A 91,949-nucleotide genomic window follows, 5' to 3' on the forward strand; every position below is an offset into this window, starting at 1 on the left:
GAGCCGCCGAGCCGCCGAGCCGCCGAGCCGCCGAGCCGCCGAGCCGCCGAGCCGCCGAGCCGCCGAGCCGCCGAGCCCTAACTCAAGGTGCCATTCCGTTGGAGCCCGTTGAGGGTGACCTGACTTTCCAGCGGCCTGTTCGCCGAGCCGGCATGATCGGCCGGCCCGGAACCAAGCGCGCGCCTGCCCCTTGAATCTCTGTTGCGCACCCGGCTCTTTGGCTCGTGGATTCTGAACCCTGGAGCTCGACGACGGCGAGATCCGCGATGCCGATTTGCGGCCCGAGGGGATGGGCCATCGCCCGGCTAGATCGGATGGTGCAGGGTCTGGTCAGGGCTTGGGCTCGGCGGATCGTTCTTCCACGGACGGAGGAGTTTCACGTGAAACGCCAACCGCGGGGTTCGCCGGGCTGGAGCATTGGAAGGGCAGTGGAGGAGGCCGGCGCGAGACGTTGTCGCGCCGTCCTCACTTGCGCTGGCGGCGTCGGAAGCGTGTTTCCGGGATCGGTGGGCGGCAGTATCCACAAGCTGTGCGCACAGGCTGTGTGGAACGGCCGCTCTGCCGTTTCACGTGAAACAACGCCGATGAACTGGGCGTTCTCCACTGCGGTATCCACAGGGCGTGCACGCGTTCTACGTCGTGTTTCACGTGAAACTGGCGTGCCTGTGGATAACTCCTGTGGATAACGTGCGCTGTGTTGTGACGCCCACGGAATGTGATGACGATCAACGTTTCGAAGGCTGGCTGAACGGCTGAGGGTGCATCAGCGGCTCCGCTCGAAATTGACCCGGGACAGTGCCCCGCAGGCTGGGCTAGGGTCAGCGTCGTGCCCGAGAACACCCCTTCGCTCCCTGACTTCACGCGCTGGCCCTCGTTCCCCTTTGAGGGTGAGTTGCGTGTCAAGAAGCTTGTCGAGCCGGTCGAGGTGGAGCCCCCGCGAAGCGGCGAGGACGCCGCCGACTGTGTCGCCTGCAACACCCCCGACGACGCGTACATCTGGGTAAGTGAGCGATGGCGCGTCCGGGGCATGGACAGGCCCACGGGTCTGCCTATGGTCCTCATACTTGAGTGCCGTTCACACCTCGACATCGGCGACCTGCCGAACCTTCTGGCGGCCGAGCTCGGCGTAATGACCGTGCGGCTGGAGCGGGCGATCCGGACACTCGACGGCGTGGCCCGAGTTCACGTGAATCGTTGGGGCGACGGCTCGGCGCACATGCACCTGTGGTTCCTGGCGCGGCCCTACGGGCGGCTGCAGCTGCGCGGGACATTCCTGTCGCTCTGGGACGACATCCTTCCGGTCATCCCCGAGGAGCAGTGGCTCGAAAACCTGGCGCTCGTCGCTGCGTGGCTTGCTGACTTCGGTGGGCGGGCGATCGCCGAACCTCCCCACATCAACTGGCTGTCGCCGTCCACGTTCAGCAACGAGCCAACGGCGCAGGCAGACACGAGCTCCGCTGCCGACGCTTGGCGCGATAGCGGCCCCGCCGACCCCGAGTCCAACCTGCCGAGGGCCGGCTCGCCCTCCAACGCCTCGGACACCGGCGGTACCGGTATCGGCGGTCCGGGCCGCGGTGGCGTTACCGACGTCGCCGCGGAGACACGGGATCTGACCGCCTACACCGGCCTGGCCGCTGCGGCCGCCTCGCGGAATGAGGTCGGCGAGATGTCGCCGTCGCTGGGCGAGGGCGACCCGAACTCGGAACCGGATACGAGCGAGTTTGAGATCGGCGACCCCGCCCACGACGAACGCCACGGTCGCGAACCCGCCGGCATCGACGCGGCGGTGGATGCTTCCGCGAGCGACCCGATCGGAGCTGTCTCCACGGGCGTCGAGACAGACCAACGCGCCCCTGTGGAGGCCGGATCCACCGAAGCGGCGTCGGTGGATGCCGGTTCCGAAGGTGAAGACGGTCCGACGGGCGCCGGTTCTGCGAGCCTTGGATCGTCCACGGAGGGCTCCGAGGACGCCGATTCCGGTACGACCGGTCAGCCGGCTGGGACGGATTCCAACCAGGCCGGATCCGAAATCGACGCCCCAGCCGGATCCCGTACGGGGTCAGAGGGCGGCGGGTCGGCTGCGGCGACAGTCACGAGCGCGGTGAAGATCGGCGCGATTCCGCCGCAGTACCGGCCGAACGAGGATGCTGTCGGTGCCGAGCACGACGGAGGCGACAACGGCGAAGCGGGAACTGGGGGTTCCCGCCCTCAAGCCGATAGGAGTGCGACGACCGTCGCACCCGAGAGCCGCTGAGCCGAACGTAGGACCGCGGGCCGGCCAGTGTCTGGCGCGACCTGATCCGGGAACGGCCGGCCGGGACCGGATGGCATCCGCTTCGATTGGCGGCGGCCGTATCCGATCCCATCCTCGTAGCGACCACCGTCTGCGCCGCCCGACCCGGCTCGCCGCCCGACCCGGCTCGGCGGCGAAAGGCTGTCGGTGATTCGCTGCTGCTGCCCATCGGTGAAGGCAGCGATGGATTGTCGGCAGCGATCTCACACGACGATTCGTCAAGCCACAGCCAACGACGACCTACGCACCCGGCAGGCGATACATATGCCGCCAGAACCTAAGATCGCGCGCTGGGAAGCGGCTGCCGCGATCTGAGTCCGGAGCCCGAGCCCCGAATCCGACGGGGGGATCCGAGGGGGGATTCGAGGCCGCGATCTTCGACTGAATCCGAGGCCCGTTCCGCGACGGGGATCCGCGACAGGACCTAACGCTGGGTTCTGCGACTGGATTCGCGACCGGGATTCGAGGTCAGGTTCCGTGACGGGGATCCGTGACCGGCTCGGTGACAGGGATCCGTGACCGGCTCGGTGACGGGGATCCGTGACCGGCTCGGTGACGGGGATCCGTGACCGGCTCGGTGACGGGGATCCGTGACCGGGGTTCCGCGACGGGGACCGTGACCGGGGTTCCGCGACGGGGACCGTGACCGGGTTCCGCGACGGGGACCGTGACCGGGTTCCGCGACGGGGACCGTGACCGGGTTCCGTGACCGGGGTTCCGCGACCGCGATCCGTGACCGGGTCCTGCGACCGGGTCCTGCGACCGCGATCCGCGACGGGGAACCGGGACCGGGTTCCGCGACCGCGATCCGTGACCGCGATCTGCGACCGGGTTCCGTGAGCGGGATCTGCGACCGGGATCTGCGACCGGGATCTGCGACCGGGATCTGCGACCGGGTTTCCCGACGGGACCCGCGACCGGGGATCTGCGACAGGGGTTCCGTGACCGGGGTTCCGCGACGGGGACCCGCGACGGGGACCCGCGACCGGGATCTGTGACCGGATCCGCGACGGGACCCGCGACGGGGACCCGTGACCGGGACCCGCGACGGGATCCGTGACCGGGTTCCGCAACCGGGATCTGCGACTGGGACCTGCGACGTCAACCCGCGACGGGGACCCGTGACCGGGTTCCGGGACCGCGGTCCCGACGGCGGACCGGATCGGGGTTCGTGACCGCTATCCGAGGCCGAGAGCCTCAGCCGACCCCCGCGCGACCGCCCGCCCGACCAACGTCGCCAGCATCTTCCCGAAGTCGAGCCCCTCCGCCTGCACCGCCAGCGGCAACAAGGACGTCTCCGTCATCCCCGGGGAAACATTCACCCCGAGCACATGCGGCCGCCCGTCCCCGTCGACGATCAGGTCGACCCGCGAAAGATCCCGGAGGCCGAGCGCCCGATGCGCCGCCAACGCCGCCTCCGCGACCGCCTCCGCGACCGCCGGCGACAGCCGCGCCGGCGTGTGCCACGTAGTCAGCCCGGCCGTGTACCGGGCGGCATAGTCGTACACCCCGTCCCGCGGGACTATCTCCACCGCCGGCAGCGCCTGCGGGCCCGAGCCGAGATCAACGATCGAAACCGCGACATCGGTACCCGGTACGAACCGCTCAACCAGCGCCGTCGAGTCGTACGCGAAGGAGCCCACCATCGCCGCGGGCAGGTCGCCCGCCTCGTGCACCACCGCCGCGCCCAGGCCGGAGCCGCCCTGTGCCGGCTTCACCATCAGCGGCAGCCCGAGCCGGTCCACGATCCGGTCCAGTACGGCGACCGCGCCGAGTTCCGAGAACCGGTCGTGTGGCAGCGCCACCCAGTCCGGCGTCCGGATGCCGGCCTCGCGGAGCATCGCCTTCGCGGACGGCTTGTCCCAGGCGAGCCGGGAGGCGCGCGCCCCGCAACCCACGTACGGGATTCCGCACAGGTCGAGTACCGCGCGCAGCGACCCGTCCTCGCCCGTCGCGCCGTGCAGGGCGATCACGACCGCGTGCGGCGGGTCCGCCTGCAGGGCGGGCAGCAGCGACACGTCCGCGTCGCGGATCTCCGTCGACAGGCCGGCCGAGCGGAGGGCGTCGAGCGCCCGCCGTCCCGAGCGCAGCGACACGTCGCGTTCGTAGGACAGGCCACCGGCCAGGACGAGGACGTGCGTATCGGAAGGCGTACCCATGGTGGTGATCATGCCAAGTCGGGGCCGGGTGCGTCGGCACCGGCGTGCCCGCGCCGGCGGTGTGCGGTGGTCGGTCCGAAGACGGCGCGCATCGCCAGCTCCTGCTCCATCACCCCGGCGAGCCTTCGTACGCCCTCCCGGATCCGTTCCGGCGGCGGGAACGAGAAGTTGAGCCGCATGTGGCCGGCACCCGTCCCGTCGGCGTAGAAGCCGGTGCCGGGCACGTAGGCGACGCGGGCCGCGATCGCCCGCGGCATCATCGCCTTCGAGTCCAGGCCCTCGGGCAGGGTCGCCCACACGAACAGGCCGCCCTTCGGCCGGGTCCAGGTGGTGCCGGCCGGCATCAGGTCGCGCAGGCCTTCGAGCAGCGCGTCGCGGCGTTCGCGGTAGATCTCCCGGTAGGACTTGATCTGCTCGCGCCAGGGCATGGTCGACAGGTACTGCGTCACCGCGCCCTGCGCGAACGCGCTCGGGCACAGGATGTTCGCCTCGCTGGCCATCACGAGCTTCTCGCGTACGGCATGGGGCGCCAGGATCCAGCCCACCCGCAGGCCCGGTGCGAAGGTCTTGGAGAACGTGCTGACGTAGAGGATGCCCTCGCGTCTGCGGGCCCGCAGCGGCCGTGGCGCCTCGCCCTCGAAGCCGAGCATCCCGTACGGGTCGTCCTCGACCACCAGCAGCCCGTGCCGCTCGCAGATGTCCAGGATCTCGTCGCGGCGGGCGTCGGTAAGCGTGACGCCGGCCGGGTTCTGGTAGGTCGGGATCGTGTAGAGGAATTTGGCGCGGCCGGCGGCGGCGATCACGGCCGCCTCGAGTGCCGCCGGGATCAGCCCGTCCGCGTCCATTGCCACGTGCCGTACCTGTGCCTGGGCTGCCTGGAACACGCCGAGTGCGCCGACGTAGGTCGGCCCCTCGGCGAGCACCACGTCGCCCGGGTCCAGGAACAGCCGTGCCACCAGGTCGAGGCCCTGCTGGCCGCCGACGGTCACGACCACGTCGTCGGGGGAGGCTCCGACGGAGGCGTCGATGCCGGACAGGCTCATGACCTCGCAGATGCGCTCGCGCAGCTCGACGGTGCCCTGGCCGATGCCGTACTGGAGGCTGGTCGTGCCGAGTTCGGACGCGAGCCGGCCCATCATGTCGCCGACGGCGTCGAGCGGCAACGCCGCGATGTACGGCGATCCGCCGGCGAGCGACACCACCTCGGGCCGGCTGGCGACGGCGAAGAGGGCCCGGATCTCGGACGTCGTCATACCGCGGACGCGGCGCGCGTACCGTCCGGTGTAATCGTCTTGAGTAGTGCCGGTCATGCGGCTTCACCTCGAAAGATCGTCGGTAACGTCGAGGTACATGCTAGGGGTCCGGCGCCCGCCCGTGCCTGTGGATAAGCACCGATGCGCTCCCGTTCAGGCCCATTGCGGCGTAGTATCCCTCCGGGGGCGCGGACGAGCATGTGAACAGGACCGTGCTTCGAGTCCGGAAAGTTCGCCGATCTTCAAGGGGTCCCGCATGTCGCGACGCCTCGTCAATCTGACCCTCGACACGCTGGAAGACCTGCCCCGCCCCTGCCGCCAGTGCGTCTACTGGGAGCTCGACCCGGTGTCGGCCGAGCGCGCGTGCGCGTCGGGCGATCCCGGCCTGGAGAAGGAAGCCTGGGTGTCGCAGACCCTCCTCGAATGGGGGTCGTGCGGAAAGCTGGCATACGTCGACGGCATGCCGGCCGGGTTCGTGATGTATGCCCCTCCGGCCTACGTCCCGCGTTCGATGGCGTTTCCGACCTCTCCGGTCTCGGCCGACGCGGCGCTGCTGATGACGGCGCACATCGTGGCGGCGTTCGCGGGCGGCGGTCTCGGCCGGATGCTGGTGCAAGGCGTCGCCCGTGATCTCACCAAGCGCGGCGTGAAGGCGATCGAGGCTTTCGGCGACGCCAAGTTCGGCGAGGCCGGCGAGGGCGACGAGGTGGGCTGCGTCGCGCCTGTCGACTTCTTCCTCTCGGTGGGCTTCAAGACGGTACGCCCGCACCCGCGCTATCCGCGGCTGCGGCTGGAGTTGCGCACGGCGCTGTCGTGGAAGTCCGACGTCGAGTACGCGCTGGAGAAGCTCCTCGGCTCGATGAGCCCGGAGACCCTGCTGCGCCCGGTCCGCCCGGCCGCCGCGACGACCTCGACCCCGGGCTGATCCCGAGGTCCCCACAACGACGAAACGGTGGCCCGGAGGCCACCGTTTCCGTTTCGGTCGGTCAGGCGTTGCGCGAGGCGAGCGCCAGCCGCAGCTGCCGCACGTCGATCGAGCCGGTCGGCACGTCCGCCTCGACGGGGAAGTACATCCGCTGCACCGCCGCGAGGATCGCCTCGACGATCTGCTCCCGGAAGGCCGGATCGATCAGCCGTTCCCGGTCGACGGGCGACGTCAGATAACCCAGATCCACCCGTACGGCGGGCATGCGCGTCAGGCGCAGCAGCTCCCACGTCTTCGAGTGGATGCGGCAGTCCCGCATCCCGGTGCGCACCACGATCTCGCGCTGCACCAGGTTGGCGAGCCGTTCACCGACGGTGGAGGTGACGCCGTTGCCGGTGCCGTAGTGGTAGCCGGCGACGCCGTCGGCCGTCGGCGTGTCCTGGCCGTCCAGGTGCAGCGAGATGAGCAGGTCGGCGCCGAGGCTGTTGGCCAGCGCCGCCCGCTCCTGGCCGGTCATCGGCTGGGCCGGCGACGGGCCGCGGGTCAGGTGCACGCGCATGCCGGCGGCGAGCAGCCGGCCCTCGAGCCGGGTGGCGATGTCGAACGTCAGGTCGGCCTCGGTCCAGCGCAGCTGCCCGTCGGGCACGACGACGCCGAGGTCCTCCGCGCCGCCGTGGCCCGGGTCGATCACGATCGTCTTGCCGACCAGGCTGGAGCCGGACTGGCGGAACGCCTCGGCCTCGCGCAGCCACTGCGGGCGCCCGCCGACGACCTTGCGGCCGAGCCGGCGCAGGCCCTTCATCGTCTGCGGGCCGCAGGAGCCGTCGGGGGTGAGCCCGACCTCGCGCTGGAACTGTGCCACCGCCCGCGCGGTGCGCGGGCCGTAGATGCCGTCGGCGCGCCCGCTGTCGAAGCCCATCTCGAGGAGCCGCTCCTGCAGCGCCCGGACGTCCTCGCCGACCAGCGACGTCGGCACCGAGTGGTAGAGCGTGCGAGCGCCGAGCTTCCACCGCGCGCCGTCGAGGGCCTGCCAGGTCTCCGAGCCGACCATGCCGTCGACGCCGATGCCGCGGCTCTGCTGGAAGGCGCGGACGGCGTTCTCGGTGGCTTCGTCGAAGGCCTCGCCGACCGCCGGAAGTATCTCCAGGCCCACCAGGATCGACTGAATCTCCTCCACGGCCGGTCCGGTGTCTCCACGTCGGATCGAACGCACGGGCGGCTCCCTAACGACTGAGGGGAAGTGCAGAAGGCAACCTCCGGAGCGTACTCCTCGAGGCCCGGCGCGGCCGGGCGCCGAGGAACGCCCGGTGCGTGGAGTCACCGTCAAGGCGACCCGGCATCACGCTGATGAGCAGCGCCCCGCATCCGGCCGGATGCGGGGCGCAGGCTCAGCTCAGAGCGCCGACTCGATGAAGTTCACCAGGGCGCCCTTGGGCTTGGCGCCGGCGACGGAGTTGACCGCCTCGCCGCCCTTGAACATGGTCAGCGTCGGCACGGACATCACCCGGTAGGCGCGGGCGGTCTCCGGGTTCTCGTCGATGTTGACCTTGACGATTTGCACCTTATCGCCCATTTCGGTGGCGATCTCGGCGAGCAGCGGGTCGACCTTCTTGCAAGGCGCGCACCACTCGGCCCAGAAGTCCACCAACACCGGCTTGTCGGACTGCAGCACCTCGGTGACGAAGGTGGCGTCGGTGACCGCCTTGGTTGCTCCCACGAAAATCCTCCTGATTTACAGCTCTACGAACGAGGCGATGAAGCGTTCCGCGTCGAGCGCGGCGGCACAACCCGTGCCGGAGGCGGTGATGGCCTGGCGGTACGTGTGGTCGACGAGGTCGCCGGCGGCGAAGACGCCGGTGAGGTTGGTGCGGGTGCTCGGGTGCTCGACCTTCACGTAGCCCTCGTCGTCGAGCTCGATCTGACCCTTGAACAGCTCGCTGCGCGGGTCGTGTCCGATGGCGACGAAGACGCCGGTGACGTCGAGGACCTTGGTCTCGCCGGTGTGCACGTTGCGGATCCGCGCGCCGGAGACCTTGCCGTCGTCGCCGAGGATCTCCTCGACCAGGCTGTTCCACTCGACCTTGATCTTCGGGTTGTGCAGCGCGCGCTGCGCCATCACCTTGCTGGCCCGGAACGAATCGCGGCGGTGCACGATCGTCACGGTCTCGGCGAAGCGGGTGAGGAAGGTGGCCTCCTCCATCGCGGAGTCGCCGCCGCCCACCACGATGATGTGCTGGTTGCGGAAGAAGAAGCCGTCACAGGTGGCACAGGACGAGACGCCGTGGCCGAGCAGCTCCTGCTCGCCGGGCACGCCGAGGGGGCGCCACGCGGAGCCGGTGGAGAGGATGACGGCACGGGCGAAGTATTCGGTGTTGCCGACCCACACGGTCTTCAGGGCCTCGGTGCCGGTCTCGGTGACCTTGCCGGCCAACTCGACGCGGGTCGCGTCGTCGGTGATGAACTCGGCGCCGAAACGCTCGGCCTGCTTGCGCATGTTGTCCATGAGCTCGGGGCCCATGATGCCGTCCGGGTGACCCGGGAAGTTTTCGACCTCGGTGGTGGTCATCAGGGCACCACCGGACTGCACACCCTCGATGACCAGCGGCTTGAGGTTCGCCCGGGCCGCGTAGAGCGCCGCGGTGTAGCCGGACGGTCCCGAGCCGATGATGATCAGGTTTCGGACCTCGTCCACTGCCGACTCCTCAGTCTGGTTTCGCCGACCCAACGGCGACATCGCGTACAGGAACGTCATCGTATGAGGGCGCATTCCCACGCGTCATGGCATGTGTGGGAGGGCATAGGTGGCCGACCTCACGTCGAGCGGGACGGCATCCGCTCAGCCTACCTGCACGGAAGCGAGCTTGTCGGCGCCGACTCCGGGCGTGCCGCAGCGGGGACCCACCGCCCACACCCAGCTGCCGCCCGGCGCGGTGAACTGGACCGCCACGGCGGGTGCGCCGTCGTAGCGCGCGAACTCGACCGACTGCGCGGTGATCGGTGCGAGGCCGCTCTCGCCGGCGATGGCGTCGATGCAGGCGAGCAGTGCCTCGTGGACCCGCAGCCCGTTCAGCTCGTCAGCGGTCTTGGCGGATGTCGCACCGAGGCTGTTGCGAGAGCTGCCGTTCTTTTTGTCGGGGACGATCGGCGCGGCCATCGCGCGCGCGCCCGCCTGGCTGAGCGTCGCCCGGCTGTAGTCGATGCCGGAGTCCGTGATCGGCGCCGACCCGTCGGGCAGGGCCAGCTCCAGGTCGGGCGCCGATCGCGGCGCCTGGTCCGCCGCGATTCCGGCGGACGAGGTCTCCGAGTCCGCCGCCCCGCCGAACTGCTGAACGCTGAAACCGAGGAATGCCAGCACCCCGGCGGCGACTCCGATCGGCGCGGCCACCCGCAGGCGGCGTGTCCAACTGCGACGGGCATCGGACGGTACGCCGACCGGGCGCACCTCGGGCGCGGTGCCGTCGCCACCCGGCCGCATCGGCGTCGCGGCGGCAGGCGCACGACCGGGAGAGCGCCCGCGAGCCTCGCCGATCGGGATGACGTCCGCGGGGGTTTCCAGCGGGGAGTCCGGTGCCGCCGAGGCCTCCGAGAGGGCGGCGTCGAGCCGGGCGACGATGTCGGCGGGCATCGACTCGGGCGCCGCGCCGAGCGCCCGAAGCCCGGCGGTGACGGTCGCGACGCCGCCGTCGAGCAGGGCGTGCGCGTCGCGCCAGGCCGGGTCGTCCGCGATCAGGGCGGCGACCACGGCCTCATCGGGGGTTCCGTCCAGCGCGCCGCCGACATAGTCGGCCAGCAGGTCGACGTCGACCCCGCTGAACTCTGCCCCGGTCACTGCTGGTCCCCTCTGTCAGGCGCGGACGGGTGCTGCGCTGCCGCTCCCGACCCGGATGGGACGCGCGCGGTGGCCGCCCGGTTCCCGGCGTGACCACCGTCTCCCGCGCCCGGCGGCTCGTCGGAGCCGGTCCGCAGGTGGCCCAGCTTCAGGGCCATGCGGGCGCGGCCGCGGGCGCAGCGGCTCTTGATCGTGCCCTCGGCCACTCCGAGGATCTCGGCCGCCTCGATCACCGGGTAGCCCTGCACGTCCACGAGCACCAGCGCCGCGCGCTGCTCCACCGGCAGCGCCGCCAGGGCCGCGCGCACGACCAGGGCCGTGTCATGGTCGTGAACCGGGGCGGCCGGCTCCGGCCCGCCCGCGCCGCCGTCGTCGGCGTGCCGGCCGTCGGGCAGCGGGACCGTGGGGTGGGCCTGGCGCCGGCGGATGCGGTCCAAACAGGCGTTCACCACGATGCGGTGCAGCCACGTCGTGACGGCCGAGTCGCCGCGGAACCGGGCCGCGCCGCGGTGCGCCGACAGCAGCGCGTCCTGGACCGCGTCGGCCGCCTCCTCGCGGTCGCCGATCGTGCGCAGGGCCACCGCCCAGAGGCGGTCGCGGTGCCGGCGGACGAGATCGTTGAACGCCTGCGGGTCACCGTCGACGTGGGCGCGCAACAGCTCGACGTCGGACGGCTCCGGCCTGTCGGCCGGGCCGGTCGCGTCGGGTCGCGCGTCGCCGTTGGTCACGCCAGCAATCTAGCCGAGGGACGCGACAGGCCGCGGGGCGCGCACCGTCAGTTGCCGTAGACCTCGACCTTGTTGATCTCGGCGCGGTACTTGCCGTCGGAGTCGCGCGGCAACTCGGTGATGAAAACCAGGATGTACTGGTATTTCTGGTTCTCTTCGAAGACCGGGAAGATCGAGTTGGTGCCGTCCGTCTTCTCGGTGTCGCCGTCGCCCAGCTTCTTGTAGGTCTTGACGATCTGATCGTCGCCGTTCGAGTTGTTACCCGGGTCGGTGGTGCCGGTCCGGATGTCCATCGCGACGCCGGGTGCCGACGTCTCGACCCGGACGTCGGTGACCGTCCGCGGGGTGCCGAGATTGATCAACAGGCCCATGCCGGGCTTGTTGTAGAACTTCGCCTCGCGGAAGCCCGAGGTCTTCCAGGCCGTGTCCTTGTCGTCGTCGACGGTGAACGCGGCCTCGCCCTCGTCGGTGCGGTCGCCGTCCGGCGGGTCGACGATGCGGACCATGCCGGCGTTCAGCGGGATCTTCGTCGGCGCCGCGGCGGGGGCCTCGGTGGTGCCGTCGGTGTCGGCCGGCTCCTCCTTCGGCTGGGCACCGGCCTGGGTGGTCGGCGGCTTCCTGTCGTTGCCCGAGTCGCTGATCGCGGTGATGCCGAAGATGAGGCCGATCACGGCGATGACGGCGAGCGCGCCGACACCGATCATGATTTTGCGGGTGCTGCGCACCGGCTCGGACAGGGTGCCCTGGGCGAACCGCAGCGGCCCGGCATCCTCGTAGTCGTCGTCGGCGGAGTCCAGGCGGGCCAGCTCGGCGGCGAGCGCGTCGGCCTCGGGGGCCACCACGCGCTTGTCGAGCAGGTCCATCGTCAGGTCGTCGAGATAGGCCGGGACGCCGGCGCGGATCTGCCGGGGCGTCGTGAGCGCGCCGTTGGCGTCGCGCATGGCGTCGGGCAGCCGGGAGCGGCCGATCTCGGTGTGCGGCCAGTGGCCGGTCAGCGCGAAGTAGAGGATGCCGCCGACGGAGCGGACGTCGCTCTCGATGCTGTCGGCGGAGTCGGCCCGCGCGTCGGCGAGCACGACGCGGCCGTCGTCGCCGATCAGCGTGGTGCCGGGGTGGACGTTGCCGTGGACCATGCCGGTGGCGTGCACCGCGGCCAGCGCGTCGGCGATGGAGTGCGCGATGGACGTGGCCCGCGCCGGATCGAGCGGACCCTCCTGCGCGACGAGCTCGCGCAACGCCTCGCCGTCGACCCACTCCCGGACGACATAGGCCCGGGCGCCCTCGTCGATCGCGTCGTAGACGCCGACCAGGTTGGGGTGGATGACTCGGCTCGCGTCGACCGCCGCCTGAAGCATCTCGGTCGCGGAGTCGCCGCCGGGGTGCCGCAGCACCACGGCAACCGGCCTCCGCAGGATCACGTCGATGCCGCGCCAGACCTGCCGGCCCGCGCTGTCGTTGTTGACGTGTTCCTCGAGCTGGTATCGCTCGGCCAGGATCTCACCGACGGTGGGGGCACCGAAGGTCATGACCGGTCCGGGCTCATCGGCCGCAGTCTCGTGGCCTTCGCCGACCTGGGTCACCCGTCCTCCCTCGGTGGGTCCGCACATGTCGTTCACGACCTTACCCGGCCCGGGCCAGCGGCCTACAGGTCATCCCCCGGCGCGGCACCCGTCCGGGGCCGCCCGCCAGGACCGATTCCGCCGCATGGTGACCGAAAAATACCTGATCAGAGAATTATCCACAGGTTTTCCACAAGGGCTAGCGGCCGAGTTTGCGCCGCACCATTCCGATTACCTGACTGACCTCGTGAACCCGCAGCAGCGCCGCAGTCATGAGATATACCACCATGATCACGCCACCGCCGACGACGACCTGCAATGCCGCTGTCAATCGCCCGGGAGTGTCACCACCCGGCAGCAGATGGACGACGAGCAGCCCCGCGCCGGTCGCGACCACCGCGGCCACCAGCACCTTCAGCAGCGACTTCGCGACCGAGCCGAGGTTGAGCCGGCCGATCCGGCGGCGCAGGACGGCGAGCGAGATCAGTGCCGAGAGCAGGTAGGAGACCGCGTTGGCGGCGGTCATGCCGGCCGCGGCGAGCGAGTCGGAGAGCAGCTCGGCGAGGATGACGTAGCCGGCGATGCGCAGCAGGACCACCGGGATATTGATCAGTGCGACCGTCTTGTTGCCCTGCAGCGCATAGAAGGCATAGGTGCACAGGTAGCTGATCGAGAGCGGGATCACGGCCAGGGCCGCGACCATCAGTACTGTGCCGGTGGCGAACGCGTCCTGGTCGGTGAAGGCGCCGCCCTGGAAGAGCGAGACCGCGATCGGCACGCCGAGCACGCCGTACGCGACGGCGATCGGGGCGAGGGCCGTGGTGGTCAGCCGGATGCCGCGGCTGAGGTCGGCGCTGACGTCGGAGTACCGGCCCTCGGCGGCGGCGGCGCTCATCTTGGGCAGCAGCGCGGTCATCACCGAGACGCCGATGATGCCGTGCGCCATCATCGTCAGCAGGTAGACATTGTTGAACGCGAGCACGCTGGCGTTGTTGCCGCCCGAGACGCCGTTGAGCACCCGGACCACCACGAAGACCGCCAGCTGGTTGGCGCCGACGTAACAGAGCATCCAGCCGGCGAGCCGGCCCACCTCGCCCAGGCCGAGCGAGCGCGGCGCCCAGCTCCACTTCCAGGCGAAGCCGACCCGGCGCAGCGCGGGGAACAGCCCCACGGCCTGCGCGACCATGCCGAGCAGCGTGCCGCCGGCGATCAGGATGATCCGCCCGGGCGTCATGTCCTCCGGGCGGAAACCCTCCGCGGTCCCGAAGACCAGGATGAAGACTCCGCAGGTGGCGATCACCACGAGGTTGTTCAGGATCGGCGCCCACATCGGCGCGGCGAAGTGCCCGCGCACGTTGAGCACCGCGGCGATCATCGCGGACAGGCCGGTGAAGAAGATGATCGGCAGGATCAGGTAGGCGAACGACGTGACCAGGTCCTGATAGGCGGGCGACGTGTTCTTGCTCGCCTGGATCATGGTGATCAGCGGCGCGGCCGCGACGACCAGCAGCGTCGCTGTGCCCAGCATCACCACGGCGAAGGTGAGCAGCCGCTGGGTGAAGAGCTGGCCGCCGTCCGGGTCGGCCTTGCGCCGCCGGACCAGCAGCGGGATCAGCACGCTGGAGAGGATGCCGCCGAGCAGCAGCTCGTAGATCTGACCCGGCAGGAATTGTGCGCTGGTGTAGGCGTCACCGATGCCGGCGCCCAGCGTCATGCCGATCAACATGTTGCGGACGAAGCCGATCAGCCGGCTGACCATGCTGCCGGCCGCCATGATCGCGCTGTTGCCCGCGGTGCTGCCGCCCTCGGTGCCGCCGCCGGCGGGCGGGACGTCCTCCGGCGGCAACGCCTGGTCGCCGGCCGCGGTCGTGCCGGGGGTGTCGTCGACGGAGATCAGGATCGCGCCGTCGGACCGCTCCGGATCACCGCCGCCCGCGGCGTGCGTGCTGCGGTACAGGCCGCCGTTCACCAAGACCTCCACGGGGGTACGGATACAGACGCCACCCTAGCCAGGCCGTGCCCGGGGCTGCGTCCGGTGGATCATGATGGCCTGCCCGGGCCGGAGTCCGCACATCGGCGCAGCAGACTGCCGGGGACCGCGCCGGCCAGCGTCTCCACCATCCAGCACGCCTCGACGGGCACGATCGGCTCGCTCAGCGCGTCCAGCACTGTCGGGTGGTCGCAGCCCGCCTCGGTCAGCACGCCGAGGAGATCTTTGACCGGGCGCAGGTCGCCGGTGTCCGCCATCTGCCGCGCCAGCGGGCGCACCTGCGCGTACCAGTGCTCCTCGGGGAGCCGGGACAGTCGCTGTGCTGCCTGCCGTACGAGCTCGGCCAGGCCCTCGCGCGGGAAGCGGGAGCCGCCGCGGACCTCGAGCCGCACGGGCGCCGGGACGGTATAGGCCGCGATCGCGGCCTCGTCGATCACCTGGGGCGACGGCGCCGGCGGCCGCGGCCACCAGTCGTCGGCCGCGAAGAGCGGCAGCGGCGCCTGCTCCGGACCGCCGGACGCGGCCGGCGGCACCTCGCGGCGCAGCGACCGGTACGCCGCCTCGCGCACCGCCGCGACCGCGTCGGCGTCGTCGTCGGGAGTGGCCGGCGCGAACGGCGACAACAGCGCCACGACCAGGCCCGGATGCGGCAGTGTCGGGTCCTCGAGGGCGATCACCCGGGCGCAGAGCTCGAGCTCGTGCCAGCGCAGCGCGGCCGGGTGCGGGCGGCCCGGTGCCGCCCAGCCGAGCTGAACCGGCTCGCTGCTCGACGGCTCGCGCAACCCGAGGGTCTGCTCGCCGGTGACCAGGTCGAGGTCGAGCACGAGGCCGTAGCCGCCGGTCACCGGCAGGCTGACCCGCACCTCGGCCGGGTCGGGGTCGATGTACGCGCCGTCGTTCACGAACAGCGAGGACCAGAACCGCGGATCCTCGCTGAGGCGATGCAGCGCCTCGGAAACGGGCACGTCGACCATCCTGCCCGCTGCGTTCGCGGACCGCCACGACCGATACCCTGGTCGTCCCATGTCTGAGTTGAATAAAGCCCAACGCAACGCTGTCGCGGAGTTGCTACGGGTCTCCCCCGTCGCCGACGAGCTGGGGCGCCGTTTCGGCGCCGCCGGCCATGAGTTGCACCTCGTCGGCGGATCGGTGCGGGACGCTCTGCTCGGACGGCTCGGCGACGACCTCGACTTCTGCACCGACGCCCGGCCGGAGCAGACGCTCGCGCTGGTCAAGGGCTGGGCCGACGGGGTCTGGGAGACCGGCCGGGAGTTCGGCACGATCGGGATCCAGAAGAACGGCCTGCGGATCGAGATCACCACCTTCCGGGCCGAGGCCTACGACGGGGTGACCCGCAACCCTGTCGTTCAGTACGGCGACAACCTGCTGGACGACCTGCGCCGCCGGGACTTCACGATCAACGCCATGGCGGTCAGCCTCCCCGGCCACGACTTCACGGACCCGTTCGGCGGCCTGGACGACCTGGCCGCCGGGCTCATCCGGACGCCGGACTCGCCGGCGCTCTCCTTCGGCGACGACCCGCTGCGCATGCTGCGGGCGGCGCGCTTCGCCGCCAAGCTGCGCTTCACTGTGGACAAGCCGGTCGTCGAGGCGATGACCGAGATGGCCGCCGACCTCGACCGGATCACCGCCGAGCGGATCCGCGACGAGTTCACCAAGCTGCTCAGCGGGGCGGATCCGATCGCCGGGCTGCGGCTGCTGGTCGACACCGGGCTGGCCGACCGGTTCATCCCGGAGATCTCCGGGCTCAAGCTGGAGATCGACGAGCACGCCCAGCACAAGGACGTCTACGAGCACACGCTGATCGTGGTCTCCAACGCGATCCGGCTGGAGGGCGACGCCGGCCCGGACTTCGTGCTGCGGATGGCCGCGCTCATGCACGACATCGGCAAGCCGGCGACCAAGGCGGTCGGCCGCGACGGGCGGGTCAGCTTCCACCACCACGAGGTGGTCGGCGCCCGGCTCACCCGGCAGCGGATGAAGGCCATGAGGTTCCCCAAGGACGTCACGTCCGAGGTGGTGGAGCTGGTCGCGCTGCACCTGCGCTTCTACGGCTACGGCCGCGGCGAGTGGACCGACTCGGCGGTGCGCCGCTACGTCACCGACGCCGGTGAGCTGCTGCCCCGCCTGCACAAACTGACCCGCTCCGACTGCACGACGCGCAACAAGCGCAAGGCGGCGGCGCTGTCGGCCGACTACGACGCGCTCGAGGAGCGGATCAGCCGGATCGAGGCGGAGGAGGACCTGGCGCGGGTCCGGCCCGACCTGGACGGCAACGCGATCATGGAGTTGCTGGGCGTGCCGCCCGGCCCGATCGTCGGCCAGGCCTGGCGCTTCCTCAAGGAGCTGCGCCTGGACCGCGGTCCGCTGGACCGCGACGAGGCCGAGGCCGAGCTGTGGCGCTGGGCGCGGGAGCACGGCCACATCTCCTGAAGCGTCATACCCGCGGGACACAATGGGTGTCATGCAGTTGCTGATGGAATCCCCGATCGGCCCGCTCGGCGTCAAGCTCGACGGCGACACCGTGGTGGGTGTGCGGTTCGGCGCGACCTACGGTGATCCGGGAACCCATCCGGCCGTCGAGCAGCTGGAGGCCTACTTCACCGGCGCGCTGACGGACTTCACGGTCCCGGTCGAGCTGCGCGGTGGGTCCGATTTCGAGTGCGCTGTGTGGGGCGAGATCGCCAGGATTCCCTATGGCGAGATGCTGACGTATGGGGCGATCGCCACCGCACTGGGTGAGCCGGGGGCGGCCCGTGCCGTCGGGACGGCGTGCAACCACAACCCGGTTCCGGTGATCGTTCCGTGCCACCGGGTGGTCGGCGCCGGCGGCAAGCTGGTCGGCTTCGGCGGCGGCCTGCCCCGCAAGCGGCAGTTGCTCGAGCTGGAGGCCAGGGTGGCCCTGGAACGCGCCTGGGGCTGACACCCCGCGCCGAGCCGACCGGCGAACGGCGCAGGCCGGACCGCCATGGCGGTCCGGCCTGCACTGCTTACTACGACTTTCCGCGCGCCGTGGGTCAGCGCTCGATGTCACCCTTGATGAACGCCTCGACCGCGTTCTTCGCGTCGTGGTCGTTGTACTGCACCGGCGGCGACTTCATGAAGTACGAGCTCGCCGAGAGGATCGGGCCGCCGATGCCGCGGTCCTTGGCGATCTTCGCCGCGCGGACCGCGTCGATGATGACGCCGGCCGAGTTCGGCGAGTCCCACACCTCGAGCTTGAGCTCCGCGTTCAGCGGGGTGTCGCCGAAGCTGCGGCCCTCGAGCCGGATGTAGGCCCACTTGCGGTCGTCCAGCCACGGCACGTGGTCCGACGGGCCGATGTGCACGTCGCTCTTGGACATCTCGTGCGGGATCTGCGACGTCACCGACTGGGTCTTGGAGATCTTCTTCGAGACCAGCCGCTTGCGCTCCAGCATGTTCATGAAGTCCATGTTGCCGCCGAAGTTCAGCTGGTACGTGCGCAGCAACTCGACGCCGCGGTCCTCGAACAGCTTCGCCAGGGCGCGGTGCACGATCGTGGCACCGACCTGGCTCTTGATGTCGTCGCCGACGATCGGCAGGCCGGCGTCGGTGAACTTCTGCGCCCAGACCGGGTCCGAGGCGATGAAGACCGGCAGGGCGTTGACGAACGCGCAACCGGCGTCGATCGCGGCCTGCGCGTAGAACTTGTCGGCCTCCTCGGAGCCCACCGGCAGGTAGGACACGACGACGTCGACCTCGGCGTCGCGCAGCGCCTGCACGACGTCCACCGGCTCGGCGGACGACTCTTCGATGATCTCGCGGTAGAACGTGCCGAGACCGTCGAAGGTCGGCCCACGCTGAACGGTCACGCCGGTGGGCGCGACGTCGGTCAGCGTGATCGTGTTGTTCTCGCTGGCGACGATCGCCTCGGCCAGGTCCATGCCGACCTTCTTGGCGTCCACATCGAACGCCGCGACGAACTTCACGTCGGATACGTGGTAGTCGCCGAAGGTCACGTGCATGAGACCCGGGACGCGGTCGTTGGGGTCGGCTTCGCGGTAGTACTCCACGCCCTGCACGAGGGACGAGGCGCAGTTACCCACACCGACAATGGCGACGCGGACGGAGCCCATCGCGTTTGCCTCCTTGTTCATCACGGCCGGTCCTGATGCGGACGCGGGTCTTCGGGGGGTGTCTCCCCTGCTGGGGAGCGGCCGGAGCGCTCGTTTGTGATGAGCTCCTCCAGCCAGCGGACCTCGCGCTCACACGCATCAAGTCCGTGGCGTTGTAGCTCGAGGGTGTAGGCGTCGAGGCGGTCGGAGGCGCGCGCGAGGACGTCGCGCAGGCCTTCCCGGCGTTCCTCGATCCGGCGGCGGCGACCCTCGAGGATCCGCAGCCGCGTCGCCCGGTCGGTCCGGGAGAAGAAGGCGAAGTGCACGCCGAAGCCGGCGTCGTCGTAGGTCTCCGGGCCCGCCTGGGCGAGCAGCTCGGCGAACCGTTCCTTGCCTTCGGCCGTGATTTTGTAGACAACCCGGCCCCGGCGACTGGTCAACGGGGGAATGATCTCGCTGTCGGGAGTCTCTGCCGCGCCGATCCAGCCCGCGGTCTGCAGGCGCTTCAGCGTCGGGTAGAGCGTGCCGTAGCTGATCGCCGCGCGGATCGTGCCGAGCTTGGTGGCGAGCTCCTTGCGCAGCTCATAACCGTGCATCGAGGATTCCTGGAGCAGGCCGAGGATCGCAAGTTCCAGCAACGTGCCCACCCCCTCACCTGTCTCACACGATGTATCGGCTCGATACATCGTCACCGTAGATCGGGTTGCGCCGTACCGCAAGGCGGGGGAGGGTTGTGGAGTCGTCGCGCCACGCTGTGTGATGGCTGTCGCCGTACGGGTGTTGACCGCGTACTCTCTTCGCCATGCGCACGCAGCGGCAGGTGGTCGACTACTCGCTTCAGAAGCGAGCGCTGCTGCGTGACGTGCATAACGGCAAGGTCGGGACCCTTGAGGTCTGTGATGCCTCGCCATACCTGAAAAACGCAGCTAGGTTCCACGGCGAGCCGACCGACGATCGTTGCCCGGTCTGCCGGCGCGACAACCTCACACTGGTCCACTACATCTACGGCGATGAGCTCAAGCAGTCCGCCGGGCAGGCGCGCAAGGTCGCGGAACTCCCGGCACTGGCAATGACGCTGCGTGAGTTTCAGGTGTTCGTGGTGGAGGTGTGCCAATCCTGCGCGTGGAACCATCTGATCGAGCAGTACGTGCTCGGGCAGGACGCGCTCCAAGCCGACGAACTAGACCAGGGCGGGGCAGTCGCCTCGTCCGCCTCCGGCCGCCACCGCGAGACAGGGTCGTCGTCACATCGCCGGGAGGGCCGACAGTGATTGGTCTCAACGACGCTAACGTGGGCACGATCCTGACCGATACGGGCATCCAGCGCCGCAGTCGGTCAATTTTGACATCCGACATGGCGGCTGCGGAGATGCAGCCCAGAATCGTCCGCCCGTGGCATCGCCTCCGAAGTCCCTCCAGGGCTTCTCTGGCGCGCCACCGCGACCGGTAGGTGTGACCGAATGAACTCGTACGGCGATCCGCAGTCTGCGCGTGCCCGGGCCCGAGTGCCCGGGCCGTCCGCTGCTTCCACGCCTGACGACGGCCAGTCCGGCTACGACGAGCGGGCCGCTCCGGACGCCTACCGGCGTCCGGCCGGTGGTCGTGCCAGCGTGGGCGGCGCGGCGTCGCGTGGCGCGGCCCCTGTCGGTGCGGCGTCGGTACCCGGGCGCGCCTCCGTGGGCGCCGGTACCGGCAGCGTGGGCTCCGCCCGGGTCGGCGGCCGTGCCGCCGTGGGCGCACCCGACGCCGGGGCGGCGTACGGCGGCCAGGCTGCCGTCGCGCGCGCCGCGGTGCGGCCGGTCTCGTCGCCGGGCGCCGGCGGTCCGGGCGTGCCCGGGCAGGGCAACCGGGGCGGCGCAGCCAAGATCCTGAACAAGGCCTCCAAGCGCCGCCGCCGGATGAACATCCTGACCGCGGCCGCGGCTGTCCTGGTCATCCTGACCGGTGCCGGCGTGGTCGGCGGCACCTACTTCTTCGACAGCGTGAGCTTCGAGGAGCCGGCCGCCGAGACGCAGACCACACAGTTGCTCGCGAGCGACAACAAGACGGTCCTGGCCTCGCTCGGCCAGTTCAACCGCTCGATCGTTCCGAACGCCAGCATCAACCCGCTGATCAAGCTCGCGGTGGTGTCGGCCGAGGACAAGGGCTTCTACAACCACAACGGCATCGACATGAAGGGCATCGCCCGCGCCGCGTGGAACAACTTCACCGGCGGCGACACCCAGGGTGCCTCCACGATCACCCAGCAGTACGCGCGGTATGCCGCGAAGCTGAAGGAGATCAGCTACAACCGCAAGCTCCGCGAGGCGGTCATCGCCCGCAAGATGGAGGACGAGTACTCGAAGGACGAGATCCTCGGGCGCTACCTCAACTCCGTGTACTTCGGCCGTGGTGCCTACGGCATCGAGGCCGCGGTCAAGGCGTACTTCGGCAACAGCCGCTCCTCGCTGACCCCGCCCGGCAAGCCGAAGGCGATCACCGCCGGCGAGGCCGCGATCCTCGCCTCGGTCATCAAGCAGCCGGAGCCGACGGCCACGCACGGGGGATACGACCCGGGCAACAACCTTCCGGACGCCCAGGACCGGTGGCGCTACACCGTCGGCAACATGACCGAGCTCGGGCTGCCCTCCGGCATGCCGGCGGCCTTTGTGCCGCCCGGCATCAACCCGCCGACGGAGTACCCCAAGACGTGGATCAAGTTCGACGCCGACAAGTGCACCACCACCTGCGGTAACAACAAGCCCAGCGCCAAGATCTTCAAGTACGTGAAGCGTGAGCTGCGCACGATGGGCATCACCGACGCGCGGCTGAACGAGGGTGGTCTGCAGATTCGGACCACGATCAACCCCGAGGTGCAGAAGGCGGCGGAGAACGCGGCCAACCGTGCCAGCGACAAGTCGCCGCTGCACGACATGGCCTCGACCTACAAGTCGGCTCTCGTCTCCGTCGATCCGGAGAACGGCCGGGTGCTGGCGTACTACGGCGGCCCCGACGCGGCGAGCTGGGACTACGCGGGGCCGAACTACTCCGACGACGGCAAGACCTTCCTCGGCGGCGGACGCCCCCCGGGCTCCACGTTCAAGATCTACACGCTGCTTGCGGCGCTGTCCGCCGGCTACAGCATGGACACCATCTGGGACTCCACCAAGGAGAAGGTCGACGGCGGCGGCAAGATCAGCAACGCCGGCCGTGAGGGCAGCGGCCTTGCCTGCCCGCCCAAGGCGTGTTCGCTCAGGAAGTCCGTCGAGCAGTCCTACAACTTCACGTTCTACTGGCTTGCCGACGCGCTGGGCCCGGAGAACGTCATCGCGATGGCGCACAAGGCCGGCATCCAGCTGATCGGCGACCCGAACAGCGCCGCCCGCTTCGACCTCAACAAGCTGACCACCGAGCAGATCAAGGAAAAGGGCTACGGCCGTGAGGTCGGCTTCGGGCAGTACGCGATCACCGCGCTCGACCACGCCAACGGCGTCGCCACGATCGCCAACGACGGCGTCTACCACAAGGCGCACTTCGTCCGTACCGTCTCCGAGCGGGACGCGAAGACCGGCAAGTTCGTGCCGATGAAGGGCAAGGGCGAGAAGCTCAAGGGCGCGACAGCCTTCAGCCCGGAGGTCGCTGCGGCCGCGCAGGACGTCATGCAGCGGATCCCGACCATCAACTCCATCAGCCTGGACAACGGGCGCAAGGCGATCGGCAAGACCGGCACCTGGGAACTCGACGACGAGAGCGGCAACAACGGTGACGCCTGGATGGTCGGCGGCACCAAGCACATCGTGGCGTCCGTCTGGGTCGGCCGCGAGAAGGTGAACAAGAAGACCAAGCAGGTCGAACTGATGCCGATCTTCAAGCCCGGCGGCAGGCCGATGAACGGTGGGTCGATCCCGGGCCAGATCTGGAAGAAGTTCCTGGACGCCGCGTCCAAGGCGATCGACGCGCCCAACGACGACTTCCAGCCGAACTCGACGGCGTTCGTCGACCCGAGCAAGAAGGGCAACGGCGTCGAGCCGCCGCCGAAGGTCGAGCCGCAGAACCCGGTCTGCCTGCTGCTCCCGGAGCAGTGCAACAACGGCAACAACGGGAACGGCAACGGGAACGGCAACGGCAACGGCAACGGGAACGGCAATGGGAACGGCGACGGCAACGGCGGGCCGGGCCAGAACACGAACTTGCCGACCTTCCCGGCGCTACCCGGTAACGACACCGGTACCGGCGGCGGCGAAGACAACGGCGGCGGCTGAGCCCTGAACGCAAAACCGGCGGCGCCCTCTCCTCGCGGAGACGGGCGCCGTTCCGGTTCTGTGACCTTGTAGCCGGACTGTGCCGGAGGGCGGCGTCTGTCCGGCCGGAAGATGCGGCATGATGCCAAAGCATGAGCGCGCCTTCGTCTCCGGAGACCGACCGGCCAGACCTGCCCGCCGAATCGGACCCCTTCGTCCGGGGGCTGTCGCAGGCGATCGGCGGGCCGCTCGGCGACCATGCCGTCCGCCCGGGAGCCCGGACCGACCGGTTCTGGACCGCACAGCGGATCATCCTCGCGCTGATGTGCATGACGCTGGCGCTGAGCTGGGTGCAGAAGTCCCCCTGCCAGGACGGAAACTGGCAGCAGAACGTTCAATACACCCGGTTCTGCTACACCGACGTGCTGGCCCTCTATTACGCCGAGGGGCTCAACGAGGGCAAGGTGCCCTACCGGGACCATCCGGTCGAGTACCCGGTCGTCACGGGCTACTTCATGGGCGCGCTCGGCCTTCCGGTGCACGCGCTCGGGCAGAAGTATCCACAGATCAACCAGGGTAAGTGGTTCTACAACGCCAACGCCCTGATCCTGTCGGCGCTGGCGGTGGCGTCCCTGATGACCATCCTCGCGCTGCGCCGCCGCCGGCCCTGGGATGCCGCGATCTTCGCGTTGTCGCCGATCCTGCTCGTCACGGCGACCGTCAACTGGGACTTCCTCGCCATCGCGCTGGCCATGTTCGGCCTCTATGCCTGGGCCAGACGATGGCCGGTGCTCGCCGGCGTCCTGCTCGGCCTTGGCGGCGCGGCGAAGCTCTGGCCGCTGTTCATCCTGGGGCCGCTGGTGGTCCTCGGCCTGCGCTCGAAGCGGCTGGTGCCGACCCTGCTCACGGTCGCCTCGGCGGTCGTGACCGTGGTGGCCGTCAACCTGCCGATCGCCCTGCTGTACCGGGACAGCTGGCTCAGGTTCTTCGGCCTCAACAATGAACGGCCGATCGACTGGGGCACCCTCTGGTACATCGGCCGCTACCTGGACACGAAGTGGAACACCGGGGTGGCCGGCGATCAGGGCCCGTTCCAGTGGCTCAGCGACCACGTCCCGGTCCTCAACAACGTCTCGTACGCGCTGACGTTCCTGGCCTGCGCGGCGATCGGGGCGCTCTGCCTGCTCGCGCCGCGCCGTCCCCGGCTCTCCCAGGTCGCGTTCGTGGTGGTCGCGGTGTTCCTGATCTTCAGCAAGGTCTGGTCGCAGCAGTACGTGCTCTGGCTCCTGCCGCTGATCGTGCTGGCCCGTCCGCGCTGGGGGGCGATCATCGCCTGGTCGGTGGCGGAGATCGGCTACTTCACGGCGTTCTACGCGGAACTGCTGGGTGCCGGCAAGAAGCCGGTGATCCCGGAGGGGACATTCGTGCTCGCGTCGAGCCTGCGGCTGATCACCGTGGCCATCCTCTGCGGGCTGGTGATCCGGGAGATCTGGCGGCCCGAACTCGACCCGGTCCGGCGGACATACACCGACGACCCGGACGGCGGGGCGTTCGACGAGGCGCCGGACGCGGGCTGGGTGTCGCCGCTGCGGCAGCGGCTGCGCCTGGCGCCCCGGGCCGACGCCCCCGAGCCCACGCCCGAGGACGCGCCGCCGCCTCCCCCGGAGCCGGCCGCGGTGGGCTGACCGCCCTTGAGCTTCCCCGCAACGTCCGATCGCTGACGCCGAGCTGTTTCGCCGGCCGCCCAGGGTATCGCGGGCCCTCGTCGTGTCGGTGTCGTCGGTCGACCGTGGGTCGCTCAGTTCAGGCGGAAGATGACGGAGTCGTTGTCGAGGTCCTCGCGCTGGATCTGGAGGGTGTCGACCGGAACGTCGCCGGCCCGCTCCCAGGGGGTACCGGCCACCTGGGAGCGCAGCAGCAGCACCGTGGTCACCCCCAGCGTGCGGAGATACTGAATGCTTGCCGCGTCCGGGAACGTCGTGACGGAGCGGCGCAGGTCGGACTGGCGCTGCGGTGCGAAGCCGCCGCTGCCGTTCGCCATCTGCTCGAATCGGGTGGTCGACCAGAGCATGACGGTCTGGTCGGTCAGGGCCGCGGTCGGCAGGACCAGCATCGGCCCGGTGACGGTCCGCATCGCCGCGGGCTGTTTCGGCACGACGGGGTGCGCGATCGCGCTCCAGGACTCGACCAGCACCAGCAGTAGTGGCACGAAGGTCGCCAGGCGCAGCCACGGTCCCGGCCGCGGGGGCATCCGGTGCGCGGCCAGCTGCTCGGCCCGGCGGACGAATTCGGCGACTGCGCCGGCGGCAAGAATCGCCAGCAGCAACGTCACCCAGAACATCAGCCGGCCGGGGATCCGCACGCCGAACGAGGCGGGCAGGTGGCCGAAGAGCGGCAGATAGGTCCAGCGGCCCTGGAAGAACGTGGAACCGAGCGTGAAGATGACGCCGACCATGACGGCGGTGAGCAGCAGCAGCCGCTGCCAGATGCGCCACACGGAGAAGACCAGGCCGACCAGGGCGAGCGCATAGAGGACGAACCCCGGCAGCAGGGTCATCTCGGCCGGCCAGCCCAGCGACTCCCGGGCCACGGCGTGCGGTGCGCCCCAGATCCTCGATTCGGCCGGGCCGATGAGCAGGCTGCGCAGCGGCGGCGAGAAGAACCGAATCTCGATGGCGGCGGGACCGGTGTCCGGCGACCGCAGGTAGGGCAGCGCGATGACGGCGCCGACCCCCGCGAAGATCAGCATGCCCAGCGCGTCGGTGAGCAGCAGCCGCCAGCCCAGCACCGGCCGCGGCGACCGGCGGCGCAGGCGACGGACCAGGACCGCGACCGCGACGATCACGATGATGACCCCGAGCACGTACGCGAACGGCAGGCCGAGCGAGAAGCCGAGACCGAGCTGCCAGATCGCGACGAGCCAGCCCGCCGCCGCCCAGGGCGCGCGGCGGCGATCCGGACGGAAGCCGTACCGCATGGACCAGCCGTGCCCGCGGGCCAGCATCGCCAGCGCTAGGGGGATGCCACCCGCGGAGATGATGTCGAGGTGCCCCTCCTGGGCCAGCCGCCACGGCGCGTACGCGAATGCGGCCGCGCCGACGATCGCCCCGGTGCGCCCGGCGCCGAGCTGCCGGATCAGGGCGTAGCCGCCGATGGTGAGCAGGGCGTGGGCGAGCACGAAGAGGATGTTGTAGCGCAGGACGGCCACGAGCGGGCCCTTGCCGAGCATGCCGGCGGGGGCGTAGCCGAGCAGGTGGTTGCCGAACGCGAAGCTGTAGGCCTCGGGGAAGTAGGCGTTCGACTGCCAGAGCCGGGCCGGGTCGGTGATCAGGATGTGGCCCGACCAGGAGACCTGCCAGGCCTCCCGCGAGGGATCCCAGATGTCGTGCGGGAACGTGTGCAGGGGGTAACGCAGGGCCGGCCAGGTCACCAGCACGGCGAGCAGCAGCGAACCGTAGACGACGAGCGCGTACTCGTGGACCAGGCCGCGACCGACGGCGCGTGCGGCGCGGCGGATCCGGCCGGGGCCGCGTTCGGCGGTCTCCGCGAACGCGGTCCAGGGGTCCGGCGGGGCGCCCGGCGGGCGGAGCGACGGCAGCCTCGGCCTGCGGCGACGGGTGCCTCCCGCGCTCGCCGTGCCGTCGTCCGTCGTGGTCTGGGATTCGTCACCGGACTTCGGCTCGGCGTCGGTCTCGGCGCCGGCCTTGGCCTCGGAGCCGGGGGTCTCGCCGGGCTTGCTCTGCTCGCCGGCTGTCTTGCCGGGCTCGGCTCCCTGGCCAGGGAGCTCGCCGGCCTTGCTCTCCTTGGGGGGAGCCGCGCCGGCTTTGGCGTCCTTGTCCGGGGTCTTGCTTGCTTTGGTTTCCTCGCCGGAGGTTTCGGCGATCTTGGATTCGTTGGCGGGAGTCTCGCCGGACTTGGATTCCTTGCCCGGGGTTTCGCCGGCTTTGGTTTCCTGACCTGGCGCGGTGCCCGTGGCGGCAAGTTTTGCAGCGGCCGGGGAGTCGGCGCCGGCTTCCTGACCGGGCTTGGCTTCGGCCGGCGGGTCGGCTGTCGAGCCGTTTGCGGGAAATTCGGCTTCCGCGGCGGCGTGCCCGCTGTCGGCTCGTGCGGCCGGTTCCTTTGTGGACGGCGGGGCGGCGTCCGTGGGTGGCGGGACCGCGGGTCGCAGCATGCCCGTGGCCGAGGGCTGGGTTTTACCGCCGCGTCCCCATCGAAGACCTGCCCACCGCCGGACCCGCTTCGGAACCGCAGCCCCGCCCGCGGGCGGCCCGCCCGCCGGAGATTCGCCAGCCGCCGCGGATGCGCCAGGCGCCGCGGAGTCGGCCAGTGGTGCGGACTCGCCAGGCAGCGCGGATCCGCCGGCCGCCGCGGGCTCCGTTGGAGGTGCGGAGTCGGTTGGCGGCGTGGAATCTGCCGGGGGTGGGGAGTCGGTGGGCGGCGTGGATTCGGTTGGCCGTGCGGGGGCCGGGGTGCCGTCGGCGGGAGCTGATCCGCCGGTCGGGGCGGGCGTGGCGTCCCGGGGTGTCGCGGGATCGGTGCCGACCTGCGGCCGGTCGGTCGTCATGCTGCTCCCTCGTGACGCTGGCTTAGCTGCCCGCCCTCTCGCGCAAGAGAGCGATGTCGGCGGCTTGGCCTTCCACTCCGCCCGGCGTCTCGACGATCGCCGGTGCGCCCGCGGCGCGGATCGCCGCCACCACCAAGTCCGGGTCGATCTTGCCACTGCCGAGGTTGTCGTGCCGGTCCCGGCCGGAATCGAAGCCGTCCTTCGAGTCATTCGCGTGGATCAGGTCGATACGGCCGGTGATGGACTTGACCCTGTCCACGATGTCGAGAAGCTCCTCGCCGCCCGCGTGCGCATGGCAGGTGTCCAGGCAGAAACCTGCCCCGAACCCGCCCACCGCGTCCCACAATCTGGCCAGGTTGTCGAAGCGTCGGGCCATCGCGTGATCGCCGCCCGCCGTGTTTTCGATCAGGATCGGCAGCGGCAGCCCGCCATCCTTCTCCACGTACGCAAATGTTTTCCGCCAATTGTCGAATCCGACTGCGATGTCGTCGCCGGCGTTGACGTGGCCGCCGTGCACGATCAAGCCCTTTGCGCCGACCTCGGCCGCCGCGCGGGCGTGGGCGAGCAGGAGCTTGCGGCTCGGGATGCGGATGCGGTTGTTGAGCGTGGCCACATTGATCACATATGGCGCGTGGACGTAGATGTCCACGTCGGACGCCTTGAGCTCGGCCGCGTCGGGGCGCGCCGCCGGCGTCTTCCAGCCCTGGGGATCGGCGAGGAAGAACTGGACGGCGTCGGCTCCGCGAGCGGCGGCCGCGGCTAGGGGTTCGGCGGGATCGACATGGGCTCCGATGCGCATGGGTCCGAGCCTACGACGTGGGTACGACGGTCACCCGGCGTCGTGCTCCCCACCCGTCCGCGTCACCGGGCCTGTCGACGCGTCGTTAATCGAGGAGATCACACATACCTACGTACCGGTGCAAATCGGTCGAGCAGGGAGATGGTGCATGTCTCGGCAAGTCCGACACCGTGTTACGGCGGTGGCGCTGGGTGGGTTCATGCTCGGCGCAGCGCTGCTGACGACCGGAACGGCTAACGCCGACCAGGTCGAGGGCGGCGGCTGGCAGGTCGTCTTCGGAGGCGGCGGGGTGCTCGGCTTCTCCTGCCAGTCCACGCCGTCCGTCGAATCCATGATCATCCCGGCCGAGGGCACGGTGCGCGTGGTGAACCGGACCGGTCACGGCGCGATGTTGCTTCTCAACGGCGCGTCCAACGGCTCGGTACCGGAGGACGGCGCGACCGAGGTGGTCTTCCGCCGCGGCACCACCGAGGTCGCCCTCGATCCGGACTGCGCACTGAACGACCAGCCCACGCCCATGCTGATCACGGCGGCGCCGTCGCAGGCGGCCCAGCCCGACCCGATCCCGGCGCCCATCGGATCGGAGACCTCCGAGACCCCGGCCGCGTCCGTCCGGCCCGGCACGCCCCCGACCTCGGGCGGCCACGCGACGATGCCCGGCTCGGTCGCGCCCGGCTCGCGGCCGCGGCATTCCTCGACCGCACGCTCCGGCCGACCGGCCAAGGACCGGCCCGGCACCTCCCACGCCAACGGCGCCGCGCAGGCCGCGACCACGGCGACCCAGGCCATGCCGCAGGGCGGCGCGGCCTCGCGGGTCAAGGACAAGTCCAACTCCACCGGTACGGCGGCAGCGGCCGAGCCGACGTTCTCGGGGATGCCGCCGGGGGACGAGAGGGTGGTTGTGCCGGAGATCGAGCCGGCCTTGTCCCAGTCGCAGGGCGGCGCTGATGCGGCCCTTCCGCCTGCGTACACCGTGTCGGCGGAGCCGGTCGCCACCGTGCGGCCGATGTGGCCGTCGCGGCAGATCGGGATGCTCGCGCTGATCGCGACGGTATGTGTGGCGGGCGTCGCAGCAGGCGCAATCCGGGCAATTGTGTCGCAACGTGCATCTCGGGCATCTGTCGCGTAGACTTCTCGTCAGATAGCTCCGCGGGGCGGCCGTTCCAACCTCATCGGTGTGGTCGTTCCTCCCCAGGTCCCACCCAGCGAAAGCGGACCGGACGCCCCGCGGCTTCCACCTCGAAGGGCCTCGTTCACGGATGGGGCCCTTTTTGGCGTCCGCTCGCACGCGGGTATGCTGGCTCGGTTCGCAGTGTGCCGGCCGTGGGTATCTCCCACGGTCTTCTGCTGCGAGCGACACAAGACCTCCTGCCACGGAGAGACCGTGGCCGCCAAGCCCACAGGAGGTGAGAACGTCTTGCGTCATTACGAACTCATGGTGATCCTCGACCCCAGTCTCGAGGAACGCACCGTTGCCCCGTCGCTCGACACGTACCTGAACGTCATCCGCACCGCGGGTGGTTCGGTCGAGAAGCTCGATGTGTGGGGCCGTCGCCGGCTCTCGTTCGAGATCAACAAGAAGGCCGAAGGCATCTACGCCGTCGTCGACCTGCAGGCGACACCGGAGGCCGTGGCTGAGCTGGACCGTCAGCTCCGGCTCAACGAGTCGATCCTGCGTACCAAGGTCATCCGGCCCGAGACCCGCTGACGGTCGTTTTTGTCAGGGGGCTCTGGGAGCCTCCTTGCAGAAACGCATGAAGCGGCGAGGAGAAGATCATGGCAGGAGAAACCACCATCACGGTCGTCGGCAACTTGACCGACGACCCTGAGCTGCGCTTCACCCCTTCGGGGGCGGCAGTCGCCAAGTTCCGCATCGCTTCGACACCGCGGACGATGGACCGGCAGTCGGGCGAATGGAAAGACGGCGAGCCACTCTTCCTCGCGTGCAACGTCTGGCGTGACGCTGCCGAGCACGTCGCCGAGTCGCTGCAGCGTGGCGCTCGGGTGATCGTGCAGGGTCGCCTGCGCCAGCGGTCTTACGAGACCCGCGAGGGCGAGAAGCGCACCGTCTATGAGCTCGAGGTCGACGAGATCGGCCCGTCTCTGCGCTACGCCACGGCAAAGGTGCAGAAGATGTCCCGGTCCGGAGGAGGCGGTGGAGGCGGTTTCGGTGCCTCCGGCGGCGGTGGTGGCAACCGGCAGCAGCCCAGCAACAACAGCGGCGGCGGAGGCGGCAACAACTTCGACGACCCCTGGGCCACGGCTGCCCCGGCCTCCAGCGGCGGTGGCCGCTCCGGCGGTGCCGCCAGCAACTCCTCGTTCGACGACGAGCCACCTTTCTGAGCCCGACGGGCTTCTTGATTTCAGGAGTTAGAGCTATGGCTAAGGCTGCGGCACTTCGCAAGCCGAAGAAGAAGGTGAACCCGCTCGACAAAGACGGGATCACCTACATCGACTACAAGGACACCGCGCTGCTGCGGAAGTTCATCTCGGACCGCGGCAAGATCCGCGCTCGGCGGGTCACCGGCGTGACCTCCCAGCAGCAGCGGCAGATCGCCCGCGCGGTCAAGAACGCCCGTGAGATGGCGCTCCTGCCGTACACGGCCACGGCACGCTGAGGGGAGGCACCGATATGAAAATCATCCTGACTCAGGAAGTGTCGGGCCTCGGCACCCCCGGCGATGTGGTTGAGGTCAAGAACGGCTACGGCCGTAACTACCTGCTCCCGCAGGGCTTCGCGATCCTGTGGAGCAAGGGCGCCGAGAAGCAGGTCACGGTCATCAAGCGGGCGCGCAACGCCCGTGAGATCCGCGACCTGGGCCAGGCCACTGAGGTCAAGGGCCAGCTCGAGGGCCTGAAGGTCACCCTGACGGCGCGCTCCGGCAACGGTGGCCGCCTGTTCGGGTCGATCACCCCGGCCGAGATCGTCGACGCGGTGAAGTCCGCGGGCGGTCCGTCCCTGGACCGGCGCCGCCTCGAGCTGCCGGGCCACATCAAGACCACGGGCGCTTACAAGGTCCAGGTCAAGCTGCACCCCGAGGTGACCGCGTCGTTCCCGGTGAACGTCGTCGGCTCCAAGTAACACGGCTTACGAGAAGCGTGCCGGCCCTGCGGGGCGGCGCGCTTTTTCGTGTGCCGGGGAGATTCGCTCGTCAGCTGAGCGAATTGCCGGTGATGGCCGAGTTCAGGACGGTGGCCAGGCCGCCACCCATCACGGCCGCCGCGAGACCGACGCTGGCGGCCTTCCACGAGCCGCTCGCCCGCCGCAGGCCCACCGCGACGAGCATGCTCAGCACCAGCGACAACCCGAACAGCGGGGCGCCGTCGAGCAGCGTGGTCAGGGCGTGTGCCTGCTGGCCGCGGTTGAGCACCAGCATGTAGAGGACCACGAGCACGATCGGCACGCCGTACCAGGCGGCGGTGTAACCCACCGCCGCGAGCGGACCGCCGGTGTCCTCCTCCACGTCCTCGTCGGGTTCGAGAAGGTCGTTCTGCCGCGCCGAGGGGGACGGCAGCGTGCTGACCGGGCGCCGCTCGTAGGTGCCGGCGACCGGGGCCACCGCGCCGCGCGGCGGCCAGGTCGTGTCCGGCGGATCCTGCCAGCGGGGCCCGGTGCGCTGAATGATCTCCGTGGCGCCCTCGGACGCCGAGTTGGCGGCCGGCACCTTGACGGAGGCCGCGGCGCCGCCCTTGAACGGCACGAAGCCGCCGGTGCTGATCCGCCGCGACTCGCCGTCGGCCAGGTCGCCGCCGGCCTGCAACCCGCGCCGCCAGTCGCCGGTGTTGCCCTCGCGATAGGACGCCGAACCGCGCGCCGCGCCCTCGCGTTCGGCCTGCTGCCAGCCGCCGGAATCGGCCGCCGTGCCGGGCAGTGGTGGTTCGCCCTGCTCGGCGCGGAGCTGGCTGCGCCAATCGGCGACGGGTTCGGGTGCCGCGCCGGGTAGTGGTGGTTCGCCCTGTTCCGCGCGGAGCTGGTTGCGCCAGTCGGCGACGGGTTCGGGTGCCGTGCCGGGTAGTGGTGGTTCGCCCTGCTCGGCGCGGAGCTGGTTGCGCCAGTCGGCCGTGCGGGCCTCGGCCTGCGCCTCGGCGCGCCAGGCGCCGGGCTTGGCCGACACCGGCCTGGTCGGAGTCTGTGGCGCAGGCTGCGCCGACACGGGAGCGTCGGCGTCCTGACGCCATCCGCCCGGCTGCGCGGACACCGGCCGGTCCTCGTCGCGCCGCCGGTCGTCCGGTGGCGCCGAAACGGGCAGGGCCGCCCCGCGCGACCGAGCCGGCGCGGGTGCATCGTCCTCGCGCTGCCAGGTCGACGGCTGTGCCGAGATCGGCATGTCGGCTTCACGCTGGCGGGCCGCGGGCTGGATGGAGATCGGCCGGGTCGGGGCGTCGTCGTCGCGTCGCCAGGCCTCGGGGTCGAGCGGGGGCTCTCCGCCGGCCGTCAACTGGAGTCGCGCACGACCCGGCTCCGACGCGCGCCGCTGGCCGCCGCCGTTGTCGGCGGACTGCTCGCTGCGCCACCGCGCAGACTCGTCGCGTCGTGCGACTGCTTCTCTGCTCTCGATGGCAGCGCGTCGCCCGCCGCCACCTCCGCGAGGGCCGGGACCTCGGTCGTCTTCCTCGTCGTCGTCATCGTCGAGCTCTTCGCGATGCCACTGGCCGGTATCGCTGTCCCGCAGCCAGACGTCCGACTCCGGGTCCCGGTTCCAGGCGCCGGACTCCAGCTCACGCTGCCAGCTGGTGTCGCGCTGGCCGCGACGGGCGCCGTAGTCGCGTTGGGTGTCGGGGCCGCGGTCGAACTCCGGCCTGCGTGGACCTGCGGGGCCGCGCTGGGCATCCCCGCCGCGCGGCATGCCGCCGCTGCGCTGTCCCTCCACGCCGCGACGCGGTTCCGGGCCACGCGGCATGCTTCCGCCGCGCCGGCCGTCCCCGCCGCGCTGCGGTGGCGCGTCGAAGTCGCGCGGCTCCGCGCCGCGCCGGGGCTCGGGCCCGCGCTGGGGCTCCGGGCCGCGGAAGGCCTCGGGGTCGCGGCGGGCTTCCCGGTCGCGCTGCGTGCCGGGCCAGCGCTCCAGCTCGCCGCCGCGCGGGGGCTCCGGGCCGCGGTACACGTCGGGCGGTCGCTGGTCGGCGTCGCGCTGCCGCGAGCCGGACCGGCCGCCCGGACGGGTGTCGTCCTCGGGGCCGCGCTGCCACGAGCCGGTCTCCGACCGGCTGCCGCTGACCTGGGGCCGTCCGCCGGGCGCGGGCTCGCGCTGCCACGAGCCGGTGTCGCGACGGGCACCCCCATCCGGCTCGCGCTGCCAGGATCCGGTGTCGCCGCGGCCGCCCGGCCGTCCGCCGGGCTCGGGTTCGCGCTGCCAGGATCCGGTGTCGGCCCGGCCGCCGGTACGGCCACCGGGCTGGGGCCGTCCGCCGAGCTCGGGCTCGCGTTGCCACGAGCCGGTGTCGGTACGGCCGCCGGGCTGGGGCCGTCCGCCGGGCTCGGGTTCGCGCTGCCAGGATCCGGTGTCCGCCCGGCCGCCCGGCCGCACGTCGGGCTGGGGCCGGGCGCTGATCTGGCGCGGGCCGCCGGCATCGGGTTCGCGCCGCCGCGGGTCCTGGCGCGCGCCGTTCTCCTGCCCGTCCTGCCAGGAGCCGGTGTCGATCCGGCGCTGACGGCCACCGATCTCGGGCTCGCGTTGCCAGGAAGCCGGCTCGCTCTGCCACGAGCCCGTGTCGCCACGACCCTGCCGGCCGCCCGCGTCCCCGGTGCTCATGCCGGTGTCGCGCTGCCAGCTGCTGGTGTCCGTGCGGCTCTGCCAGCCGCCCGCGTCGCGGTCCCGAGGCTGCAGTGGCAGCGGAATGACACCGGTCTCCGCGGCGCTCTGCGCCCACGGATCCACCGGCGGGCCGGACGCGGGATCGCGCCGCCACGAGCCCGTGTCACGCCGGCCGTCGGCCGGCGCCTCGCCGGCTCGCGCCTCGTCGCCGCTGCGCCAGCCGTCCGAGGGCGGCGAGGTGCGCCAGCTGTCGGTGCGCGGCTGGTCGGCTCGCGCCTCATCGCCGCTGCGCCAGCCGTTCGTCGCCGGCGGGCTGCTCTGCCAGCTGCTGGTCGTCGTGTTCGTGCGCCAGCCGTCGGTGGCCGGGGGCTCCGGGGTGTCACGTCGCCAGCTCGGCTCGATCGCGCCCGGGTCCTGGAACACGGGCATGGTGCCGGTGTCGGCGTGCCCGGCCCAGTTGTCGGCTTCGGTGCGGCCGGTCCAGCCCGTACCCCCGCTGGTGCGGGATCCGACGTCGGGCGCGCGGCGGCGCCCGACCGGGGGCACGCCGTCGGTCAGGCCGGCCTGACCGGCCGCCGACTCGCGGCGCCACGCCGCGCGGTCGTCCTCGCGGACCAGGTGGCGGCCGTCGTCGATCGGCGTCGACCAACTTCCCTGGTACGGCGTGGCCGACGTCTGCCGGCTCTGCCCCGGCTGCGCGTCGGGACGGGTGGGATCGGCGAACTGCTGCCAGCTCGGGCGGGCGTCCCAGGCCGGGCGGCTATCGGGCTCGCGCTGCCGCGCCGGCGGGGCGTCGGCGGGCTGCCAGGTCGCGGACGGGTCGGCGAACTGCTGCCACGCCGGCCGGTCCTCGCTGCGCGGTGCCTCCCACGGCGGGGTCGTGCTGGGCGGACCGCTCTGCCACGAATCCGCGGGCCGCTGCTGCCAGGACGGCGCGGCGTCCGCGGGTCGTTGCTGCCAGGACGGCGCGGCGTCCGCGGGTCGTTGCTGCCAGGACGGCGCGGCGTCCGCGGGTCGTTGCTGCCAGGACGGAGTTGCGTCCGCGGGCGGCTGCTGCCACGACGGCGTGGCCTCGGCGGGCTGCCAGGCCGGCGTACCCGTGGAGGTCTGGTCGTCGGCCTGGGGTGTCGGCCAGGCCGTGCTGGAGATGGCCGGCAGCCGGGTGGGTGCCTCGGCCTGCGGCGGGAGGTTGTCGGCGTCGTCGCCCTGCCAGGCCTCGGTCGTCGTGCGCCAGCCGTGCGACCCGGTGGCGGAACGCCACTCGGTGGTCTGGCGCCAGCGGGCACTGTCCGTAGTGGCGCGCCACTCGGAGGTCTGGGTGCGCCAGCCGACACCTTCCGCGGGCAGAGCGGGCCGGCCGGTGGCCGCGACATCGGACCAGCGACTCAGCGTTCCGGCCGGCTCACCCGAAGGAGTTTCGGGGTTTTGTGCCCAGGCGTCGGCGCGCAAGGACCACGCGACCGCCTCGGGAATCGGTTGCATGCTGCCGGTGTCGGCCGGCGATCCGGTGCCCCAGACGGTCGCCCCGGGCCGCGCAATGTCGGAGGAATCGGGATTATCCGGGCGTTCAGTGGGCGTCCAGGAACCCGGCGCGCTCCTTTCGCGCGGCAGGCGGGCGCCGTAGTCCCAATCCCGTTGGTCCACGGGAAAAGCGTGACGTGCATCCGACCGATCTGCAACGCCTTGGAGCGACGGCTTGGTCACGGAGCCCAGCTTTTTATCTCTCCACACGCTGGGGACGACAAATCTGCTGGTGAATAAGGCATGCCCCGCGGCATCCCCAGGAGTTGTACACAGGCTGTGCACAGGGCCGCGCACAGGCACAGGCGGCTTGTCCACAGGTTGTCCCGAGGCTCGTCCACCGGCGCGCTTGGGTCTGTGACGTGCAGCTTCGTATGGTTAGCCGCGCCGGATCATGTTCTCGTCCGGGCACGTGCCGAATTTCTTGGCGATTTTGTGGTCCCGGTCACCCCGACGGGGCCGCCGATCACCCGAAAGTGTCGTACCCGGACTGTTCGATCACGGCAGAACGACGATGAAGGGGTAGGTCGGCATGTCGATCACCGACGACGCACGACCGGAGTCCCGGCCGCAGTCATCGCCAGGGGGCAAAGTCCCCGGTGGCCGCCCGCCCGGAGCAGGTGGACCGCCGTCGAGCGGCGGCTTCGACAAGTCCCCGCCGCAGGACATCGCGGCCGAGCAAAGCGTGCTCGGCGGCATGCTGCTCTCCAAGGACGCCATCGCCGATGTCGTCGAGATCCTCAAGTCACACGACTTCTACCGCCCGGTCCACGCGACCGTCTTCGACACGATCCTCGAGCTCTACGGGCGGGGCGAGCCGGCCGACGGCGTCACCGTGGCGGCGGCGCTGTCCGACTCGGGTGACCTGCAGCGCATCGGCGGCGTGCCCTACCTGCACACCCTCATCGAGAGCGTGCCGACCGCGGCCAACGCCGCCTACTACGCCCGCATCGTCTCCGAGCGCGCCGTGCTGCGTCGCCTCGTCGAGGCCGGCACCAAGATCACCCAGCTCGGCTACGGCACGGGCGGCAACGGCGGCATGGACGTCGACGACATCGTCGACCTGGCCCAGCAGGCCGTCTACGACGTCACCGAGCGCCGGGTCAGCGAGGACTTCGCGGTCCTGGCCGACATGCTGCAGCCGACGCTGGACGAGATCGAGGCGGTCGGCGCCACCAACGGCATGATGACCGGCGTCCCGACCGGCTTCTCCGACCTCGACCGCCTGCTCAACGGCCTGCACGCCGGCCAGCTGATCATCGTGGCCGGCAGGCCCGGCCTCGGCAAGTCCACGGCGTCGATGGACTTCGCCCGCAACGCGGCCATCCGGGCCAACTGCGCCAGCGCCATCTTCTCCCTGGAAATGAGCAAGATCGAGATCGTGATGCGGCTGCTGTCGGCCGAGGCCCGCGTCCCGCTGCACGTCCTGCGCTCGGGCCAGCTCTCCGACGACGACTGGACCAAGCTGGCCCGCCGGATGGGCGAGATCAGCGAGGCCCCGATCTTCGTCGACGACACCCCGAGCATGAACCTGATGGAGATCCGGGCGAAGGCCCGCCGTCTCAAGCAGCGGCACAACCTGAAACTGATCGTGGTCGACTACCTCCAGCTGATGTCGTCCCCGAAAAAGACGGAGAGCCGCCAGCAGGAGGTCGCGGAGCTGTCCCGAGGCCTGAAGCTGCTGGCCAAAGAGGTCGAGTGCCCGGTGATCGCGGTGAGCCAGCTGAACCGTGGGCCGGAACAACGTACGGACAAGCGTCCCCAGCTGTCCGACCTGCGTGAATCCGGCTCGATCGAGCAGGACGCCGACGTGGTGATCCTGCTGCACCGCGACGACTACTACGACAAGGAGTCGCCGCGGGCGGGCGAGGCGGACTTCATCGTTGCCAAGCACCGAAACGGCCCGACGGACACGGTGACGGTGGCGGCGCAGCTGCACCTGTCCCGCTTCGTCGACATGGCGATCGTCTAGGAACCGTCCGGCCGGGCGGCCGCCCGGAAGCGCGCGCCGGCGCGGACGCCGACCCGCGCCGACCGTTCGCGGGCGGCAGGCCCGGCCCTGCGCGCGGATGGACCACTGCCGCGCGGGCCCGCCTATCGTGGCTCGACCACGAAGGCGGAGCCCGGTTCCGCGGGCGAGCGGTACAGCGGTGACCGGCCCAGCAGGGTGATCTTCGACGGCCGGGCCTCCACCCAGACGGCGAAGAGGCGACGGTCGGCCCCGATCGCGACGCAGCCGGCGCTGGAGGAGGCGTCCGTGCCCGGAGCCCCGGCGGCCCGGTCGGTGAGGCGCCACCCTCGTTGTTCGAGCAGGTCGCTGACGCTGGAGAGGGCCGTCACCGGGTCGGCGGCGCCGAGGCCAGCGCTCACCGTGATCTCGAAGCCGAACCGCTCCTCGCTCGGATCGACCGAGCCTGGCGACCGGCGAGCCGCGCCCGGATCGGACGTGATCGAAGCCCCGCCGTCGGGAACGGCCGCGGCCAGGATGCTCACCAGCTCCGCACGGAAATCACGACGCGCCTCCCGCACGGCCGCGATCAGCGTCTGCCAGGAGGGCGGCGTCACCGGCTCGCGGGGCGGTCGGCGCACGGGCAGCGGGACGCCCTCGACGAAGTGACGCTGCTTGAACTCCTCCCAGGTGGGCACCCCGGTGAGCGTCGCGCCCGAGGCGACCTCGACCTCGTAGATGACCCCGGCCCGGGTCATCGCCGCCTCGGCGGACTCCACGACCGATTGCGCCAGCTCTGGGTCGGAGTCGGCCCGCTCGTCGATGTAGAACGCCGCGCGTAGGTCGTCGTGTGCCTCGCCGAACGCGTACAGGTAGGTGGTCGATCCTGGCGGCTCATCGCCCATGGTCGTTCCGATCCACGGTCTCGAGCTGGTCCAGGGCGGCGGCCTCGTCGAGCGCCGACTGCACCGCGAGCCGTTGTGCGCCGTCGGCGCACGGATCACCGTTGCGTTCGAGGTCGGCGGCAAGCGAGGAGCGCTCGGTCATCAGCCGCAGTTCGTAGGCGCAGGGCAGCCCGGCGGTCTCGATCGAAATGAACATGTTGATCGCCCGATGTGCCGGGGCGTGCGCCGCCGGTTGGGCGTACCGATTCTCGATCCTGAGGATCCGGTCACCGAAACGCTGCCTGACCTCGTCGAACGCCGCCTCGAGGCCGGCCATGTCCGCGACGGTGAGCCGCACGCCGACGGCGTCGGCGACGTCACCGACGCGATAGCCGGGCCGGGCCGGGCGGTACGGGCGTTCGGTGGTCATCCGTCTCACCCGGTCCAGCAGGTCGGCCGGCCTCCTGGCCCGCGCCGAGACCCGGACCGGGACGCCCAGCCGCTCGGACAAGTCCGCGGCCAGCGACGCGATCTCCCTCCGCGCGGCCGGCAGGACCCGCAGCCGGAGCCGGATGCCGTAGTCGTCGAGCAGCATGAGTTCCCGATCGGAGGGGCTCGGGCCGACCGCCCGGGCCGGATCGCTCAGCCGCGCCGCCGCCTCGAAGGTCTTCATCCGGGAGGTGCCGTCCGGGGCCGCATCGACCTCCGGGGTGAAGACGCTGCCGGTTCCTGGATTGCGGTCGAGGAACTCATCCAGCGACGTGTACCGCGAGAGTGCGGCGTTCTGTGCGAGTTCGGTGAGCAGGCGCAGGGTCTCCGGCCGCCGATCGGCATCGAGCAGCGCCTCGATCGCGCCAAGCCGGCGAGCGGAGGACGCGTGGTCGGCGAGCAGGCGCACGACGACCTCAGCCAATGCCGCCGAATGCGGTCCGACGTGGTCGAGGACGGCGCGCCGAGCGGACGCCAACTCGACAGCATCGACCTGACCGCGGGGCGCTACTCCCTGGGCGGTCCGAACTCCCAACCCATCCGTTCGCCCTCCTCGCTCATTTCCAGAATCGCTTCGTTGGTCGGGAGGGTTGTGTGCAGGTGCTCCCGAGCCATCGTTTCCGCCGTTGCCCGGTCGACTGCTTGTGATTCGTCCGTGTAGGCGTCGTCGAACAGGATCCCGGCTGCGGTCCCCGGGGCGGAGATCCATTGCTTCCTGCTCGCGTGCCACATCACCGCCCTCAGTCGTCCTCGATCCTGAGTCCAGTATGCGATCAGGCTGGTTACCTCTGTCGATTCCTTCGACTTCAGGAACGCCCGATAGGAGAGTATCGGCTCTCTCATGACCGGCATCCAGCCTTTCTATGCCAGGAACGTCCGCCGAATTCAGTGTCCATGACTCAAGTTCCTGGTCAAGTGTGGTGTTTCTTTCTTCCAGGGTGTCGAGATAGTCTAGCCATGAGCGGAGATTAGGTGTGATCCAGCGCGCAAAGGATGTGTCCACTTCGGTAAGATTGTGAATGAGATCGAGTCCGTCCGGGCGATGCTGGGCCATCTCGGCAGACTTGTTGAGCGCCAAAATTGCAAAGAATGCTTCCACCCGTTCGGGACCAGTCACGGCGCTCGTGTGCAATCGGACGATCTCATAGAGATGATGGGTGTTTTTGCCGACCGCTCTGGACTTCCTCGTGGGGAACTGAAGTTCCATCCGGAACCCATTCTCGTTCCTCAGGGTCACATTCAGACCATTGTGGCGTCCCTTGCCGTCTCCCCAGAAGCTGGCCACTTCGATGATCTCGTAGCCATTCTGCCGCAGCCTTGTGAGTGCGTCTTGGACGGTTCGACCGTAGCCCTTTTCTGGAAGGACGATGGAGAACCTGACGCGATCGTTGGCCTTTTCGAGGAATTCGCTCACGCTGATGTTGCGGAGAGCCTCCCGCTCTTGGAACTTTCGAGCAAGTGACTCAAGCGCCTTGATCTTGTAACTGTCGTCCACGACTTCTGGGCGGTGTTCGCCTTCGTCGCATTGCAACGAAGCGGCCAGCTCACGCATTCGAAGCAGCTCGCGTTCGGCAACGAGCCGAGCGTCGGCGAAGGCGATCCGCAGCGCCTCCCGCTGGCTGCCGGTGAGCGACTGAAGCACTCGCTGCTCCGCACCCTGGGTATGGACCTCACGCGCACGCTGGACGAGATCCAAAGCCCGCGAAGGAACGACCCTTTGCTCGGTAGGCCGTTGCCGCGCCTCTTCGGCAGGTCGACCTTCGGTGGGGTCATCGGGTTCGCCGGTCTCCGGGAGGTTGGGCGTGAGCGGCGGTGAGTTTTCCGGAGGCGTTGCGTCTGGGGTGGGCCGAGCTGCCAAGCCAGCTGCTTGCCCTGCCTGCTCTGCAGTTTCGTGCCCAGCCTCCGATCGATCACCTGCGCCGACATCGTCCTCGGGTTCAGCGTTGTTGGTGTCGGCGCCGGTTGGTTCCAGGGACGAGCGGCTCCACAGGCCGGCCTGGTGGTAGGGCAGGGGTGCGGGCTCGCCTCGCGCGTTGACCACGAGCGCGTCCATCGAGACGACGTTGCCGTCGTTCTTCTGGCCGGTGTGTGCGTAGAGCGGGGTGTCCTGCGACAGGAGCCCGGTCTGTGGATCCAGGAACAGGATCGTGCCGCCCTGGTTCACCGCCGCCCAGGCGTGTGCCGTTCCCTCCTCGGAGTCCGTCACGATGAAGGCGAATGCGCCGTGGCCGGCGTTGTACAGGTGGTTGTGCAGGTTGGTCATGGCCGTGTCGACCGCCTGCTTCGCCTGCTCGTGGTTCAGGCTTCCGACGTACGGGCAGAGCCCCTGGAACTCGCCCCCCACCGTGTCTTCGATTCGCGCCAGGCCGTGCGCCTCCGCGCCCAGCGGCCTGGTGGGGTCGCCCTGCGCGTACGCGTCGAAGGTTCGCGGCGCCGACACGCGCGGGCGACCGTGCAGGTACGTGTCGAACAGCGAGAGCACCCCGTCCACGCAGTTGATGCCGCGGGTGGGGTCCGCCTGCGGGCCGCCGTCGTTCGCCAGCGCGAACCACTCGCCGACCCGGGGATCGGCCAGGCGCGTCACCAGGCCGTCCGCGTCTCGCGGCATGGCGTTTTCCAGGTCGGCCTGATGTACGGCGAGCGGCGCGCGCAGGCCGCCCGGTCTCCCGTACGGCCGGCCGTGGTCGATCGGGGGTGGGATGTCGTCGCCGGTCAGCGCGGACCGTTCGCCGGTCTCCACCGCGCCGAGCGCCATGGTGCCCACGTCGTCGTTGATCCGGATCCAGTCCGCGGGCTCGACCTCGACCTGTGCGGGGGCGTACTCCCCGGCGAGCACCTGTTCGGCCCGCGTCTCCAGCGCCTCGGCGTCTTCGCTGCTGAGTCGCGCCTCCGCACGCAGGTGCTCACCCCGGATGGTCGCGCCGGCGGCCAGGGCGGCGTCCGCCTGGCGGCCGATTTCCAGCACCTTCGCGCGCTGGTCGTCGGCGATTCGCATCAGGTAGCCGGCGTATTCCGCTCGCCGGTTCTCCTCGTGCGTCGTCCTGGCGTGTGCCATGTACTCGCGGTAGGAGCGGCGTTCCCGGGCCTCCTGCCCGTCCTCGGCGGGGACCGAGGTCTCGGAGTCGGTCCCGAGAAGCCCCGCGTTCCTGGGGGCCGGCGCCGCGGCGATGCGGTCGAGCGGGGCCGGCCCGGGCTCGAGGGCTGCCGCCATCCGATCGACCGGCCGCCGCGGCGATGGAATCGGGCGGGGGCGGCGGGCCGGTTCCGGCTTCACCGGCTCCTGCTCCGGCGGGGCCGGGTCCGGACGGGGTTCGGGATCGGGCAGCGGCGGCTCGGGATGCTCGGCGCGACCTCGCCGATCCTCGGGCGGAGCCTCGGCTTCGAGCGTCGCCTGGTACGCCGCCGAGTAGTAGATCGGCGCCGGGCGCGGCGGCGGGGGCGGCAGCGTCGTCCGCTGCGGCCGCCACGTCCCGTCCGGGCGGTCCAGGAACGGCATCGGGATGCCCTGACCGTTCACGACCAGCGCGTCCAGGGCCACCACGTTGCCCGGGTCGGGCCAGCCGCGGTGGCCGTACAGCGGCCGTGACTCGGCGACCAGCCCCGACTGCGGGTCCACGAACAGGATCTCGCCGTTCTGGTTCACCGCCGCCCAGGCGTGCGCCGTGCCGCCCTCCCACGCGTTCACCAGGAACGCGAACGAGCCGTGACCGCCTGCCAGCAACTGATCAGACACGTCCGCCAGCGCCCGGTCCACCCGCTGCCGCGCCACGGCCGGATCGTCGCCGGACATCATCGGGCACAGCGACTGGAGGCGGCCGCCCGTCGCGTGCTCGACGCGTTCGAGCCCGATCTCCTCCCCGTACAGCGGCCGCTGCGGATCTCCCTGGCTGTAGGCGTCGAAGGTCCGCGGCGCCGACACCCGGGGCCGGCCGTGCAGGTAGGTGTCGAAGAACGACAGCACGCAATCCTGGCAGTTGATCCCGCGCGTCGGGTCGGCCTGCGCCCCGCCGTCGTTCATCAGCCGGAAGTACGGCGCCCGCGGATCAGCGAGCCGCAGCGGGCCGCCGTTGCGGTCCCGCGGCATGGCGTTCTCGAGCTCGACCTGATGCCGTGCCAGCGGCGGGCGCAGCCCCGACCAGGCGCCGTAGCGTCGGGTCCGGTCGATGGAGGGCGGATGGTCGCTGTCGGTGAGCATCGACCGGTTGCCGATCGTGACGCCGCCCGGTGCCAGCAGACCGCGATCGGAGTTGGCGCGGTGCCATTCGTGCGGTTCTATCTCGGTCAGCGATCCCGGCGGTGGCATCCAATTCGGATCCCTCAGGGCGGCTACCTGCGCATCTGCCCGCTCGGCATCCGCGAGCGCCAGGTCGACGTTGGCCTCGAAGAACGCCGCCAGGTGCGAATCGAACTTCAGGAACCGTGCCACCCGGGCGGATCGGCGCGCGCTCCGAGCCCTTCGCCGGGCACTCTCCGCTTTCCCCTCGACCAGCTCGAGGGCATCCTGACGCCGCGCCATCGCATGGGCCCGGCGGAGATCCCGCGCGTGCCGGAGATAGCCGTCCACCTCGGGCGACACCCCGGCTGCCGCAGGCGTGGCCCACCCTGCCTGCGGCCCGGCAACGAGGACGTCCGGGTCCGGACCCGACGACGGTACGTCCACAGCCCCGTCCCGTGGCCCGCCGGGACCACCGGGCGCCGCACCGTTTGGCGATCGCGGTGGCGTCGTCCCACCGGCTTCGGTTCGCCCCGGAACCACGCCGGTCCCGAGCCCTCCGGCCGCGGGCGTCCTGGCGTCGAAGAAGCCGGCAGCAGGATTCCCGCCGGGCACGGACCCAGCCCTCCCCTGCGCGGCCGGGTTCTCAACCGACGGCGTAACAGCGGCCGCACCGCTCCCGGTCGGCGTGAGCACCGGTCCGCTCCCCGGCGGCGTGAGCGCCGGTCCGGTCCCGGTCGGTGTAAGCGTCGGTTGGGTCCCAGGCGGCGGCAGTGTCGGCCCGGTTTCCGGCGGTGTGAGCGTCGGTCCGGTCCCCGGCGGTGTGAGCACTGGTCCGGTCCCGGTCGGCGTGAGTGTCGGCCTGCTTACCGGCGGTGTGAGCGCTGGTCCCGCACCGGCCGGCGTGAGTGTCGGCTCGGTCCCGGGCGGCAGCAGTGTCGGCCCGGTTCCCGGCGGTGTGGGCGTCGGTCCGGTCCCAGTCGGCGTGAGCGTCGGTCCGGTCCCGGTCGGCGTGAGCGCCGGCCCGGTCTCGGAGGGCGGGCTGAGTGTCGGCCCGGTCCCGGATGCCGTGAGCGCCGGCCCGGTCTCGGACGGCGGGCTGAGTATCGGCCCGGTCCCGGAGGACGGGGTGGGGTTCGAGTCGGTCCCGAACGGCGACCAAGGGCTGAGCGCCGCCCCCGAATCCCCCAAACCGAACAATCCGAGTCCCGCCGCCCCGGCGACCACGGGTCCAGGCGCCGCCGGCCCGGCCACGGGCGGAACAGAAGGCGCAGGCCCGGGGGCAGAGGGGGCCGCCGTCCCGGCGCCGGTGACGGGATCCTGCGGCGGCGCCGAATCAGACAGGAGGGGACCGTCGGCGGCCACCGGCGTTGCTCCAGGACCGGCGAAGCCCGCACCGGCCGGATCGCCCGAAGAGTCCGCCTGCGCACCCGACGCGGGATTTGAAGAATTGGACGACGATCCAGGCCCCGGTGACGCAGCATCTGCCAAAACGGGCACCATCCCGCTACCGGAATCCGCCGACCCGGCGAAGGCAACCGGCCCCGAGAGGGCAACCGGCCCGGAGAGGGCAGCCGGCCCGGAGAGGGCAGCCGGCCCGCCGCTGGAATCAGCCGGTCCGGAGAGGGCCGCCGGCCCGGCGCTGGAATCCACCGGTCCGGACAGGGTGACCGGCACCGTGGACGGAGAAGGCGCCTTCAGGTCGCCGATCCGATCGGCGAGGTCGTCCGTGAGCCCCGCCGAGGTCCCGTCCAGCGCCGCCCCGCCGGCCCCCGAGCTGGCCGACTTGGCCACGCTCTCGAGGTCCGGCAGATCACCGCTGACCGCCGCCCCGCCGAACTCTCCCAGCACCTCGGCACCCGCGCCCCGGGCGATCCCACCGTGGTGCTGCCCGCGCCCGATCCCGGCCCCGCCGGCCGCGAACCCGCCCCCGAATCCGCCGGCCGCGGACATGCCCAGGTCGCGGGCGTCGATCCCGTCGGCCCGCCCGGTCGAGTTCTGGTAGAGCTGGACCCCGCCGCTGGTCGCGAACTCCTCCCGGGCCTCGTCCAGGCCTTCCTCCAGCCCCTCCTTGCCGAGGTGCCTGAGGCCCGCCTTGGTGGTGAGCTGCCGGGCCGCGCGATCGCCCGCCTCCTTCAGCGTCTTCTTGATCGCCTTTCTGCTGAGCTGGGCGATCAGGCGCTTGAAGATCTGCTGGATGGTGATCCGGGTGGCCGCGATCAGCCCGCCCGCGGCCGGCGACGCCGCGCCCAGCGTCAGGGCCACCGTGACGGCCATGCCGATCAGCTCGATGAGGAACAGGCCGATCTCGATCCAGGCCTCGAGCTTGGCTCCCTCGATGTCGCAGCCGCACTCCTCGACGAGTTTTCCCAGCTCGTCGGCGATCGCCAGCAGCGAGTTGAGCGGCGCGTTCTCGTCGGCGGCGAGCTGCTGCCAGGCGCCGCCGAACGCCTGCGCGCCTCCGCCGCCGTACGCCGAAAGCACCTGGCCCGCCGCGTCGTAGGCCTCGCTCCGGGGCTCGGCCAGCCGGCGGGCGATCGCGTACCAGCGGTCGGCGACGTCCCAGGTGGCCTTCTCGTCGCCCTCCGGCCAGTCGAAGCCGACCACCCACTCGAGCGACTCGTACGCCCATTGCGGCACGTCGAAGGGGCAGTAGTCCAGCGGGTGGGGTATCGGGCTGGGCAGGATCGTCACGAGCGTTTCCTGTACGTCCGATCCACCCGTACGGCTGCGTGGTGATCCGTTTGCGTGGCCTCGCGGACGGTCTCGACCACCGCGTTGCCCAGACCTTCGACGTAGCCGCCGAGCCTTTCCCACGCCTCGAGCACCTGCTGCTCGATCGGGCGGTAGTTGCTCTCGAAGGCCTGCCCGATGTCGTCGGTGCCCCACGGCCGCTGGGCGCTCAGCGCGACGAGGTCGGCGCCGGCGCCGGTGCGCTGCCGGGTGAGGTGTCTGCCGGCCGAGGCCAGCTCGCGCCCGCCGTCCGCGGCCCGATCGGGGTCGAGCCAGAGCTCCGCCTCAGGCATCGCCGTTCGCCTCGCGCATGATCGCGTCCTGGCGGCGCAGCAGCGAGCCGAAGTCGTTGTCCCTGATGTACTGCATCGGGCCCGAGTCCGCCGGCAGGCAGCCGGCGACAAGCTGCTCGACCTGCTCCGACGTCTTGGCGGTGGCGCGTTCCACCGTCGCTACGATCTTGCGGCCGAGCTCGCCGGCGTCCATGTCTCGGTAGATGCGGCGGTCCAGGCGCAGGTCCAGCAGTTGGCCGCGCGGGCCGACGGTCGCGCGGATCAGCCCGTCGTCGGAGTCCGCGCTGACCCGCAGCTCGGCGAGCCGCCGCTGCATGTCGTCCATTCCGGACCGCAGCCGCTGGTATTGGCCGTAAACATCGTCGAAGCGCGCTCGCAGCGCGTGGTTGGCATCGCGGTCCGCCATGTCCGCCACGGTCGTCCTCCCCAGCACCCGACCCATCGATCGTGGTGACATTACCGGGCGGCGCCACGCGGCGTGGTCCGGTAGTTTCAGCCCGCATACGGATCGCGGCAACAGGGGGTCTGATGATCACGCGGGAGGACGTCGAGGAGATCGCAGCCGGCTGGGCGCGGGGTGAATCCGAGCGCCGGGGATACGAGTGCACGCCGGTGATCTCCGAGTTCGATCTCGGCTTCGTGGTGTGGACGAAGCAGCCGCCGACGGTGCTGCCGATTCCGGGCGACGGCGCCCGCACGGTCATCGACCGCGCGACCGGCGCGCTGTCCACCTATCCCGGCGTCCCGGCGAATGTGATCGCGGACCTCTACCGCACCCACCAGCCCGCGGTGGCCGCGCGGCGGCGGACGGTCGACCCCGAGGTCGAGCTGCGGCGCAACGCGCGGCGCCGGCCGGCGCCGACCACGGCCGCGCATCTGAGCGTCGACGGGCAGCTGCTGATCGCCCGCGGCGCCAAGGGCGATCAGGAGATCGACCACCATCCGCTGGTAGCGGCCCAGCTGTCCGCCCTGCAGCCGGCCGAAACGGTACGCGGCACCGAGCGGCACGCCGAGCTGATCGTGCTCTCGGACGCGCTGCACGAGGCGGATCGACAGCGCGCCGAGCCGTTGACGCTGGACGAGGCGCGCACCTGGCTTCGTACGGCTGATTTCGAGGCCTTCTTCGTCCGTGACCAGGGCGATCCGCTGGGCGGGACGATCGCCCGGCCGTGCGAATCGTGCATACCCATTCTGGTCGACTTCGCGCTGCTGCCGTGGTCACAGCTCGCCTTCGTGGAGCCGTTCCGGCCGTATTCGGAGAACATCGCGCAGCCGGGCCGCTTCCCCGATCATGTGGCGGGTGCGCTCGCCGACGCGGGCTGGCGGCCGATGCAGCAGGTGGTCGCCGAGGTGCTGGCCGACGGCCTGATCGACGACGTGGTGAGCGTGCCCGGCCGGCGCTTCCGGCATCGCGCGTTTCCGGCGGCGCGGGCGGCGATCATGGCGTTCCCGGGGATCTTCTGCGGGCTGCGCGGCCCGGGCGTGCGCCGGTGGGTGCGCTGGCTCAACCTGGAGCCGGCCGCGGCGGCGCACTCGGCGGACGTGCTGGGCGAGTTCGCCGAGGTGATCGGGGTCCCGCTGTTCCCGATCGGCGTTGAGGCCAAGGGCGACGCGATCGTGGCGATCGACGAACGCGGCCGGATCTTCGCGCTGGACCAGGGCGGCGAGTGGTTCCTCGGCGAGACCCTGGACGAGGGTGTGCTGAGCCTGCTGACCGGCGACGGCCCGGCGGAACGCGTCCGTGACGACGGCACCTGGTAGCGGGCGCTCGACCGGCCCGCGCCGCCCGGGACCCTGGACATGATCCAGGCCCCGGGCGGGTCGCGGCGTGTGCGGTGAGAAGACTCAGTCGAACAGTTCGTTCAGGAAGCTCTTCTTCTTCCGGCCGCGGTAGTGGCCGTGGTAGCCCTGCTGGCGGTAGTGGCCGTGGTAGCCCCCGCCGTGCGGCTGGTGCGCACCGTAAGGCGCCGGCTGGCCGTAACCGGGCGGAGGCGGCGCGTAGCCACCGCCGTGCGCTGGCGGGGGCGGCGGCGCGGCGTAGCCACCGGGCTGCGGGGCCTGGGCCGGGCGCGGGGCCGAGGGCGTCTGCCGGCTGTTCCAGTTGGCCTCGGCGTCGAAGAGTTTCTCCAGCTCACCACGGTCGAGGAAGATTCCGCGGCACTCGGTGCACTGGTCGATCGTGACGCCGCTGCGCTCGTACACCCGCATATCGCCGTGACACTTCGGACAGGTCATCTGCATGTCACAAACGGTACAAGGCCGGGTCACGCCGCGGTGGCGTCGTTGCTGTGGGTCTGCTGTGTGCCGCGGCGAGCGCGGGCGCCCAGACCAGCAGCGCCAGGGGGTACAGCAGGTAACCGAAGCGGGTGGTCGGCATCAGCAGGATGGCGGCCAGCAGGCCGTACCCGCAGAAGAGCGCCGCGGTCGCGGCCGCGCGCGGCGGGCGGCGCACGAGCAGGCCGGCGATCGTCAGGGCGGCCGCGACCAGCAGCGCGACCGCGACGTACCGGCCGCCCGGCACCGCCTGCGAGATCAGGTAGCCGGGGAACGGCGACTGGGCCGGGCTGGTCACCTGGCCGTGCCCGAGCGGGAAACGGATCACGTTCTCGACGAAGGCGTCTGCGTCCACCAGGAAGGCCGGCACCAGGGCCAGCACGGGCAGGCCGAGCGCGCCCGGCAGGAAGCGGCGGGCGTTGCCGGTGACGATCGCCAGGACCGCGAGGACGACGAGGACCGGCAGGGCCAGCAGTTTGAGCGCGGCGGCCGCGCCCACCGCGAGACCGGCGGCGCCGTAGCGGCCGGTCGCGCAGCAGGCCAGGGCGAGCAGCGACAGGGCGAGCACCGGGAGGTCGTCACCCCCGGTGGCCAGGGTCAGGGCGCAGACGGGCAGCACGGTGGCGAACTGCACCGCCCGGACCAGGCTCGGCGGCGCCGGCCGGCCGCGACCCGCGAGCAGCCGCACGGCCACCACCAGCGTCGCGGCCGTCGCGACCGCGAACCAGACCCGTGCGTCGGTGAACCAGGCGTCGCCGAGGGCCGCCCTCGGCAGGCCGAAGACGGCCATGCCCGGCTGATACGGCGCGTAGCCCAGCAACTGGTCCCCGGGCGGCAGCGCGGCGATCGCGTGCGGGCCGAGGTACGGCGTCCCGGTGCTCGCCAGCCGCTCGCCCATGTGCTCGACGACCAGCACCTCCTCCTGCGCCCGGCCGTCGTGCCCGGCGGCACGCTGCACCGACTCGACGATCAACGGGAGGAGCACGGCGCCGCACCACGCCGCCCAGGTCAGGCCCATCCGCCACCGCGGGCGCCGCAGCACCAACTGCACAGCGACGACGGCGAGCGCGGCGAGATAGGCACAGACCGCCCAGGCGCCCCAGGCCCGATGCGACGGGAGTGTCGAGGTCAGCGCGGTGACGAGGGCGAACGCCGCGGCGAGGCCGTACAGCGCGGCGTCGGCGGCGAGGCCACCGAGGGCCCGGTCGAGGCGCGCTAGCAGGGTCACGCGGGCAAGTGTGGCAGAGAGGATCTCCCGTGCCCCGGTGACCTGCGATGCGGCATCCGGACGACCGAGCCGGCGGTGTGCAGAACGTCGGACAGCGCGCCCGGGCGCCCGCCCGAGCCGCGCAGCAGCGTGGCGAGCAGCCGGTCGGAGCGCATCGGCCGGGCGAAGAGGTGGCCCTGGCCGGCGACGCAGCCGAGCTCCCAGAGCGCGTGCCGCTGCGGCTCGCTCTCGACGCCCTCGGCGACGACGGTCAGGTGCAGGCTGCGCGCGAGGTCGACGGTCGAGCGGATCACGGCGGCGGCCTCGGACGAGGTCTCGACCGCGGTGACGAACTCGCGATCGATCTTGAGCTGATGCACCGGGATGCGGGACAGCACCGTGAGCGACGACACCCCGGTGCCGAAGTCGTCCAGGGCCAGCCGGACGCCGGCGTCGCGCAGCTCGCTCAGCGCCCGGTCGACGACCTCGAGCTGACTGAGCGTGAGCGTCTCGGCCAGTTCGAGCACCAACCGGTCCGCCGGAACGCCGTGGGCGGCGAGCCGGGACAGCACGGCGCTCGGGAACGTGTCGTCCAGCAGGCTGCGCGGCGAGACGTTGACGGCCACGGGCAGATCAAAACCCGCTTCGCGCCACATCCCGTACGCGGTGAGCGACTGCTCGAGCACCGCGTCGGCGAACGCGGGCAGCTGGCCGGAGCGTTCGACGGTCTCGAGGAACTGCATCGGGCTCAGGTTGCCGTGCTCCGGGTGGTGCCACCGGGCCAGCGCCTCGGCGGAGATCACCTCACCGCTGCCGAGGTCGACGATGGGCTGGAAGTCGACCACGAACTCGTGCTCGGCGACGGCCCGGCGGAGCTCGCCGCCCAGCATCAGCCGGCCGATGTCCGCGGTGTCGCGGGCGTGCTCGTAGGTCGCGGTGCGCTGACCCGAGCGTTTCGCCTGGTACATGGCCACATCGGCGCGGCGTAGCAGCTCGGTGACGCCGCCGCTGCCGGGCGCGGACGCGATGCCGCCGCAGGCCTCGACGGTCAGGCGCATGCCGTCGATCTCGATGCTGCGGTCCAGGCAGCTGAGCAGCGCCTCGGCCCGGTGCGTCGCCAGGGCCGGGGTGGGCAGGCCGGTGAGGAGCACCGCGAACTCGTCGCCGCCGAGCCGGGCGACCAGGTCGCCCGGGTGGGCGCCGCGCTCCAGCATGGTCGCCACCTCCCGCAGCACCTTGTCGCCGGCCTGGTGCCCGAGGGTGTCGTTGACCTCCTTGAAGTGGTTGAGGTCGATCAGCAGCAGCGCGACCATGCCCTGGTCGGTGCGGTTGTCGAACGCCTCTTCCGCGCGTTCGAGCAGCTGGCGGCGGTTGGGCAGGCCGGTGAGCGAGTCGTGCGCGGCGGCGTACGCGTGCTCGTCCGCGACCCGCTGCAGCTCGGCGTAGGCGTTGGCGTTGCGGATCGCGGTGTAGAGCGCGGACGCGAGCGCCTTGAGCTTGTAGTGCTCGGACTCGCGAAACTTGACGGCCTTTCCGAAACGCAGCCGCAGAACGCCGAGGTCGTGCCCGCTGTCGTGGCCCTCGAGCGGGGCCTCGATCACCGAGGCGGCGGCCGGTGCGGGCGCGGCTGCGCGGGTGCCGTCGTAGAAGTGCCCGGAGGAGCCGCGGACCAGGCGGGCGTCGCCGCCCTCGCCGGGCAGCTCGACCTCGGCCTCGTCGGCCGAGAACAGCTTCGGCGCCTGGGTGGCGACGGAACGCAGCACGTCGGAGAGGTCCTTGACGTTGAGCTCGTCGATGGTCTGCGCGAGCCGGCGCCAGTCCTCGCGTTCGGCGCGGCTGCGCATCATGTTGCGGGCGATCAGGTGGAGCACCAGCAGGATCGGCGGCAGCGCGATCAGCAGGCGCGGATCCCGGGCGATCGCCTGCGCCGCCAGCAAGGCGATCGCGAGGTGTATGACCCGGGCGAAGAGGTGGATGTCCCAGTTGCGCAGGGCCACCTGCAGCCAGGTGGTCCGGGTGGCCATGGCCAGAACCTGGTTGCCCAGCCCGTCGTCGACGGCGGCGTAACAGACGATGGCGGCGGCGAGTCCGAGGAGGAGGTTGATCCAGGACGGGTCGGCGCCCGAGTCGAGGCTGACCGGGCCGATGTGGAACAGCCCGGCCGCGAGCACCGCGAGTGCGGCGCCGTGGGTGTCCTTGGCGACGTTGAACGAGATCTTCATGACGTTGCGCTGGGTGACCAGCTTTGCGCCGAGGACGCCGACCGCCGTGCAGAGCACGACCCAGGGGCCCGGCAGGCTGGCGATGGCGATCAGGATCGCGCTGGAGGTCGACGAGAAGTAGCGGTGCTGGGAGCGGAGCCGGATCCGCACCACGGGACCGTTGGCGGCCATGATGATCAGCGCCATGATCGCCGGATAGAGCAATTCCGCCGGGTCGGCGAAGTGGGCGCGGGAGGCGGCCCAACCCAGCGTGCCAAACCCCGCAAATACGACGAGACCGACATACAGCCGGAGCTGTTTGTCGGTCTTCTCGTAAGTCACGTCTGCCCCCTTGCTGACCATGGTGACCGACTCTCGGTATCCCATGTCAAGACACAGCGTGGGCGAAGCTGCAGTGCGCGTGAACGGGCTCAGCCCCAGTCGTTGTCGTTCATGGTGCACCCCCAGTCCCGAGAATCGATTCCGATCGTCGTATCGACGATCGGGAAATCGCCGCTTACCGATCCGTCTGGCTCAACTCGACGCCCAAACGATAGGAATGCTGAACGATTCTGGGAAGGAGTATTTGTCGCTCGTTTCAGGAAATGCGAGTATCGAGAGTTTTATGCCAAATGCGTGACGGCCGGGCAACGCTCCGCAACCATTAGAAGATCGGTTCTTCCCGTTGCCCGGCAATGCCCGAACGGCGGTAAATGCCCTGCTACCAGTACCCGCCGCATCGCACTGCAATGTACGCCCCTCGCATTTGATCCGAGCCAACGAGAAAGCGTCCTATGGATCAATTCACCGCGTAGAACGGATTGCCATCTGAAATGGCTACGGAAAGTGGAGGATCGCTGACTTTCTGACGCCAAGTCGCCGGGGAATTCCAAGAGCATCTCCGTGGTGGATACGCTGTGGCACGTGACGAACGCAGCGAAAATGACTCATGTCGACGCCGAGGGTGCCGCGCGCATGGTTGACGTGTCGGCGAAGGAGATCACCGCACGGCGCGCGGTGGCGGCCGGTCGGCTGGCCACCACCGCGGAGGTGGTCGCGCTGCTGCGCGGCGAGGGCCTGCCGAAGGGCGACGCCCTCGCGGTGGCCCGGATCGCCGGGATCATGGGCGCCAAGCGCACCCCGGACCTGGTGCCCCTGTGCCACCCGATCGGGCTGCACGGCGTGACCGTCGACCTGCGGATCACCGACACCGGCGTCGACATCACCGCGACGACCAGGACGGCGGACCGCACCGGCGTCGAGATGGAGGCGCTGACGGCCGTGGCCACCGCCGGGCTCACCCTGATCGACATGGTCAAGGCGGTGGACCCCGCGGCGAGCATCGAGGCCGTCCGGGTCCTGCGCAAGGAGGGCGGCAAGACCGGCGAATGGGTACGCCCGCAGGACCGGCCGTGATCCGCGCCCGGGTGATCGTCGCCTCGAACCGCGCCGCGGCGGGCGTCTACGCCGACACCAGCGGCCCGCTGCTCGTCGCCGGCCTGCGCGATCTCGGCTGCGAGGTGGACCGGGAGCCGGTCGTCGTGCCGGACGGCGAGCCGGTGGCCGAGGCACTGCGGATCGCCGTCGCCGAGGGCGTCGACGTGGTCGTCACCAGCGGGGGCACCGGCGTGACCCCGACCGACCGGACGCCCGAGGCGACCCGGCCGCTGCTCGACTTCGAGGTGCCCGGCATCGCGGAGGCGATCCGCGCTCACAGCAGGGACAAGGTGCCCACGGCGGCGCTCTCCCGCGGCCTCGCCGGCGTCGCGGGCCGCACGCTCGTGGTCAACCTGCCCGGGTCGACGGGCGGCGCCCGGGACGGCCTGGCGGTGCTCGGCCCGATCCTCGCGCACACGGTGGAGCAGATCGGCGGCGGCGACCATAGGCTCTCCTCGTGAGCGCAGAGAACATCCCGGTCGACTGGGACAAGGCCCGCACCATGGCGTACGAGGCCGGGCGTGCCGCCGCGGGCGCCGCCGAGACCGTGCCGCTGGCCGGCGCCGACGGCCGTACGCTCGCCGAGCCGCTGGTGGCACTGACCGACCTGCCGGCGTTCGCGACCTCGAGCATCGACGGCTGGGCGGTCCGCGGCCCGGGGCCGTGGCGGCCCGCCGGGCGGGTGCTGGCCGGGGGCACGGCCGGGCCACTGACGGACGACGGCACCTGCGTCGAGATCGCGACCGGCGCGATGGTCCCGGCGGGCGCGGAGGCGCTGATCCGCGTCGAGGAGTCGACCCGCGACGCCGAGGGCCTGATCGGCGGCGCACCGCGCCCGGTGCCCGAGTGGCGGCTGCCGGGCGACGAGGCGCACCGCGGCGAGGAGCTTCTCCCCGCCGGCACGCCGGTCGATCCGGCCGTGCTGGGCATGGCCGCGACCTGCGGCTACGACGTGATCGCGGTCCGGCCGCTGCCCCGGGCGGCGCTGCTGGTCTTCGGCGATGAACTGCTCACCAGCGGGGCACCGGGCGACGGCCGGGTCCGTGACTCGCTGAGCCCGCTCGTGCCGGCCTGGCTGCGCCGCTACGGGGCGACGGTCGACGCCACGGCCGTGCGGGGCCCGGTCCGGGACACCCTGGAGGCGCACGTCGCGGCGATCCGGGACGCGCTGACGGTCGCGGACGTGGTGTGCACGACCGGCGGCACGATGAACGGCCCCGTCGACCACCTGCACCCGGCCCTCGCCGAGCTGGGCGCCGAGTACGTGATGAACACGGTCGCGGTGCGCCCCGGCTTCCCGATGCTGCTGGCCCGGGTGCCCGGCCCGGACGGGCGGCCCCGGTTCCTCGCCGGGCTGCCCGGCAATCCGCAGTCGGCGGTGATCGCACTGATCTCGCTGGTCGCGCCGCTGCTGGCCGGCCTGCACGGCCGCGAGCTGCCGGTGCTGCCCCGGGTCGAGCTGACGGCGCCGGTGCCGGGCCGTGGCGGCTTCACCCACCTCGCGCTGGCCGCCCTCGACCGGGACGGCCGCCGGGCGACGCCGGTCGGGCACGTCGGGTCGGCGATGCTGCGCGGGCTGGCCGGCGCGCACGGTTTCGTGGTGGTCCGCCCGGACACCCAGGCCGGGGCGGGCGAGCTGGTCCCGTTCCTGCCCCTGCCGCTCTACGCCGGAGAACGCCCATGAACCCGATCGAGGCGGTACGCATCGTCGACATCCGCGATTCGGCGCTGGACCTGGCCGCACACGAGCAGGCGGTGGCGGACGCCCGGGCCGGGGCGGTCGTGTCGTTCCAGGGCGTCGTCCGTGATCACGATGGCGGCCGCGGCGTGACGCTGCTCGAATACGAGGGGCATCCCACCGCGGCGGCGGTGCTGCGCGAGGTGGCACTGGAGATCGCCGCGGACCCGGACGTCTACGCGGTGGCGGTGTCACACCGGGTCGGCGTCCTGCGGATCGGCGACGTGGCCCTGGTGGCGTCGGTGAGCACGGCGCACCGGGCGGCGGCGTTCGCGGCGTCCGCGCGGCTGGTCGACGAGGTGAAGGCCCGGCTGCCGATCTGGAAACGCCAGGTCTTCACCGACGGCACGCAGGAGTGGGTCAACTGCCCCTGAGCCGGTCCGCCCGCCTCGTCAGCGGCCCGGATCGCGCGGCGGCGGGATCGTGACCGACGACAGCGGCCCGCCCGCGGCACCGGGCCGGCCCGCGGCGGCCGGGCGGCCGGCCGCGACACCGCTCTCGTACGGGGACCCGCCGGCCCGGATCCGCGCCCGCCGGCCGTCGTCGCGCCGGGCGGGGCGCCCCAGCCACCGGTTGACCGGGAAGGCCGGCGCCACCCCCGGCCGCCACGGCAGCGCGTTGACCAGCAGAATCGCCGCCAGCGCGTAGGCGTTGCGCGAGAGCGGGTCGTGCACGCTCCACATCGGCGCCAGCACGAACAGCAGATACGTCGCGCCGGCCGCGACCGCGAAACCCAGCCCGGGCCGCCGGGTGCGCCCCGGCAGCGCGCGACCCGAGGTCACCCGCCGCCGGGCGGCCGCGTCGATCAGGATCAGCGTGGCCGGGAGCACCCAGATCAGCTCGTGCGTGTCGGTGACCGGCCCGACGATCGCCGCCGTGAGCCCGACCAGCGTGAACGCCGCGATCTCGTCGCCGTCGGCGTGCGCCGCCCGGGCCCTGATGAAGCCGACCGCGGCGAGCAGCAGCGAGAACGACAGCCAGAGCAGCACCGGCGTGGTCGCCGAGTCGTAGATCCGGGCCAGCACCCCGGCGAGCGACTGGTTGCCGACGGCGTCGACCGGCCCGGTGCGGTCGATGCGCCACAGCACCTCGCCGAACCAGGCGGCGGTCTCGCGCGGCGTGATCATCAACGTGCCGACCACCGCGACCGACGTCGTGCCCGCGGCGATGAACGCGGCGCGCCACTGCCGCGTCACGGCCAGATAGGCGATGAAGAAGGCCGGGGTGACCGTCAGGGCGGTGGCGATCCCGGTGCCGAGGCCCGCCCAGGCGCCGGTGGCCCAGCCGCGCCGCAGCAGGTCACCGATCGTCCGCCCCTGCGGCGGCGAGCAGGCGGGGCGGCCGGGCCACCAGGCGGCCCGGCTGCGCGCCCAGGCGCCGCGCCGCAGGGCGACGATGTCGGCCGTGATCATCCCGAACACCAGCAGGTCGAAGGCGCCGAGCCCGAGCGCGGCCCGCACCGGCTCGACGGTGAGCGCCAGCGCGCCCGCCGCGAGCACCACCGGCCACCGGCGCCGCCCGTACCGCCGTGCGACCGGCCCGACCAGTGCGACTAGCGAGAGCCCGAGCGCGGCGACCCCGGCCAGCGCCGTCAGCCACCCAGCCAGTCTGAGCGGCAGGAACGCGGCCGGCGAGACGAGGAACAACGCCGGCGGCGCGAGCGCGGTCCCGAGCTGGCCGAGCGGCGAGCGGTACGCGTACAGCCCGTCGCCCGCCAGCCAGCTCTGCACCGCCGCACGGCCGACGGCGAGGTCGCTGAATCCGTACCGTTGGGCGATCGTGGTGATCGCGGCCAGGATGCCGATGCAGGCGAGGCCGACCACGACGGAGCCGGTCGCAGCGGGACGCGCGGGGGTCCGCCTCGCGGGCATGGCGCGACCTCCCCGTCTCTCGACCATCGCGCCTGTCGAGAGCGCTTCCTCCACTTAACGCCGGTTATGCCCGTTTGGTGATTTAGCCGGGGATCCTGCGCGCGGCGGCGGCCGAACGCCGAGCGATCTTCGCCTCCCGCCGGGCGGTCCGCACGGCGCGCCGCACCGATCGCTGCGACCGCTCGACGGCGTGGCTGGTCCGGTAGCCGAGGCCGGGCTTGCCCTGGGTGTCGGCGGCGGCGAGCAGCAGGCCGCCGAGCAGCCCGAGATTCTTCAGGAAGTGCGCCTCGTGCTGCGACCGCTCGGGCTGCGACATCGTCCAGAACGAGTGCCCCGCGAGCGTCGTGGGCACCAGGTTGGCGGCGAGCACCGCGGCGGCGGGCCGGGTGAACCGGCCGCCGGCCAGCAGCAGCCCGGCGACGACATCGGTGCCGGCCTTCAACCGCACCAGGGTTCGCGCGTCGCTGGGCAGCCGCGGATCGACCCGCTCGATCAGCGGCCCGACCCGGTCGGTGATCTGCTTGGCGGTGTCGACCTTGGCATCGGGATTGAGGACGACGCGAACTCCGCTGACCACGAAGATCGCACCGAGCATGGCGCGGGCTGCAGTACGCACAGGCTTCATAGCCTGTTTATACCCGGACAGCGCGCGTCACTCCATGAACATCGGATCCCGTAGGAATCGATCGGACCGGGTCCGCGCGGGCCGGCCGGTGGTTCCGTATCGTGGCTGGGCATGACCGAGGTTAGGGCCGAACGCGCGGACGATGTTCCCGGCGTTCGGGGGGTGCTGCTGGCCGCGTTCGGGACCGACGCCGAGGCGCGGCTGGTGGAGACGCTGCGACCCGGCCACGCCTGGCTGCCCGACCTTTGCGTCGTCGCCGAGGAAAACGGTGCCGTGGTGGCGTTCGCCCTGCTCAGCCGGATCATGGTCGGCGGCGAACGCGGCCTGGCGCTCGGCCCGGTCGGCGTCCTGCCCGACCTGCAGAAACGCGGCCTGGGCAGCGCGGTCATCCGGGAAGGCCTGCGCCGCGCCACCGCGGCCGGCGAGCGGCTGGTCCTCGTGCTCGGCGATCCCGCCTACTACGGCCGTTTCGGCTTCGTCCCGGCCGCGCCGTTCGGGATCACCAGCGAGTGGTCCTCCTTCGGCGACGCGTGGCAGGTGCTCGCCCTCAACCCGGTCGAGGCCCGATACCCCGCGCCCTGGCGCAACCTCTAGGGCTGGGTTCGCAGGTAGCGGCCGAAGTGCGGGACGGTGAACGCCACCGTGCCGCGCTCGCCCGAATAGATCAGGCCCTTCTTGATCAGGGCGTCCCGGGCCGGCGACAGGCTGGCCGGGCGCCGGGACAGCGCGGCCGCGATGTCCGAGGTGGGCACCGCCGCGTCCATGTCGTGCTCCGAGTCCCCGGACAGCGACGCCATCGCCCGCATGTATTCGCGCTCCGCCGGCGTCGCCCGTTCGAAACGGGACCCGAAGAATCCCACGGCCAGCTCGGCCTCGGCCTCCGGCGACGCCACCCGTACGTCCTCGGCGGTCACCGGCGACGTCGGCGCGTGATCCCAGGTCGCCTTGCCGTACGCCTGCACGAAGTACGGGTACCCGCCCGACTTCTCGTAGAGCAGGTCCAGCGCCTTGGCCTCGTACTCGACGTCCTCGCGTTCGGCCGGCGCGCACAGGGCCAGGTCGGCGGCGATCCGGTCGAGCCGGTCGATGCGCTGATACCGGAAGAGGCGCTCCGAGTAGGACTTCGCCGCCGAGAGCACGGCCGGCAGGTGCGGCAGGCCGGCGCCGACGACGATGAGCGGCGCGCCGAGCTGGGACAGCTCATGGCAGGCGGCGCACAGCGCGGACACGTCGGCCGGCCCCAGGTCCTGCATCTCGTCGATGAACAGGGCGATGCCCGTGCCCACGTCGGTGGCGAGCGACGCCGCGTCGGTGAACAGCTCGACCAAGTCGATCTCGATGTCGCCGGAGTCGGCGCGCCCCCGGGCCGGCGGCACGTCGATGCCGGGGGTCCACCGGTCACGCAGCTTGGCCGAGGAGTCGTTGGCCCGCAGCGCGAACGCCTTGAGCACCGCCAGCACCTCGTCGACCCGCTCGGGGTTGCGGTGATGCGGGGCCAGCTCGCGGATCGCCATGTGCAGCGCGGCGGACACCGGCCGGCGCAGCGACTGGTCCGGCCGGGCCTCGATCTTGCCGGTGCCCCAGAGCCGGCCGATCGCGGCCGAGCGCAGCGTGTTGAGCAGGACGGTCTTGCCGACGCCGCGCAGGCCGGTCAGGACGAGGCTGCGCTCGGGGCGGCCGCGGGAGACGCGCTCGAGAACCACGTCGAACGCGCCCAGCTCGCGCCCGCGCCCGGCCAGCTCGGGCGGGCGCTGGCCCGCGCCGGGCGCATACGGGTTCCGCACGGGATCCACGGATAGCACCGTATCGGGCTCTCTAGTCGAAAAGCTAGAGATGGGATTCGAACGTCCTCTACGGCTTTCTAGCGTCTGCGCTAGAAAGGGCTAGTCGACGCCATACTCCTTGAGGCACAGCACGAAGTCGAGGCTGTCCAGCTCGCTGTCGTAGAAATACCACTTGGTGTACTTCGCGACCTTGCTGCACTTCGACTCGGCGTCGGCCTCGCCGGTGGTGCGGCCGTCGACCCGCTTGAGCACCTGATAGGTGCCGCTCGCACACGAGACGATGTTGAGGTCGGGGGTGTCGTCGGCCGAGCCCTCGTTGCGCACACACTGGCCCTTGCTCACGAACCGCGCGTCCTCGCTGCTCTGCGGCTCGGGTGCGGCGCCGTTGGTGGTCGCGGTCGGCGCGGCCGTCGGCTGCCCGGTCTGGCCCGCCTTGGGGTCGTCGTCGTGCTGCAACAGCCAGCCCGCGGTGCCGAGGCCGCCGCAGATGAGCAGGCCCAGCACGATCACCAGGGCGACGATCGGGCTGTTGCGGCGCCTCACCGGCAGCGGCGCCGCGTGCGGCGGCTGCCACACCGGCGCGGCACCGAGCGGCGGGCCGCCCGGGTAGGCGCCGTAGCCGGCCGAATTCTCGTTTGCCGGGGACACCGACATCGGCTGGCCGCCCCAGGCGGCCTCGGGCGCGGACGAAGACTGGGTGGCGGCATCGCCCCAGGGGTCGGCCGGCTCCGTATACGGTTCGTCGGAACCCGACGAACCGCCGGCCGACCAGCCTTGGCCGGGGTAGGGGCCGTTCTGCGACATCGGGAATCCTCCAGGCGCGGGTTCGCTGTACGCCACCGTAGCGTGGACCCCCGCCGCGTTCCCTCCCGGAATCGCGCCGTCCTGGGCTCAACTCGGTGACAACAGGGCTAACCGCCACATGTGTCGGCAACGCGACCCACACGGCGTCCGCCGGACCACTACCGTTCACCCCCATGCCGCTGCCGGTAGCCGTCCTCGCCGCCACCTTCGGCGGCGCGGCGTCCGCCTTCGTTCCCCGCGTCGCACACCGCCTCGCGGTCCCGCGGGGAGCGCCGCCGAGATCCGCGTGCCCGTCCTGCGAAACCCGAACCGATTCTTGGGTACGCGCCGGAGCGTCGTGCCGCTGCGCCCCGCCGCCGATGTGCACGGTCGCGGTGAGCGCCCTGGCGGCGGGCCTGCTCGGCGCGGCGATCGGCCCGGCGCCGCCACTGGTCGCGCTGCTCCCGGCGGCGGTCGTCGGCGTGCTGCTCGCGGCGATCGACCTCCGCTGCCTGCGCCTGCCCGATCCGCTGGTGGCGCTGTTCGCGGCCGTGACGGTCCTGCCGCTCGCCCTGGGCGCGCTGGCGAGCGGAGAGCCGGGCCGCCTGGTCCGCGCCCTTGCGGCCGCGGCCCTGACCGGCGTGATCTACCTGCTCGTCGCCCTGCTCCCCGGCGGCGGCCTCGGCCTGGGCGACGTGAAACTGGCGGCGGTGCTGGCCTTCGTCCTCGGCGACGCCGGCTGGCCGGCGGTCGCGATCGGCCTGCTCGCCCCGCACCTGATCAACGGGCCGATGGCCCTGTCGCTTCTGCTGACCCGGCGCGCGGAACGACGGACGCCGCTTCCGCTGGGACCGGCGCTCCTGGCCGGGGCACTGCTCGCCCTGGTCACCACCCGCTAGGGCTAGAGGAGCCGCAGTTGCCTGTCCCGGGGACGCGACGGCACCCTGTCGCCCATGCGCTCGAACAGCCCGACGTCGATCGCGTCCAGGAACGGCGTCGGCGACTGCTCGCGCTCCGTGCCGTGCCGGAAGCGGCGCGCCGAGTGGCTCACGTAGAGCCTGTCCTGCGCGCGGGTCAGGCCAACGAAGAACAGGCGCCGCTCCTCGGCCGTCTCGTCGTCCGTCGGCTTGGCGCCCGGCCAGCGCAGCGGCAGCAGCCCGTCCTCGCACCCGACCAGGAAGACCACCGGGAACTCCAGGCCCTTCGCCGCGTGCAGGGTCAGCAGGTTGACCGCCTCCGCGCGCGGGTCGAGGGCGTCGATCTCCGCGCCGGTGGCGATCTCCTGCAGGAAGCGGGTCAGGTCGTCGCCGATCCGGTGGGCGAGCGGCATCAGCAGGTCGGCGGCCGTCCAGATGTCCTCCGGCGCCAGGTGCTCGGCGTCCAGCGTCGGCGCCGCATAGCGCTGCGCCAGCATCTGGGCCGTCACCTTGACCCGCGCCGCCAGCGGGCCGGTCAGCCCGTCCGCGTGGCGCAACTCCCGGGCGATCACCTGAACCCCCGCCCGGTCCCGCAGGCGATTATGCGACCGCTTCTGCACCGGTACGCCGGCACGCGACAGCGCGTCCACCACGACCTGGGCCTGGGAGTCGGTGCGATAGAGCACGGCGATGTCCGAGAACGACAGGGTGCCCGGCGCGACCGCGCGGGAGTCGATGCGGCCCGAGTCCAGGGAGCGGTGCGAGAGCCCGCCGACGAGTTCGTCGATCGTGCGGACCACGAAGTCGGCCTCGTCCGCCACGCTCGCCGAGAAATAGCGGCCCACCAGCGGGGACTCCGGGTTCACCCGGGCCGGGTCGAGCCGGCGGCCGTTGACCAGGGTGGTCGGTGCGATCGCCTGCACGGCCGCCGCCAGGATCGGCGCGGACGAGCGGTAGTTGCGGGTCAGCCGGACCAGGCGGGCGTCGGTGAAGTCGCTGGAGAAACGCAGGAAGTAGCCGACGTCGGCGCCCCGGAACGAATAGATCGCCTGGTCCGGGTCGCCGATCGCGCACAGGTTCCCGTTCGCCGGCGAGAGCAGGCGCAGCAACTCGTACTGCACGTCGTCGACGTCCTGGTACTCGTCCACGAAGACCCACTGCCAGCGTTTGCGGTAGCGCTCGACCAGGTCCGGCTCGTCCCGCAGCAGGGCGACGGGCATCGTGAGAAGGTCATCCAGGTCGACCAGGTCCAGCTGCCGCAGAAGCTTCGTGTACGCGAGATCGTCGTCGCCGGCCTGCTCGCGGGCGGCGGCGCGCTCGGCGTCGTCGGCGATGCGCCAGTTGGCGCCCAGCCCGGCGGCCTTGGCGTTCTCCTTGAGGATCGTCAGCCCGACGGAGTGGAACGTGCCGACGGTGATGTCCTCGGCCACGTCACCCATCAGGGCGTCGAGACGGTGCCGCATCTCCTCGGCGGCCCGCCGGGTGAAGGTGATCGCCAGGCAGCGCTCCGGAAAGACGCCCAGCTCGGCGCAGAGATAGGCGATCCGGTGCGTCAGCGTGCGGGTCTTGCCGGTGCCAGGCCCGGCCACGATCAGCAGCGGCCCGCCCGGCGCGGACGCGGCGACGCGCTGCATGGCGTCGAGGCGGTCCAGCAGGCCGGTGCCGACCTCCTCCATGCCGGCCAGCATCGGCTCGAACGGCTCGTGCGGACTCGCCGGCGGCGGCAGCGGCGGGGCCTTCTTCTTCGGCTCCCTGGCCGCCTTCGGCACGGGCGCGCGACCCACCGCCGGCTCGGCCCTGCGCTGCTGGGGCACCGGAACGGGGATCATGTCGAACAACGTCTCGGCCTGCGGCGCGTTCTGCTTGTTCCGCAACTCGCCCGGCTCGAAGAGGGTGATGACGCCGTACTCGCCGTCGTAACCGGAGAGCCGGTGCACGTCGCCGCGGCGCAGCCGGTCGATCGCCTCGCGAAGCTGCTCGCCGCCGGTCACGCCGATCTCGTCGAGCGGCACGGTCCGCAGGATGTCCAGCTCGGCGCCGAGGCCGGCGACCAGGTGGTTGAGCTGCCCGTCCACGGTCTTGGACTTCGGGCCCACCCCGCTGATCTCACCGAGGATCTCGGCGAGCTGGATCAGGTGAACGACCTGCTGCGGGCGCTCGCCGCCGCCGTTGCGGTCCGCGAGATCGTCGATGCGGCTGAGCACGCCGACCGTCAGCGGCTTTCCGCACTCCGGGCAGCGGCCGCCGTGCTCCCGGGTCTGCTGCGGCGCCCAGTTGATGCCGCAGGCGCGGTGCCCGTCGGCGTGGTACTTGCCCTCCTCCGGGAAGAACTCCAGGGTCCCGGCGAGGGTGTGCCCGTCCTTGATCGCGAAGTAGTCCGGCGTACCGGTGAAAAGGGTCGCCTCGCGGCCCAGCGCCGCCGGCGAGTGCGCGTCGGAATTGGAGACCAGGCGGTAGCGGTCGAGGCTCGAGACCCGCCAGTTCATCTCCGGATCGGAGGACAGACCGGTCTCGACCGCGGTGATGTGGTCGGCGAGGTCGGCGTAGCAGTCGGCGATCGCGTCGAAGCCGGACTTCGAGCCGAGCGCGGAGAACCAGGGCGTCCAGATGTGCGCGGGCACGAGATAGCCGTCGGGGCTGGCCTCGAGAACGATCTCCAGCAGGTCGCGGGAGTCGAGGCCGAGGATGGGCCGGCCGTCAGCGGTGAGGTTGCCGATCCGGCCCAGCGCGGTGTTGAACCGGGCGGCGGCCTCGAGGTCCGGCAGGTAGATCAGGTGGTGCACCTTGCGGGTGCGGTCGTCCCGCTTGTAAATCGTGGAGATCTCGACGCTGAGCATGAAGCGCGCGCTGTCGGTGCCCTGCAGGATCGGCGGGAGCCGGCGGCTGACCTCCTGCTCCGCGTCCGCGCTCAGCCGGAACAGGCCGGGCTCGTCGGCGGGGTGCAGGTTCTCGCGGAGGTGGTCGAACCAGGCCGGATGCGTGAAGTCGCCGGTGCCGAGCACCGCGATGCCCTTGCGGCGGGCCCACCAGGCGAGGTTCGGCAGGGTGAGGTCACGGCTGCAGGCACGCGAATACTTGGAGTGGATGTGCAGATCCGCGACGTATGTGTCCGCGGCGACCGAGGACCCTTCGCTAACCGAGGGCACGCTGCATCCTGTCACGACCGCGGGGCGCGCCACGAGCCGCCACGCGCGAAGTGACATAACCGATCCACGATTGAATCCTGCGGAGATCCGAGCCGTGGCTCAGCAGAACTGTGAAGATTCACTTCTACGGGGTACGCAGTTCGATGACGGTGACCTGCGGCGGGGCGCCGACCCGGACCGGCGGACCCCAGAACCCGGCGCCGTTGGTCACATAGACGGGTACGCCGTCGACGTTGCCCAGCCCGCTCACCACGGGCTGCTGGAGCGGCACGAGCAGGTTGAACGGCGCCATCTGGCCGCCGTGCGTGTGCCCGGAGACCTGCAGGTCCACCCCGAACGGGGCGGCGTCGAAGGCGACGATGGGCTGATGCGCCATGAGCACCACGGGGCGGCTGGTGTCGCGGTCACCCAGGGCGCGCCGCAGATCGGGGCCGTCCCCGAAATCCGCGCCGCCCACGTCGTTGACGCCGGCGAGGTCGAGGCCGTCGAGCTCCAGCCGCTCGTTGCGCAGCGGCCGCACGCCGAGCCGCGTCACCTCGGTGATCCACTCCTGGTAGCCGGAGTAGTACTCGTGGTTGCCGGTGACGAAGTAGGCGCCCCGCCGGGACCGGATGCCGGCCAGCGGCGCCGCGAACTTGCCCAGCTCCGCGACGCTGCCGTCGACCAGGTCGCCGACGATGCAGACGATGTCGGCGTCCACGGAGTTGATCAGCTCGACGATGCGACCCGTGTGGTGGGTGCCGGTGAGCGGCCCGAGGTGGATGTCGGAGACGACGGCGAGCCGGGTCCCGTCCATGGCGCGGGGAAGCTTGGCGAGAGGCAGTTGGACCCGGTCCAGCTGCGGCGGGCCGAGGGCGGTCTTGACGCCGTAGCCGGTGATGGCGGCGGCGGTCAGACCGGCGAAGATCGCGGCACCGCGGGCGAGCAGGAGCCGGCGGTCGATGCCGGGCTGCTGATCCGTGGCACCCGGTTCGGCTGCAACCGGCGCGGTCGTCGCGTCTGGAGCGGCGGCGATGTCCCCGGGGTGCGCCGTCGGAGCGGCAACAGGTGCCGAGTTCGCAAGCGCGGCACCGGTCCGGGCAGATGCTGCCTCGGCGCCCGTCCCCGTCTCGGCCCCCGCCTCCGTCGTGGCTGCCGCAACGGTCTCGGTCGGGGTCCCGGTCCCCGCCATGGCTGCTGGGAGGGTCTCGGTCTGGGCTCCCGGCTTCGTCGTGGCTGCCGCGACGGTCTCGGTTGCCATTTCCGTCCCTGCCGTGGCTGCTGGGAGGGTCTCGGTCTGGGTTCCCGGCTTCGTCGTGGCTGCCGCGACGGTCTCGGTTGCCATTTCCGTCCCCGCCGTGGCCGCTGTGACGGTCTCGGTCGTGGTCCCCGGCCTCCTCGCGGATGCCGCAAAGTCCTGTTCGCCGCCTCGGGTCCTTGCCGTGGCTGGTGCAACGGCCGCCGCCTGCGTCGCCGCCGCGACCGCGGCGGCGGGCGGCGCCATTGCTGGTGCGGTCGTGCCGGATGACAGCATTGCGTTGGCCGGCGACGCCGATTCGAACGACGACGGCGCTGATGCCGGTGCTGATGCCGCCGCCGCTGGTGGTGCCGGCTGCGCGGGGTCGCGGGTCGCGACGAGGCGGGCTGCTTCGGCGGTGGGTGACGCGCGCTTTGCGGTCGCGCCGATCCACAAGTTGATCACCAGGCGGGGGATTTCGACGACCGCCAGCGTCACCAACAGGTAGAACATCAGCGCGATCCAGAGGAACCCCGGCCACGCCAGCCACTCGAGCCCGGCCCGTGTGCCGATCAGGGTGGCCGGGACCAGCAGGGCCAGCAGGACCGCCACCCAGCCGCCGAGCTTCCGCATCCGCCCGGGCCGCAGCGGGTCACGGACCAGCCGTTTCCACAGGTAGAAGTGGATCAGGCCGATCACAACGATGACCAGGCCGACGAACGCGATCAAGCTCAACCCCCAGCGAACGGCGGCAGGACGTCCACCGTCGCGCCGGCGGGCAGCGCCGCCTGCCGATCATGACAGGCCAGGCCGTCGACCAGGAAACTCGCGGCCTTGAGCACCACAGCGAGCCGCTCCCCGTGTCGCTCGGTAAGCACGCTTGTCAGGTCGTCGAGAGAGGCGGCAGCGATGCGCTCGGTCGGCGTCCCGGCCACTGCCCGGGCCCCGGCGAAGTAACGAACCTCGAGCATCCCGCTCACCTTCCGGCCATGAACATCGAACGACCGAGATCTCCGCCAGCCATCGCCGGGCCGTTCGCCATCGGCTGACCGCTCGCCATCGCCGGGCTGCTCGACGTTGCCGAACCGTGGGCCGTCGCCCATCCGCTCGATGTTGCGGGGGTGCTCGCCATCGCCGGGCTGCTCGACGCTGTCGTGCCGTGGGCCGTCGCCCAGCCGTTTGATGTTGCTGCGTCGTTCGCGATCGGCGGACCGCTCGCCATCGCCGGGCTGGTTGACGTTGTCGTGCCGTGGGCCGTCGCCCAGCCGTTTGATGTTGCTGGGCCGTTCGAAGGTGCCGGACCGCTCGACGGTGGCCGGCCGGTCGCAGTTGCCGGGCCGGTCGCGGGCGTCAGGCTGGTCGGAGGCATCTCAGCCACCGATCGCCGACATCGGGCGGACGGGCTGCAGGAAGGACGGCTCGTCGATGCCGTGACCCGGGCGCTTGCCCCACATCGCGGCCTGCCAGGCCGCCGAGATCTCCGTGTCGGATCCGCCCGCGCGAAGTAGACCGCGCAGGTCGGACTCTTCGGTGGCGAAGAGGCAGTTGCGGACCTGGCCGTCGGCGGTCAGCCGGGTGCGGTCGCAATCGCCGCAGAACGGCCGGGTCACGCTGCCGATCACACCCACCCGGGCCGGGTTTCCGGCCGCGTCGCGATAGCCCGGCACGAGCCAGGTCTCGGCCGGCGCGGTTCCACGTGAAACCGGATCGGGCTGGAGCCCGAACGGCTCGAGCGACGCCAGGATCGCCTCGGCGGTGACCATCTCGTGCCGGTCCCACTGATGCTGGGCGTCGAGCGGCATCTGCTCGATGAACCTCAGCTCGTATCCATGATCCAGCGCAAAGCGGAGCAGGTCCGGCGCCTCGTCGTCGTTGACCCCGCGCATCAGCACGGTATTGATCTTTACCGGCGTGAGGCCGGCGCGCGCCGCGCCGGCCAGGCCCTTCAGGACGTCGGCGTGCCGGTCCCGGTGGGTGAGGTCGCGGAAGCGCGCGGGGGAGAGCGTGTCCAGCGAGACGTTGACCCGATCCAGCCCGGCGTCGAGCAGCGGCACAGCCATCCGCTCGAGACCGATGCCGTTGGTCGTGACGGACAACTTGGGCCGCGGGCTGAGCGCCGCGGCGGCCGAGACGATGCCCACCAGCCCGCGCCGGATCAAAGGCTCGCCCCCGGTGAAGCGCACCTCGGTCACGCCCAACCGCTCGACGGCGATGCGAATCAGCCGGCCGACCTCGGCGTCGGTGAGCTGCTGCTCACGCGGCATCCAGGCGAGCCCCTCCTCGGGCATGCAGTAGCTGCAGCGCAGGTTGCAGCGGTCGGTGAGCGACACCCTCAGGTCTGTCGCCACCCGCCCGAACCGGTCGGCGAGCACGCTCACGTCGGCCCCTCACCCTGCCGGGCATCCACGCCCGCGGAAGTCGGGAGCCGTCCGGCCGACCCCCCGATGTTGCTCACTGAGCAGTGTTCAACCCGGCCTCGGGCCGGAGTCGTCCCGGCCGTCGATCCCTGCCGGGCGCCGCCACCCCGGCCACGTTGAATAACGCTCACTGATCGAACCTAGCGCTTGAGTACGACATTCGACCCCTCCCGGCAGCCGGTGGGACGCAAGCCACCGAACGTCTCGTCGGCGCGACCGGCATCCCGGCCGCCGAGGCCCCGGCAATGACGAGATACGGAGTCATGTGCGGGCTTGAGCGGTCGAGAGCGGTCGAGGGCGGTGTCCGGCGCGGCGCGGTGATGACGGGGTTGATCGAGCTTCCGAGCCTTGGCCGTCGAGGGCGGTGTCTGTCGCGCCGCGGTGTCGATCTCGGCGATGACGGGATTTCATTGAGCCTGTCCGGGCCTCAGCCGTCGAGCGCGGCGTCCGCCGCGGCGCGCACCGCGGACCGGTAGGCACCCCCGAACGCCGCCGTGTGCAGCAGCAGAAGGTGCAGTTGATGCAGCGGAACCCGCTCCCGCCAGCCGTCCGCCAGCGGCCACGACTCCCGATACGCTGCGAGGATCGTCTCCAGGTGGGGAACACCGGAGAAGAGCGCCAACTGGGCCAGGTCGGTCTCCCGATGGCCACCGTGCGCAGCGGGGTCGACCAGCCAGGCCCGCCCGTCGGCAGCCCACAGCACGTTTCCCGGCCACAGATCTCCGTGGATGCGGGCAGGTGGCTCCTGCCCGCCGTAGCCCTCGATCCTCGCGATGACCCGCTCCACCACCGCGACGTCCGCCGCCGACAGCGCACCGGCGTCGGCCGAGATCCTCAGGTACGGGCGCAGCCGTCGTTCCGCGAACCACGGGCCCCATGGCCCCACCGAGGGCGTGTTGTCCTGGGCCAGGGGGCCGAGGAAGCCCTGCCAGTCGGCTCCGAACGCGTCCGCGCCCGTGCGGTGCATCCCGGCGAGGTCCCGCCCGAACCGTTCGGCGGCCTGGGGGGATGCGGGGCCGGCGTCGATCCACTCGAGCGCGAGCAGCTCCGGAAGTGCGACCATCACCTCCGGGACCGGCACGGTGCCCGCCTCCCGGAGCCACCGCAGCCCGGCCGCCTCGGTGGCGAAGAAGTGCTCGGGAGCGGGTCCGGACGGCCAGGTCTTCGTGAACAGCGACGTGCCGTCGTCCAAGGTCAAGCGGGATGCGGCGCACACGTCACCCCCACCGACCGGTGTCTCCCGGATCCGCTGGTGCGTGAGAAATGTCGGGAGGTGCTGGGGGTGCGCGCGCAGGTACGCCAGATCCACCGCCTTATCTTCCACTTCGGGTTACGGCGTGCCCGATTCGGAGTCAAAATGTCGGCATGACACCTGTCGCGGTGCGTCCGTACCGGCCGAGCGACCACAGCGCTGGTCGCCGCCTGTGGTCGGAGCTGACCTATCAGCACAACAAAATGTATGGCGATGCCGCGGACGACGGCGGTGCCGGTTTCGAGGAGTATCTGACCCGGCTCGACCTGAGCGGGCTCTGGGTCGCCGACCACGCGGACGATGGGGTGATCGGGCTGGTCGGCCTCATCATGCGGGGTCGCGCCGGCGAGGTGGAACCGGTCGTCGTAACCGGCTCGCACCGGCACAAGGGTGTCGGCCGCAAGCTGCTGCGGCACGTCGCGGCGGAGGCGAAGAAGCGCGGCATGTTGTCTCTGACGATCTCGCCGTCGTCGCGAAACGTCGATGCGATCCGCAGCCTGCACGCCGCGGGATACGACGTGGTGTCGTCGATCGAGTTGACCATGGACCTGGACCGGCACACCCACGAGTGGCAGCAGGACGGGCTCGAGTTGCATGAGTTGCAGTTTCGTTCCTGAGCGGGTTCTCGCGCTCAGACCCTGTGGATAAGCGCGTTATCCACAGCCGGGATCTTCGGCACTCGGCGGACGCGCCGGCTCCGCCACGCTGCTGGCCATGATGAAGCTGAAGGTCAGTTCTCCCGCCGAACTCATCTCCGCCGTGCCGTTCCTGATCGGCTTTCACCCGGCGGACAGCCTGACGGTCGTGGCGATGCGCGGCCCCGAGATCGCGTTCGCGGTCCGCGCCGACCTGCCTGAGCTGGGCGCGCCGGCCGAGGAGGCGAAGGCGGCGGTGCTACACCTGGCGTCCGTGGTGATCAGGCAGCAGGTGCAGGCCGTCGCGATCATCGGATACGGCGACAAGGAGCGCGTGACGCCCGCCGTCCTCCGCGTCTCGGACGCCTTCCGCCGGGTCGGCCTCGTGATCATCGAGGAGCTGCGGGTCGAGGACGGCCGGTTCTGGTCGTTCCTCTGCTCGGACCGGGCCTGCTGCCCGCCGCAGGGACAGCCGTGCGATCCGCCGGACAGCGTGGTGGCGGCCGAGGCCACCTTCGCGGGTGCGGTGGCGCTGCCGAGCCGCGAGATGTTCGCGGCGCAGGTAACACCGGTGTCCGGCGACGACCGCACGGCGATGACGGCCGCAACGGCACGAGCGGTCCTACGCCTGGCGACCCTCGCCGCCGCGGACTTCGCCCCGTCGGAGTCCGATCCGTCGGAGTCTGTGGCGCCGGACGTCGCGCCGTCGGAGTCTGTGCCGCTGGGGACCGTGTCGCTGGGGATCGTGCCGTTGGAATCCGCGCCGCTGGAATCCGTATCGGGTCCGAAGGGCGTCGCCGCCTGCACCGACGACGGCGAGCCGACCCGTGCCGCGGCCCGGGCGCCGGGCCGGGCGAGCGACGGACCCGTGGCGGGGCCTGCCTCGGGGACGAATCCGGGGCCGGGTCCGGCGCAGGACGAGGTCCCGTTTCTGGCGGACGAGACGCGCTTCTTCCAGCGCGTGCGACGGGCCGGCCGAAAAGCGGTGCGGGAGGCCGAGCGCTGCTACCGCTCGGGCGGGCGCCTCCCCGACGACGAGATCGCCTGGCTGGGCCTGCTGCTGCTGCACGTGCCGGTCCGCGACTACGCCTGGACCAGGACCCGCACCGAGGAGTGGGAGCTGGGGCTTTGGTCGGACGTGGTGCGCCGGGTGGAGCCGGCGTATGTCCCGGCGCCGGCCTCGCTGCTCGCCTTCGTGGCCTGGCGGTCCGGGTCGGGTGTGCTGGCAAGCGTCGCCGTGGAACGGGCACTCGACGAGCAGGGGGACTACTCGCTCGCCATGCTGGTGCACCAGGCGCTGGTCAACGGGGTGCATCCGGCGGTGCTGGACGGCTGGCCCGCGGTCGCCGGCGCGCCCGAACTCCCGCGCGACCCCGAGGATGACCCCGACAGCGGGCCGGAGCCGCATGCGCAGCCCGACTGCGGAACCCCGGGCCGCCCGCTGCCGGCGGACAGCCCGGAGCGGGCGACCCACGTCGAGCGAGCGACCCGGCCGAGAATCTCCCACCGGGTCAGCCGGCACCGCATCTGACGGCATCGTGCGAACTCATGCCACCCGATGCCGGGGTCCGGCGTGTGTCGAACTGCGGTCAAGGCCGCTCGGTCTCCTGCCGGACCGTCTCCGCCCCCAGATCACCGGCCCGCAACGCCGCGGTCGCGCCCGGCGTCGGGTTGTCGGCGATCTGCTGCAGGCCGGGCACCCGGTCCTCGATGACGAACGTCGCCCGGGTGTGCACCGGGGCGCCGGCCCGGGTCACGTACGGCAGGACCTGGAAGTCGGCGGTCAGCGCGTCCTTGGTGATCGTCGTGCGGACGTAGCCACGCTGGTTGTTGAAGAAGCGCAGATGCGGGTTCCAGAGCGCCCACGGGTGCGTACCGGTCGGGACGTCGGCACCGTCGCCCGAGGAGGTGATCGAGGAGCACACCAGTTCGGTGCCCACCGTCCGGGACGTGGGGTCGGCGTAGTCCAGTTTCAGCTCGTCCGCCCAGTGCGCGTGCACGTCACCGGTCAGGACCACCGGGTTGCGTACGCCCGCGTCGACCCAGCCGCGGGTGATCCGGTCGCGGGAGGCGGCGTAGCCGTCCCACGAGTCCATGCTCACCACCGTCGCCGGGCCGGAGTTGTTGTCGCGCTGGCCGAAGAAGACCTGCTGGCCAAGGATGTCCCAGCGGGCCGACGAGCGGCGGAAGCCGTCGAGCAGCCAGGCCTCCTGCCTGGTGCCGGTGATGGAACGGGCCGGGTCCAGCGCGGCCGGGCAGTCCTGGTAGCCGTCGCCGCAGCCCTGGTCGTCGCGGAACTGCCGGGTGTCGAGCAGGTGGAAGGTGGCCAGCCGGCCCCAGTGCAGTCGCCGGTACAACCGCATGTCGATGCCGTTCGGGATCGAGGTCCGGCGCAGCGGCATGTTCTCGTAGTACGCCTGGAACGCGGCGGCGCGCCGGGCGAGGAAGTTCGGGTCCGGCTGCTCCGGCACCTCGTCCGCCCAGTTGTTCTCGATCTCGTGGTCGTCGAAGACGACGGCCCAGGGCGCGACGGCGTGTGCCGCCTGCAGGTCCGGGTCGGTCTTGTACTGGGCGTGCCGCTGCCGGTAGTTCGCCAGCGTGACCGTCTCCGGGCCGGCGTGGTCGCGCGGGTTGCCGCCGGGGATGTTGTACGTGTGGGGCGCGTACTCGTACTGGTAGTCGCCCAGGTGCAGGACGAGTTCCGGCTCGTCCTCGGCCAGCCGCCGGTACGCGGTGAAGTAGCCGTGTTCGTACTGCGAGCACGACGCGAACGACATGGCCAGGGTGCCGCCGCTCGCCCACGGCAGCGGCGCCGTGCGGGTGCGGCCGGCCGGCGACACGTAACGCTCGGCCTTGAACCGGTAGAAGTATTCGCGGGCGGGCAGCAGTCCGTGCAACTCGACGTGGACGGTGTGCGCGACGGAGGCGCGGGCCACGGCGACGCCGCGGCGCACCACCCGGCGGAATCCGGCGTCGGCGGACAGTTCCCACAGCACGGGCACGTCGCGGGCCGGCATTCCGCCGAGGCCGTCCTCGGCCGGCGGGGCCGGCGCCAGCCGGGTCCAGAGCACGAAGCCGTCGTGTTCGGGATCGCCGGACGCGACGCCGAGGGTGAACGGGTCGCCGCGCAGCGGCCCGCGATAGGGCGCGGCCGATGCCGCGAGCGGCCAGATGGTCACCGTGCTCGCGGCGGCACCCGCCGCGGCACCGCCGAGCAGGAGGTTACGTCGTGAGACCGAGTGGCCCGGGCGGCGGCTGCGCCCGGCGGCTGTCGACGGTTGAGGATTGTCGATTGTCATCGAGGCTCCCAGCGCTTGTGGTGGTACGGGATGTGGAAAGCCTCATGAACATGAATGTCTCGGCCGCATGGACGGAATTGACATCCGTCGAAGACCGTGTGAACTCAGACAATGACGCGCTGGGTGCCGGAGTAGACGTTCATCGACGGTTCTCGGAGGAACCCGACGAGCGTCATTCCCGCCTCGTCGGCCAGCTCCGCCGCCAGGGTGCTCGGCGCGGAAACGGCGGCGAGCAGCGGGATGCCGGCCATCCAGGCCTTCTGGGTCAGCTCGAAGCTGGCCCGCCCGGAGACGAGCAGCACGTGTCCGGCCAGCGGCAGGCGGCCCTCGCGCAGCGCCCAGCCGATGACCTTGTCGACCGCGTTGTGCCGCCCCACGTCCTCGCGCAGCACCAGCAACTCGCCCCCGGCGGTGAACAGACCGGCCGCGTGCAGCCCGCCCGTACGGTCGAAGGTGCGCTGGGCGGCCCGCAGCCGGCCGGGCAGTTCGGTGAGGACCCGGGCCGGCACCGTGCAGGGGTCCGCGGCCACGTCGAACTGCGAGCGGGTCCGCACGGCGTCGATGCTCGCCTTCCCGCACACCCCGCACGAACTGGTCGTGTAGAAGTTCCTGCTCGGGTCGGTCGCCGGCAGCGGCACGTCGGCGCCCAGCACGACATCGACCACGTTGTAGGTGTTCGGCGTGTCCGTTCCCGCGCACAACTGGGCCGTGACGACGTCCGCGGCGGTGCGGATGATGCCCTCGGTCAGCAGGAACCCCATGGCGAGGTCGATGTCCTGGCCGGGGGTGCGCATGGTGACGGCGAGGGGCGCCTGCCGGAGCCGGATCTCCAGCGGCTCCTCGGCGGCGAGGTCGTCGGGCCGTCGCCGCGACTCGGCGTCGGCAGCCAGGTTGATCTTCAACACCGGTCGCCGGTTCGTCGTGCGCGCCATACGACGAGCGTATTCCGCCCGGCGCCCAGACTGCCTGACGCGCGAGGCGACACGGACGGGAGTCGCCCGACCGGAGGTGGGGCCGGGGTGGCGTGTCCGGGACGCAAAGCAGTCCGCCCAGTCACGCTCGCCTCCCTAACGGGATACGGTACGTACGTGGGGGGATTCGCGGCGGTGGTGTTGGCCGGCGGTGCGGCGCGTCGGATGGGTGGTGCGGACAAGCCCACCATCCCGGTTGCCGGGCAGTCGATGCTGACGCGTGTCCTGGCCGCGGTGCACGACGCCGACCCGCAGGTCGTGGTGGGCCGGGTGCCTCCCGACCTGCCCGTCCCGGTCTCGTCCACCAGCGAGCAGCCGCCCGGCGGTGGCCCGGTGGCCGCCACCGCGGCCGGCCTCAGGCTCGTTCCCGACGACGTCAGCTTCACCGCGTTGCTCGCGGCCGATCTGCCGCTGCTGACGGGTGAGGCCATCGACGTGCTTCGGCTCACCGTGGAGTCGGCGCCGATGCAGGGCGCGGTCTACCGCGACGCTGAGGGCCGCCGTCAGTCGCTCTGCGGTGTCTGGCGCACGACCGCGCTGCGCCAGGCTCTGGACCTGGTCGCCGAGGAGCGCGGCACCCTGCACGGTGCCTCCATGCACAACCTGATGGACCATCTGCGCTTCGTAGAGGTCTCGTGGCGTCGCCCCGGCCCGCCGCCCTGGTTCGACTGCGACACCGATGACGACCTGCGGACCGCGGAGGAATGGGCCCGGTGAACGTGCTCGACAACTGGATCAGGGCCGCCTGCGCGGAACTGGACCTCGTGCCCGCCGACGTCGACACGGCAGAGGTGCTCGACGTCGCCCGCGATGTCGCGCACAACGTGGTGCGGCCGGGTGCGCCCGTCACGGCGTACCTGATGGGGGTTGCCGTGGGGCGCGGAGCGGACCCGGCCGATGTTGCCGCGCGGCTCACCGCCCTGGCGGCCGGCTGGTCCGTCGACGGTCAGGAATGAGACGCGAACCGATGGGGTCGCCGGTCGCTCGATAGGGTGACGGGGCGGAGGTAACGATCATGATGGCGGATAACACTGCTGAGCAGTCCGAAGGCGTCCTGCTGGACGAGCCGACGACGGCCGACCTGCGGGCGAAGGTAACCGAGGCCTGGCGGGAGTTCGCGGGGGCGCTGGCAACGCTGCTGCCCACGTTGCCCGACGGCGCGCACATCGACATCACGCTCGATCCGACTGCCTCGGGCACCGGCACGGCCGTCTATTCGGTGAGCATGCGGGTGCTGGCCGACGGTGTCGTCGAGGCGCTCGCGGTCGGCAACGCCGGCCTGCCCGAGGGTTTCCGGATGAACCGCTCGTCGGTCGCCGATCTGGTCGCGCTGGGCTGGTCGCCGCCGGGTGTGCTGCCCGACTCGGGCGATTCGTTCGGCCTGCGCTCGAGCGTCGACGCCGCCAAGCAGTTCGGCGCGATCGTCTCCCGCACCCTGCGCGACGTCTACGGCGCGCCGCACCCGGCCTTCCTGGTCTACCTCGTGCACGACGGCGCGGACGAGCCGATCGAGACCGCGCCCCTCGGCACGGCCCGGCACGAGCCCAGCATCGCCGAGGAGTTGAGCCTCGACGACCTCGACGAGGACGGCGTGCTCTCCGAGGCGCTCGCGAACGCCGCCGACGAGGTCATCCCGCTCGAGGAGCGGGTGCGCACGGTGGTCGCGACGATGTCCAAGACCACCGTCGATCAGCTTCAGGTCGACAACGACGGCGACATCGGCATCCGGGCCGGCTCCGCCATGGTCTTCGTGCGGGTACGCGACAACCCGCCGCTTGTCGACGTCTTCTCGCCGATCCTGACCGAGGTCGAGCCGACCGAGCAGCTGTACGTGAAGCTCTCCGAGCTGACGAACCGGATGCCGATCGGCCGGCTCTACTGCGCGCAGGACACCGTCTGGGCGTCCATCCCCGTCTTCGGCCGCAACTTCCAGGCCACCCATCTCATGCTCGCCGTGCAGGTGATGACCGGCCTGGCCGACGAGCTGGACGACCGGCTGCACGGCGAGTTCGGCGGCAAGCGCTTCTTCGGCGAGGGCGACAAGGTGGTGCCCCCGAAGGACGCCAAGGACGGCGACGACCACCGCACCGGGATGTATCTCTAGCTCGTGCTGGGCAGCCAGGTCAGCCGGTCCATCGTGGACAGGTCCGAGGCCTGCATGCCCGCTTCCGACAGCGTCCAGAGCGCGTTGCCGACGACCAGCGACCGCTGGATCATCGGCGGGTAGGCGGCGGTCTCCGGCTGGGTGATCTGGTCGGCGAGGGCGATGCCGTCGGTCACCCGCAACGCCAGCGCCGCGCTGTCCGAGCCGGTCCTTCCCCAGGTGGTCACGGGCACGACCAGCAGGTTCGTGGCGGGCCACCAGAGCAGCGCGTGCGGGTCGTATTCGGCGTCGGAGAAGGCCTCCGGGAGATGGTATTGCGCGAGCCGCTTCGGGTTCGCCGGATCCGAGACGTCGAAGAGCGAGACCTGGGTGCCCTGCCGGCGTCCTTGGGCGTCGGCCTCCTGTCCGATGCCGATCAGCCGGTCCTCGCCGATCGGCTGCAGGTGCGCCGAGTAGCCGGTGATCTTCAGCTCGCCGGTGACCGCCGGCCTGGCCGGGTTGCTCAGGTCGAGGCTGTAGAGCGGGTCGGTCTGCTTGAACGTGACGACGTAGCCGCGGTCGCCGATGAAGCGGACGGAGTAGATCCGCTCGCCCTTGCCGAGCCCGTCGACGACCCCGGTCTGCACGAGCCTGTCACCCTGCTCGGCCAGCACCCGTACGGCGGACCGCTCGGTGCGCCCGTCGGTGGTGGCGACCCGCAGGTGCCCGTCCCATTCGGACAGCGCGTACTGGTTGATCAGGAAGCCCGGCACGACCCCGGCGGCCCGGTACACCGGCGGCTGGTTGCCCTGGATCGTGAACTTGTAGAGGTCGGTCTGCTCGCGTACGGCCTTGGGCGCGCGGCCGGGGAAGCGATCGAGCCGCCAGCGCTGGTCGCTGGCCAGGTAGAGGCTGTCCGCGGTGCCGTAGACGGTGTCGCCGTCGGCGACGATCGTGACGGGGTCACCGCTGCCGAGGGCCGGCCTGGTCAGGTCGAAGGTCATGATGCTGACCAGCGAGCCACCCGAGTAGTCCGTCGGCCGGCTGACCCGGCCGCAATCGACGTTGCCCTCGGTGGTCTGCGTGCCGTCGGTGACCTTCCAGCCGGGCAGCCAGGCGGAGGCGGGTGCGCGGTCGATCGCGGCCCGGTTGACGGCGAGGCGCTTCTTCTCGTCCGAGACGTTCGGCGCGTCCGGGAACATGATCTGCGGTGTGGTCCGGAGCACGATCCGCGCGGTGCTGCCGGTCATCCGGGCGTCGACCAGGTTGCCCTCGCCCCGGTAGCGGCTGACGATCTTCGGCGCTCCGCTCAGGTCGACCAGCAGCACCTGGGGCCCCTCCGGCCGCACCGGCGCCACCCCCGCCCACTTCTCGGCGAGGCGCCGGCCCAGGTAGCCGCCCGACACCAGCACGAGGGCCCGGTCGCCGGCGAGCAGCAGCTGGACCTGGCCCGGGGTGTCCAGGTCGAGCCTGCCGGTCTCCCGGCGGGTGGCGGCGTCCACCACCCGCAGGTGGCCCTGGCTGACGGTGACGATCCGCCGCCCGTCGGTCTTGACCAGGTCGGGTTCGTCGGCGCCCTGCTCGTGCACGTTGGTGCCCGAGTAGGTCTGCGGGGCGCCGGCCCCCGGCACCGCGCCCTTGGCCGCCGCCGAGTCGGCGATCGTCCGGGCGCCGCTGCTGAGGACTTCGGGGTACCCCATGTCGCCGCCGAAGCCGTACGGCCCGACGCTTGCCTTCGCCGCCTTGCGCAGGTCGGCGATGAGCTGCTCGCACGAGTCGAACGCGACCAGCCGCATCGCCGCGGCCGCGGTGGTGGCGGGCGGGACGGCCGGCGGCACGGGCCGCGGATCGGGATCCGAGGTGCACCCCGCGAGCGGGACGGTGAGTGCCAGGACGGTGCAGAGCATCAGGCGGCGCGACATGGGGTTGGGACGCGGCCGTGGCGCCCGCGGTTCCTTGCTAATTCGGGGCCGGCACCGGCGTCGGTATCTCCACCAGCCTCGAGAGCACCACCATGCTGCGGGTGGAGGTCACGAACGACTCAGCGCGCAGCCGCTCCAGGGCCTGCTCCAGGTGGCCGATGTCGGCGGCGCGCAGGTGCACCAGGGCGTCCGCCTCCCCCGACACCGTGTAGGCCCCCACGACCTCCGGGTGCCGCCGGGTGGCGACGGTGATCTGCGCGGGGGTGGTCCGGCCGGTGCAGAAGAGCTCGACGAACGCCTCGGTGGTCCAGCCGACGGCGGCGGGCTCGATGACGGTCGTGAATCCTTTGATCACCCCGCTGGAGCGCAGGCGATCGACGCGCCTCTTTACCGCGGGCGCGCTCAGGGAGACCTTCGCTCCGATCTCGGCGTACGACGCGCGGGCGTCCGCGATGAGCAACGCAATGATTCGCTGGTCAACGGCGTCTATCTGCAACGATTCGCCTCCGACGAGCAAGACTTCGAGCTGTTTCGGTCGTGTCAGCGTACCTACCCTTTACCTCATGAGCTACACGGAGCGCTTGCCGCGTATCAGGACATATCTGATGTGTCCGCCTGAGCACTTCAGGGTCGAGTACGCGATCAACCCTTGGATGGACACCACCGTCCCGGTTGACCCGGCCCTCGCGCTCAAGCAGTGGCAGCTGCTGCGTGACACCCTGACGGACCTCGGCCACACCGTCCACCTCCTGGACGCGCGCCCCGGCCTGCCCGACATGGTGTACGCGGCCAACGGCGCCTTCTCCGTCGACGGCACGGTCTACGGCGCCCGCTTCAAGCACCCGCAGCGTGCCGACGAGGCCGCCGCCCACCAGCTCTTCTACGCCGGGGGCCCGTGGACGTTCGCCGACCCGGTGCACGTCAACGAGGGTGAGGGCGACTTCGCCTACCTGCCGGCGGCGTACGGTGGCCTGATTTTGGCCGGCCACGGCTTCCGCACCGACCCGGCCGCGCACGCCGAGGCGCAGGAGATCCTGGGCCGTCCGGTGATCTCGCTCAAGCTGGTCGACCCGGCCTATTACCACCTGGACACCGCGCTGGCCGCCCTCGACGACCGGAACATCACGTACTACCCGGAGGCGTTCTCGGCGAGTTCGCAGCGCGTCCTGCGCCAGCTCTTCCCGGACGCGGTGATCGCGGACCGCACGGACGCCGAGGCCTTCGCCCTCAACCTGGTCAGTGACGGACGCCACGTCATCCTCAACACCGACTCGACGGCGATGGGGGAGAAGGTGCGCGCTGCCGGTTACCTCCCGGTCCATGTCGAGTTGAGCGAGCTCAAGCGGGGCGGCGGCTCGGTCAAATGCGCCGTGGCGGAACTACGCCCTTGACGTCGGGCTGGTCGGCATGCGGGAAGATGGATCGCATGACCGACGACACCCGCACCCCAGACAATCAGGAAGACGGTTCCGTGATGGTGGTGGGCCCCGACGGCCGCCCCTTGGGCACGGTGGAGTCCGACGGCACCCTCAACCCCGAGGAGCCCGGCAACCTGATCGAGCAGCCCGCAAAGGTCATGCGGATCGGCAGCATGATCAAGCAGCTGCTCGAGGAGGTCCGGGCGGCGCCGCTCGACGAGGCCAGCCGGGGGCGGCTGCGGGAAATCCACCAGCGTTCGATCAAGGAACTCGAGGACGGCCTGGCGCCGGAACTTCAGGACGAGCTCGAGCGGCTCTCGCTGCCCTTCGAGGGTGAGGCCCCGCCGAGCGAGTCCGAGCTGCGGATCGCACAGGCCCAGCTCGTGGGTTGGCTCGAGGGCCTGTTCCACGGCATCCAGGCGGCCCTGGTCGCGCAGCAGATGGCGGCCCGGCTGCAGCTCGAGCAGATGCGAGGCGGCAACGCCGGCCGCCCGGCGCTGCCGATGAGCCCGAACGGCGTCATCCCCGGCATGCCCGCACAGGGCGACGGCTCCGGCCGCACCGGCCAGTATCTCTAGAGGTCGAAGAGTTTCTCGAGGTAAACGGCCACGCCGTCCTCGTCGTTCGTGAGCGCCACCTCGTCGGCGACCTCCCGGACGGCGGGGTGGGCGTTGCCCATCGCCACGGAACGGCCTGCCCACGCCAGCAGGGGCAGGTCGTTCGGCATGTCGCCGAAGGCCACCACGTCCTGCGCGGTGAAGCCCTCGCGCTCGCAGAGCCAGGCCAGCCCGGCGGCCTTGGTGACGCCGGCCGCGGAGATCTCCACCAGCGCCGACGAGGACGAGTGCGTCGCCTCGGCGAGCCCGCCCAGCGTGCTGCTCACCAGCTCGGCGAACTCGTCCGGACCGTACTCGGCGGAGCGGGCCAGCAGCTTCACCGCCGGCACAGAGGTCAGCTCGTCGCGTGAGGCGAGCACCCGGACCGCCTTGTGCTCGCCGTCCCAGCGCAGCGGCCACGTCTCCTCGTACCAGAAGCTTCTGCCGTCCTCGACCTCGACGGCGAGCGTGATGTCCGGTACGGCCTCGCGCAGCTTCCGGGTCACGTCGAGCAGCATCTCGACGGAGAGCGGCGCGGCGTGCAGCACCTCGTCGGTGTCGGGGTCGTAGACCACGGCGCCGTTCGCGCAGACCGCCGGCAGCGGCTCGACCATCTGGTCGTAGAGCTGGCGCAGCCAGCGCACCGGGCGACCGGTCACGAGGACCGTCGGGATCCCGCGGGAGTAGAGGCGGTCGAGAACGTCGGTGGTGCGGGAGCTGAGCTTGCCGTCGGACCGGATCAGGGTGCCGTCGATGTCGGAGGCGACGAGACGAAAGGGAGGCATCACCTCGACAGTAGCCGGTCCAGATAGACGGCCACGCCGTCCTCGTCGTTGGTCAGGGTGACCTCGTCGGCGACCGCGAGCACCGTCGGGTGTGCGTTGCGCACAGCCACCCGGCTCCACCCGGCCCAGGCGAACATCGGCAGGTCGTTGGGCATGTCGCCGAAGACCAGCACATCCGCGGGATCGACGCCGACGGCCTGCGCCACGACCGCCAGGCCGGTGCCCTTGTCGACTCCCGGCGGGCAGATCTCCACATAGTTCAGACCGGCCTGGGTGACCGATGCCACGTGCGGCGGCACGATCCGCTGGGCGGCGGCGAGCAGGTCGTCCACGTTCCGGTCGAAGGAGCGCGCGAATGCCTTGATCACATCGCCGGTCAGGCATCCGGCCCGCGGCCGCTGCTCGACAACGACCGGGTAGCGCCAGGTCGGGTCGAAGTCGCCCCAGAGCGGCGAGTCGTCGTGCTCCAGCGCCTCGACCATGACCGACAGCGGCCCGATCTCGGCCTCCAGGTCCGCCAGCACGCCGGCGAGGTCCCGGCCGGAGAGCCGGTCGCTGCGCAGAACCTGGCCATCGACCTGGTCGATCACCCAGCCGCCCTGTGCCAGCACGAGGAAATCGGCGTTGCGGATGTCGTTGCGGGTAAGCCGGGTCAGCCGGGGCCCGCGGCCGGTGGCGGCGACGAGCCGGATGCCGGCGGCCCGGACCCGATCGAGGACCTCGTGCGTGTAGGCGGACACCGTGTCGTCGCTGCGTACCAGGGTGCCGTCGAGGTCGGTCGCGATGAGCTTCGGGAGACCGGGCTTGGCCATCAGTTCCTCCGAGGGGGTGACGACCCCCGCGAAGGGCGGAAGGAAAACGTTACACCGGCCCGGCTACCAGCGGCTATGACTTCAGGTAGCGGGCCGGTGTCCCATGCGTCAACGCCTGGTTTCGAGCACCTCGCGGCCGCCGAGGTACGGCTGCAGCGCCTTGGGCACCCGTACCGAACCGTCCGGCTGCTGGTGGTTCTCGAGGATCGGAATCAGCCAGCGGGTGGTGGCGAGCGTGCCGTTGAGGGTCGCCGCCGTCTGCGCCTTGCCGTCGGCGTCGCGGTACCGGATGTTGAGCCGCCGCGCCTGGAACGTGGTGCAGTTCGACGTCGAGGTGACCTCGCGGTATCGGTTCTGCGACGGCACCCACGCCTCGCAGTCGAACTTGCGGGTCGCGCTCGACCCGAGGTCGCCGGCCGCGACGTCGATCACCCGGTAGGGCACCTCGACCTTGGCGAGCATCTCCTCCTCCATGGCGAGCAGGCGCAGGTGCTCGTCGGCGGCCTCCTCGGGCCGGCAGAACGAGAACATCTCGACCTTGTCGAACTGGTGCACGCGCAGGATGCCGCGGACGTCCCGGCCGTGCGAGCCGGCCTCCCGGCGGAAGCACGACGACCAGCCGGCGAAGCGCTCGGGGCCGTCCGCGAGGTCCAGGATCTCGTTCGAGTGGTACGCCGCCAGCGCCACCTCCGACGTGCCGACCAGGTAGAGGTCGTCCGCCTCGAGCCGGTAGATCTCGCTCGCGTGTGCGCCGAGGAAGCCGGTGCCCTCCATCGCCTCCGGCTTGACCAGCGCGGGCGTGATCGACGGGGTGAAGCCGTGCTCCACCGCCTGGGCGATCGCCATCTGCAGCATGCCGAGCTGGAGCAGCGCGCCCACGCCGGTGAGGAAGTAGAAGCGCGAGCCCGAAACCTTGGCGCCGCGCTCGGTGTCGATCGCGCCGAGCGCCTCGCCGATCTCGAGGTGGTCCTTCGGGTCCTCGATGGCGGGGCGGTCGCCGACCTCGCGGAGCACGACGAAGTCGTCCTCGCCGCCCGGCGGGACGCCGTCCTGCACCAGGTTGGGCACGGCGAGGTGCGCCTGCCGCAGGGCCTGGTCGGCCTCGGTCGTCGCGGCCTGCAGCGCCTTCACCGACGCCGAGAGCTCCTTGGTACGCGCCAGCAGCGCGGCACGCTCGTCGCCCTTGGCCCGGGACACCTCGGCGCCCAGCGATTTCTGCTCGGCGCGCACCGCCTCGAACCGCTGCGTGGTGGCCCGGCGCTCCTCGTCGGCGCGCAGCAGGTCATCCACCCTCGAGGCGGACTCACCGCGCAGCTTCATGCTGGCACGGAAGAGGTCGGGGTTCTCGCGAAGTAGCCGCAGGTCAATCACGACGTCGAGCCTACCGGCGGCGATGTCCCGCTTTCACCCCGATATCCCTTAGCTGGGCTTGTCCCGGTTGTCCTGAGATGGGGTGAACGGCTTGGCGGGGGCGACGGTGAGATCGAACGGCGCGTCCGGCGGACCCTCCTCCGCCTCGTTCGGAGCCGGCCGGCGCCAGGACCAGACCGCCGGCGGCTCCCCGGCCGGCGCCTCCTGCTGCGGCGACGCCGCGGCCGCGAGGTCCCGGCCGGCCAGGTACATCGCCAGGAGCGTCAGCGCGATCCCGGCGGCGGCGCACCAGATGCCCCGGCCGTTCGTGACCGTGACCTGGTCGTCCTCGAGACCGTTAAGGCCCGACTGGCCGACGATGCGGCTGGTTTCGCCCAGGTACGACCCGATCGCGGCCAGCATCGCCAGCAGGACGCCGCCGACGCTGAGGGCGGTGAGCCGGGCGTAGCGGCGGCCGGCGGCGGGTCCGAACATCGTGAGGACGACCGCGGGCACCAGCAGCAGCAGTCCGGCCAGGTATCCGCCGCCCCAGCCGCCGAGGTCGGCGACGGTGGTCTCCAGGGCGCGGCTGCCCGCCTCGCCCTCGCCCAGGAGGGTGCCGTCGATGTTGGTGATCTGCCACTCGGACACCAGCGAGCCGAAGAGCGCGACCCCGCCGAGCGCGGCGGCGAGCGGCACGATGCGGTGGTCGCCCGCCAGCTCGGCCAGGTGCACGCCGGGGCGGACGCGGCGTTCGCCCGTCGAGTCCTCCTCGGGGCCGAACTGGACGACGGCCTCGGCTGGTGTCTCCGGCATGAGATCCATCATCGCCCCCGGCCCGTCCACCGGCCAGCGCCCGGAGACATGGACTAGCGTCAGGACATGCCTATTCGCACTGCTTCCGCCCGCTGGTCGGGCAATCTCACCGAGGGCTCCGGAACGATCAAGACTGGCAAGGGTGGGTATGAGGGGAATTATTCCTTCAAGTCCCGCTTCGAGGAGGGCGAGGGGACGAACCCGGAGGAGCTGATCGGCGCCGCACATGCCGGCTGCTTCTCGATGGCGTTCTCCAAGGGCCTCGCCGACGCCGGCTTCACGCCGACCTCGGTCGAGACCACCGCCAAGGTCCACCTGGACAAGGGCGACGCCGGCTTCGGCGTCACCCGCATCGACCTCGAGACCGTGGGCAACGTCCCCGGCATCGACGAGGGCACCTTCCTGAAGATCGCCGAGGGTGCCAAGGAGAACTGCCCGATCTCCCGGCTGCTCTCGCCCGGCGCCGAGATCAGCCTGAGCGCCAAGCTCGCCTGACGCTCGACAGTGCTCCACCCGCGCGTGCTCGTGGGTGGAGCACAATGGGCGGCGTGCCGGTCGAGATGAGCCGTGAACGCTTCGAGGACCTGGTCGGTGAGGCGCTGGACGAGGTGCCACCCGAACTGCTGAAAGTCATGAACAACGTGGTCATCCTTGTGGAGGATCTCCCGCCCGGCGGCGGCATGGGCCTGCTCGGCCTCTACGAGGGCACGGCGCTGACCGACCGCGGCTGGGACTACGCCGGCGTGCTGCCGGACCGCATCACCATCTATCGCCTGCCCACGCTGCACGTCTGCGATACGGAGACGGACGTCATCGACGAGGTGGCGATCACCGTCGTGCACGAGATCGCGCATCATTTCGGCATCGACGACCAGCGGCTGCACGAGCTGGGATGGGGCTGAAAGGCCGACCTGTGCCGTTGCCGCCTGCGCCTACCCTGGTGTTCCACGCTTACAGGAGGACCTTGATGCGCAGCGAACTGTTCTCGGCGGAAAACCTCGAGAAGGAGTCGAACCAGCCCGGGCTCCGGCTGCAGAATTCCAAACTTCTCAAGGCCGAGCTCAACGGCGAATTCATGGCGCGCGTCGGCTCGATGGTCGCCTACCAGGGGCAGGTGCAGTTCGAGGCGCTCGGCTCGGGCGGCATCGGCAAGTTCCTGAAGCAGAAGCTGACCGGCGAGGGCGTCCCGCTGATGAAGATCAGCGGCCGCGGCGACGTCTTCCTCGCCGAGAACGCCGCCGACATCCACATCATCGACCTCGAGCCGGGCGACGCCCTGTCGATCAACGGCGCGAACGTCCTGGCCTTCGACTCGACCCTGAACTACGACATCAAGATGGTCCAGGGCGTCGGCATGATGTCGAGCGCCGGCCTGTTCAACTGCGTCTTCTCCGGCTATGGCCGCATCGCGGTGACGACCAAGGGCACCCCGGTCGTGCTCAGCGTCGACCAGCCGACCTATGTGGACCCGCAGGCGGCGATCTGCTGGTCGGCCAACCTGCAGACGGGCTACCACCGGGCCGAGCAGATGGGCCTCGGCACCCTGCTCGGCCGCAACACGGGCGAGCGCTTCACGATGAGCTTCTCCGGGCAGGGCTTCGTGGTCGTGCAGCCCTCCGAGGAGCCCCCCGGCGGCCTCCTGGGCGCGTCGCAGGGCCAGCAGCAGCAGGGCGGCATCCTCGGCAATCTGCTGGGCTGACCTCCGGCCCGGTGGGGGGACCGGGGCCCGGTCAGCCGTTCCAGAGGTTCGTGGCCACGACCTTGCGGAACTGGAACTCGGTGTTGTCGCCCCGGATCCCCACCGGGGCGGCGGCGGTGATGGGCGCGCAGCCGATGCCGTCGTCGACGACGCTGAGCACGGCCTTGCCGGCCACCGACATCACGACCGTCACCGAGCCGTCCGCGTTGTTCTGGGCGCTGGCCGCCACCGAGGTCCAGCGCCGGAACACCGTGGGCCGCCCGGGTGCCTCGCCCAGCGTGTAATACGTCCCGCTGTTGCTCGGGCCGCCCGGGCACTTCTTCTTGATCATGAGGGTGCCGTCGCGGCGGGCCACCGAGGCCGCGTACAGCTGGAATTGCGACCTGTGGCGCAGCCAGATGTGGACGCCGTCGTAGCTGCTCGGCGGCGTGTAGCCGGTCGAGGTGGTCGCGGAGATGAACATCTCGAACGACATCGCGACGTTGCGGAAGTCCTTGCGCCTGGTGTTCATGCGGAAGACCGCCGAGCCGGTGTGGACGGCCGACCTCGCTCCGGGTACGCCGTCATCGGGCCAGCCCGTGTACCCGTTGCCGTTGCGGGAGAACAGCGACCCCGCCGTCACCTCCCAGCCGGACTTCCCGTTCCGCCTGGTCCGGTACGCGTACGAGTTCGTGACCAGGCCCGACCTGTGCGGCAGCACCGGCTTGAAGACGGCGAACCGGGACGACGCGAGGATCGCGGTGGCGTCGGCGACCGGCTCCGGCCACACGGACAGCGTCGGGGCGTCGCCGACGAAGCCGATGGTGACCCGGGTGGTGCCCGGCGGCGTCGCGGGGGTGGTGGCGGACAGCTGCGTCCGTACGGCCACCGGCGGGAACGGGGCGCCGGTGAACCACGCCCGCCAGCCGATCGCCGGGCGGTAGGCGTACACGACGGCACGGACCCGTCCGGGTGAGCGGTAGCCGGCGCTGACGGTGAGGGCACGCCCGGCGCGGACCGCGGTGGTGCACGCCGGGTCCGGCCGCTGGAAGACCTCGCCGGGTGCGTCCAGGATCGCGCCGTCAGGGTTCAGGCCCGGGCCGGTCCAGCAGCCCTGCTCCGGCGCGGGCGATGCCGTCGCGGCTGGGGCCTGGTACAGGCTCGCCGCGATCACCGCGACGGCGGCGGCGGCCATCCATTTACGCACCAGCACAGCCGGTCCCTTCGGTCGATATGCCGGAGGTATCGGGTGCCTGGCTCGAGGAGCTGAGCGAGTTGGCCGCGAAACTCCCCAGCTGCACCGGCCGGAGCGGTCAGGCGGGCTCGCCGGAGCGGAGGCGGGACAGCCAGGCCGCGCTGTCGGCGAAGTCCGCGTTGGTGAGCCCCGGCTGCGACGGCGGCGGTTCCTCCGCCGCCGCCCTCGACCAGCGATGCCGCGGATAGGACCCGAGGAACCGCACCTCCGCGCAGATCCGCCGCAGCCCCTGCAGCGCCTCGCCCAGCCGCGGCTCCGCCACGTGACCGGTGCAGTCGAGGAAGAACATGTAGACCCCGAGCTGCTCGCCGGTCGGCCGCGACTCGATGCGGGACAGGTTGATGCCGCGGACCGCCAGCTCGGTGAGCACCGAGAGCAACGCGCCGACCCGGTCGTGGTCGATCATCACCACCAGGGACGTCACGTCGTCGCCGGAGATCGGCCCGGGGGGCGCCGGGCGGGACAGCAGCGCGAAGCGGGTCACCGCGTCCGCGCGGTCGGCGATCTTGTCGGCGAGCACCGTCAGGTCGTTGTGCGGCACCCCGATCGGCGCGCAGATCGCCGCGTCGTGCTCGCCGGAGGCGGCGCTGATCGCGGCCGCCGCGTTCGACAGCACGTCGACCACGACGGCGTCGGGCAGATGCGCCAGCAGCCAGTTGCGGCACTGCGCCGAGGCCTGCGGGTGCGCCGCCACCGTGCGGATCTTGGCGAGCGGCAGCAGGCGGGGCGCGGCGAGCACGAACTCCACCGGCAGCACGACCTCGCGGGTGATCACCAGCTGGGCGCCGGTGCCGAGCTCGTCGAGGGTGACGGGGACGGCCCCGCCGACGGAATTCTCCAGCGGCACCAGCGCCGCGTCGGCCTCACCGGAGCGCACCGCCTCGATCGCCTCGGGCACGCTGCGGGCGGGCATCCGGATGCCGTGCTCGGCGGCGGGAATCGTCCGCAGCGCCTGCTCGGTGAAGGTGCCCTCGGGGCCGAGGTACACGAAACGGGTGGGCGGGGTTCCCGGCATGCCACCCACCTTAAGGCCCGGTCTGCCTCAGGCCGCCCCGCAGGCCCAGGCGCGGATCCCCGCCGGGGCCTCGTTGCGGACCTTGACGCTGCACACGTCGGTGCCGGCCTCGATCACCCGGATCGTGGCGGGCTTGCCGTTGGTGACGACCAGCAGGGGCTCGGCCGGGGAGTCCGCGTCGGCCTCGGCGATCTGCACGATCGTGAACTGCCAGGTCCCCGAGCAGAACGGCCCGTCGATGACCTTCAGCTCGGCGTCCGGCACCCCGGGGCGGCCCTTGACGACCGCGAGCACCTGCTCCTTGGTCGGCCCGCTCCCGCTCGCGCACCTCGGCGCGGGAGACGGCCCCGGTGTCGCCGGCGAGGTGGTGGTGGCCGTCGTCGGCGGCGTCGTGTTCGTCGGGTAGGTCGGATAGGCCGGGTAGACGGGCGGATAGGTGGTTGCCCCGGCGGTCGGCAGTCCGGGGGCCGGCACGGTGGCCGGGAGCCCCGGCACGGCGCCCGACGGCGGAGGCGCGGAGGCCGCCGACGATGCATTGCCCGGCTCCTCGGGCGGGGCGGTGAGCGGGGGCGCCGGCGGCTCCCCGCACGCGCCGAGCAGCGCCAGGGCGGCGATGACGCCCGCGATCGACAGCGTCCGGCGGCGGGTGCCGGTGCCCGCGGGCCGATTCCAGCCCACGGAGCCGGCCGGGCCGGCGGCGGGGCGCGGGGCGGCCGTGTGACGACGGGCGATGCGGAGCACGCGAATATGGTAATGCTGCGGCGGCATCGACGACCGTCACGATTCGGGCCGCGCGCGGGGCCCCGTGCCTACGCCGCGACGCGGTGACCCGCCGCCGTGAGCGTGTCCATGGCCTCGCTCAGGCGAACGGCCGGGATCAGCACGTAGTCCGTGTCGTATGTCGAGAACGCCACGATGTTGACCCGGGCTTCGGCCAGCGGGCCGACCAGCGAGGCCAGCACCCCGGTCAGCGCCAGGTCCAGCGGTCCGACGACCCGAAGGCAGCGCCAGGAGGCCTCGACGGTGGCATCCTGCGGCACCCGGTCGGCCGGACAGATGATCGAGAGCTCGTCGGGTGCCCAGGTCACCGAGATGACGCCCTTGTCGTCCGGACCGCTGCTCAGGGAAGTGGGCAGGGCGGAACCGGCCGGCAGCCGGCACACCGCGTACTCCTCTGGTAGCAGATCTAGATCGAGCATGCAGGGAACACTACGGTCCAGACCCCCACGATCCCAATGGGTAGCCGGTGCGTTGATCGCCACACGAACGAGTGACTAATACCGAATCGCCGAGAAGAAGGTCAATGATGCGGCCACGCGACCGGCCTCCGAGAGGGGCGTTGCGATCGCGTCCACCGTCAGGTGGCTCGCCTCGTCCGTCGGCTGGACCCGCATGAGGCCTCGGGCCAGCCGCTCGCTGGTGAGCGCGAGCAGCGGCGGGATCTTTTCGATCTCCTGCTCGGTGAGGTCGCCTCCGCCGGCCGTGAAGTCGATCAGGCGCAGCGCGCCCTCGCCTCCGAGCAGCGGCTGTCCGACGGCCTCGAGTCCCTTGCCCAGGCCGAGCAGGTCGCTCGCCGAGGGCGAAACGGCCACGATCCTGAACGCCGTGTCGATGACCAGGCATGGCTCCACGGCCTGCCAGACCGTCGCCGCCCAGCGGTCGACGCTCGAGACGAACTCGGACTCGTCCGGCGTACGCGCCTGGGGCACAAACGCTCCCGAGAGTGAGAGCTCGACGTGCGCCACCCGCACCTCCCTCATCATCCGTGCCGCCGACCTGACCTGACTCCGGCCGGACCCGCCCGGGCCCCGAAGCTTAAGCCTCGACTCCTCGAGTGTCCGGCCGGCGTTGCTCACGTCAACCTCGACGGCAAGCGGTGCTCCGGAAGAAACGTTACCGGCGGGTCGCCCGCTTGTCAGCGGCCGTTTGGCCGCTCGCGTGCCACCGGTAGTCGCCAGCGGGCCGATAGGGCGCGTTCGCCCAGGTAGTGGACCGCTGTGCCACCGCCGACAGTTTACTCGCCGTCGCGGGTGAAATCCGCGCCCCTCCGGCGATGAGTAGCCGGTCGAGCTCCTTGTGGGTGGCCACAAGGCAGTCCTTCGGCAGGCCGTGGACGCTGATCACGCCGGAGCCGACGAACGCCAGCACCGGGGTGACGGGCACGCTCAAGCCCACGGCGGAGCTCATGGCCCGGCCCGCGCGCTTGGCATCGCGGCGAGCCTCCGCGACGTACGCCGGGCGCTTGCCGTTGATCTGGACGACGTCTCCGGCGATGAGCACGCGGGACCGGCCGTGGTCGGCGACGGTGACGGCGTAGACGCCGCCCGGGCCGATGGCGAGGAACCCGGCGCGGTCGTCGCTGGGGTCGTGTTCGTAGCCGTGCGAGTCGGTGCGGGGCCAGTCGACGACGTGCCACGCGGGTCCGAGCCGGTCCAGGCGGGTGAGGGCCCGGGCTCCGGCCGCTTCGAGCCGGCGGGCCTCACGCTCCGCGCGACGGCGGCGGGCCCACTCGACGGGATTCTGACGAGGCTCGAGCGCCGTGGGCGGTGCGGCGCGCGGGGGGTCGATGGCGGGGGGATAGTTGCGAGATGGGACGGGCAGGACGGGTCGTGCTGGGAAGACAGTCACTGCGACCTCCGGCAAAAGGTCCATCGGGCTCTCTTTCCACTACGGTAAGTGTTGGACCCGGTACTCAAGCAAGTCATCGAAACGGAAAGAAAGCGGAATGAGTAGGGATGAATGCCGCATTCACGCAATAGCTCTTTTTCCGTATGGTGCATCACGCGACCTAGGGCTCCCCTGGAATCCGAAACGTCCCCGCCAAGTTAGCCTTACCTACCTTCATCGCGCAGCGTTGTCTCAAAATCAAGAGCTCAAAGTCACATGACGGCTCCGGGGCGTGCGGTCTACGCCGGTGCGGGCGCCGAGGCGGCCCGCAGCACCTAGGCTCGACCCGTGGTCCACTACGTCGACAGCGAAGTGAGCCGGCTCGCCACGGTCATGCTGCACCGGCCGGGCGCCGAGCTTGCCAGGCTGACCCCGCGCAACAACGACTCCCTGCTGTTCGACGCCATCCCCTGGGTCGGCCGCGCGCAGGAGGAGCACGACCGGTTCGCCGCCGCCCTGCGCGATCGCGGCGTCGAGGTCCTCTACCTGGGTGAGCTGCTCGAGCAGACGCTCGCCGTCGCCGAGGCGCGCGCGGTGCTGACCGAGAGCGTGCTCGCGGACCCGCGGCTCGGCGACACCCTGCGGGACCGGGTCGCGGCCCACCTTGCCGACCTCGGCCCGCCGGAGCTGGCCCGGGCGCTGACGGCGGGCCTCGCGCACGAGGAGATCAAGCCGGGCCCGGGCCGCCCGGGCGGGCTGGTCTATCAGCTCATGGACCGGCACGACTTCGTCATCGACCCGCTGCCCAACCTGCTGTTCACCCGGGACTCCTCGGTCTGGGTGCGCGACCAGGTGGCCGTCACCAGCCTCGCCATGCCGGCCCGCGACCGCGAGACCACGCTGACCCGGGCGATCTACACCCACCACCCGCGCTTCGCGGGCACCCCGCTGCTGTACGAGCCGGGCCTCGAACACGTCGAGGGCGGCGACGTGCTGCTGCTCGCGCCGAACGTGCTGGCGATCGGCGTCGGCGAGCGCACCACCCCGGCCGGCGCCGAGCGGCTGGCCCGGCGGGTCTTCGCGGCCGGCCTGGCCGACACGATCCTGGCCGTGCCGATCGCGCAGGAGCGCGCGACGATGCACCTCGACACCGTCTGCACGATGGTCGACGTCGACGCGGTCGTCATGTATCCCAACATCGCGGACAGCCTGCGGGCCTATCCGGTGACGGCCGGATACGACGGCGAGCCGAGGGTGGGTCCGTCCCGGCCGTTCCTGGACGCGGCCGCGGAGGCGATGGGCATCGACCGGCTCCGCATCATCGACACCGGCCTGGACCCGGTCACGGCCGAGCGGGAGCAGTGGGACGACGGCAACAACACCCTCGCGATCGCGCCCCGGCTCTGCGTGGCCTACGAGCGCAACGTGGAGACGAACGCCCAGCTGGAACGCGCGGGCATCGAGGTCATCGCGATCAGCGGCTCGGAGCTGGGCTCCGGCCGCGGCGGCCCGAGATGCATGAGCTGCCCGATCGAGCGAACGCCCCTCTGACGAGCGCCGGCGGCGCGCGCGAACCGGGCGTGGACCCGG

74 protein-coding genes and 3 pseudogenes are annotated in these 91,949 nt (G+C 71.4%); 31 read left to right on the plus strand and 46 right to left on the minus strand.

Annotation, left to right across the window (positions count from 1 at the left end; all coding sequences use genetic code 11):
- Positions 1 to 1,051 precede the first annotated feature (1,051 nt).
- A pseudogene (locus AB0F10_RS05285) lies at positions 1,052 to 1,420 on the plus strand (hypothetical protein); the annotation flags it as partial.
- Positions 1,421 to 3,471: 2,051 nt separating this feature from the next.
- On the opposite strand, the gene AB0F10_RS05290 reads toward AB0F10_RS05285, so the two are convergent.
- Positions 3,472 to 4,452: a D-alanine--D-alanine ligase gene (locus tag AB0F10_RS05290; RefSeq protein ID WP_360620555.1), complete on the minus strand. Its 981-nt coding sequence runs from the start codon at positions 4,450 to 4,452 to the stop codon at positions 3,472 to 3,474.
- A gap of 8 nt (positions 4,453 to 4,460) precedes the next feature.
- Positions 4,461 to 5,762, minus strand: a complete 1,302-nt coding sequence (locus tag AB0F10_RS05295; RefSeq protein ID WP_360620556.1) for a PLP-dependent aminotransferase family protein — start codon at positions 5,760 to 5,762, stop codon at positions 4,461 to 4,463.
- Positions 5,763 to 5,961: 199 nt separating this feature from the next.
- On the opposite strand from AB0F10_RS05295, the gene AB0F10_RS05300 reads away from it, so the two are divergent.
- Complete coding sequence (locus AB0F10_RS05300) at positions 5,962 to 6,630, plus strand: GNAT family N-acetyltransferase (protein WP_360620557.1); 669 nt, start codon at positions 5,962 to 5,964, stop codon at positions 6,628 to 6,630.
- 61 nt (positions 6,631 to 6,691) lie between these two features.
- On the opposite strand, the gene AB0F10_RS05305 is transcribed toward AB0F10_RS05300, so the two are convergent.
- From AB0F10_RS05305 to AB0F10_RS05340, 8 genes are all read right to left on the minus strand, one after another.
- Positions 6,692 to 7,843, minus strand: a complete 1,152-nt coding sequence (locus AB0F10_RS05305) for an N-acetylmuramoyl-L-alanine amidase (RefSeq protein WP_360620558.1) — start codon at positions 7,841 to 7,843, stop codon at positions 6,692 to 6,694.
- A gap of 180 nt (positions 7,844 to 8,023) precedes the next feature.
- Positions 8,024 to 8,347: a thioredoxin gene (gene trxA, locus AB0F10_RS05310; protein ID WP_360620559.1), complete on the minus strand. Its 324-nt coding sequence runs from the start codon at positions 8,345 to 8,347 to the stop codon at positions 8,024 to 8,026.
- 15 nt (positions 8,348 to 8,362) lie between these two features.
- A complete protein-coding gene (gene trxB / locus AB0F10_RS05315) occupies positions 8,363 to 9,322 on the minus strand; it encodes a thioredoxin-disulfide reductase (RefSeq protein WP_360620560.1) in 960 nt (319 codons plus the stop codon).
- 144 nt (positions 9,323 to 9,466) lie between these two features.
- Positions 9,467 to 10,459: a hypothetical protein gene (locus AB0F10_RS05320; RefSeq protein ID WP_360620561.1), complete on the minus strand. Its 993-nt coding sequence runs from the start codon at positions 10,457 to 10,459 to the stop codon at positions 9,467 to 9,469.
- Positions 10,456 to 11,187, minus strand: a complete 732-nt coding sequence (gene sigM, locus AB0F10_RS05325; RefSeq protein ID WP_360620562.1) for an RNA polymerase sigma factor SigM — start codon at positions 11,185 to 11,187, stop codon at positions 10,456 to 10,458. The genes AB0F10_RS05320 and sigM overlap by 4 nt, the downstream gene beginning before the upstream one ends.
- Positions 11,188 to 11,234: 47 nt before the next feature.
- Positions 11,235 to 12,794: a protein kinase family protein gene (locus tag AB0F10_RS05330; RefSeq protein WP_360620563.1), complete on the minus strand. Its 1,560-nt coding sequence runs from the start codon at positions 12,792 to 12,794 to the stop codon at positions 11,235 to 11,237.
- Positions 12,795 to 12,945: 151 nt separating this feature from the next.
- Entirely contained in the window at positions 12,946 to 14,715 is a 1,770-nt protein-coding gene (gene murJ / locus AB0F10_RS05335; RefSeq protein ID WP_360620619.1) for a murein biosynthesis integral membrane protein MurJ, read from the minus strand.
- Positions 14,716 to 14,786: 71 nt separating this feature from the next.
- Entirely contained in the window at positions 14,787 to 15,710 is a 924-nt protein-coding gene (locus tag AB0F10_RS05340; protein WP_360620564.1) for a hypothetical protein, read from the minus strand.
- Between the two features lie 49 nt (positions 15,711 to 15,759).
- Between AB0F10_RS05340 and AB0F10_RS05345 the strand changes: the two genes are divergently transcribed.
- Both AB0F10_RS05345 and AB0F10_RS05350 read left to right on the plus strand, forming a co-directional pair.
- Positions 15,760 to 17,190 (plus strand): CCA tRNA nucleotidyltransferase, encoded by a 1,431-nt coding sequence (locus tag AB0F10_RS05345; RefSeq protein ID WP_360620565.1) that lies wholly within the window; start codon positions 15,760 to 15,762, stop codon positions 17,188 to 17,190.
- Positions 17,191 to 17,212: 22 nt separating this feature from the next.
- On the plus strand, positions 17,213 to 17,680 hold the full coding sequence (locus AB0F10_RS05350; protein ID WP_360620566.1) for a methylated-DNA--[protein]-cysteine S-methyltransferase: 468 nt from the start codon (positions 17,213 to 17,215) through the stop codon (positions 17,678 to 17,680).
- Positions 17,681 to 17,774: 94 nt separating this feature from the next.
- Here the strand turns inward: AB0F10_RS05350 and AB0F10_RS05355 are convergent, their stop codons facing one another.
- Both AB0F10_RS05355 and AB0F10_RS05360 read right to left on the minus strand, forming a co-directional pair.
- A complete protein-coding gene (locus AB0F10_RS05355; RefSeq protein ID WP_360620620.1) occupies positions 17,775 to 18,854 on the minus strand; it encodes an inositol-3-phosphate synthase in 1,080 nt (359 codons plus the stop codon).
- 20 nt (positions 18,855 to 18,874) lie between these two features.
- Complete coding sequence (locus AB0F10_RS05360) at positions 18,875 to 19,471, minus strand: PadR family transcriptional regulator (protein WP_360620621.1); 597 nt, start codon at positions 19,469 to 19,471, stop codon at positions 18,875 to 18,877.
- Between the two features lie 164 nt (positions 19,472 to 19,635).
- Here AB0F10_RS05360 and AB0F10_RS05365 point away from each other — a divergent pair, with 164 nt between their 5' ends.
- From AB0F10_RS05365 to AB0F10_RS05375, 3 genes are all read left to right on the plus strand, one after another.
- A complete protein-coding gene (locus tag AB0F10_RS05365; protein WP_360620567.1) occupies positions 19,636 to 20,103 on the plus strand; it encodes a DUF5318 domain-containing protein in 468 nt (155 codons plus the stop codon).
- A gap of 405 nt (positions 20,104 to 20,508) precedes the next feature.
- Positions 20,509 to 23,073, plus strand: a complete 2,565-nt coding sequence (locus AB0F10_RS05370; protein ID WP_360620568.1) for a transglycosylase domain-containing protein — start codon at positions 20,509 to 20,511, stop codon at positions 23,071 to 23,073.
- Positions 23,074 to 23,204: 131 nt separating this feature from the next.
- Positions 23,205 to 24,737 (plus strand): glycosyltransferase 87 family protein, encoded by a 1,533-nt coding sequence (locus AB0F10_RS05375; RefSeq protein WP_360620569.1) that lies wholly within the window; start codon positions 23,205 to 23,207, stop codon positions 24,735 to 24,737.
- Between the two features lie 113 nt (positions 24,738 to 24,850).
- Here the strand turns inward: AB0F10_RS05375 and AB0F10_RS05380 are convergent, their stop codons facing one another.
- Together AB0F10_RS05380 and AB0F10_RS05385 are read right to left on the minus strand one after the other, a co-directional pair.
- Positions 24,851 to 27,223, minus strand: coding sequence for a hypothetical protein (locus AB0F10_RS05380; protein WP_360620570.1), 2,373 nt, complete (start codon positions 27,221 to 27,223; stop codon positions 24,851 to 24,853).
- A gap of 415 nt (positions 27,224 to 27,638) precedes the next feature.
- On the minus strand, positions 27,639 to 28,415 hold the full coding sequence (locus AB0F10_RS05385; RefSeq protein ID WP_360620571.1) for a deoxyribonuclease IV: 777 nt from the start codon (positions 28,413 to 28,415) through the stop codon (positions 27,639 to 27,641).
- Between the two features lie 199 nt (positions 28,416 to 28,614).
- On the opposite strand from AB0F10_RS05385, the gene AB0F10_RS05390 reads away from it, so the two are divergent.
- From AB0F10_RS05390 to rplI, 5 genes are all read left to right on the plus strand, one after another.
- Positions 28,615 to 29,544, plus strand: coding sequence for a hypothetical protein (locus tag AB0F10_RS05390; RefSeq protein ID WP_360620572.1), 930 nt, complete (start codon positions 28,615 to 28,617; stop codon positions 29,542 to 29,544).
- A gap of 288 nt (positions 29,545 to 29,832) precedes the next feature.
- Positions 29,833 to 30,123: a 30S ribosomal protein S6 gene (gene rpsF, locus AB0F10_RS05395; RefSeq protein WP_023563150.1), complete on the plus strand. Its 291-nt coding sequence runs from the start codon at positions 29,833 to 29,835 to the stop codon at positions 30,121 to 30,123.
- A gap of 68 nt (positions 30,124 to 30,191) precedes the next feature.
- The gene (locus AB0F10_RS05400; RefSeq protein WP_360620573.1) at positions 30,192 to 30,758 is read left to right on the plus strand and encodes a single-stranded DNA-binding protein; all 567 of its coding nucleotides are present in this window, start codon (positions 30,192 to 30,194) and stop codon (positions 30,756 to 30,758) included.
- A gap of 35 nt (positions 30,759 to 30,793) precedes the next feature.
- Positions 30,794 to 31,033, plus strand: a complete 240-nt coding sequence (gene rpsR / locus AB0F10_RS05405) for a 30S ribosomal protein S18 (protein ID WP_007073789.1) — start codon at positions 30,794 to 30,796, stop codon at positions 31,031 to 31,033.
- 14 nt (positions 31,034 to 31,047) lie between these two features.
- Positions 31,048 to 31,497 (plus strand): 50S ribosomal protein L9, encoded by a 450-nt coding sequence (gene rplI, locus AB0F10_RS05410; protein WP_360620574.1) that lies wholly within the window; start codon positions 31,048 to 31,050, stop codon positions 31,495 to 31,497.
- A gap of 70 nt (positions 31,498 to 31,567) precedes the next feature.
- Here rplI and AB0F10_RS05415 read toward each other — a convergent pair whose 3' ends face one another.
- Positions 31,568 to 35,650: a hypothetical protein gene (locus tag AB0F10_RS05415; protein WP_360620575.1), complete on the minus strand. Its 4,083-nt coding sequence runs from the start codon at positions 35,648 to 35,650 to the stop codon at positions 31,568 to 31,570.
- 571 nt (positions 35,651 to 36,221) lie between these two features.
- Between AB0F10_RS05415 and dnaB the strand changes: the two genes are divergently transcribed.
- Positions 36,222 to 37,661, plus strand: a complete 1,440-nt coding sequence (gene dnaB / locus AB0F10_RS05420; RefSeq protein WP_360620576.1) for a replicative DNA helicase — start codon at positions 36,222 to 36,224, stop codon at positions 37,659 to 37,661.
- 122 nt (positions 37,662 to 37,783) lie between these two features.
- Here the strand turns inward: dnaB and AB0F10_RS05425 are convergent, their stop codons facing one another.
- The 4 genes from AB0F10_RS05425 to AB0F10_RS05440 are packed head-to-tail and all read right to left on the minus strand — an operon-like array spanning position 37,784 to position 46,655.
- A complete protein-coding gene (locus AB0F10_RS05425; RefSeq protein ID WP_360620577.1) occupies positions 37,784 to 38,542 on the minus strand; it encodes a hypothetical protein in 759 nt (252 codons plus the stop codon).
- On the minus strand, positions 38,532 to 45,917 hold the full coding sequence (locus tag AB0F10_RS05430) for a toxin glutamine deamidase domain-containing protein (RefSeq protein ID WP_360620578.1): 7,386 nt from the start codon (positions 45,915 to 45,917) through the stop codon (positions 38,532 to 38,534). The genes AB0F10_RS05425 and AB0F10_RS05430 overlap by 11 nt, the downstream gene beginning before the upstream one ends.
- Positions 45,914 to 46,249: a hypothetical protein gene (locus AB0F10_RS05435; protein WP_360620579.1), complete on the minus strand. Its 336-nt coding sequence runs from the start codon at positions 46,247 to 46,249 to the stop codon at positions 45,914 to 45,916. Before AB0F10_RS05435 ends, AB0F10_RS05430 begins: the two co-directional genes overlap by 4 nt.
- Positions 46,242 to 46,655: a YbaB/EbfC family nucleoid-associated protein gene (locus AB0F10_RS05440; RefSeq protein ID WP_360620580.1), complete on the minus strand. Its 414-nt coding sequence runs from the start codon at positions 46,653 to 46,655 to the stop codon at positions 46,242 to 46,244. Before AB0F10_RS05440 ends, AB0F10_RS05435 begins: the two co-directional genes overlap by 8 nt.
- 122 nt (positions 46,656 to 46,777) lie before the next feature.
- Between AB0F10_RS05440 and AB0F10_RS05445 the strand changes: the two genes are divergently transcribed.
- Positions 46,778 to 48,010 (plus strand): SUKH-3 domain-containing protein, encoded by a 1,233-nt coding sequence (locus AB0F10_RS05445; RefSeq protein WP_360620581.1) that lies wholly within the window; start codon positions 46,778 to 46,780, stop codon positions 48,008 to 48,010.
- Between the two features lie 84 nt (positions 48,011 to 48,094).
- On the opposite strand, the gene AB0F10_RS05450 is transcribed toward AB0F10_RS05445, so the two are convergent.
- The 3 genes from AB0F10_RS05450 to AB0F10_RS05460 are packed head-to-tail and all read right to left on the minus strand — an operon-like array spanning position 48,095 to position 52,318.
- The gene (locus tag AB0F10_RS05450; protein ID WP_360620622.1) at positions 48,095 to 48,484 is read right to left on the minus strand and encodes a zf-TFIIB domain-containing protein; all 390 of its coding nucleotides are present in this window, start codon (positions 48,482 to 48,484) and stop codon (positions 48,095 to 48,097) included.
- A 7-nt stretch (positions 48,485 to 48,491) separates the two neighbouring features.
- Positions 48,492 to 49,751: a glycosyltransferase 87 family protein gene (locus AB0F10_RS05455; protein ID WP_360620582.1), complete on the minus strand. Its 1,260-nt coding sequence runs from the start codon at positions 49,749 to 49,751 to the stop codon at positions 48,492 to 48,494.
- Positions 49,748 to 52,318: a bifunctional diguanylate cyclase/phosphodiesterase gene (locus tag AB0F10_RS05460; RefSeq protein ID WP_360620583.1), complete on the minus strand. Its 2,571-nt coding sequence runs from the start codon at positions 52,316 to 52,318 to the stop codon at positions 49,748 to 49,750. Before AB0F10_RS05460 ends, AB0F10_RS05455 begins: the two co-directional genes overlap by 4 nt.
- 537 nt (positions 52,319 to 52,855) lie before the next feature.
- Here AB0F10_RS05460 and moaC point away from each other — a divergent pair.
- Genes moaC through AB0F10_RS05480 form a run of 4 tightly spaced genes read left to right on the plus strand, consistent with a single transcriptional unit; the run spans position 52,856 to position 55,480 of the window.
- Positions 52,856 to 53,347, plus strand: coding sequence for a cyclic pyranopterin monophosphate synthase MoaC (gene moaC / locus AB0F10_RS05465; protein WP_360620584.1), 492 nt, complete (start codon positions 52,856 to 52,858; stop codon positions 53,345 to 53,347).
- Positions 53,320 to 53,829, plus strand: coding sequence for a MogA/MoaB family molybdenum cofactor biosynthesis protein (locus AB0F10_RS05470; RefSeq protein WP_360620585.1), 510 nt, complete (start codon positions 53,320 to 53,322; stop codon positions 53,827 to 53,829). The genes moaC and AB0F10_RS05470 overlap by 28 nt, the downstream gene beginning before the upstream one ends.
- Positions 53,830 to 53,870: 41 nt before the next feature.
- Positions 53,871 to 55,052 carry a molybdopterin molybdotransferase MoeA gene (locus AB0F10_RS05475; RefSeq protein WP_360620623.1) on the plus strand — a complete coding sequence of 394 codons (1,182 nt, stop codon included), beginning with the start codon at positions 53,871 to 53,873 and terminating at the stop codon, positions 55,050 to 55,052.
- Between the two features lie 5 nt (positions 55,053 to 55,057).
- Positions 55,058 to 55,480 (plus strand): molybdenum cofactor biosynthesis protein MoaE, encoded by a 423-nt coding sequence (locus tag AB0F10_RS05480; RefSeq protein WP_360620624.1) that lies wholly within the window; start codon positions 55,058 to 55,060, stop codon positions 55,478 to 55,480.
- An 18-nt stretch (positions 55,481 to 55,498) separates the two neighbouring features.
- Here the strand turns inward: AB0F10_RS05480 and AB0F10_RS05485 are convergent, their stop codons facing one another.
- On the minus strand, positions 55,499 to 56,977 hold the full coding sequence (locus tag AB0F10_RS05485) for a glycosyltransferase 87 family protein (protein ID WP_360620586.1): 1,479 nt from the start codon (positions 56,975 to 56,977) through the stop codon (positions 55,499 to 55,501).
- 82 nt (positions 56,978 to 57,059) lie between these two features.
- Positions 57,060 to 57,602 (minus strand): DoxX family protein, encoded by a 543-nt coding sequence (locus AB0F10_RS05490; RefSeq protein ID WP_360620587.1) that lies wholly within the window; start codon positions 57,600 to 57,602, stop codon positions 57,060 to 57,062.
- A gap of 111 nt (positions 57,603 to 57,713) precedes the next feature.
- Between AB0F10_RS05490 and AB0F10_RS05495 the strand changes: the two genes are divergently transcribed.
- A complete protein-coding gene (locus AB0F10_RS05495) occupies positions 57,714 to 58,196 on the plus strand; it encodes an N-acetyltransferase (protein ID WP_360620588.1) in 483 nt (160 codons plus the stop codon).
- Here the strand turns inward: AB0F10_RS05495 and AB0F10_RS05500 are convergent.
- Together AB0F10_RS05500 and AB0F10_RS05505 are read right to left on the minus strand one after the other, a co-directional pair.
- Entirely contained in the window at positions 58,193 to 59,395 is a 1,203-nt protein-coding gene (locus tag AB0F10_RS05500) for an ATP-binding protein (RefSeq protein ID WP_360620589.1), read from the minus strand. The genes AB0F10_RS05495 and AB0F10_RS05500 overlap by 4 nt on opposite strands.
- Positions 59,396 to 59,485: 90 nt before the next feature.
- Entirely contained in the window at positions 59,486 to 60,190 is a 705-nt protein-coding gene (locus AB0F10_RS05505) for a hypothetical protein (protein WP_360620590.1), read from the minus strand.
- Between the two features lie 173 nt (positions 60,191 to 60,363).
- On the opposite strand from AB0F10_RS05505, the gene AB0F10_RS05510 reads away from it, so the two are divergent.
- The gene (locus AB0F10_RS05510; protein ID WP_360620591.1) at positions 60,364 to 61,068 is read left to right on the plus strand and encodes a prepilin peptidase; all 705 of its coding nucleotides are present in this window, start codon (positions 60,364 to 60,366) and stop codon (positions 61,066 to 61,068) included.
- Between the two features lie 2 nt (positions 61,069 to 61,070).
- Here AB0F10_RS05510 and AB0F10_RS05515 read toward each other — a convergent pair whose 3' ends face one another.
- The 6 genes and pseudogenes from AB0F10_RS05515 to AB0F10_RS05540 all read right to left on the minus strand — a co-directional run bounded on the left by AB0F10_RS05515 (position 61,071) and on the right by AB0F10_RS05540 (position 69,174).
- Positions 61,071 to 64,232, minus strand: coding sequence for a UvrD-helicase domain-containing protein (locus AB0F10_RS05515; protein ID WP_360620592.1), 3,162 nt, complete (start codon positions 64,230 to 64,232; stop codon positions 61,071 to 61,073).
- A 124-nt stretch (positions 64,233 to 64,356) separates the two neighbouring features.
- A pseudogene (locus tag AB0F10_RS05520) lies at positions 64,357 to 65,169 on the minus strand (metallophosphoesterase); the annotation flags it as partial.
- Positions 65,170 to 65,910: 741 nt separating this feature from the next.
- Positions 65,911 to 66,183, minus strand: a pseudogene (locus AB0F10_RS05525) (metallophosphoesterase); the annotation flags it as partial.
- Entirely contained in the window at positions 66,180 to 66,419 is a 240-nt protein-coding gene (locus tag AB0F10_RS05530) for a MoaD/ThiS family protein (protein WP_360620625.1), read from the minus strand. The pseudogene AB0F10_RS05525 and the gene AB0F10_RS05530, both read right to left, overlap by 4 nt.
- 399 nt (positions 66,420 to 66,818) lie before the next feature.
- Positions 66,819 to 67,826 carry a GTP 3',8-cyclase MoaA gene (moaA, locus tag AB0F10_RS05535; RefSeq protein WP_360620593.1) on the minus strand — a complete coding sequence of 336 codons (1,008 nt, stop codon included), beginning with the start codon at positions 67,824 to 67,826 and terminating at the stop codon, positions 66,819 to 66,821.
- A 466-nt stretch (positions 67,827 to 68,292) separates the two neighbouring features.
- Positions 68,293 to 69,174: a fructosamine kinase family protein gene (locus tag AB0F10_RS05540; protein WP_360620594.1), complete on the minus strand. Its 882-nt coding sequence runs from the start codon at positions 69,172 to 69,174 to the stop codon at positions 68,293 to 68,295.
- Between the two features lie 56 nt (positions 69,175 to 69,230).
- Between AB0F10_RS05540 and AB0F10_RS05545 the strand changes: the two genes are divergently transcribed.
- Together AB0F10_RS05545 and AB0F10_RS05550 are read left to right on the plus strand one after the other, a co-directional pair.
- Positions 69,231 to 69,734 carry a GNAT family N-acetyltransferase gene (locus tag AB0F10_RS05545; protein WP_360620595.1) on the plus strand — a complete coding sequence of 168 codons (504 nt, stop codon included), beginning with the start codon at positions 69,231 to 69,233 and terminating at the stop codon, positions 69,732 to 69,734.
- Between the two features lie 97 nt (positions 69,735 to 69,831).
- The gene (locus AB0F10_RS05550; protein WP_360620596.1) at positions 69,832 to 71,283 is read left to right on the plus strand and encodes a DUF4192 domain-containing protein; all 1,452 of its coding nucleotides are present in this window, start codon (positions 69,832 to 69,834) and stop codon (positions 71,281 to 71,283) included.
- Positions 71,284 to 71,341: 58 nt separating this feature from the next.
- Here the strand turns inward: AB0F10_RS05550 and AB0F10_RS05555 are convergent, their stop codons facing one another.
- Positions 71,342 to 73,051 carry an alkaline phosphatase D family protein gene (locus AB0F10_RS05555; RefSeq protein ID WP_360620597.1) on the minus strand — a complete coding sequence of 570 codons (1,710 nt, stop codon included), beginning with the start codon at positions 73,049 to 73,051 and terminating at the stop codon, positions 71,342 to 71,344.
- A 104-nt stretch (positions 73,052 to 73,155) separates the two neighbouring features.
- Complete coding sequence (fdhD, locus tag AB0F10_RS05560) at positions 73,156 to 73,983, minus strand: formate dehydrogenase accessory sulfurtransferase FdhD (RefSeq protein ID WP_360620598.1); 828 nt, start codon at positions 73,981 to 73,983, stop codon at positions 73,156 to 73,158.
- A 156-nt stretch (positions 73,984 to 74,139) separates the two neighbouring features.
- Between fdhD and AB0F10_RS05565 the strand changes: the two genes are divergently transcribed.
- The 3 genes from AB0F10_RS05565 to AB0F10_RS05575 are packed head-to-tail and all read left to right on the plus strand — an operon-like array spanning position 74,140 to position 76,126.
- The gene (locus tag AB0F10_RS05565) at positions 74,140 to 74,739 is read left to right on the plus strand and encodes an NTP transferase domain-containing protein (protein ID WP_360620599.1); all 600 of its coding nucleotides are present in this window, start codon (positions 74,140 to 74,142) and stop codon (positions 74,737 to 74,739) included.
- On the plus strand, positions 74,736 to 74,978 hold the full coding sequence (locus AB0F10_RS05570) for a DUF6457 domain-containing protein (RefSeq protein WP_360620600.1): 243 nt from the start codon (positions 74,736 to 74,738) through the stop codon (positions 74,976 to 74,978). The genes AB0F10_RS05565 and AB0F10_RS05570 overlap by 4 nt, the downstream gene beginning before the upstream one ends.
- Before the next feature lie 59 nt (positions 74,979 to 75,037).
- Entirely contained in the window at positions 75,038 to 76,126 is a 1,089-nt protein-coding gene (locus AB0F10_RS05575) for a T3SS (YopN, CesT) and YbjN peptide-binding chaperone 1 (protein ID WP_360620601.1), read from the plus strand.
- Here AB0F10_RS05575 and AB0F10_RS05580 read toward each other — a convergent pair.
- Positions 76,123 to 78,027, minus strand: a complete 1,905-nt coding sequence (locus tag AB0F10_RS05580; protein ID WP_360620602.1) for a beta-propeller domain-containing protein — start codon at positions 78,025 to 78,027, stop codon at positions 76,123 to 76,125. The two genes, AB0F10_RS05575 and AB0F10_RS05580, sit on opposite strands and share 4 nt — an antisense overlap.
- Positions 78,028 to 78,064: 37 nt before the next feature.
- The gene (locus tag AB0F10_RS05585; RefSeq protein WP_360620603.1) at positions 78,065 to 78,523 is read right to left on the minus strand and encodes an Lrp/AsnC family transcriptional regulator; all 459 of its coding nucleotides are present in this window, start codon (positions 78,521 to 78,523) and stop codon (positions 78,065 to 78,067) included.
- A gap of 67 nt (positions 78,524 to 78,590) precedes the next feature.
- On the opposite strand from AB0F10_RS05585, the gene ddaH reads away from it, so the two are divergent.
- Together ddaH and AB0F10_RS05595 are read left to right on the plus strand one after the other, a co-directional pair.
- Positions 78,591 to 79,418, plus strand: coding sequence for a dimethylargininase (gene ddaH / locus AB0F10_RS05590; RefSeq protein WP_360620604.1), 828 nt, complete (start codon positions 78,591 to 78,593; stop codon positions 79,416 to 79,418).
- Between the two features lie 35 nt (positions 79,419 to 79,453).
- Positions 79,454 to 80,023 carry a bacterial proteasome activator family protein gene (locus tag AB0F10_RS05595; protein WP_360620605.1) on the plus strand — a complete coding sequence of 190 codons (570 nt, stop codon included), beginning with the start codon at positions 79,454 to 79,456 and terminating at the stop codon, positions 80,021 to 80,023.
- Here the strand turns inward: AB0F10_RS05595 and AB0F10_RS05600 are convergent.
- From AB0F10_RS05600 to AB0F10_RS05615, 4 genes are all read right to left on the minus strand, one after another.
- Positions 80,020 to 80,826, minus strand: a complete 807-nt coding sequence (locus AB0F10_RS05600; protein WP_360620606.1) for an HAD family hydrolase — start codon at positions 80,824 to 80,826, stop codon at positions 80,020 to 80,022. The genes AB0F10_RS05595 and AB0F10_RS05600 overlap by 4 nt on opposite strands.
- A complete protein-coding gene (locus AB0F10_RS05605; protein ID WP_360620607.1) occupies positions 80,826 to 81,638 on the minus strand; it encodes an HAD family hydrolase in 813 nt (270 codons plus the stop codon). The genes AB0F10_RS05600 and AB0F10_RS05605 overlap by 1 nt, the downstream gene beginning before the upstream one ends.
- 108 nt (positions 81,639 to 81,746) lie before the next feature.
- Positions 81,747 to 83,009 carry a serine--tRNA ligase gene (serS, locus tag AB0F10_RS05610; protein ID WP_360620608.1) on the minus strand — a complete coding sequence of 421 codons (1,263 nt, stop codon included), beginning with the start codon at positions 83,007 to 83,009 and terminating at the stop codon, positions 81,747 to 81,749.
- Positions 83,010 to 83,057: 48 nt separating this feature from the next.
- A complete protein-coding gene (locus AB0F10_RS05615) occupies positions 83,058 to 83,804 on the minus strand; it encodes a hypothetical protein (protein ID WP_360620609.1) in 747 nt (248 codons plus the stop codon).
- Between the two features lie 66 nt (positions 83,805 to 83,870).
- Between AB0F10_RS05615 and AB0F10_RS05620 the strand changes: the two genes are divergently transcribed.
- The 3 genes from AB0F10_RS05620 (at position 83,871) to AB0F10_RS05630 (ending at position 85,503) form a co-directional block, all read left to right on the plus strand.
- Positions 83,871 to 84,299, plus strand: a complete 429-nt coding sequence (locus AB0F10_RS05620) for an OsmC family protein (RefSeq protein WP_360620610.1) — start codon at positions 83,871 to 83,873, stop codon at positions 84,297 to 84,299.
- Positions 84,300 to 84,343: 44 nt separating this feature from the next.
- A complete protein-coding gene (locus AB0F10_RS05625; RefSeq protein WP_360620611.1) occupies positions 84,344 to 84,706 on the plus strand; it encodes a metallopeptidase family protein in 363 nt (120 codons plus the stop codon).
- Between the two features lie 65 nt (positions 84,707 to 84,771).
- A complete protein-coding gene (locus AB0F10_RS05630) occupies positions 84,772 to 85,503 on the plus strand; it encodes an AIM24 family protein (protein WP_360620612.1) in 732 nt (243 codons plus the stop codon).
- A gap of 31 nt (positions 85,504 to 85,534) precedes the next feature.
- Here the strand turns inward: AB0F10_RS05630 and AB0F10_RS05635 are convergent, their stop codons facing one another.
- The 6 genes from AB0F10_RS05635 to AB0F10_RS05660 all read right to left on the minus strand — a co-directional run bounded on the left by AB0F10_RS05635 (position 85,535) and on the right by AB0F10_RS05660 (position 90,320).
- Positions 85,535 to 86,695 (minus strand): hypothetical protein, encoded by a 1,161-nt coding sequence (locus AB0F10_RS05635; RefSeq protein WP_360620613.1) that lies wholly within the window; start codon positions 86,693 to 86,695, stop codon positions 85,535 to 85,537.
- Positions 86,696 to 86,795: 100 nt separating this feature from the next.
- Positions 86,796 to 87,752, minus strand: coding sequence for a prephenate dehydratase (gene pheA / locus AB0F10_RS05640; RefSeq protein ID WP_360620614.1), 957 nt, complete (start codon positions 87,750 to 87,752; stop codon positions 86,796 to 86,798).
- 27 nt (positions 87,753 to 87,779) lie between these two features.
- Positions 87,780 to 88,493 (minus strand): hypothetical protein, encoded by a 714-nt coding sequence (locus tag AB0F10_RS05645; RefSeq protein ID WP_360620615.1) that lies wholly within the window; start codon positions 88,491 to 88,493, stop codon positions 87,780 to 87,782.
- Between the two features lie 68 nt (positions 88,494 to 88,561).
- Complete coding sequence (locus AB0F10_RS05650) at positions 88,562 to 88,951, minus strand: ACT domain-containing protein (protein WP_360620616.1); 390 nt, start codon at positions 88,949 to 88,951, stop codon at positions 88,562 to 88,564.
- A gap of 75 nt (positions 88,952 to 89,026) precedes the next feature.
- Positions 89,027 to 89,497, minus strand: coding sequence for a hypothetical protein (locus AB0F10_RS05655; protein WP_360620617.1), 471 nt, complete (start codon positions 89,495 to 89,497; stop codon positions 89,027 to 89,029).
- Between the two features lie 148 nt (positions 89,498 to 89,645).
- Positions 89,646 to 90,320, minus strand: a complete 675-nt coding sequence (locus AB0F10_RS05660) for a hypothetical protein (RefSeq protein ID WP_360620626.1) — start codon at positions 90,318 to 90,320, stop codon at positions 89,646 to 89,648.
- 387 nt (positions 90,321 to 90,707) lie between these two features.
- Between AB0F10_RS05660 and AB0F10_RS05665 the strand changes: the two genes are divergently transcribed.
- A complete protein-coding gene (locus tag AB0F10_RS05665; protein ID WP_360620618.1) occupies positions 90,708 to 91,910 on the plus strand; it encodes an arginine deiminase in 1,203 nt (400 codons plus the stop codon).
- The last annotated feature ends 39 nt before the right edge of the window (positions 91,911 to 91,949 follow it).

The sequence above is a fragment of the Actinoplanes sp. NPDC026623 genome, from assembly GCF_040638275.1.
Lineage (GTDB): Bacteria > Actinomycetota > Actinomycetes > Mycobacteriales > Micromonosporaceae > Actinoplanes.

Bases quoted from the DNA above. Each gene is read 5' to 3' on its own strand.
- AB0F10_RS05575 (WP_360620601.1), top strand. From the start codon at position 75,038: ATGATGGCGGATAACACTGCTGAGCAGTCCGAAGGCGTCCTGCTGGAC.
- AB0F10_RS05375 (WP_360620569.1), top strand. From the start codon at position 23,205: ATGAGCGCGCCTTCGTCTCCGGAGACCGACCGGCCAGACCTGCCCGCC.
- AB0F10_RS05595 (WP_360620605.1), top strand. From the start codon at position 79,454: ATGACCGACGACACCCGCACCCCAGACAATCAGGAAGACGGTTCCGTG.
- AB0F10_RS05355 (WP_360620620.1), bottom strand. From the start codon at position 18,854: ATGGGCTCCGTCCGCGTCGCCATTGTCGGTGTGGGTAACTGCGCCTCG.
- AB0F10_RS05495 (WP_360620588.1), top strand. From the start codon at position 57,714: ATGACCGAGGTTAGGGCCGAACGCGCGGACGATGTTCCCGGCGTTCGG.
- AB0F10_RS05290 (WP_360620555.1), bottom strand. From the start codon at position 4,452: ATGGGTACGCCTTCCGATACGCACGTCCTCGTCCTGGCCGGTGGCCTG.
- AB0F10_RS05450 (WP_360620622.1), bottom strand. From the start codon at position 48,484: ATGACCTGTCCGAAGTGTCACGGCGATATGCGGGTGTACGAGCGCAGC.
- rpsR (WP_007073789.1), top strand. From the start codon at position 30,794: ATGGCTAAGGCTGCGGCACTTCGCAAGCCGAAGAAGAAGGTGAACCCG.
- AB0F10_RS05650 (WP_360620616.1), bottom strand. From the start codon at position 88,951: ATGCTCGATCTAGATCTGCTACCAGAGGAGTACGCGGTGTGCCGGCTG.
- AB0F10_RS05440 (WP_360620580.1), bottom strand. From the start codon at position 46,655: ATGGCGGACCGCGATGCCAACCACGCGCTGCGAGCGCGCTTCGACGAT.
- fdhD (WP_360620598.1), bottom strand. From the start codon at position 73,983: ATGGCGCGCACGACGAACCGGCGACCGGTGTTGAAGATCAACCTGGCT.
- AB0F10_RS05545 (WP_360620595.1), top strand. From the start codon at position 69,231: ATGACACCTGTCGCGGTGCGTCCGTACCGGCCGAGCGACCACAGCGCT.
- AB0F10_RS05295 (WP_360620556.1), bottom strand. From the start codon at position 5,762: ATGACCGGCACTACTCAAGACGATTACACCGGACGGTACGCGCGCCGC.
- AB0F10_RS05365 (WP_360620567.1), top strand. From the start codon at position 19,636: ATGCGCACGCAGCGGCAGGTGGTCGACTACTCGCTTCAGAAGCGAGCG.
- AB0F10_RS05445 (WP_360620581.1), top strand. From the start codon at position 46,778: ATGATCACGCGGGAGGACGTCGAGGAGATCGCAGCCGGCTGGGCGCGG.
- AB0F10_RS05345 (WP_360620565.1), top strand. From the start codon at position 15,760: ATGTCTGAGTTGAATAAAGCCCAACGCAACGCTGTCGCGGAGTTGCTA.
- AB0F10_RS05390 (WP_360620572.1), top strand. From the start codon at position 28,615: ATGCTCGGCGCAGCGCTGCTGACGACCGGAACGGCTAACGCCGACCAG.
- AB0F10_RS05620 (WP_360620610.1), top strand. From the start codon at position 83,871: ATGCCTATTCGCACTGCTTCCGCCCGCTGGTCGGGCAATCTCACCGAG.
- dnaB (WP_360620576.1), top strand. From the start codon at position 36,222: ATGTCGATCACCGACGACGCACGACCGGAGTCCCGGCCGCAGTCATCG.
- AB0F10_RS05605 (WP_360620607.1), bottom strand. From the start codon at position 81,638: ATGGCCAAGCCCGGTCTCCCGAAGCTCATCGCGACCGACCTCGACGGC.
- AB0F10_RS05510 (WP_360620591.1), top strand. From the start codon at position 60,364: ATGCCGCTGCCGGTAGCCGTCCTCGCCGCCACCTTCGGCGGCGCGGCG.
- AB0F10_RS05600 (WP_360620606.1), bottom strand. From the start codon at position 80,826: ATGCCTCCCTTTCGTCTCGTCGCCTCCGACATCGACGGCACCCTGATC.
- AB0F10_RS05425 (WP_360620577.1), bottom strand. From the start codon at position 38,542: ATGGGCGATGAGCCGCCAGGATCGACCACCTACCTGTACGCGTTCGGC.
- AB0F10_RS05505 (WP_360620590.1), bottom strand. From the start codon at position 60,190: ATGTCGCAGAACGGCCCCTACCCCGGCCAAGGCTGGTCGGCCGGCGGT.
- pheA (WP_360620614.1), bottom strand. From the start codon at position 87,752: ATGCCGGGAACCCCGCCCACCCGTTTCGTGTACCTCGGCCCCGAGGGC.
- AB0F10_RS05330 (WP_360620563.1), bottom strand. From the start codon at position 12,794: ATGTGCGGACCCACCGAGGGAGGACGGGTGACCCAGGTCGGCGAAGGC.
- AB0F10_RS05340 (WP_360620564.1), bottom strand. From the start codon at position 15,710: ATGGTCGACGTGCCCGTTTCCGAGGCGCTGCATCGCCTCAGCGAGGAT.
- AB0F10_RS05415 (WP_360620575.1), bottom strand. From the start codon at position 35,650: ATGCAACCGATTCCCGAGGCGGTCGCGTGGTCCTTGCGCGCCGACGCC.
- AB0F10_RS05380 (WP_360620570.1), bottom strand. From the start codon at position 27,223: ATGCTGCGACCCGCGGTCCCGCCACCCACGGACGCCGCCCCGCCGTCC.
- rplI (WP_360620574.1), top strand. From the start codon at position 31,048: ATGAAAATCATCCTGACTCAGGAAGTGTCGGGCCTCGGCACCCCCGGC.
- AB0F10_RS05555 (WP_360620597.1), bottom strand. From the start codon at position 73,051: ATGACAATCGACAATCCTCAACCGTCGACAGCCGCCGGGCGCAGCCGC.
- AB0F10_RS05470 (WP_360620585.1), top strand. From the start codon at position 53,320: ATGGGTACGCCCGCAGGACCGGCCGTGATCCGCGCCCGGGTGATCGTC.
- ddaH (WP_360620604.1), top strand. From the start codon at position 78,591: ATGAGCTACACGGAGCGCTTGCCGCGTATCAGGACATATCTGATGTGT.
- AB0F10_RS05490 (WP_360620587.1), bottom strand. From the start codon at position 57,602: ATGAAGCCTGTGCGTACTGCAGCCCGCGCCATGCTCGGTGCGATCTTC.
- AB0F10_RS05530 (WP_360620625.1), bottom strand. From the start codon at position 66,419: ATGCTCGAGGTTCGTTACTTCGCCGGGGCCCGGGCAGTGGCCGGGACG.
- AB0F10_RS05625 (WP_360620611.1), top strand. From the start codon at position 84,344: ATGGGCGGCGTGCCGGTCGAGATGAGCCGTGAACGCTTCGAGGACCTG.
- AB0F10_RS05550 (WP_360620596.1), top strand. From the start codon at position 69,832: ATGATGAAGCTGAAGGTCAGTTCTCCCGCCGAACTCATCTCCGCCGTG.
- AB0F10_RS05435 (WP_360620579.1), bottom strand. From the start codon at position 46,249: ATGCCTGAGGCGGAGCTCTGGCTCGACCCCGATCGGGCCGCGGACGGC.
- AB0F10_RS05460 (WP_360620583.1), bottom strand. From the start codon at position 52,318: ATGGGATACCGAGAGTCGGTCACCATGGTCAGCAAGGGGGCAGACGTG.
- AB0F10_RS05580 (WP_360620602.1), bottom strand. From the start codon at position 78,027: ATGTCGCGCCGCCTGATGCTCTGCACCGTCCTGGCACTCACCGTCCCG.
- AB0F10_RS05485 (WP_360620586.1), bottom strand. From the start codon at position 56,977: ATGCCCGCGAGGCGGACCCCCGCGCGTCCCGCTGCGACCGGCTCCGTC.
- AB0F10_RS05475 (WP_360620623.1), top strand. From the start codon at position 53,871: ATGGCGTACGAGGCCGGGCGTGCCGCCGCGGGCGCCGCCGAGACCGTG.
- AB0F10_RS05350 (WP_360620566.1), top strand. From the start codon at position 17,213: ATGGGTGTCATGCAGTTGCTGATGGAATCCCCGATCGGCCCGCTCGGC.
- AB0F10_RS05630 (WP_360620612.1), top strand. From the start codon at position 84,772: ATGCGCAGCGAACTGTTCTCGGCGGAAAACCTCGAGAAGGAGTCGAAC.
- AB0F10_RS05385 (WP_360620571.1), bottom strand. From the start codon at position 28,415: ATGCGCATCGGAGCCCATGTCGATCCCGCCGAACCCCTAGCCGCGGCC.
- AB0F10_RS05400 (WP_360620573.1), top strand. From the start codon at position 30,192: ATGGCAGGAGAAACCACCATCACGGTCGTCGGCAACTTGACCGACGAC.
- AB0F10_RS05615 (WP_360620609.1), bottom strand. From the start codon at position 83,804: ATGCCGGAGACACCAGCCGAGGCCGTCGTCCAGTTCGGCCCCGAGGAG.
- AB0F10_RS05300 (WP_360620557.1), top strand. From the start codon at position 5,962: ATGTCGCGACGCCTCGTCAATCTGACCCTCGACACGCTGGAAGACCTG.